Annotated in this window: 94 protein-coding genes, 3 tRNA genes and 2 pseudogenes (2 of these 99 only partly in view); 53 read left to right on the forward strand and 46 right to left on the reverse strand. The window is 67.3% G+C overall.

All coding sequences use genetic code 11. The features are described 5' to 3' along the window. The 3 genes from AC5P5V_RS01420 to AC5P5V_RS01430 form a co-directional block, all read right to left on the reverse strand. On the reverse strand, positions 1-1,159 hold the beginning of the coding sequence (locus AC5P5V_RS01420) for a ligand-binding sensor domain-containing diguanylate cyclase (RefSeq protein ID WP_134969212.1). Its footprint begins 1,868 nt before the window's first position; only the first 1,159 of its 3,027 coding nucleotides appear in the window; its start codon is at positions 1,157-1,159; its stop codon lies off the left edge, out of view. 176 nt (positions 1,160-1,335) lie between these two features. Further along, positions 1,336-2,745, reverse strand: a complete 1,410-nt coding sequence (locus AC5P5V_RS01425; RefSeq protein WP_231352636.1) for an ATP-binding protein — start codon at positions 2,743-2,745, stop codon at positions 1,336-1,338. Positions 2,746-2,751: 6 nt separating this feature from the next. Further along, complete coding sequence (locus AC5P5V_RS01430; RefSeq protein WP_005415886.1) at positions 2,752-3,480, reverse strand: response regulator; 729 nt, start codon at positions 3,478-3,480, stop codon at positions 2,752-2,754. Positions 3,481-3,684: 204 nt separating this feature from the next. Here AC5P5V_RS01430 and AC5P5V_RS01435 point away from each other — a divergent pair, with 204 nt between their 5' ends. Genes AC5P5V_RS01435 through AC5P5V_RS01445 form a run of 3 tightly spaced genes read left to right on the forward strand, consistent with a single transcriptional unit; the run spans position 3,685 to position 8,317 of the window. Further along, positions 3,685-4,926, forward strand: coding sequence for an efflux RND transporter periplasmic adaptor subunit (locus AC5P5V_RS01435; RefSeq protein WP_134969396.1), 1,242 nt, complete (start codon positions 3,685-3,687; stop codon positions 4,924-4,926). Continuing rightward, complete coding sequence (locus AC5P5V_RS01440; protein ID WP_154350475.1) at positions 4,923-6,881, forward strand: MacB family efflux pump subunit; 1,959 nt, start codon at positions 4,923-4,925, stop codon at positions 6,879-6,881. Before AC5P5V_RS01435 ends, AC5P5V_RS01440 begins: the two co-directional genes overlap by 4 nt. Continuing rightward, a complete protein-coding gene (locus tag AC5P5V_RS01445) occupies positions 6,878-8,317 on the forward strand; it encodes an efflux transporter outer membrane subunit (protein WP_231352635.1) in 1,440 nt (479 codons plus the stop codon). The genes AC5P5V_RS01440 and AC5P5V_RS01445 overlap by 4 nt, the downstream gene beginning before the upstream one ends. Positions 8,318-8,399: 82 nt before the next feature. On the opposite strand, the gene rlmB is transcribed toward AC5P5V_RS01445, so the two are convergent. The 3 genes and pseudogenes from rlmB to rnr all read right to left on the reverse strand — a co-directional run. Beyond that, positions 8,400-9,143 (reverse strand): 23S rRNA (guanosine(2251)-2'-O)-methyltransferase RlmB, encoded by a 744-nt coding sequence (rlmB, locus tag AC5P5V_RS01450; protein ID WP_005408775.1) that lies wholly within the window; start codon positions 9,141-9,143, stop codon positions 8,400-8,402. A gap of 94 nt (positions 9,144-9,237) precedes the next feature. Beyond that, positions 9,238-9,720: a GFA family protein gene (locus AC5P5V_RS01455; protein ID WP_061480658.1), complete on the reverse strand. Its 483-nt coding sequence runs from the start codon at positions 9,718-9,720 to the stop codon at positions 9,238-9,240. A gap of 94 nt (positions 9,721-9,814) precedes the next feature. Continuing rightward, positions 9,815-12,043 (reverse strand): annotated as a pseudogene (gene rnr / locus AC5P5V_RS01460) (ribonuclease R); the annotation flags it as partial. Positions 12,044-12,408: 365 nt separating this feature from the next. Here rnr and AC5P5V_RS01465 point away from each other — a divergent pair. Beyond that, positions 12,409-12,493, forward strand: a tRNA-Leu gene (locus AC5P5V_RS01465). 157 nt (positions 12,494-12,650) lie between these two features. Next, positions 12,651-12,735 (forward strand) — tRNA-Leu (locus AC5P5V_RS01470). 56 nt (positions 12,736-12,791) lie between these two features. On the opposite strand, the gene AC5P5V_RS01475 is transcribed toward AC5P5V_RS01470, so the two are convergent. Continuing rightward, positions 12,792-13,538, reverse strand: a complete 747-nt coding sequence (locus AC5P5V_RS01475) for a sulfite exporter TauE/SafE family protein (RefSeq protein ID WP_134969114.1) — start codon at positions 13,536-13,538, stop codon at positions 12,792-12,794. 99 nt (positions 13,539-13,637) lie between these two features. Between AC5P5V_RS01475 and AC5P5V_RS01480 the strand changes: the two genes are divergently transcribed. Together AC5P5V_RS01480 and AC5P5V_RS01485 are read left to right on the forward strand one after the other, a co-directional pair. After that, positions 13,638-14,537 carry a LysR family transcriptional regulator gene (locus AC5P5V_RS01480; RefSeq protein WP_134969115.1) on the forward strand — a complete coding sequence of 300 codons (900 nt, stop codon included), beginning with the start codon at positions 13,638-13,640 and terminating at the stop codon, positions 14,535-14,537. A 50-nt stretch (positions 14,538-14,587) separates the two neighbouring features. Continuing rightward, positions 14,588-14,672 (forward strand) — tRNA-Leu (locus tag AC5P5V_RS01485). Positions 14,673-14,829: 157 nt separating this feature from the next. On the opposite strand, the gene emrB is transcribed toward AC5P5V_RS01485, so the two are convergent. The 4 genes from emrB to emrR are packed head-to-tail and all read right to left on the reverse strand — an operon-like array spanning position 14,830 to position 19,553. Next, positions 14,830-16,419, reverse strand: coding sequence for a multidrug efflux MFS transporter permease subunit EmrB (gene emrB / locus AC5P5V_RS01490; RefSeq protein ID WP_134969116.1), 1,590 nt, complete (start codon positions 16,417-16,419; stop codon positions 14,830-14,832). Between the two features lie 7 nt (positions 16,420-16,426). Beyond that, positions 16,427-17,608: a multidrug efflux MFS transporter periplasmic adaptor subunit EmrA gene (emrA, locus tag AC5P5V_RS01495; RefSeq protein WP_061480663.1), complete on the reverse strand. Its 1,182-nt coding sequence runs from the start codon at positions 17,606-17,608 to the stop codon at positions 16,427-16,429. 11 nt (positions 17,609-17,619) lie between these two features. Continuing rightward, positions 17,620-19,113 carry a multidrug efflux transporter outer membrane subunit EmrC gene (gene emrC, locus AC5P5V_RS01500; protein WP_495215796.1) on the reverse strand — a complete coding sequence of 498 codons (1,494 nt, stop codon included), beginning with the start codon at positions 19,111-19,113 and terminating at the stop codon, positions 17,620-17,622. Then, complete coding sequence (gene emrR / locus AC5P5V_RS01505) at positions 19,110-19,553, reverse strand: multidrug efflux system transcriptional regulator EmrR (RefSeq protein WP_005415875.1); 444 nt, start codon at positions 19,551-19,553, stop codon at positions 19,110-19,112. The genes emrC and emrR overlap by 4 nt, the downstream gene beginning before the upstream one ends. Before the next feature lie 172 nt (positions 19,554-19,725). Between emrR and AC5P5V_RS01510 the strand changes: the two genes are divergently transcribed. Both AC5P5V_RS01510 and parC read left to right on the forward strand, forming a co-directional pair. Further along, positions 19,726-20,607: a helix-turn-helix domain-containing protein gene (locus tag AC5P5V_RS01510; RefSeq protein WP_181357922.1), complete on the forward strand. Its 882-nt coding sequence runs from the start codon at positions 19,726-19,728 to the stop codon at positions 20,605-20,607. Between the two features lie 59 nt (positions 20,608-20,666). Then, entirely contained in the window at positions 20,667-22,910 is a 2,244-nt protein-coding gene (parC, locus tag AC5P5V_RS01515; RefSeq protein ID WP_061480666.1) for a DNA topoisomerase IV subunit A, read from the forward strand. Positions 22,911-23,334: 424 nt separating this feature from the next. Here parC and bfr read toward each other — a convergent pair whose 3' ends face one another. Then, positions 23,335-23,823, reverse strand: a complete 489-nt coding sequence (bfr, locus tag AC5P5V_RS01520) for a bacterioferritin (RefSeq protein ID WP_005415872.1) — start codon at positions 23,821-23,823, stop codon at positions 23,335-23,337. A gap of 123 nt (positions 23,824-23,946) precedes the next feature. Between bfr and AC5P5V_RS01525 the strand changes: the two genes are divergently transcribed. Beyond that, the gene (locus AC5P5V_RS01525; RefSeq protein WP_231352633.1) at positions 23,947-26,274 is read left to right on the forward strand and encodes a penicillin acylase family protein; all 2,328 of its coding nucleotides are present in this window, start codon (positions 23,947-23,949) and stop codon (positions 26,272-26,274) included. A 112-nt stretch (positions 26,275-26,386) separates the two neighbouring features. Here AC5P5V_RS01525 and AC5P5V_RS01530 read toward each other — a convergent pair whose 3' ends face one another. Together AC5P5V_RS01530 and asnB are read right to left on the reverse strand one after the other, a co-directional pair. Then, the gene (locus AC5P5V_RS01530) at positions 26,387-27,775 is read right to left on the reverse strand and encodes a cation:proton antiporter domain-containing protein (protein WP_231352632.1); all 1,389 of its coding nucleotides are present in this window, start codon (positions 27,773-27,775) and stop codon (positions 26,387-26,389) included. Positions 27,776-27,876: 101 nt separating this feature from the next. Continuing rightward, a complete protein-coding gene (asnB, locus tag AC5P5V_RS01535) occupies positions 27,877-29,568 on the reverse strand; it encodes an asparagine synthase B (RefSeq protein ID WP_072166802.1) in 1,692 nt (563 codons plus the stop codon). A gap of 340 nt (positions 29,569-29,908) precedes the next feature. Here asnB and AC5P5V_RS01540 point away from each other — a divergent pair. Continuing rightward, positions 29,909-30,786 (forward strand): annotated as a pseudogene (locus AC5P5V_RS01540) (tetratricopeptide repeat protein). A gap of 132 nt (positions 30,787-30,918) precedes the next feature. Here AC5P5V_RS01540 and dapE read toward each other — a convergent pair. The 6 genes from dapE to map are packed head-to-tail and all read right to left on the reverse strand — an operon-like array spanning position 30,919 to position 37,809. Beyond that, entirely contained in the window at positions 30,919-32,046 is a 1,128-nt protein-coding gene (dapE, locus tag AC5P5V_RS01545) for a succinyl-diaminopimelate desuccinylase (protein WP_134968656.1), read from the reverse strand. Continuing rightward, positions 32,043-32,414, reverse strand: a complete 372-nt coding sequence (locus tag AC5P5V_RS01550; protein WP_172412123.1) for an arsenate reductase — start codon at positions 32,412-32,414, stop codon at positions 32,043-32,045. Before AC5P5V_RS01550 ends, dapE begins: the two co-directional genes overlap by 4 nt. Before the next feature lie 31 nt (positions 32,415-32,445). Continuing rightward, positions 32,446-33,312, reverse strand: coding sequence for a hypothetical protein (locus tag AC5P5V_RS01555; RefSeq protein ID WP_231352631.1), 867 nt, complete (start codon positions 33,310-33,312; stop codon positions 32,446-32,448). A gap of 2 nt (positions 33,313-33,314) precedes the next feature. After that, positions 33,315-34,394, reverse strand: a complete 1,080-nt coding sequence (dapD, locus tag AC5P5V_RS01560) for a 2,3,4,5-tetrahydropyridine-2,6-dicarboxylate N-succinyltransferase (RefSeq protein ID WP_061480189.1) — start codon at positions 34,392-34,394, stop codon at positions 33,315-33,317. Then, the gene (locus AC5P5V_RS01565; protein ID WP_456043964.1) at positions 34,394-37,003 is read right to left on the reverse strand and encodes a [protein-PII] uridylyltransferase; all 2,610 of its coding nucleotides are present in this window, start codon (positions 37,001-37,003) and stop codon (positions 34,394-34,396) included. Before AC5P5V_RS01565 ends, dapD begins: the two co-directional genes overlap by 1 nt. Positions 37,004-37,023: 20 nt before the next feature. Next, on the reverse strand, positions 37,024-37,809 hold the full coding sequence (gene map / locus AC5P5V_RS01570) for a type I methionyl aminopeptidase (protein WP_032955117.1): 786 nt from the start codon (positions 37,807-37,809) through the stop codon (positions 37,024-37,026). Between the two features lie 230 nt (positions 37,810-38,039). Between map and AC5P5V_RS01575 the strand changes: the two genes are divergently transcribed. The 24 genes from AC5P5V_RS01575 (at position 38,040) to AC5P5V_RS01690 (ending at position 66,198) form a co-directional block, all read left to right on the forward strand. After that, positions 38,040-38,570 carry a Csu type fimbrial protein gene (locus AC5P5V_RS01575; protein ID WP_061480187.1) on the forward strand — a complete coding sequence of 177 codons (531 nt, stop codon included), beginning with the start codon at positions 38,040-38,042 and terminating at the stop codon, positions 38,568-38,570. Next, a complete protein-coding gene (locus AC5P5V_RS01580) occupies positions 38,570-39,319 on the forward strand; it encodes a fimbrial biogenesis chaperone (RefSeq protein WP_072166808.1) in 750 nt (249 codons plus the stop codon). Before AC5P5V_RS01575 ends, AC5P5V_RS01580 begins: the two co-directional genes overlap by 1 nt. Positions 39,320-39,326: 7 nt before the next feature. Then, a complete protein-coding gene (locus AC5P5V_RS01585; protein ID WP_231352629.1) occupies positions 39,327-41,699 on the forward strand; it encodes a fimbria/pilus outer membrane usher protein in 2,373 nt (790 codons plus the stop codon). Next, positions 41,696-42,733 carry a Csu type fimbrial protein gene (locus AC5P5V_RS01590; RefSeq protein ID WP_134968332.1) on the forward strand — a complete coding sequence of 346 codons (1,038 nt, stop codon included), beginning with the start codon at positions 41,696-41,698 and terminating at the stop codon, positions 42,731-42,733. Before AC5P5V_RS01585 ends, AC5P5V_RS01590 begins: the two co-directional genes overlap by 4 nt. Positions 42,734-42,885: 152 nt before the next feature. Further along, positions 42,886-43,104: a hypothetical protein gene (locus AC5P5V_RS01595; RefSeq protein WP_061480195.1), complete on the forward strand. Its 219-nt coding sequence runs from the start codon at positions 42,886-42,888 to the stop codon at positions 43,102-43,104. Continuing rightward, positions 43,104-43,802: a fimbrial biogenesis chaperone gene (locus AC5P5V_RS01600; RefSeq protein WP_231352627.1), complete on the forward strand. Its 699-nt coding sequence runs from the start codon at positions 43,104-43,106 to the stop codon at positions 43,800-43,802. Before AC5P5V_RS01595 ends, AC5P5V_RS01600 begins: the two co-directional genes overlap by 1 nt. Before the next feature lie 219 nt (positions 43,803-44,021). Beyond that, entirely contained in the window at positions 44,022-44,828 is an 807-nt protein-coding gene (rpsB, locus tag AC5P5V_RS01605) for a 30S ribosomal protein S2 (RefSeq protein WP_005408748.1), read from the forward strand. 125 nt (positions 44,829-44,953) lie between these two features. After that, on the forward strand, positions 44,954-45,829 hold the full coding sequence (gene tsf, locus AC5P5V_RS01610; RefSeq protein WP_061480182.1) for a translation elongation factor Ts: 876 nt from the start codon (positions 44,954-44,956) through the stop codon (positions 45,827-45,829). Between the two features lie 259 nt (positions 45,830-46,088). Beyond that, positions 46,089-47,624: a GGDEF domain-containing protein gene (locus AC5P5V_RS01615; RefSeq protein ID WP_134968331.1), complete on the forward strand. Its 1,536-nt coding sequence runs from the start codon at positions 46,089-46,091 to the stop codon at positions 47,622-47,624. 120 nt (positions 47,625-47,744) lie between these two features. Then, the gene (gene pyrH, locus AC5P5V_RS01620) at positions 47,745-48,473 is read left to right on the forward strand and encodes a UMP kinase (protein ID WP_005415854.1); all 729 of its coding nucleotides are present in this window, start codon (positions 47,745-47,747) and stop codon (positions 48,471-48,473) included. A 96-nt stretch (positions 48,474-48,569) separates the two neighbouring features. After that, on the forward strand, positions 48,570-49,124 hold the full coding sequence (frr, locus tag AC5P5V_RS01625; protein ID WP_061480180.1) for a ribosome recycling factor: 555 nt from the start codon (positions 48,570-48,572) through the stop codon (positions 49,122-49,124). Between the two features lie 5 nt (positions 49,125-49,129). After that, the gene (gene uppS, locus AC5P5V_RS01630; protein WP_049412139.1) at positions 49,130-49,897 is read left to right on the forward strand and encodes a polyprenyl diphosphate synthase; all 768 of its coding nucleotides are present in this window, start codon (positions 49,130-49,132) and stop codon (positions 49,895-49,897) included. Beyond that, positions 49,894-50,730, forward strand: coding sequence for a phosphatidate cytidylyltransferase (locus tag AC5P5V_RS01635; protein WP_061480179.1), 837 nt, complete (start codon positions 49,894-49,896; stop codon positions 50,728-50,730). Before uppS ends, AC5P5V_RS01635 begins: the two co-directional genes overlap by 4 nt. Before the next feature lie 2 nt (positions 50,731-50,732). Beyond that, the gene (locus tag AC5P5V_RS01640; RefSeq protein WP_231352626.1) at positions 50,733-51,923 is read left to right on the forward strand and encodes a 1-deoxy-D-xylulose-5-phosphate reductoisomerase; all 1,191 of its coding nucleotides are present in this window, start codon (positions 50,733-50,735) and stop codon (positions 51,921-51,923) included. Positions 51,924-51,978: 55 nt separating this feature from the next. Beyond that, positions 51,979-53,337, forward strand: coding sequence for an RIP metalloprotease RseP (rseP, locus tag AC5P5V_RS01645; protein WP_065197093.1), 1,359 nt, complete (start codon positions 51,979-51,981; stop codon positions 53,335-53,337). Between the two features lie 74 nt (positions 53,338-53,411). Continuing rightward, positions 53,412-55,775 (forward strand): outer membrane protein assembly factor BamA, encoded by a 2,364-nt coding sequence (gene bamA, locus AC5P5V_RS01650; RefSeq protein ID WP_053497093.1) that lies wholly within the window; start codon positions 53,412-53,414, stop codon positions 55,773-55,775. Between the two features lie 433 nt (positions 55,776-56,208). Beyond that, entirely contained in the window at positions 56,209-57,231 is a 1,023-nt protein-coding gene (gene lpxD, locus AC5P5V_RS01655; RefSeq protein WP_134968329.1) for a UDP-3-O-(3-hydroxymyristoyl)glucosamine N-acyltransferase, read from the forward strand. Beyond that, complete coding sequence (fabZ, locus tag AC5P5V_RS01660) at positions 57,228-57,686, forward strand: 3-hydroxyacyl-ACP dehydratase FabZ (protein ID WP_005415845.1); 459 nt, start codon at positions 57,228-57,230, stop codon at positions 57,684-57,686. Before lpxD ends, fabZ begins: the two co-directional genes overlap by 4 nt. Before the next feature lie 16 nt (positions 57,687-57,702). Beyond that, entirely contained in the window at positions 57,703-58,494 is a 792-nt protein-coding gene (lpxA, locus tag AC5P5V_RS01665) for an acyl-ACP--UDP-N-acetylglucosamine O-acyltransferase (protein WP_005415844.1), read from the forward strand. A gap of 53 nt (positions 58,495-58,547) precedes the next feature. Then, positions 58,548-59,750 carry a lipid-A-disaccharide synthase gene (gene lpxB, locus AC5P5V_RS01670; protein WP_231352746.1) on the forward strand — a complete coding sequence of 401 codons (1,203 nt, stop codon included), beginning with the start codon at positions 58,548-58,550 and terminating at the stop codon, positions 59,748-59,750. Further along, a complete protein-coding gene (gene rnhB / locus AC5P5V_RS01675; protein WP_061480174.1) occupies positions 59,747-60,382 on the forward strand; it encodes a ribonuclease HII in 636 nt (211 codons plus the stop codon). Before lpxB ends, rnhB begins: the two co-directional genes overlap by 4 nt. Positions 60,383-60,609: 227 nt before the next feature. Continuing rightward, positions 60,610-64,200: a DNA polymerase III subunit alpha gene (gene dnaE / locus AC5P5V_RS01680; RefSeq protein ID WP_049416729.1), complete on the forward strand. Its 3,591-nt coding sequence runs from the start codon at positions 60,610-60,612 to the stop codon at positions 64,198-64,200. 55 nt (positions 64,201-64,255) lie between these two features. After that, positions 64,256-65,125, forward strand: a complete 870-nt coding sequence (locus tag AC5P5V_RS01685) for a hypothetical protein (RefSeq protein ID WP_061480173.1) — start codon at positions 64,256-64,258, stop codon at positions 65,123-65,125. Positions 65,126-65,238: 113 nt separating this feature from the next. Continuing rightward, on the forward strand, positions 65,239-66,198 hold the full coding sequence (locus AC5P5V_RS01690) for an acetyl-CoA carboxylase carboxyltransferase subunit alpha (protein ID WP_005415839.1): 960 nt from the start codon (positions 65,239-65,241) through the stop codon (positions 66,196-66,198). Positions 66,199-66,473: 275 nt separating this feature from the next. Here AC5P5V_RS01690 and AC5P5V_RS01695 read toward each other — a convergent pair whose 3' ends face one another. After that, on the reverse strand, positions 66,474-66,929 hold the full coding sequence (locus AC5P5V_RS01695) for a CopD family protein (RefSeq protein ID WP_134968328.1): 456 nt from the start codon (positions 66,927-66,929) through the stop codon (positions 66,474-66,476). A 149-nt stretch (positions 66,930-67,078) separates the two neighbouring features. On the opposite strand from AC5P5V_RS01695, the gene AC5P5V_RS01700 reads away from it, so the two are divergent. Both AC5P5V_RS01700 and AC5P5V_RS01705 read left to right on the forward strand, forming a co-directional pair. After that, positions 67,079-67,669 (forward strand): class I SAM-dependent DNA methyltransferase, encoded by a 591-nt coding sequence (locus AC5P5V_RS01700; RefSeq protein WP_061480171.1) that lies wholly within the window; start codon positions 67,079-67,081, stop codon positions 67,667-67,669. Between the two features lie 93 nt (positions 67,670-67,762). Next, positions 67,763-69,070 carry a polyhydroxyalkanoate depolymerase gene (locus AC5P5V_RS01705; protein ID WP_154350451.1) on the forward strand — a complete coding sequence of 436 codons (1,308 nt, stop codon included), beginning with the start codon at positions 67,763-67,765 and terminating at the stop codon, positions 69,068-69,070. Between the two features lie 110 nt (positions 69,071-69,180). Here AC5P5V_RS01705 and AC5P5V_RS01710 read toward each other — a convergent pair whose 3' ends face one another. Next, the gene (locus AC5P5V_RS01710) at positions 69,181-70,170 is read right to left on the reverse strand and encodes a sensor domain-containing protein (RefSeq protein ID WP_134968629.1); all 990 of its coding nucleotides are present in this window, start codon (positions 70,168-70,170) and stop codon (positions 69,181-69,183) included. Then, the gene (locus AC5P5V_RS01715; RefSeq protein ID WP_061480676.1) at positions 70,167-70,532 is read right to left on the reverse strand and encodes a PadR family transcriptional regulator; all 366 of its coding nucleotides are present in this window, start codon (positions 70,530-70,532) and stop codon (positions 70,167-70,169) included. The genes AC5P5V_RS01710 and AC5P5V_RS01715 overlap by 4 nt, the downstream gene beginning before the upstream one ends. A gap of 136 nt (positions 70,533-70,668) precedes the next feature. Here AC5P5V_RS01715 and AC5P5V_RS01720 point away from each other — a divergent pair, with 136 nt between their 5' ends. Then, entirely contained in the window at positions 70,669-71,571 is a 903-nt protein-coding gene (locus AC5P5V_RS01720; protein WP_061480677.1) for a peptidylprolyl isomerase, read from the forward strand. Positions 71,572-72,157: 586 nt separating this feature from the next. Here the strand turns inward: AC5P5V_RS01720 and AC5P5V_RS01725 are convergent. Then, a complete protein-coding gene (locus AC5P5V_RS01725; RefSeq protein WP_134968628.1) occupies positions 72,158-73,030 on the reverse strand; it encodes a DMT family transporter in 873 nt (290 codons plus the stop codon). Positions 73,031-73,145: 115 nt separating this feature from the next. On the opposite strand from AC5P5V_RS01725, the gene AC5P5V_RS01730 reads away from it, so the two are divergent. Further along, complete coding sequence (locus tag AC5P5V_RS01730; protein ID WP_061480679.1) at positions 73,146-74,090, forward strand: LysR substrate-binding domain-containing protein; 945 nt, start codon at positions 73,146-73,148, stop codon at positions 74,088-74,090. A 68-nt stretch (positions 74,091-74,158) separates the two neighbouring features. Next, on the forward strand, positions 74,159-74,452 hold the full coding sequence (locus tag AC5P5V_RS01735) for a hypothetical protein (RefSeq protein ID WP_005415831.1): 294 nt from the start codon (positions 74,159-74,161) through the stop codon (positions 74,450-74,452). A 31-nt stretch (positions 74,453-74,483) separates the two neighbouring features. On the opposite strand, the gene AC5P5V_RS01740 is transcribed toward AC5P5V_RS01735, so the two are convergent. Beyond that, positions 74,484-75,296 (reverse strand): DUF4349 domain-containing protein, encoded by an 813-nt coding sequence (locus tag AC5P5V_RS01740; RefSeq protein ID WP_061480680.1) that lies wholly within the window; start codon positions 75,294-75,296, stop codon positions 74,484-74,486. Next, positions 75,293-75,649: a GFA family protein gene (locus AC5P5V_RS01745; protein WP_061480681.1), complete on the reverse strand. Its 357-nt coding sequence runs from the start codon at positions 75,647-75,649 to the stop codon at positions 75,293-75,295. The genes AC5P5V_RS01740 and AC5P5V_RS01745 overlap by 4 nt, the downstream gene beginning before the upstream one ends. A 112-nt stretch (positions 75,650-75,761) precedes the next feature. Here AC5P5V_RS01745 and AC5P5V_RS01750 point away from each other — a divergent pair, with 112 nt between their 5' ends. Further along, positions 75,762-77,570 (forward strand): DUF885 domain-containing protein, encoded by a 1,809-nt coding sequence (locus AC5P5V_RS01750; RefSeq protein WP_134968627.1) that lies wholly within the window; start codon positions 75,762-75,764, stop codon positions 77,568-77,570. Positions 77,571-77,654: 84 nt separating this feature from the next. On the opposite strand, the gene AC5P5V_RS01755 is transcribed toward AC5P5V_RS01750, so the two are convergent. The 3 genes from AC5P5V_RS01755 to AC5P5V_RS01765 all read right to left on the reverse strand — a co-directional run bounded on the left by AC5P5V_RS01755 (position 77,655) and on the right by AC5P5V_RS01765 (position 81,622). Continuing rightward, on the reverse strand, positions 77,655-77,891 hold the full coding sequence (locus AC5P5V_RS01755) for a hypothetical protein (RefSeq protein ID WP_072166827.1): 237 nt from the start codon (positions 77,889-77,891) through the stop codon (positions 77,655-77,657). 180 nt (positions 77,892-78,071) lie between these two features. Continuing rightward, the gene (gene smrA, locus AC5P5V_RS01760; RefSeq protein WP_061480683.1) at positions 78,072-79,904 is read right to left on the reverse strand and encodes a multidrug efflux ABC transporter SmrA; all 1,833 of its coding nucleotides are present in this window, start codon (positions 79,902-79,904) and stop codon (positions 78,072-78,074) included. Positions 79,905-80,059: 155 nt separating this feature from the next. Further along, positions 80,060-81,622, reverse strand: a complete 1,563-nt coding sequence (locus AC5P5V_RS01765) for a serine hydrolase (RefSeq protein WP_134968626.1) — start codon at positions 81,620-81,622, stop codon at positions 80,060-80,062. Positions 81,623-81,732: 110 nt separating this feature from the next. On the opposite strand from AC5P5V_RS01765, the gene AC5P5V_RS01770 reads away from it, so the two are divergent. Both AC5P5V_RS01770 and AC5P5V_RS01775 read left to right on the forward strand, forming a co-directional pair. Beyond that, positions 81,733-82,176 (forward strand): VOC family protein, encoded by a 444-nt coding sequence (locus AC5P5V_RS01770; protein WP_061480685.1) that lies wholly within the window; start codon positions 81,733-81,735, stop codon positions 82,174-82,176. Continuing rightward, positions 82,173-83,048 carry a DUF72 domain-containing protein gene (locus tag AC5P5V_RS01775; RefSeq protein ID WP_134968625.1) on the forward strand — a complete coding sequence of 292 codons (876 nt, stop codon included), beginning with the start codon at positions 82,173-82,175 and terminating at the stop codon, positions 83,046-83,048. The genes AC5P5V_RS01770 and AC5P5V_RS01775 overlap by 4 nt, the downstream gene beginning before the upstream one ends. Here the strand turns inward: AC5P5V_RS01775 and AC5P5V_RS01780 are convergent. After that, positions 82,969-83,583 carry a Pr6Pr family membrane protein gene (locus AC5P5V_RS01780; RefSeq protein ID WP_134968624.1) on the reverse strand — a complete coding sequence of 205 codons (615 nt, stop codon included), beginning with the start codon at positions 83,581-83,583 and terminating at the stop codon, positions 82,969-82,971. The two genes, AC5P5V_RS01775 and AC5P5V_RS01780, sit on opposite strands and share 80 nt — an antisense overlap. Positions 83,584-83,662: 79 nt before the next feature. On the opposite strand from AC5P5V_RS01780, the gene AC5P5V_RS01785 reads away from it, so the two are divergent. Then, the gene (locus AC5P5V_RS01785) at positions 83,663-84,610 is read left to right on the forward strand and encodes a DMT family transporter (protein ID WP_061479504.1); all 948 of its coding nucleotides are present in this window, start codon (positions 83,663-83,665) and stop codon (positions 84,608-84,610) included. A gap of 30 nt (positions 84,611-84,640) precedes the next feature. Here the strand turns inward: AC5P5V_RS01785 and AC5P5V_RS01790 are convergent, their stop codons facing one another. The 6 genes from AC5P5V_RS01790 to AC5P5V_RS01815 all read right to left on the reverse strand — a co-directional run bounded on the left by AC5P5V_RS01790 (position 84,641) and on the right by AC5P5V_RS01815 (position 94,276). Then, positions 84,641-85,801 (reverse strand): AAA family ATPase, encoded by a 1,161-nt coding sequence (locus tag AC5P5V_RS01790; RefSeq protein ID WP_061479505.1) that lies wholly within the window; start codon positions 85,799-85,801, stop codon positions 84,641-84,643. Between the two features lie 161 nt (positions 85,802-85,962). Further along, positions 85,963-87,033, reverse strand: a complete 1,071-nt coding sequence (locus AC5P5V_RS01795; RefSeq protein ID WP_134968623.1) for a GGDEF domain-containing protein — start codon at positions 87,031-87,033, stop codon at positions 85,963-85,965. A 117-nt stretch (positions 87,034-87,150) separates the two neighbouring features. After that, complete coding sequence (locus tag AC5P5V_RS01800) at positions 87,151-87,873, reverse strand: pseudouridine synthase (RefSeq protein WP_019659152.1); 723 nt, start codon at positions 87,871-87,873, stop codon at positions 87,151-87,153. A gap of 34 nt (positions 87,874-87,907) precedes the next feature. After that, positions 87,908-89,572: a sensor domain-containing diguanylate cyclase gene (locus tag AC5P5V_RS01805; protein WP_154350448.1), complete on the reverse strand. Its 1,665-nt coding sequence runs from the start codon at positions 89,570-89,572 to the stop codon at positions 87,908-87,910. A gap of 109 nt (positions 89,573-89,681) precedes the next feature. Then, complete coding sequence (locus AC5P5V_RS01810; protein ID WP_231352625.1) at positions 89,682-92,111, reverse strand: putative bifunctional diguanylate cyclase/phosphodiesterase; 2,430 nt, start codon at positions 92,109-92,111, stop codon at positions 89,682-89,684. A gap of 218 nt (positions 92,112-92,329) precedes the next feature. Continuing rightward, positions 92,330-94,276, reverse strand: a complete 1,947-nt coding sequence (locus tag AC5P5V_RS01815; RefSeq protein WP_005415815.1) for a DEAD/DEAH box helicase — start codon at positions 94,274-94,276, stop codon at positions 92,330-92,332. A 268-nt stretch (positions 94,277-94,544) separates the two neighbouring features. Between AC5P5V_RS01815 and AC5P5V_RS01820 the strand changes: the two genes are divergently transcribed. Further along, positions 94,545-94,766 carry an RNA-binding S4 domain-containing protein gene (locus AC5P5V_RS01820; protein WP_014036469.1) on the forward strand — a complete coding sequence of 74 codons (222 nt, stop codon included), beginning with the start codon at positions 94,545-94,547 and terminating at the stop codon, positions 94,764-94,766. An 11-nt stretch (positions 94,767-94,777) separates the two neighbouring features. On the opposite strand, the gene ubiM is transcribed toward AC5P5V_RS01820, so the two are convergent. Continuing rightward, positions 94,778-95,956, reverse strand: a complete 1,179-nt coding sequence (ubiM, locus tag AC5P5V_RS01825) for a 5-demethoxyubiquinol-8 5-hydroxylase UbiM (protein ID WP_154350447.1) — start codon at positions 95,954-95,956, stop codon at positions 94,778-94,780. Between the two features lie 297 nt (positions 95,957-96,253). On the opposite strand from ubiM, the gene AC5P5V_RS01830 reads away from it, so the two are divergent. Further along, positions 96,254-96,661, forward strand: a complete 408-nt coding sequence (locus AC5P5V_RS01830) for a contact-dependent growth inhibition system immunity protein (RefSeq protein WP_495215816.1) — start codon at positions 96,254-96,256, stop codon at positions 96,659-96,661. Positions 96,662-96,678: 17 nt separating this feature from the next. Here AC5P5V_RS01830 and AC5P5V_RS01835 read toward each other — a convergent pair whose 3' ends face one another. The 3 genes from AC5P5V_RS01835 to AC5P5V_RS01845 are packed head-to-tail and all read right to left on the reverse strand — an operon-like array spanning position 96,679 to position 98,848. Next, positions 96,679-97,068 (reverse strand): MAPEG family protein, encoded by a 390-nt coding sequence (locus tag AC5P5V_RS01835; protein ID WP_061479512.1) that lies wholly within the window; start codon positions 97,066-97,068, stop codon positions 96,679-96,681. Positions 97,069-97,079: 11 nt separating this feature from the next. Next, the gene (locus AC5P5V_RS01840; protein ID WP_154350446.1) at positions 97,080-97,625 is read right to left on the reverse strand and encodes a DUF4019 domain-containing protein; all 546 of its coding nucleotides are present in this window, start codon (positions 97,623-97,625) and stop codon (positions 97,080-97,082) included. A 59-nt stretch (positions 97,626-97,684) separates the two neighbouring features. Beyond that, positions 97,685-98,848 (reverse strand): COG3904 family protein, encoded by a 1,164-nt coding sequence (locus AC5P5V_RS01845; protein WP_061479514.1) that lies wholly within the window; start codon positions 98,846-98,848, stop codon positions 97,685-97,687. A 450-nt stretch (positions 98,849-99,298) separates the two neighbouring features. Between AC5P5V_RS01845 and AC5P5V_RS01850 the strand changes: the two genes are divergently transcribed. From AC5P5V_RS01850 to AC5P5V_RS01860, 3 genes are all read left to right on the forward strand, one after another. After that, positions 99,299-100,777 carry a DNA-3-methyladenine glycosylase 2 gene (locus tag AC5P5V_RS01850; protein WP_061479515.1) on the forward strand — a complete coding sequence of 493 codons (1,479 nt, stop codon included), beginning with the start codon at positions 99,299-99,301 and terminating at the stop codon, positions 100,775-100,777. Beyond that, entirely contained in the window at positions 100,774-101,265 is a 492-nt protein-coding gene (locus AC5P5V_RS01855) for a methylated-DNA--[protein]-cysteine S-methyltransferase (protein ID WP_061479516.1), read from the forward strand. Before AC5P5V_RS01850 ends, AC5P5V_RS01855 begins: the two co-directional genes overlap by 4 nt. A gap of 504 nt (positions 101,266-101,769) precedes the next feature. Then, entirely contained in the window at positions 101,770-103,020 is a 1,251-nt protein-coding gene (locus tag AC5P5V_RS01860) for an alkaline phosphatase family protein (RefSeq protein ID WP_154350445.1), read from the forward strand. Positions 103,021-103,151: 131 nt separating this feature from the next. Here AC5P5V_RS01860 and AC5P5V_RS01865 read toward each other — a convergent pair whose 3' ends face one another. Both AC5P5V_RS01865 and AC5P5V_RS01870 read right to left on the reverse strand, forming a co-directional pair. Beyond that, positions 103,152-103,331, reverse strand: a complete 180-nt coding sequence (locus tag AC5P5V_RS01865; RefSeq protein WP_010483110.1) for a 30S ribosomal protein THX — start codon at positions 103,329-103,331, stop codon at positions 103,152-103,154. Between the two features lie 110 nt (positions 103,332-103,441). After that, positions 103,442-103,855: a MerC domain-containing protein gene (locus AC5P5V_RS01870; protein WP_005415804.1), complete on the reverse strand. Its 414-nt coding sequence runs from the start codon at positions 103,853-103,855 to the stop codon at positions 103,442-103,444. Between the two features lie 134 nt (positions 103,856-103,989). Here AC5P5V_RS01870 and AC5P5V_RS01875 point away from each other — a divergent pair, with 134 nt between their 5' ends. From AC5P5V_RS01875 to AC5P5V_RS01890, 4 genes are all read left to right on the forward strand, one after another. Then, complete coding sequence (locus AC5P5V_RS01875; RefSeq protein WP_134968788.1) at positions 103,990-106,197, forward strand: TonB-dependent receptor; 2,208 nt, start codon at positions 103,990-103,992, stop codon at positions 106,195-106,197. 256 nt (positions 106,198-106,453) lie between these two features. Then, positions 106,454-107,020 carry a TetR/AcrR family transcriptional regulator gene (locus tag AC5P5V_RS01880; protein WP_005415802.1) on the forward strand — a complete coding sequence of 189 codons (567 nt, stop codon included), beginning with the start codon at positions 106,454-106,456 and terminating at the stop codon, positions 107,018-107,020. Continuing rightward, positions 107,020-108,693 carry an MFS transporter gene (locus AC5P5V_RS01885; protein WP_495215799.1) on the forward strand — a complete coding sequence of 558 codons (1,674 nt, stop codon included), beginning with the start codon at positions 107,020-107,022 and terminating at the stop codon, positions 108,691-108,693. The genes AC5P5V_RS01880 and AC5P5V_RS01885 overlap by 1 nt, the downstream gene beginning before the upstream one ends. 10 nt (positions 108,694-108,703) lie before the next feature. Continuing rightward, on the forward strand, positions 108,704-109,858 hold the full coding sequence (locus AC5P5V_RS01890; protein ID WP_061479520.1) for an HlyD family secretion protein: 1,155 nt from the start codon (positions 108,704-108,706) through the stop codon (positions 109,856-109,858). A gap of 94 nt (positions 109,859-109,952) precedes the next feature. Here the strand turns inward: AC5P5V_RS01890 and AC5P5V_RS01895 are convergent, their stop codons facing one another. From AC5P5V_RS01895 to AC5P5V_RS01910, 4 genes are all read right to left on the reverse strand, one after another. Continuing rightward, a complete protein-coding gene (locus AC5P5V_RS01895; protein WP_005415799.1) occupies positions 109,953-110,444 on the reverse strand; it encodes a Fur family transcriptional regulator in 492 nt (163 codons plus the stop codon). Between the two features lie 34 nt (positions 110,445-110,478). After that, positions 110,479-111,882 carry a glutamate--tRNA ligase gene (gene gltX, locus AC5P5V_RS01900; protein ID WP_134968789.1) on the reverse strand — a complete coding sequence of 468 codons (1,404 nt, stop codon included), beginning with the start codon at positions 111,880-111,882 and terminating at the stop codon, positions 110,479-110,481. 155 nt (positions 111,883-112,037) lie between these two features. Then, positions 112,038-113,630, reverse strand: a complete 1,593-nt coding sequence (locus tag AC5P5V_RS01905; protein WP_134968790.1) for a M20/M25/M40 family metallo-hydrolase — start codon at positions 113,628-113,630, stop codon at positions 112,038-112,040. A 155-nt stretch (positions 113,631-113,785) separates the two neighbouring features. Then, positions 113,786-113,973: the final stretch of a hypothetical protein gene (locus AC5P5V_RS01910; protein ID WP_134968791.1), read on the reverse strand. 223 nt of this gene lie beyond the right edge of the window; 188 of the gene's 411 nt are visible here — the last part of the coding sequence; its start codon lies beyond the right edge, outside the window; it ends in the stop codon at positions 113,786-113,788.

Below are 113,973 nucleotides of genomic sequence, written 5' to 3' on the forward strand. Positions count from 1 at the left end.
GGCCATCCGGCGTCTGCAGGTCCAAGCCACTGGCGCTGCCGACCCACAGCTGGCGATCTCGATCCTCGAATACCGTGCGCACGTAGTCGCCACTGAGCCCATCGCGCTCGGTGTAGCTGCTGAACAGTGTTTCGCGCAGGCGATAGAGCCCGCCGTTGGCGCCCACCCAGATGCTGCCTTCGGCATCCTCGCGCAGGCTGACCACGCGTCCGCCCGGCAGGTTCAGGCCGGCCGGCAGTCGCTCCAGGCCATGTGCGGAGATGCGCAGCAGGCCCTGGTTCTCGGTGCCCAGCCACAGGTCACCGTGCCGGTCCTGCAGCATCGAGGTCATGTGCAGCTGGCCCGGCAGGCGGTGCACCAGCACGAGCTGGTCATCCTCCACCCGGTACAGGCGCTCACCGGCGACAATCCACAACGCGCCATCCGGCGCACGGTAGGGCCACGACAGGCCACTGCCGGCACCCAGCCCCCATGCGGCGGGGGCGCGCTTGAGCACGCCATCGTTGTCGCGCAGCACCAGCCCGTCCAGCGTACCGACCCAGACCCGGTCCTGCGCATCGACCACCAGCCTGGTGAAGCTCATCGCCATCGGCAGGTCCGCCGCCGGCGCCTGGTAGACAATGCCGCTGTCCGGCGTCAGGTAGCCGATTCCCTTGCCTTCGTACAGCAGCCACAGCCGGCCCTGGCTGTCCATCTGCATGGACTGGATCAGCACCTGCGGCGTATCGGCCTGGTGCTCCCATACCCGCCATTGGCCATCACTGCCACGGTGGCTGACGTTGCCGCGCGAATCACTGATCCACAGTCCGCCCTGGCGGTCGACGAACAGGGCGCCGATGCCGTTGTCGCGCAGGCCCGGGCGCGTGCTGCGGTCGAACACGGTGAAATCCAGGCCGTTGTAGCGCACCAGCCCTTCCCAGGTGGCGAACCAGAGATGGCCTTCCGGCGTCTGCGCGATGTCGCGCAGCGAGTTGTGCGGCAGGCCGTTGCGCGAGGTCCATACATCGATGGCGTAGTCGCGCAGCGGGGGCGCGTCTTCCTGCGCAGCCAACGGCAGCGCAAGGGCCAGCAGCAGCCACAACAGGCCCTGCCGCAGTGCCCGCCTGAATCCTGATGCGCGGCGCTCCACCCAGCGCCTCTTGTCCCCCTGCCCGCCCATCACCGCAGCGGCGGCGGCCAGGTGCGGCTGCAGGACGCGGCAGCGTGCGGGAACAGCCGGGCAGCGTGCAATGGCATGCCGGCAGGAACGGGCTGGCTCATCGGGGGGAGACTGGGGAGATGCGCAGATGATAGGCCAAACCCCGGCCCCGGCGTCACCGTTCGCAGCGCGCCGACTCAGCCGGCGCGGCCGGGTGCCACCACCTGGGCACTGGCAGGCCACTGCACCACCGCCTCCAGGCCACCTTCGGCCCGGTTGCGCAGCCACAACCGGGCGCCGTCCTTCTCGGCCAGGGCGCGCGCGATGGTCAGGCCCAGGCCGGCCCCGCCGGTTTCGCGCGAACGCGAGGTCTCCACCCGCACGAACGGATCGAACACCGCCTCCAGCTGCTCTTCGGCCAAGCCCGGGCCGTCATCGGCCACCACCACGGTAATTGCACCGCCGCTGCGTTCAACCCGCACCCGTGCCCGCTGCGCGTACATCACCGCGTTGTCCACCAGGTTGGAGAACAGCCGGTGCATGGCCAACGGACGCAACATCAGCACCGAACCACTGCCCCCTTCGAAGACCACATCACCGCCGCCTTCGGCGGCGTCCTCGACAATGCTCTCCAGCAGCGAATCCAGGTCAAGTGCGGCGCGCTGCTCGGCACTCTCGGCGCTGCGCGCCAGTTCCAGGCCCTCGCGCACCAGCGCCTGCATCGCCGCCAGGTCGCCGATCAGGCGCTCACGCAGGGCCTCGTCGCTGACATTCTCCAGGCGCAGGCGCAGCCGCGTCAGCGGCGTCTGCAGGTCGTGGGTGATCGCCGCCAGCATCTGCGTGCGTTCGGCCAGGTGCCGCTGCAGGCGGTGCTGCATGGCGTTGAAGGCTTCGGCGGCACGCTGCACTTCGCGCGGCCCGCGCAGTGGCAACGGGTCGCGCTGCAGGTCATCGCCAAGGTCTTCTGCGGCTGCGGCCAGTTCCTGCAGCGGCGCGCTGGCCATGCGCGCGACGATATAGGCCAGCACGGCAATCGCCAGCACCAGCAGGGTCAGGAACCATGGGTCCACGGCGAGGATGCCGTTGTGCGCCACCGCCGGCGAGTCCAGCGCCAGCTTCAGCAGCGTGCCGTCGTTGAGGGTCACGTCCACTGCACGGCATTTCGGCGGGATGAACGCGGGGTCGCGCTCGCGCGGCGGCCGCCGGTGGCCCGTCGGCGGCGGCGGCAGCAGCTCCTGCAGTTTGGGAATGCAGGAGCGGAACGAAGCGAAGTGCACGTGCGCGCGCGACACCGGCCCGGGGCGGTCTTCCAGCACTTCCATCAGCGCCGTGTCGGCACGCCCCAGGCGTGCGCCCGGCTGCAACGCGCGCACGCTCGGCCCGCCGATCGCCAGCAGGCGCTCGCGCAGCTCCGGATTGCCGTCCAGCAGGTTGACGTAGCCCTGCAGGCGGTCGGCGATGCGGTTCAGGTTCTGCCGCTCGAACTCCTGCTGGCGCTTGGAGGTGGCCAGCATGGTCGCGCCGATCGCAGCCACCGCCATGCCCAGCAGCAGGATCACGAACAACCGCCCGACCATCGAGGACAGGAAATGGCGCAGGCGCTTCATCGCGGTTTATTCCAGGTTGACCGACGAGGCCAGCACGTAGCCTTCGTTGCGCACGGTCTTGATCAGTCCATCCGGGCCACCATCGTCGCCCAGCTTGTTGCGCAGGCGGCTGACCTGCAGGTCGATCGCGCGGTCCTGAGCTTCGTAGTTGCGGCCACTGCTGAGCGCGACCAGCTGCTCGCGCGACAGCACCTTGTTGGCGTGGGCGATGAACACCCGCAGCAGGCGGAACTCGGCGCCGGACAGCACCACCACGCGGCCATCCGGATCGACCAGGTGGCGATGCTCCAGGTCGAATACCCAGCGCGAGAAACGCGCGCGGCGTACCGCCAGCGGTTCCAGGTTGGCCGGCAGCGCCTCGGTCCGGCGCAGCACGTTGCGGATGCGCGCCAGCAGTTCGCGCGGCTCGAACGGCTTGGCCAGGTAGTCGTCGGCGCCCATTTCCAGGCCCAGCACGCGGTCGATCGGCTCGGCGCGCGCGGTCAGCATGATCACCGGCGTGTTGGAACGCGCACGCAGGTCACGGCACAGGGTCAGACCATCCTCGCGCGGCAGGTTGAGGTCCAGCACGATCAGGTCCACGTGCTCGCGGTCCAGCAGTTGGCGCATGGCGGTGCCATCGGCCGCAGTACTCACCTGGTAGCCGGCGCGGCCGAGCTGCTCGGCCAGCAGCGTGCGGATGTCGTTGTCGTCGTCGACGATCAGCAGTCGATGCATCGGGTTTTCAGTCTCCATGTCGCGATCATCCCGTGTCGGCAGCTGAACCGCATCCGGGGCAATGCGTACCAGTGTATCCACCCGCGGGCGGGATACCTGTGGTTACGCCTGTTCACCGACAGTGTTACATACAGACATACCCTGAGGATTGAGCCGTCCATCGCCCGGTCTTCACAATGCCCACCAACGCCGCCTTCGCGGCCTCGAGAGTGAAGCCACGACGTGACGTTCCGCCTGCTGCCAGCGACCCGCCGGAGTCGCCTGATGCTGATCGCCCTGCTCGCCCTGATCGTCGCCGCGACCGCCTGGTGGCTGCTGCGCAAGCCCGCCGCCCCGGCGGTGGCAACCTCGCCGGTCAGCCGCGGTGACATCGAACAAACGGTGGATGCCACTGGCGTGATCGACGCCTACAAGCTGGTCAGCGTCGGCGCGCAGGCCTCGGGCCAGATCAAATCGCTGAAGGTACAGCTGGGCGACACCGTGAAGGAAGGCGACCTGATCGCCGAGATCGATGCCACCACCCAGCAGAACCAGGTGCTCAACGCGCAGGCCTCGCTGGACCAGGTCACCGCCCAGCGCGCAGTGCAGCAAGCCACCCTGCGCCAGGCCGAACTGGAGTTCGCGCGCCAGCAGCAGATGCTGGCCGCCGAGGCCACCTCGCGCCAGGAATACGATGCCGCCGAAGCACAGCTGAAAACTGCCCGCGCCCAGCTGCAGTCCTACGAGGCGCAGATCAAGGGCCGCGAAACCGAGCTGGGCACCGCCCGCGCCAACCTGGCCTACACCCGCATCACCGCGCCGATGGACGGCACCGTGGTCGCGGTGGTGGCCGAGGAAGGCCGTACCGTGAACGCCAACCAGACCGCACCGACCATCGTCATGCTGGCGCGGCTGGACGTGGTCACCGTCAATGCCGAGATCTCCGAGGCCGACGTGGTCAAGATCAAGCCCGGCATGCCGGTGTACTTCACCACCCTGGGCGACCCGGACCGCAAGTATCACGCCACGCTGCGCCAGATCAATCCGGCGCCGGCCTCGATCGCCAACGAAAGCTCCTCCAGCTCCAGCAGTTCGTCCAGTTCCAGTTCCAGCAGTGCGGTCTACTACAACGCGCTGTTTGATGTGGAAAACCCGGACGGCACGCTGCGCATCGACATGACCGCGCAGGTCTCGGTGCTGCTCAAGCAGGCCAAGGGCGTGCTGATGGTGCCGGCGGTGGCACTGGGACCGAAGCGCCGTGGCGATGAGCGGATGGTGCGGGTGCTGGACGACAAGGGCCAGCCGCAGCCGCGCAAGGTCACCGTGGGCATCAACAACGGCGCCTCGGCCGAGATCCTGTCCGGCTTGAAGGAAGGCGAGCGCGTGGTGGTCGGCGAAGCCGCTGCGGCCGGTGCCAGCGCCGGCGGCGGCAACCGCGGCGGCATGCAGATGCGGGTCGGCGGCCCGGGCATGGGGCGCCGATGAGCACGACGGCGCCGCTGCTGCGCCTGCGCGACCTGCGACGTGAATTCCCGGCCGGCGACGATGTGATCGCCGTACTGCGCGACGTGAACCTCGACATCCACGCCGGCGAGATGGTCGCCATCGTCGGCCAGTCCGGCTCGGGCAAGTCGACGCTGATGAACATCCTCGGCTGCCTTGACCGTCCCACTCGCGGCAGCTACCAGGTGGCCGGCCGCGAAACCGGAAAGATGGAGCCGGACGAACTGGCCGAACTGCGCCGCGAGCATTTTGGTTTCATCTTCCAGCGCTACCACCTGCTCGGCGACCTCGACGCGCGCGGCAATGTGGAAGTGCCGGCCGTTTACGCCGGCAGTCCCGGCCCGGTGCGCAACGCGCGTGCCGAGCAACTGCTGCAGCGGTTGGGGCTGGGCGACCGCATGCATCACAAGCCAGGCCAGCTCTCCGGTGGCCAGCAGCAGCGCGTGTCGATCGCACGCGCCCTGATGAACGGCGGCGAGGTGATCCTGGCCGACGAACCGACAGGCGCGCTGGATACGAAATCCGGTGAGGAAGTGATGGCGATCCTCGGCGAACTGCATGCCGAAGGCCACACCATCATCATCGTCACCCACGACATGAGCGTGGCCCAGCACGCACAGCGCATCATCGAGATCCGCGATGGCGAGGTCATTGCCGACCGCGCCAATCCGGATGCGCCGAGTTACCGCGCCCAGCGCGAAGCCAGTACCGGCGTCGCCCACGGCAACAGCTGGCGGGCGGCCCGCGACCGCTTTACCGAAGCGTTCCGCATGGCGCTGCTGGCGATGAACGCCCACCGCCTGCGCACCTTCCTGACCATGCTCGGCATCATCATCGGCATCGCCTCGGTGGTCTCGGTGGTGGCCCTGGGCAACGGCTCGCAGCAGCAGATCCTGCAGAACATCAGCGCGCTCGGCACCAATACCATCGACGTCTACCCCGGCCGCGGTTTCGGCGACATGCGCTCGGCGCGGGTGCAGACGCTCAAGGCCAGCGATGCCGACGCACTGGCGAAGCAGAGTTACGTGGACAGCGCCACCCCCAGCGTGTCGACCTCGGTCACCGCGCGCTACCGCAACCAGTCTTCCACTGCGCAGGTCAGCGGCGTCGGCGAGCAGTTCTTCCGGGTCAAGGGCGTGACTCTGCTCGGTGGCAGCTTCTTCGATGCCGATGCGGTCAAGGGCCTGGGCCAGGTGGCGGTGATCGACGAAAACACCCAGACCCAGTTCTTCCCCGATGTCGACCCGGTCGGCCAGGTGATCCTGCTCGGCAACGTGCCGGCACGCGTGGTCGGCGTGGCCAAGCGCCAGAGTTTCGGCTTCGGTGGCAGCACCAGCCTCAGCGTGTGGGTGCCCTACACCACGGTGATGTCGCGCATGCTCGGCCAGAGCCATGTCTCCAGCATCACCGTGCGCGTGGACGACAACACACCGATGGATGCCGCTCAGGAAGCGATCACCCGCCTGCTGACGATGCGCCACGGCACCGAGGATTTCTTCCTCAGCAACAGCGCCGAGATCCGCGACACCATCGAGCAGACCACGCGCACGATGACCCTGCTGATCGGCGCCATCGCCGCCATCGCGCTGCTGGTCGGCGGCATCGGCGTGATGAACATCATGCTGGTGTCGGTGACCGAGCGCACCCGAGAGATCGGGGTGCGCATGGCCGTCGGTGCACGACAAAGTGATATCCGCCAGCAGTTCCTGATCGAAGCGGTGCTGGTGTGCCTGCTCGGTGGCGTGCTCGGCATCGGCCTGGCCCTGCTGCTGGGCTCGATGATCGGCCGCTTCGCCAGCGACTTCCAGGTGCTGTTCTCCACCGCCTCGATTGTTGCCGCCTTCGCCTGCTCGACCCTGATCGGCGTGGCGTTCGGCTTCCTGCCCGCGCGCAATGCCGCGCAGCTTGACCCGGTAGAGGCCCTGGCACGCGAATGAAGATGATGACCCGACTGCCCTTCCCTGCCCCCTCGCGCCGGCTGCTGGCGGGTGCCGTTCTGCTCGCCCTGTCTGGCTGCGCCTCTGTCGGCCGCTATCCGGTGGCCGATCCCGACGTGGCGGCCCAGTATGGGCGTGGCGATGCCACCCTCAACGCACCGGCCGGCGACCCGCGCAGCAGCCTGGACACACCGGGCCACGACATCCGCCAGGACACCTGGTGGACCGGCTTCGGAGACGAGCGCCTGGACCGCCTGGTGGCGCAGGCGCTGGCCGCCAACAGCGACCTGGCCGCCGCCGGCCTGGCCGTGCAGCGTTCGCGCCTGCAGGCCGGCCTGGCCAGCAACGCGCTGTGGCCGCAGCCTTCGTCATCGGGCGTCAGCGGCAATGCCAGCCGCGCCACCGGCCAGGCCGACGAATGGCGCCGCAGCTACTCCACCGGCGTATCGCTGGGCTGGGAGGTGGATCTGTGGGGACGCCTGCGCACCCAGCGCGACATCGCCCGCTGGGAAGCCGAAGCCAGCGAGGAAGACCGGCAGAATACCGCCCTGCTGGTGATCAGCGACACCATCACCCAGTACTGGAACCTGGCCTACCTGAACCAGTCGATCGCCACCGGCCAGGCCAACCTGGAGCGGCTGGAGCGCACCCGCGAACTGGTGCAGGCCCGCTTCGACGCCGGTGCGGTATCGCGTCTGGAAGTGCGCCAGGCGCTGCAGAACCTGCAATCGCAGCGCGCCTCGCAGAGCGCGCTGGAACAGCAGCGGGTGGAGGTGCGCAACGCACTGGCCGTGCTGCTGGACGGCACGCCCTGGCCACAACAGGACGAACCGCAGGACCTGCTGGGCGCACGCAGCCCGCGCATTGTCGAGGGGCTGCCGGCCGATCTGCTCGGCCGCCGCCCCGACCTGCGTGCGGCAGAACTCCGCCTGCGCAACAGCCTGAAGACCATCAGGGTCACCGCCACCCAGTACTACCCGGCGCTGAGCCTGACCGGCAGCCTCGGTTCCAGTTCGGCCTCGCTGGGCGATGTACTGCGCAATCCGGTGGCCACGCTGGGTGCCGGCCTTTCGCTGCCATTCCTCAACCTGCAGCGCGCGCAGCTGGATACCGATATCGCCGGCACCAGCTATCAGATCGCCGCGACCAATTTCCGCAAGACGCTGTACACCGCGCTCTCGGAAGTGGACAACGCCCTGTCCGCGCGCGAGCAGCTGGCGCGCCAGGTCGCTGCCTCGCAGGCTTCGTACGAGGAAGCGGTGGAAGTGGAGCGCGCGCAGGAAGTGCGTTATCGCGTGGGTGCTACCGATCTGCGCACCTGGCTGGAAGCGCAGCAGACCCGGCGCGATGCCGAGCTGTCGCTGGCGCGCGTGCGCCAGGGCCAGCTGAACAACGACGTGACCCTGTTCAAGGCACTGGGTGGCAGCGCGGGGTAGCGGCTTCTGTAGAGCCGAGCCCATGCTCGGCTGCTTTCCTGATCGGGTATGCGATAGCCGAGCGTGGGCTCGGCTCTACAGATCAACCGCGCTGGCGCACGGCCTCGAACAGGCTGACGCCGGCGGCGACGGAGACATTCAGGCTCTCGATCTCGCCCGGCATCGGGATCTTGACCAGGCCATCGCAGTTCTCGCGGGTCAGGCGGCGCAGGCCGTCGGCTTCGCCGCCCAGCACCAGCGCGATGTTGCCCTTCAGGTCCAGCTGGTACAGCGACGCGGTGGCTTCGCCGGCCAAGCCATAAATCCACACGCCCTGCTTCTGCAGGTCCTTCAGGCAGCGCGACAGGTTGGTTACCGCCACCACCGGGATGAGGTCGGCGGCGCCGGCCGAGGTCTTGCGCACGGTGGCGTTGACCGTGGCCGACTTGTCCTTGGGGATGATCACTGCAGTCGCACCGGCCGCAGCGGCCGAGCGCAGGCAGGCGCCCAGGTTGTGCGGGTCCTGCACCTCGTCCAGCACCAGCAGCAGCGCCTTGCCCTCGGCCGCAGTGACCAGGCCTTCCAGCTCGTTCTCGCTGTAGGTGCGGGCGGCGGCATAGCGCGCGGCCACGCCCTGGTGGCGCACCGAGCCGCCCACACCGTCCAGCGCCTGGCTGTTCACCTTGCGCACGTCGATGCCCTTGCGGCGGGCGTTTTCCTCGATCTCGGTCAGGCGCGGGTTCTTCGCTCCGGCCTCGACCAGCACTTCGCGGACGTTCTCGGCGTCGTTCTCGATGGAGGAGGCGACGGCGTTGACGCCGACGATCCACTGGCTGTTCTTGCTCATGCGGGCGGGGACCGGAAAGGGGGTGGCTATGGTAGAGCATCGGCGGCGGCCGCGCTTCAAGGCAGCCGAGCATGGGCTCGGCTCTACACAAACCTCACCGGCTGCGCGGTGGCCAGTGCGGCGTGTCGTGGTCGGGGTGCTGGTGGGACACGATCGTGGCCAGGAAGTCCAGGGCTGCGATGTCCTGCTCGGTACGCCGTACCGGCAGTCTGGCCAGGCTGTCGACGAAGGGCAGCTTGCGTTCGACCCCGTACTGGATCGTCGGTGGCAGGCGTTCGGGTTCGTCGAACGCGCCGGCAGCCACCGCCACGCCATCGGGCGCTTCGTAGGTCAATGGCGTGCCGCAGTCGGCGCAGAAGCCACGCCGCACCACGTTGGACGACTGGAAATAGCGCGGCTGGCCGCGGGTCCAGCTGAACTGCACACCGCGTACCGACACCAGCGGCGCGTAGTAGGCGCCGAAGGCCTTCTGGCACATGCGGCAGTGGCAGATCGAGCTGTCGGTCAGCGCGCCACGCACGTGGAAGCGGATCGCGCCGCACTGGCAGCCGCCGCTGTATTCGGGTTGGCCTTGCATGCGATGTCTCCTGGTGGTGCCGGCCGCTGGCCGGCAACCCGTCGGTGCCGAGGGTGCCATGGATGCCGGCCAGCGGCCGGCACTACCACGGTCATCAATATTTCTCTTTCTTCCGCTTGGCCGGCTTGCCCCGCTCAGGCAGCGGCGGCAGGCCATCGCCCTCGTCCTCACCCTTGTGTTCCACCAGGCGGAAGTCGATCTTGCGTTCTTCCATGCTGGCCTTCAGCACCAGGATGCGCACGCGGTCACCCAGCCGGTAGCTGCCGCCGCGGCGCTCGCCGGTCAGCGTCTTGCGGGTCGCGTCGAACTTGTAATAGTCCTGCGGCAGCTGGGTCACGTGGACCAGACCCTGTACCTTCGACTCGTCCAGCTCGACGAACAGGCCGAAGCTGGTCACGCCGCTGATCACGCCGTCGAACTGGCCGCCCACGTGCTTTTCCATCCACGCCGCGCGGTAACGCTCGTCGACCTCGCGCTCGGCCTCGTCGGCACGGCGCTCACGCTCGGAACACTGCAGCGCCAGCGCGGCCATCTCGCGGGCGTTGTAGGTGAACTTGTCCAGCGGCTTGCCGGACAGCGCATGCTTGATCGCGCGGTGCACCAGCAGGTCGGGATAGCGACGGATCGGCGAGGTGAAGTGCGCGTAGGCCTCCAGCGCCAGGCCGAAGTGGCCGTGGTTCTCCGGGCTGTAGATCGCCAGGCTCTGGCTGCGCAGCAACACCGACTCCAGCAGCGTCGCATCGGGGCGGTCGCGGATCTTCTTCAGCAGCTTGGTGTAGTCACCCGGGCGCACCTTCGACCACGGCGGCAGGCTCAGCTTGAACTCCTTGAGGAATTCCAGCAGGTCGGCGTACTTGGTTTCCGGCGGCTTCTCGTGGATGCGATACGGGGCCGGCACGTGGCGCGACAGCAGGTACTTCGCCGCCTCGACGTTGGCCGCGATCATGCATTCCTCGATCAGCTTGTGCGCGTCGTTGCGCACCAGCATGCCGGCCCGGGTGACTTCACCACGGTTGTCCAGCACGAAGCGCACTTCACTGCTTTCGAACTCGATGGCACCGCGCTTGGCGCGCGCCTTGGACAGCACCTTGTACAGCTGGTGCAGGCGCTGCACCTGCGGCAGCAGGTCACCCATCCAGGCCTTGGTATCGGCATCGTCCTCGCCCACCGCCTTCCACACCTGGGTGTAGGTCAGGCGCGCGTGCGAGTTCATCACCGCCTCGTAGAAGCGCGAATGCGTGACCAGGCCTTCGCGGTCGATCTGCATGTCGCAGACGAAGCACATGCGGTCGACCTTCGGCATCAACGAACAGATGCCGTTGGAGAGCGTCTCCGGCAGCATCGGCACCACGAAGCCGGGGAAGTAGACCGAAGTCGCACGCTTCTGCGCTTCCTCGTCCAGCGGCGTGCCGGGGCGGACGTAGTTCGAAACATCGGCAATCGCCACCACCAGGCGGAAACCGTCGGCATTCGGCTCGCAGTACACCGCGTCGTCGAAGTCCTTGGCATCCTCGCCATCGATGGTAACCAGCGGCGTGCTGCGCAGATCGACGCGGTCACCGATCATTGCCGGTTCGACCACCAGCGGCACCGAGGCCGCTTCATCCAGCACCTCCTGCGGGAACTCGAACGGCAGCTCGTGACCGTGGATGGCGGTCTCCACCACCAGCGATGCGGTCAGCTTGTCGCCGAGCACGGCGATGATGCGGCCGATCGGCGGACGGCGGCTGTCCGGGGCCTGGGTCAGTTCGCAGACCACCAGCTGGCCATCACGCGCGCCCCCGGTCTGGTCCGGCGGTACTTGCACGTTGCGCTGCACGCGCTTGTCATCGGGTACCACGTAATTGATCCCCATCTCGACGCTGAAGCGGCCGATCAGGCGGGTCATGCCGCGCTCCAGCACGCGGGCGATGCTGCCTTCGCGGCGGCCACGGTGATCGATGCCGGTCACTCGGGCCAGCACCTTGTCACCGTGCATGACCTTGCGCATTTCATACGGCGGCAGGAACAGGTCGTCGCCGCCCTCGACCGGACGCAGGAAACCGAATCCTTCCGGGTTGGCGATCACCACGCCGGTGACCAGGTTCAGGGTCTGGATCGGGGCGAAGCCGCCTCGGCGGTTCTGCACCAGCTGGCCATCGCGGACCATGGCGCCGAGCCGGCGCGACAGTGCTTCGGCACGGTCCGGGGCGGTCAGGCCCAGGCGTGCGCCCAGTTCCTCGGCGGTCTGCGGCCCTTCGCAACGCTCCAGCAGGGCCAGGATGGCCTCGCGGCTGGCGATGGGCTGTTCGTATTTCTCGGCTTCGCGGGCGGCATAGGGATCGTCGATCACCTTGCCGGTCGGCGGCAGCTTGCGGCCCGGGGCCGGGCCGGGTGCTGCCGCATCAGCGGTGCGAACCTTGCGGCCGCGTGGCGGCGCACCGCCTTCATTCAATTCGGGGAACCAGCCTGGCAGCGGCTTGCCCGGCTTGGTGGTGCGGGCTGCGCCCGCCTTCGGGCCCTTCTTCGGGCCTTGGCTGCGGGACTTGCTCCCGCCCTTGCTTGGTTTTTTGGTAGTCATCGCCCTACATGGTAGCCGTTGATGGCGTGCAGAACGGGTCAGCGCCCGCCCTGGAGGCGTTGGATGAAATAATTTCAGGAAGTCGTTGACAGCTCCCGGATTCATCTTCACAATTGCGCCTCTGGAACGCCCAGGTGGCGGAATTGGTAGACGCACTAGTTTCAGGTACTAGCGGGTAAAACCGTGGAGGTTCGAGTCCTCTCCTGGGCACCAACGAAAAAACTCCTCGCTTCGGCGGGGATTTTTTTTGCCTGCGATCCAGCGCGGGAACGCCCCTTCCTTGAGCAGGACACCGCGAGGCGCTGTTCGGAATGTCTTCACCAAGGTGTTGACACCTCCGTAACAACAGCCCATAATTTCGCTCCTCGACGCCCAGGTGGCGGAATTGGTAGACGCACTAGTTTCAGGTACTAGCGGGTAAAACCGTGGAGGTTCGAGTCCTCTCCTGGGCACCACGTCGAGAATGAGAAAGACCCGCGAAAGCGGGTTTTTTCATGCCGGGAATTTGGCATCAGAACAATGGCCGCAGCACCAGCTCCAGGCCGAGCAGCAGCAGGAAGCCAAGGAAGCACGCCCGAAACACCCGTGCGCTGATGCGCTGCCGGATCACCTGCCCCAACCACATGCCCAGCAGCGCCGGCAGCACCGCCAGTGCACTCAGCCCCAGCTGCTGGATGCCGAACGCACCGTGCAGCACCAGGCCGGTGGTCAGCGAAATCGTCGACACGGTGAACGCCAACCCGAGCGCCTGCACCAACTCTTCGCGCTGCAACCCCAGCGACTGCAGGTACGGCACCGCCGGCATCACGAACACGCCGGTGGTGCCGGTCACTACGCCGGACAGCGCGCCCACCAGCGGCCCCAGCCAGCGCTCGCGCCGCTGCGGCACGCGGAACACCGGCGCAAGCAACGCATAGGCGGCATAGACCATCAGGGCCACGCCCAGCGCAACCCGCGACCCGCTGCGATCGACCCGTACCAGCAACGCTGCCGAACCCAGCGTCACCACCACCACGGCCAGCATCATCGGCCACAGGCGCCGCACGATGTGGCCCAGTGACGGCCCGGACAGCAGCTGCCACGCATTGGTGACGAAGGTCGGGATGAACAGCATCGACGCCGCCGCCACCGGCGACAGCGCGCCACCGAGCAGGCCCATCGCCACCGTCGGCAGCCCCATGCCCGTCACGCCCTTGACCACGCCGGCCAGCACGAACACCACCACCAGCAACCCATAGAAGTACATCGATTCATTCATGCCTTCATTGGATCGGGCCGTCGCCCGGCGCACAATGCGGTCTTCCCGGCCCACCCTTCGGCTGACCCGAAGGCTCGGGCGTTGCGACGAGGGCATCACATGCGGATGGACATCGCCGACCTGCGGCTGTTCCTGGCGATTGCCGAGGCGGGCAGCATCACGGCCGGCGCAACGCAGGCGAACCTGGCACTGGCTTCAGCCAGCGAACGCCTGCGCACGATCGAAGCCGACGCCGGCACCGCGTTGTTGAACCGGCACCCGCGTGGCGTCAGCCTGACCGAAGCCGGCGCCGCCCTCGCCCACCATGCACGCCTGATCCTGCAACAGCAGGCGCAGCTGCGCGGCGAGCTGCAGGCATTCGCGCACGGCGCGCGTGGCACCCTGCACCTGTATGCCAACACCGCTGCGCTGACCAACTACCTGCCCCCGCGGCTGGCACCGTGGCTGGCCGAACGCCCGCGCCTGCACGTGGAACTGCTGGAGCGCACCAGCCCCGAAGTCGTGCGTGCAATCAGCGCTGGCCAGGCCGAGGCCGGCATCATCAGTGATGCGGTTGACGCCACCGGCCTGCAGCAGCATGTGGTGGCCGAAGATCCGCTGGTGATGCTGCTGCCTGCCGATCACCGGTTTGCATCACTGCGCAGCGTGACCTTCGCCGATGCCGCCGGCGAGACCTTCGTTGCCCTCGCCGATGGCAATGCGCTTCAGATCTACATCGAAGACCAGGCCCGCGACATCGGGCGCCGCCTCGATGTGCGCATCCGCATGAAGACCTTCGAGGGTGTCTGCATCATGGTCGGCCACGGCATCGGTGTCGGCATCGTGCCGCGGAGCATCGCGCGCCAGCATCGACGCAGTACGCATACCGTTGCGGTGCCGCTTGCCGATGCGTGGGCACAACGCCGCCTGTGCGCCTGTTTCGCCGGGTGGGCGCAGCTGTCACCGGCGATGCGCAGCCTGCTGCACCACCTGGGCGTGCAACCGCAGAAAAAAGTGTGAAATGTTGTTGACACACTCTCTGCCGTGCCGCACAATTCCTCTCCTGAGTCGCCCAGGTGGCGGAATTGGTAGACGCACTAGTTTCAGGTACTAGCGGGTAAAACCGTGGAGGTTCGAGTCCTCTCCTGGGCACCACGACTCAAGATGATCAAACCCGCGAAAGCGGGTTTTTTCGTTTCCGGGATTCGGGAACCCACACGACCCCGGGATCCATCCACGCATGGCGTGGATCTACCAAAAGAAAAACCCCGCCTTGCGGCGGGGTTTTCTGCGTTTCAACGCCAATGGTCGATCAATGCCCACCGCCCGCGGACGCCGCACCCGCGCCTGCGCCGAACGGCGGCTTGGCCAGCCACAGGAAGGTGATGATCGCCAGGAAGATCCAGCCCAGCAGGAAGAAGATGTCGTTGAAACCCATCTGCGATGCCTGGTGATTGATCATGTTGTTCAGTACCGCCGCGCCATGTTGCAGGTCGCCCCGCCCCATTGCAGTGACCTGCTCCTGCATGCCCGGCTGATAGGCCGAGATGTGCTCGGTCAGGTCGGCATGGTGCACCTGGGTACGCCGCGCCCACAGCCACGTCGTCAGCGAGGCCGCGAAGCTGCCGCCCAGCGTGCGCAGGAACGTCGCCAGGCCGGAGCCCGCCGCGATCTCGCGCCCATCCAGGTCCGACAGCAGGATCTGCAGCACCGGCATGAAGAACAGCGCCACGCCAATACCCATGATCAGCTGCACGCCGGCCACGTGCATGTAGTCCACCTGCAGGTTGAAGTTCGAGCGCAGGAAGCTGGTCATCGACAGCACGATGAAGGCCACGGTGGCCAGCATCCGCATGTCGAAGCGCGACGCATACTTGCCCACAAACGGCGTCATGATCACCGGCAGGATGCCGATCGGCGCAGTCGCCAGGCCTGCCCAGATCGCGGTGTAGCCCATGTCACGCTGCAGCCACTGCGGAATCAGCAGCGCCACGCTGAAGAACGCCGCATAGGCCACCACCATCGCCAGCGTGCCGGCACGGAAGTTGCGGTGCCGGAACAGCTTCAGGTCGACGATCGGATCCTTGTCGGTCAGTTCCCAGATCAGGAACACCGTCAGCGTCACCACCGCCACGCAGGCCAGCACCACGATCTTCATCGACGAGAACCAGTCCTCGTCGTTGCCCAGGTCGAGCACCAGCTGCAGCGCGCCGACACCAATCACCAGCGTGATCAGGCCGACGTAGTCCATCTTCGGCTTCTCGATCTGCTCCGGGCGTCCCTTCAGCTGGTTGCCCACCACCAGCGCGGCGAAGATGCCCAGTGGCACGTTGATCAGGAAGATCCATTCCCAGCTGTAGTTGTCGGTGATCCAGCCACCGAGGATCGGGCCGCAGATCGGCGCCACCACCGTGATCATCGCCAGCAGTGCCAATGCCTGCCCGCGCTTCTCACGTGGATAGATCGAGACCAGCAGCGACTGCGTGATCGGGTACATCGGGCCGGCCACGAAGCCCTGCAGCGCACGCGACACCACCAGCATGCCCATGCTCTGCGCAAGGCCGCACAGCAGCGAGGTGATGACGAAGGCGAGGGTCGCCCAGACGAACAGTTTGCGTTCGCCGAAACGGCGGCTGAGCCAGCCGGTCAGCGGCAGCGCGATGGCCGTGCTGACCGCAAACGAGGTGATGACCCAGGTCGCCTGCTGCGAACTGGCGCCGAGGTTGCCGGCGATGGTCGGCAGCGAGACGTTGGCGATGGTGGTGTCGAGCACCTGCATGAACGACGCCATCGCCAGGCCTACGGTGCACAGGGCGACGCTGGGCGGCAGGAACCCGGAGGCCGCAGCCGGCGCCGCCGGTGCGCCCGGAGCGCCGGGCGCGGCTGGAGCTTGTGCGGACATGGCGACCTCAGCCCACCTTCGCCTGCTGCTGCGGCAGGTTGCCTTGGATGATCGTGTGGATCACCTCGTCGGCATCATGCAGCTGCTTGGCATACACGTCGGTGTCGAACACCGTGCCCTTGGCCGGGGTGCTCGGCAGCACTTCGCCCTTCTGGTCGCGCAGGCTCACTTCGGCCTTCATCGACAGGCCGATGCGCAGCGGGTGCTCGGCCAGCTGCTTGGCATCGATGGCGATGCGCACCGGTACGCGCTGCACGATCTTGATCCAGTTGCCGCTGGCGTTCTGTGCCGGCAGCAGCGAGAACGCCGAGCCGGTGCCCAGGCCCAGGCTCTGGATGCGCCCCTTGTACTTCACGTCGCCGGCGTACAGGTCCGACTTCAGCTCCACTTCCTGGCCCAGGCGCATGTGGCGCAGCTGGGTTTCCTTGAAGTTGGCCTCGACCCACATCTGCTCGGTCGGCACCACGGCCATCAGGGCATTGCCCGGCTGCACGCGCTGGCCGACCTGCACCGAACGACGGGCGACGTAACCGGAGACCGGTGCAACGATGCCGGCGCGGGCGTTGTTGAGGAAGGCCTGGCGCAGCTGCGCAGCGGCGGCCTGCACGTCCGGCTGGGTGGCGATCACGGTGTCGTCGACCAGCGCGCGGTTGCGCTCGACGGTCTCGCGCGAACCGGCCACGGCCGCTTCGGCCGCGGCCAGCTCGTCGCGGGCGTGGGCCAGTTCTTCGTTGGAGATGGCGCCGGTGGCGGCCAGGTCCTTGCGGCGGGCGTAGTCTTCGCGCACGCGCTTCAGGGTCACCTGGCGGGCGTTCAGGTCCGCCTGCGCGCCTTCCACGCTGCGGTACAGGCCGCGGGTCTGGCGCACGGTCTTGGCCAGGTTGGCTTCGGCCTGCTGCAGCGCCACTGCGGTGTCGGACGGGTCCAGCTGCACCAGCAGCTGGCCGCGCTCCACGCGCATGCCGTCATCGGCATTGATGGCGACCACGGTGCCGGCCACCAGCGGGGTGATCTGCACCTGGTTGCCCTGCACGTAGGCATCGTCGGTCTCTTCGAACCAACGGCCGAACATGAAGTACCACAGCGCCAAAGCGGCAAGCAGCAGCACGACGATCACGAACAGGCCGCGCAGCAGGTGGCCGCGGCGGTTGGGGGCGGCCGGGGCCGCGGTGTCTTGGGTCTGGCTCATGTCGGAGATCTTCAGGAATGCGAGGAATCGGAATGGGAGGCGATCGGTGCGCGGTCGGCGTCAGTGGGCTGGAAACCACCGCCCAGCGCCTTGCTCAGGCGCACCGAGGACTGCACCTGCTGCGACTGCAGGCCGGCCAGCTGCTGCTGCGACTGCAGCAGGGTGGACTGCGCGGTCAGCACGTCCAGGTAGCTGCCGATGCCGGCGCGGTAGCGCTGCTGGGCCAGGTCGAAGGCAGCGCGTGCGGTGTCCACCGCCTGCTGCTGCGACTGCGCCTGCTGTGCCAACGAGCGCACCGCGTTGACCTGGTCGGCCACATCACGCAGCGCATCGAGCACGGTCTGGTTGTAGTTGGCCACCGCCAGGTCGTACTGCGCATCGGTATTGGCCAGGTTGGCGCGCAGCTTGCCGCCCTCGAAGATCGGCAGGCTCAGCGCAGGGCCGATGTAGGCGAAGGTGGAACTGCTCTTCAGCAGGTCGCCCACATTCGGGGCGACCACGCCGGCCAGCGCGGTCAGGTTGAAGCTCGGGTAGAACTTGGTCTTGGCGACCTTGATCTGCTTGTCGGCCGCTTCCACGCGCCAGCGTGCGGCGACGATGTCGGGGCGACGGCCGAGCAGTTCGCTGGGCAGCACGCCCGGCAGCTGCAGCGCCATCGGGTTCAACGGCTGCGGGCGCTGGATCGACAGGCCACGGTCCGGGCCCTTGCCGACCAGCGCGGCCAGTGCGGTGCGGGCCGCGTCGATACGCTGCTGGGCGGCCTGCACCTGCTGCTGCGCGGCCGGCACACGGGCCTCGGCCTGGCGCACCTGCAGATCATTGTCGATGCCGGCGCTGCGGCGCTGGCGGGTCAGTTCAAGTGACTTCTGCGAACGGGTCAGCTCTTCCTCGGCTACGTCGTTGAGCTGCCACGCGTAGGCCAGATCGGCATAGGCCTGGGTGATGCCAGTGGACAGGTTCAGGCGCGCGGCCTGCGCTTCAACGGTGGCGGCATGGGCGCCGTCCACGGCGGCTTCCCAGGCGGCGCGCTTGCCGCCCCACAGGTCCACGCCATAACTGAAGTCGAAGGCAACCTGGCTGCTGCCGCCGTAACGGCCGCCCATCTCGCTGCCGACCATCGATTCGGGCAGGCGCAGGCCGGTGTAGCCACCGGACACCGACAGGCTCGGCAGTTCGTCGGCACGTGCGGTGCCGACCTGGGCCTGGGCCTGGCGCAGGCGGGCATCGGCGGCGTCGAGGCTCGGGTGGCCGGCCAGGCCCTCTGCGACCAGCGCGTCCAGCTGCGCATCACCCAGTGCCTTCCACCAGTCCTGCGCCGGGAAGCCAGTGGCGCTCAGGTCGGTGTCGGCCAGGGTGCGTTCGCTGTGCAGGCTGTCCACGTCAAGCACGTGGCCCTGCGGGTTGAGGCCACGACTGCTGGCGCAGGCGGCCAGGGCCAGGGCCAGCGCTGACACCAGCAGCGCGCGCCCGGACCGGCGGAGAGTGGAATGCGGGATCGGGTTCATGGGGTCGTCAGTGAATCGCGGATTCGGGTAAGGAGGGACAGCAGCAGCGTGCGCTCGTCGGCGGAAAGATCACGCAGGGCGTAATCCATCACCGCGTCGCCACGCAGCTTCAAGCGCGCCCACAGCGCGCGGCCTTCGTCGGTCAGCACGATCTGCAATGCCCGCCGGTCCTGCGCATGCGGTTCGCGGCGGACGCAGCCCAGCGCTTCGAGCTTGTCCAGCAGCCGGGTCACCGCGCTGGGCACCTGATCGATGGCCTGGGCCAGTTCGTTGGCGGTGCACGGCGCCATGTTCGAAAGCACCTTCAACCCGATGTAGTGGGTGAAGCCGATGCCCAGATCTTCTTCAGCCATGGACGCGTCGAGTTGGCGGACCAGGCCGTCGCGCACCTGGCGCAGCAGCAGGCCGAAGCTGGGGGGAGTGGTTGCAGGACAGATCATGGGGGAGCATTCTCTTCCAAAAAAAATATTTCTCAATGGAAATATTCGATCTGGCATCGAATGCTGTGTTGCAGCAGTGGGCTGGATCAGTGAAGGCGCCTACCTTAATGACCTGGTCAGGTGGCCCGGTAGTACAATCCAGCCAATGGATGACACATTTCAGCCAGCAGACATGATGAACAAGGCAGAAATCCCTACCCCCAAACGCCTGCTCAGGGACGAAGCACTGGACTGGTTCGAGCGCAACGACGGTCCCCCGGTGGTTGGTTTCCGCTTCGACAGCCCGCAAGGGCTGGTCCGTGAAGTGGATTGGCATCATCACCAGCGCGCGCAGCTGATCTGCGTCGAGCGCGGCCTGCTGACCACCCGTACCTCGCACGGCACCTGGTCGCTGGCGCCGGGCTCGGCCGGCTGGATGCCGCCGCTGGAGCCGCACACGGTCACCCTCGACGGACCCCTGCGTGGCTGGGGCATGGCGCTGGCAGCTCCGGTCTGTGCCACCCTGCCCTCCGATCCCTGCGTGCTGGGCCTGTCCAAGCTGGCGCAGGCGCTCGCCGACCGCATCTGTGACTGGCCACCGGGCTACGACACCACCTCCGAACGCCAGCACATCATCGAGGTGCTGGTGGACGAGATCCGCACAGCGCCACGCCAGCGCATGCACCTGCCGATGCCGCATGACCGGCGCCTGCTGAAGATCGCCTCGCAGCTGCTGGCCGACCCGTCCGACGAACGCAGCCTGGCCGAATGGGCGCACTGGGCCGGCCTGTCACCGCGCAGCCTGACCCGCCACTTCCGCGACGAGACCACGCTCAGCTTCGCTCAGTGGCGGCAGCAGGCCCGGCTCTCCGAAGCCCTGCGCCAGTTGACCGATGGCCGCAGCGTCGCCGACATCGCCCACGCACTGGGCTTCAGCAGCGCCAGCGCCTTCGTCACCGTGTTCCGCCGCCACTTCGGGCTGCCACCGGGGCGCTACCTGGCGCGGGCCGGCCACGGCCTGGAAACCGGGCTGGACCCTGCGCGCGGCTTGGCATCCCCCGCCGCATCCGGATAATCACAGGATTGCGAGCGGCGACCACCGTCGCCGCCTCCCGACATAGGTAACAACGCCGCATGACCGAACTTGCCCGCCCCGTGTTCCACGGATTCGAACAACTGCCGCTGCGCGAGTACGCCGAACGCGCCTACCTCGACTACTCGATGTACGTGGTCCTGGACCGTGCCCTGCCGTTCATCGGCGACGGCCTGAAGCCAGTGCAGCGCCGCATCATCTATTCGATGAGCGAGCTGGGCCTGAATGCCGCGTCCAAGCCGAAGAAGTCCGCACGCACCGTCGGTGACGTCATCGGTAAGTACCACCCGCACGGCGACAGTGCATGCTACGAAGCACTCGTGCTGATGGCGCAGCCGTTCTCGTACCGCTACCCGCTGATCGAGGGCCAGGGCAACTTCGGCTCCAGTGACGACCCGAAGTCGTTCGCGGCGATGCGTTACACCGAATCCAAGCTGACCCCGATCGCCGAAGTGCTGCTGGGCGAACTGGGCCAGGGCACCACCGACTGGGCCCCGAACTTCGACGGCACCCTGCAGGAGCCGACCTGGATGCCGGCGCGGCTGCCGCACCTGCTGCTCAACGGCACCACCGGCATCGCCGTGGGCATGGCCACCGACGTGCCGCCGCACAATCTCAACGAGATCGTCAGCGCGCTGCTGCACCTGCTGGACAACCCCGACGCCAGCGTGCGCGACCTGTGCGAACACGTGCAGGGCCCGGACTACCCGTCCAGCGCCGAGATCATCACCGCGGCCAATGACCTGCGCAACATCTACGAGACCGGCAACGGCAGCGTGCGTGCACGCGCGACCTTCACCAGGGAAGCCAGCAACATCGTGATCACGGCGCTGCCGTTCCAGGTGTCGCCGTCGAAGGTGATCGAGCAGATCGCCGCACAGATGCGCGCCAAGAAGCTGCCGTGGCTGGAAGACATCCGCGATGAATCCGACCACGCCAACCCGGTGCGCGTGGTGCTGGTGCCGCGTTCGAACCGGGTCGACGCCGACCAGCTGATGGGCCACCTGTTCGCTACCACGGACCTGGAGCGCAGCTACCGCGTCAACCTCAACGTGATCGGGCTGGACGGCCGTCCTCAGGTGAAGAACCTGAAGATGCTGCTCAGCGAATGGCTGACCTTCCGCAGCAACACCGTCACCCGCCGCCTGCAGCACCGCCTGCAGAAGGTCGAGCGCCGCCTGCACCTGCTGGAAGGCCTGCTGGTCGCCTTCCTCAACCTGGACGAGGTGATCCACATCATCCGTACCGAAGACGAGCCGAAGGCCGCGCTGATCGCGCGCTTCGGCCTGTCCGAGGAACAGGCCGAGTACATCCTGGAAACCAAGCTGAAGCAGCTGGCCCGCCTGGAGGAAATGAAGATCCGCGGCGAGCAGGATGAACTGGCCAAGGAGCGCGAGAAGATCCTCGGCATCCTCGACAGCAAGGCCAAGCTGAAGAAGCTGATCCGCGATGAACTGACCGCCGACGCCAGGAAGTTCGGCGACGCACGCCGTTCGCCGCTGGTGCAGCGTCAGGCGGCGCAGGCCATCGACGAGACCGAGCTGGTGCCGAGCGAGCCGATGACCGTGGTGCTGTCGGAGAAGGGCTGGATCCGTGCCGCCAAGGGCCACGACGTCGATGCATCTGCCCTGTCCTACCGTGAAGGCGACGGACTGCAGGGCGCGGTGCGCGCACGCAGCACCCAGCAGGTCGCGTTCCTCGACAGCGAGGGCCGCGCCTACTCGACGCCGGTGCACACCTTGCCCTCCGCGCGTGGCAATGGTGAACCGCTGACCGGCCGCTTCTCGCCGGCACCGGGCACCAGCTTCGTGACCCTGGCCAGCGCCGAGCCGGACACCCGCTTCGTGCTGGCCTCCAGCCACGGTTATGGCTTCGTCACCCGCTTCGAGAACCTGATCGGCCGCAACAAGGCCGGCAAGGCGATGCTGAACCTGTCGGCCGGTTCGTCGGTGCTGACCCCGTCGGCAGTGGCCAACGTCGCCACCGACCGCATCGTGGCAGTGACCAGCTCCGGCAACCTGCTGGCGATCGCCGCCAACGACCTGCCGGAACTGGACAAGGGCAAGGGCAACAAGATCATCGAGATCCCGAAGGCCAAGCTCGCCACCGAACGCGTGGTCGCCATCGTGGCGATCAGCCCGGGGCAGACCCTGCAGGTACGCGCCGGCCAGCGCACGATGGGGCTGAAGTTCAACGAGCTCGACGCCTACCTCGGCGCCCGCGCCACCCGCGGCCACCTGCTGCCGCGCGGCTGGCAGAAGGTGGAAGGGTTGTCGGTGGAGTGAGGAGCACGGGGGTCGGATCCCTTTCCACCGGAAAGGGCTCTGACCCCGGACACCGCCCCTGGCAGGTGTCAACCTTGGTTGAGGTGGGTGTCAACCTTGGTTGACACGCATTACCCCGGTACACGCCAACCTCGGTTGGCAATTTCCAAGCCAATGGGATCAGAGCCGTTTTCGTCGAAAACGGATCTGACCCCGGACACGAAAAAGCCGGGGCATTCCCCGGCTTTTTCGTTGTCGGCTGGCGGGCGGTGGAGCGGCTGGCGGGCGAAGGCTGGCTGGCGGTGCTCCGGTGCTGGTGGGCGACAGAACTTTTGTAGAGTCGAGCCGGGCTCGACTCGGATCCAACAGCAGCCGAGCATGGCTCGGCTCTACATGAAGCGAGGCAGCCGAGCATTGGCTCGGCTCTACAAAAAGCGGTGCCGGCTCAGTGCGCCGGGGCGCCGCTGCCGTCGATCTTGCTCAGCTGGTACAGCTCCAGGCCGATGCGCTTGATCAGGCCCAGCTGCTGTTCCAGCCACCAGGCATGGTCTTCTTCGGTGTCCTTCAGCTGCGCCAGCAGGATGTCGCGGCTCACGTAGTCGCCCTTCTCCTCGCACAGCTTCATGCCGGCGGCCAGATTGTTCCGAACGGCGTATTCAGTGTCGAGATCCTTCTGCAGCATCTCCTCCACGGTCTTGCCCGGCTCGGTGGCATGCGGGCGCATGTCCGGGTCGCCACCCAGGAACAGGATCCGGCGCAGCAGCGCATCGGCGTGCTGGGTTTCCTCTTCCATCTCGTGGTTCAGGCGCTCGTACAGTGCGAACAGGCCCTGATCCTCGTAGCGGCGGGAATGGATGAAGTACTGGTCGCGGGCAGCGAGCTCGCCGCGCAGCAGTTCCTTCAGGCAGGCGATGACGTCCGGGTTGCCTTTCATGGGGGGCTCCTGTGAATCGATGCGGCATAGGGTGCCGCATTTCAGAATACGGTGATCTAATCGGAATCAGTCGCAGTTGCGCCTGCGGCTACAATCGGCCCACGAGTTCGGAAAGGACGTGCGATGCGACGTACATGGCGTTGGATGCTGGGCGTAGTGATCGCCATCGTGCTGATCACCGCACTGGTCCTGTGGCTGCTGCTGCACGGCAGCCTGGCCGACCTGGACGGCGAGCATCCACTGCCGGGCCTGGCCAAGCCGGTCACCATCGAGCGCGATGCGCTGGGCGTGGTCACCATCACGGCCGGCAGCCAGACCGATGCGATGCGCGCGCTGGGCCGCGTGCATGCGCAGGAGCGCTATTTCGAGATGGACCTGATGCGCCGCAGTGCCGCTGGCGAGCTGTCGGCGCTGTTCGGGCCGAAGGCCATCGACGCCGACAAGCGCATGCGCGTGCACCGGCTGCGAGCACGCACCGAGGCGAATCTGCAGGCCGCACTGGGCGACAACGGCGCGTCCGTGCGCGCCTACGTGGATGGCGTCAACAAGGGCCTGGCCGATCTCTCCGTGCGCCCGTGGGCCTATCTGCTGCTGCGGCAGTCACCGCAGCCCTGGCAGGCCAGTGACAGCGTGCTGACCGGGCTGGCCATGTACGCCGACCTGCAGGATCCCGGCAACCAGACCGAGCTTGCGCTGAGCCGCATCCGCGCGGTGGTGCCGTCGGCGCTGTACGCACTGATCGCCCACGACGGCACTGAATGGGATGCACCGCTGTTCGGCGAACCGACCGGCAACGCCACGCTGCCCGATGCCAGCCAGCTGGACCTGCGCACGCTGAAGGGAAAGCCGGGCACCGGGCAGGAAGAAGCCGACGCCGTCGGCAGCAACAACTTCGCGGTAGGCGGTGCGCTCACCGCCGACGGCCGAGCCATTGTTGCCGACGACATGCACCTGGGCCTGCGCGCACCCAGCCTGTGGTTCCGCGTGCGCCTGCGCTACCCCGACCCGCAGGCCGCTGGCGGCCAGGTCGACGTCACCGGCTTCTCGCTGCCGGGCCTTCCGGCCGTGATCGTCGGCAGCAACGGGCACGTCGCCTGGGGTTTCACCAACAGCTACATCGACACGGCGGACTACCGCACCGAACCGGCCAATGCCGCAGTGACGGTGCATGAAGAACGGATTGCGGTGGCCGGCCGGGCGGATGTGCTGTTCCCGGTACGCGAAACCGCCTGGGGACCGATCCTGCACACGCATGCCGATGGCAGCGGCGACGCGCTGCGCTGGGTCGCCCAGCTGCCCGGTGCGGTGCGCCTGGACTTCGGTGACCTGGCCCGCGCCGGTGACCTGGACGCGGCCCTGCAGTTCGCCGACCACGCCGGCATTCCCGCACAGAACCTGGTGGTCGGCGACCGCACCGGACGCATCGCCTGGCGCCTGATCGGCGCCCGCCCGGATCGCGGTCCGGGCTGCGCGCCGGCCGGCTTCAACGCCGCCCACAACCAGGACTGCGCCCCCTGGCCGATCCGCAGCGATGCCTCGCCGGCATTGATCGATCCACCCAACCACCGCCTGTGGACCGCCAACGGCCGCGTCCTCGACGGCGAGGCACTGGCCAGCGTCGGCAACGGTGGCTATGACCTGGGAGCACGGGCGCGGCAGATCCGTGACCTGCTGGCGATCCAGGAGCGCTTCGACGAGCACGACCTGCTGGCGATCCAGCTCGACGATCGCGCGGTGTTCCTGCAGCGCTGGTGGGCCCTGCTGCACGACGTCATCGAGCGCAGTGACGACCCTGTACTGAAGCGTTTGAAGGAAGTCAGCCATCAATGGGACGGCCGTGCCTCGGCCAGCTCGGTCAGCTACCGGGTGGTGCGCGAGTTCCGTACGCAGGTGATGGCAACACTGTCCGATGCACTGCTGGCACCGGCCAATGCGCAGCTGGGCGATGACTATCTGGAGCCGCGACTGGCGCAGCTGGAAGGCGTGGCCTGGCCGATGCTGCAGCAGCGGCCGGCCAATCTGCTGCCACCGGCCTTCGACAGCTGGGATGCACTGCTGATCGACGCCGCACGCCGTACCGAAAGTGAGCTGACCAGGCAGGGACCGCTGGCCAAACGCAGCTGGGGCGAACGCAATACCGCGGCGATCTGCCATCCCATCGCACGGGCGCTGCCGGACATCGCCAAACGCTGGCTGTGCATGCCGGCCAACCGCCTGCCCGGCGACCGCGACATGCCGCGCGTGCAGACGCCGAACTTCGGCGCTTCCGAGCGCATGGTGGTTTCACCGGGCCACGAGGCGGACGGCATCGTGCACATGCCCGGCGGCCAGAGTGGGCATCCACTGTCGCCCTACTGGGGTGCCGGCCACGAAGACTGGGTGCATGGCCGGCCGACGCCGTTCCTGCCGGGCAAGGCGCAGCACACCATGACGCTGGTGCCGGCGCGCTGACGGCGGCACCCACAGCGCTGCACGCTGTAGAGCCGAGCCCATGCTCGGCTGCTTCTGGCGCGGAGCCGAGCATGGGCTCGGCTCTACAGAATGCCCGCGCGGCGCTACCGGATCAGCTTCTACGCCGCTCGATCAGGTTCAGCAGTGGCCCGGTCATCGCCGTTGTCACCAGCGCCATGATCACCAGCACCGCGAACAGCCGGTCACCGAGCAGGCCAAGTTCGTAACCCAGGTTGAGCACGATCAGCTCCATCAGGCCACGGGTGTTCATCAGTGCACCCAGCCGCCACGCCTCACGGGTGGGCATGCCGGCACTGCGTGCGGCACTGAAGGTGCCCAGCAGCTTGCCGGTCGTCGCTACCGCGATCACCACCACGCACAACAGGACATCGCTGGCCTGCAGCGTATCGGCGCGCATGCGCAGCCCGGTCATGGCGAAGAACAGCGGCAGCAGCAGCGTCACCGCGAACGGTTCGACGCGCGCCATCAGCAGCTCGCGCAACTGCACATTTGACGACACCGCCACGCCAGCCGCGAACGCACCGAACAGCGCATGGATGCCGAGCATCTCGGTGACCAGGGCACTGGCCAGCGACAGCAGCAGGATGCCGAGCAGCCAGCGTCCCTCACCACCCGGCGCGATCTGCTGGCGGGCGAACCACGGCTTCACCAGCCCCAGCATCAGCGCCACGAAGGCGACTACGCACAGCAGGTTGAGGCTGGCCGGCAGCCATCCGCTGGCCTGTGCAGCCGCCACGATCAGCGCCAGCAGGCACCACGCGGTGGCATCACCCAATGCAGCGCAGGCAATCGCGGTCTGCCCCAGTGGCGCCTGCGTGATACCGCGGTCGGCAAGGATGCGCAGCAACACAGGGAAGGCCGTGATGCTCATCGATATGCCAACGAAAAGTGCGAATGCGGTGAAGCCCACGCCCTGCGGACCGTGCTGCGGGTACAGCCAGATCGCCAGGGCGACGCCAAGCACGAACGGCACCGCGATGCCGGCATGGCTGACCGTAAAGGCAAAACGCCGGCGTCCACGCAGCCCCGCCAGGTCCAGCTCGGCACCGGCCACCAGCAGGAACATCAGCACACCCAACTGGCTGAGCATGCCCAGCGGGCCCAGCGAGCTGGGCGGGAACAGGGCTCCATGCAGCGGCGGCAACAGGCTGCCGAGCATCAATGGGCCCATCATCAGGCCGGCGGCCATTTCGCCGATCACCGCCGGCTGTCCCATGCGCTTGAGCAGCGCCCCCGCGCCCTTGGCCACCAGCAGCAGTACCAGCAGCTGCAGCAGGAACAGGCCCAGCGGCGACGCCAGATGCTGCACCCAGGTGGCTTCGGCCGTGGCCGTAGCGCGGGCAACAGCCTCGGGCGCCGCCGGCCCGGCATAACGGGCCAGCAGCACGCCAGCCAGCAGCGGGACCCCGGCCCAGGCCAGGTAGCGCCATCCCCACTTCGTCGGTGGCGCCGGGCCCCCGCTGTGTACGTCCATGAACATTCCCCAATGTGCAGGGGGGCGATCATACAAAAAGGGGACGGAGGGGATTAAGTCGTTAGTGGCACAAGCGCCCCGGCCCCCCTCCGTCCCTTTTTCGGGGCTTACGCCAGTGCCTGCTCGTGCACGCCAGCGATCGCGCGCCCCGACGGATCTGCAGCTGCGGCGAAGCTGGCATCCCAAGCGATCGCCGCCGGCGACGAGCAGGCGATGGACTTGCCACCCGGCACGGTCTCGGCGGCCGCACGGCTCGGGAAGAACTGCTCGAACAGATGACGGTAGTAGTAGGCCTCCTTGGTCTGCGGCGGGTTGTGCGGGAAGCGCTTGTCGGCCGCTGCCAGCACACGGTCGCTCACCTGAGCTTCGGCATGCGCCTTCAGCCCGTCGATCCAGCCATAGCCAACGCCATCGCTGAACTGCTCCTTCTGCCGCCACAGGATGCTGTCCGGCAGGTAGCCTTCGAACGCCTCGCGCAGCACCGCCTTCTCGATGCGGCGGCCACCAAAGCCCGCACCGACCATCTTGTGCGCGGCGTCGAAGCGCATCGCCACATCGAGAAATTCGCGATCCAGGAACGGCACACGCGGCTCCACGCCCCAGGCCATCATCGACTTGTTGGCGCGCAGGCAGTCGTAGTTGTGCAGCGCGTCGAGCTTGCGTACCAGTTCGTCGTGGAATTCACGCGCATCCGGCGCCTTGTGGAAATACAGGTAGCCACCAAAGATCTCGTCGCTGCCCTCGCCGGAAAGCACCATCTTCACCCCCATTGCCTTGATCCGCCGTGCCAGCAGGAACATCGGCGTCGATGCGCGGATGGTGGTGACGTCATAGGTTTCGATATGGCGGATCACTTCCGGCAGTGCATCAAGGCCCTCCTCGAACGTGTACTCGAAACCGTGATGCACGGTGCCCAGCGCTTCGGCGGCGATCGCTGCGGCGGCCAGATCGGGCGAGCCCTTCAAGCCGATCGCGAACGAGTGCAGGCGCGGCCACCAGGCTTCGGTCTGTCCCCCATCCTCGATGCGACGACGTGCATAGCGCGCGGCCACCGCCGCCACCAGCGACGAGTCAAGGCCACCGGACAGCAGCACGCCGTACGGCACATCGCTCATCAGCTGGCGCTCCACCGCATGCTCGAAGGCCTGGCGCAGTTCAGCCAGATCGGCCTGGCGACCCTGCACGTCAGCGTAGTCGCGCCACGGCTGCTGGTAGTAGCGCACCAGCTCACCGCTGGCACTGTCGAAATAATGGCCCGGCGGGAACTGGGCGACGTCGGCACAGGTATCGACCAGTGCCTTCATTTCCGAGGCCACTCGCAGACGTCCCTGGGCATCGTGGCCCCAGTACAGCGGCACCACGCCGACCGGGTCACGCGCCACCAGCACACGACCGGCACCACGGTCCCACAGCGCGAACGCGAAGATGCCATTGAGCTGCTCCAGCCACTGCGCCGGCGAAGCGCCCTGGCGGTACAGCGCATTGATCACTTCACAGTCCGAACCGGTCTGGAAGTCATAGGCGGTGGTCAGTGCGGCCTTCAGTTGCTGGTGGTTGTAGATCTCGCCGTTGACCGCCAGCGCCAGCTGGCCGTCGGCCGACAGCAGCGGTTGCGAGCCGCCGGCCGGGTCGACGATGGCCAGCCGCTCGTGGACCAGCAGCGCACCTTCGTCAAGATACACGCCGCTCCAGTCCGGGCCGCGGTGGCGCTGGCGCTGCGACAGTTCCAGCGCATGGCGGCGCAGGGCCGGAAGATCGTCACCGGCCTGCAGGCCGAAGATTCCGAAGATCGAACACATGGGGGAGCTCCTGTTGGGGGAATTTCACGGGTGGGAGGGTGTTCGACCGGCCATCCAGGCCCGGGTGGGGCTGCGCCCGGGCACAAAAAAACCCGCATCGACCGATGCGGGTTTTCTGGTGTCCGGGCGTGTGTTGCTGTCTATCTACCCAGGGCGCAGTCCCGCATCGGCCGCGCACGATTATTCGCGCGCAGATTATTGCGGTTGTTGTTATTGACGGCGGTGGCCAGGCGGATCGACATGGCATCGACCCTACCCCGGTTTCCGGCACGGCGCAACCGTTGCGTTGGCAACCACTCCCCGGCGCGCATAATGGCCCGCCGTGAAACGTGTAATGGAAATGCAACACCGCACTGGACGCAGCGCCGCGCTGGCCGCCCTGCCCTGTCTGGGCCTGGCCGCCTGCCAGACCCTGCTCCGGCCGTCGCCCCTGCCGCCGGCTCAGCTGCGGGGCCTGGAACAACGCGGCACCGACGGCAGCTTCGAGGGTGCCTTTGATACCGCGCAGACCTTCGAACACTTCAACGATCCGCGCGCCATCGACTACTACGAGCGCGCCGCAGCGGTCACGCCCTCGACCCTCCACAACACCAGGGCGGAAGAAGCACTGGGCAGGATCTGGATCTCCGGCACGCTGCGCCATGCCGACAGCCCCCACATCAACCCGGCACCGGTGCTGCGCGCGTCCTGGCGATGCGGTGAACGTGCCTATCTGGCGGCCGCCGACCACGGCAATCCCTATGCGTTCCACGAACTCGCCAAGGCCTATCGCCAGCAAGGCGACGCGCAACAGGCACTGCGCTGGGACCTGCGCGGAATGATCTACGAGCGCTATCCGGGTTCATCGTCACGACGGCCGGATGCGGTCGCCGCACAGGGTGACACCGTGCATCCACGGGTTGCGCAGATCCAGCGTCGCGCCGACGTGGCGATGCCGACGCACAGGTCGATCTGGGCGCGCTGCTGGAAAAGGGCGTAGGCCTGCCACGCGATCCTGCGCGTGCGCTGCAGCTGTACCAGCGCGCCGGTGCGAAGGGCAATGTGTTCGGCCAGTACTTCGCCGGGCTGCTGCTGGGCCGCGGTGCGCCGGGCGTGGAGAAGGACACCGACGCAGCGGCGCTCTGGTTCGCCGGGGCCGAAGCGCAGGACTTCTACATGGCCGCGCCGAGTTACTGGAAGAAGGCGGTCGAGCCGCCGTTCTTCCTCTTTTCGGAATAGTAGAGCCGAGCCATGCTCGGCTGCTTCTGCCGGGCAAAACCAGCCGAGCATGGCTCGGCTCTACAGGGATGCAGCCCCGGCGGGATGCGTGCCGACCAACGGTCGGCACCCACCATTCTCACCCCACCGTCCTCACACCAGCAGCCGTTCCACCAGGTTCTGGTACAGCCCGGGCAGTGCTTCCAGTTCGTCCACGCGCACGTTCTCGTCCACCTGATGGATGCTGGCGTTGACCGGCCCCACTTCGATGCACTGCGCGCCCAATGGCGCGATGAAGCGGGCATCGGACGTGCCGCCGCCAGTGCTTTCCTCCGGTGCACGGCCGATGTGCTCGGCCAGCACCGCACGCGCAGTGGCGCGCAGGGTGCCTTCCGGGGTGTAGAACGGTTCGCCGCTGCGATGCCACTTCAGCGTGTACTGCAGGGCATGCCGATCCAGCAGCGCGGTGATCTCCGCTTCCAGTTTCGGCGCATCCCAGTGCGGGTTGTAGCGGATGTTGAAATCCACTTCGAGCTCGCCGGGAATCACATTGTTGGCGCCCGTACCGGCATGGATGTTGGAGACCTGCAGGCTGGTCGGCGGGAAACTCTCGTAGCCGTCATCCCAGCGCCGTGCGCTCAACTCGGCCAGGGCGGGCGCCGCCTGGTGGATCGGGTTGTGTGCCTTCTCCGGGTACGCCACATGGCCCTGTACGCCCTGCACCCGCAGCTTGGCCGACAGGCTGCCACGACGACCCACGCGCAGCAGGTCACCGAGCGTCGCGGTCGACGACGGCTCGCCGGTGATGCACCAGTCGATGCGTTGGCCGCGCTCGGCGAACAGCCGTGCGACGTGGCGCACGCCATCGATGGCATCGCCCTCCTCGTCGCTGGTCAGCAGCACCGCCAGCGTGCCGGGGTGATCGGGATGCGCGGCAACGAACTGCTCGGCCGCCACCACGAACGCCGCCACGCTGCCCTTCATGTCGGCGGTGCCGCGACCATACAGCACGCCATCACGGATCGTCGGCGTGAAAGGATCGCTGGTCCAGGCCTCGCGCGGCCCCGTCGGCACCACATCGGTATGGCCCAGCAACACCAGTACCGGCGCGCCCTGGCCATGGGTCGCCCACAGGTTGTCGACCTCGCCCAGCCGCAGGTGATCGCACTGGAACCCGGCCTGCTTCAAGCGTGCCGCCAGCAGTGCCTGGCAGCCGGCATCATCGGGCGTCACCGAGGGCCGTGCGATCAGCTCGCAGGTCAGGTCGAGGACCGCGCTCACGCGTCACCCACGCCGAAGCGGGCCTTGAAGCCATTGTCACTGAAACCCTGGCTGACCGTGCCGTCGGCGGTGACCACCAGCGGGCGCTTGATCAGCTGCGGGTACTCGCGCAGCAGCAGCTTCCATTCGGCCTCGGAATCGGCGGCCTTGCGGTTGTCCGGCAGCTGCCGCCAGGTGGTGGAGGACCTGTTGACCATCGCGGCCAGGCCACCCAGCTGCTCAGCCCACGCCAGCAGTGTTTCCGGGCTGGGCTTGTTGTCGCGGTAGTCAACGAAGGTGTACGGCACGCCGAAGCGGTCCAGCCACTTGGTCGCCTTCTTGCAGGTATCGCAGTTCTTCAAACCGTAGACAGTGGTGCTCATGGCCATCTGTGATGCTGGAAAACAGAGGCCCAGAATCTCACAACAGGCGCTCGGACACGACCCGGAACGGTACCCTTGGCAGCCGGAAGGCCATCCCCTCGTGCAGCGCCACGTCCATCGCCTGCAGGCGCGGGCACTGCAGTTCGCCTTCCAGCTGCAGCGGCTGCAGGCTGTCGACATCCACCGGCAGCGCGATGCGGGTGCTGGCCCAGCGCCGGTCACAGGTGCGCGCAACGGCCTCATCCTGGCAGGTCAGGAAGCGCAGCAGGGCCTGATGGCCACCGAAGGCCCCCCGCCACGCCCCGTCCTCCCAGCCCGCAGCGGCCCGCCACTGCAGGTGCAGGGCAGGCGCACTGCCCTGCCCGCCTTCGATCAGGGTGTGCCCATCGCCATCGGCGCGCACCACATGCTCGAAGCGCGTGGACAGGTGGGGCTGCATGGCATCGCTGAAAGCGCGCGCGCCGGCGACGAAGGCCAGCTGGTCCATCACGTTGCGATCGAACAGCACCACCGGGGCCCCGCCTGGATCATCGTCACGGCGCAGGTACCAGCGCCAGTTGCTCTGCCTTGGCGACGGCATCAAGCAGCGCAACGGTCCCGCCAGCACCGGCCCGAAATGGCCATGGCGATAGCTGAGAACGGTGTAAGGCGTGCGTCCAGCATGGACCACGTAGTGATGGCCAGGTGGCACTGGCGGGGCATGGCGCACATCGACCCACCAGCTCGCGTAGATCACGTCGCGCACGTCGCTGGCCAGCACCGGCATCGGCCAGCGCCGCGACAGTGCCCGGCGCAACCGGGTCCAGCGCGGAGCGTGCAGCAGGCGCGGCAGCATCCGTCCGAGCGCGTTGTCGGACGGATGCAGGTAGATCGCGGACTGCGCCAGGTCCTCCGGCGCACTCACCTTCAGTCGGCCAGGCCGCGCAGCAGGTCGTTGACGCTGGTCTTGCTGCGGGTCTTGGCATCAACCTGCTTGACGATCACCGCGCAGTACAGCGAGTGGGTGCCGTCCTTGCTCGGCAGCGAGCCGGACACCACCACGCTGTACGGCGGGATGTAGCCGTAGCTGATCTCGCCGGTGGCGCGGTTGTAGATGCGGGTGCTCTGGCTGAGGAACACGCCCATGCCGATCACGCTGTGGTGGCCGACCACCACGCCTTCCACCACTTCCGAACGCGCACCGATGAAACAGTGGTCCTCGATGATGGTCGGGCTGGCCTGCAGCGGCTCCAGTACGCCGCCGATGCCGGCGCCGCCGGACAGGTGGCAGTGCTGGCCGATCTGCGCGCAGGAACCGACGGTGGCCCAGGTGTCGACCATGGTGCCTTCGCCGACGTAGGCGCCGATGTTGGTGAAGCTCGGCATCAACACTACGTCCTTGCCGAAGTACGTGCCGCGGCGGGCGATCGCACCGGGCACCACGCGCACGCCGCCACGGCGGAACTTCGCTTCGTCATAGCCGGCGAAGCGCGATTCGACCTTGTCCCAGAACGGTGCCGGTCGTGCATCGACCACCGCCATGTCGTTGACGCGGAAATACAGCAGCACGGCCTTCTTCAGCCACTCGTTGACCTTCCAGCCGCCCTGGCCGTCCGGCTCGGCGACGCGGAATTCACCGCTCTCGAGACCGTCGATCACGCGGTTGACCAGCGGCCTGGTCGAGCCTTCCAGCTCATGCAGGGTCAAGGTGGCGCGGCGCTCGAAGGCGCTCTCGATGCCGAACCTGAGTTCTTCCACGCCGGGTGCCGACGGCTTGCGCAGCGACTTGCGGGCGATGGTTTCGGCGCGGACGGCTTCGGCGCTCTTGGCCGGGGCCGGCTTCTTCACAGCACGCTTGACCGCAGCCGTTTTCTTCGCCGGGGCCTTCACCGCAGCGGCCTTCTTCGGCGCAGTGGCCTTCTTTGCGGCCGGTGCGGCTGCAGCAGGTTTCCGGGCCGCTGCGCTCTTCGGGGTCGCGGCGGTCTTCTTGGCGGGCTTGGTGGCCATCAGGCGGGGTCTCCGGCGTTTCGATCAGGGTCCAGGCAGGCCAGCATTGCGTCATGCAGCTGCTGCCGGGCAGGTTCAGTCAGGGGGAGGTCGTGTTCGTCACTGATCACGAAGGTGTCTTCGGCGCGCTCGCCGAACGTGGCAATGCGCGCATCATGCACGCGCAGGCCCTGGTTGCGCAGCACGAACGCCACATCGGCCAGCAGGCCGGGACGGTCGGGAGCGACCAGGGCAAAACGGGTTGCGCCCGGTTCATCGCGGAACTCGATGCGCGGGGCGAAGCGGAAGTGCCGCAGTTGCCGAGGTACCACACGGCGCGACGGCCGCAGGCGCGACAGGTCACCACTGAGTGCCTCGCGCAGCGCCGCCTCCAGGTTGGCGCTGCTGCCATCGGCAAACGTGTCGGCCGGGTTCACTTCGAAGGTATCGAAGATGGTATCGGCCGGACCGTCCAGCACGCGTGCGCGGTGAATGCCATAGCCCTTGCGGTCCAGGGTCATCACGATCGCGGCGAACAGGCCGTCGCGGTCGGGCGAGTGCACGAACACTTCCAGCGCCGGGTCATCCACACTGATCCGGCGCACCTTCACCAGCGCCTGGCCCTGCTTCACCGGTACCAGCGCGGCTGCCTGCCAGGCCAGCTGCTCGGGGCGCAGACGAATGAAGCCCTCATCCGGCATCACCGCGAACTGGCGATCGATGGTGGCGTCGTCGTAACCCTGCTCGCGCACCAGTGCGCGCACGCTGTCACGTGCCTCGGCCACGCGTTCGGCGGCCGGTACCGGATGCTCCAGCCCCTCGCGCAGCGCGCGCCGGGTGGCGAAGTACAGGTCGGCCAGCAGGCGGTCCTTCCAGGCATTCCACAGCTTCGGGCTGGTGCCGGCGATGTCGGCACAGGTCAGCAGGTACAGGTAGTCCAGGCGGTCGCGGCTGCCGACCAGGGTGGCGAAGCGATGGATCACCACCGGATCGGCGATGTCCTGCTTCTGCGCGGTCACCGACATGCGCAGATGCTGTTCGACCAGCCATGCCACCAGCTCGGTATCGGTGCCACTGAGCGCATGCGCCTGGCAGAACGCACGCGCGTCCACCGCACCCAGCTCCGAGTGGTCGCCGCCGCGGCCCTTGGCGATGTCATGGAACAGGCCGGCCAGCAGCAGCAGTTCCGGCTTGCGCAGGCGGGGCCACACTTCGTGCGCGATCGAGAAGCGCTCGTCGGCACGGCTGCTGGCGAACAGGCCGATGTTGCGCAGGACCATCAGCGTGTGCTGGTCGACCGTATAGACATGGAACAGGTCGAACTGCATGCGCCCGCTGACCTGGGCAAACGCGGGGATCCACTGGCCAAGCACGCCCAGCCGCGCCATGCGCGAAAGCGTGTCGACCGGGCGCTGGCCGCGCAGCAGGGACAGGAACTGCTCGCGTGCATCGGCATCGGCCTGGTCGTAGGCCGGCAACAACGGCAGTGCTTCGGCCAGCGCGCGCGCAGTCAGCGAATGCAGGCCTCGCACCTGTGGATTGTTGGCCCAGCTGGAAAACAGGGCGAACACCTGGCCGATGTCACCGCGCGGCCAGTCGGCCTCGTTCGCGGCCAGGTAGCCGCGGCGCAGGGAGAAGCCTACGGTCAGCGGTTCCGGCTGGGCCTCGCCATCGAACTGCTCCTCGAAGCGCTGCAGCAGGCGGTCGCTGATCCGGCGCACCACCAGTGCGGCGCGGTAGAAGCCCTGCATCATTTTCTCGACACCGAGATTCTCGGCATCGTCTTCGAAGCCCAGGCGCGCGGCCAGGGTCTTCTGGTAATCGAAGCGCAACCGTTCTTCCGGGCGGCGCGCGACCAGGTGCAGGCCGAAGCGCAGCCGCGCCAGCACCGCACGCTCGCGCTTCAGCGCAGCCGCTTCGTCGGCGCCCAGGTGGCCCAGGCCGACCAGCGCTTCCAGGTCGCGTACGCCGAAGGCGCGCAGCGCCATCCAGCCCAGCGTGTTGAGATCGCGCAGGCCGCCGGGACCATCCTTGAGATCCGGTTCCAGGTTGTCGGCAGTGTCGCCGAAGCGCTGGTGGCGGTTGCGCAGCTCTTCCAGCTTGGCCAGGAAGAAGGCACGCGCCGGCCACAGCTCGCGGTCGTCGATGGCCTCGCGCAGCGCACGGCGCGCTGCATCATCAGCCAGGATCGGACGCGCCTCGATCAGCGCGGTCAGCACGGTCTGGTCAGCCGCCGCCTCGCGGCACTGCAATGCAGAACGCACCGCATGGCTGACCGCCAATCCGCAGTCCCACAGCAGCGCGAACAGGCGTGCCAATGCCGCTTCATGCGCCCGTTGTGCGGGCGGGTCGCCGAACACCAGCAGGTCGATGTCCGAACGCGGAAACAGTTCACCCCGGCCATAGCCACCGACCGCGAACAGCGACAGGCCGCTGTCGGCCGGCAGGCAACGCTGCCAGGCCAGGCGGATCAGATGGTCGGCCGCGCGCGCCCGCAGCGCCAGCAGGCGCTCAATGTTGTCGCCCTGGTCGAAGCGGCGATACAGGCGCGCGTCGGCCTGCTGCAGCGCCTGGCGCGCGGCAGCAGCCCAGTCCGGGTCGTTGAGCGACGCGGCCGGCGTGTCCAGCAGCGAACTCGCCGGCAGCATCGTCAGGAAACCTGCGACTCGCCCGGCGACAGCGTCAGCACGTCGACGCCGGTCTCGGTGACCGCGACCATGTGCTCCCACTGCGCCGACAGCTTGCGGTCCTTGGTCACCACGGTCCAGCCATCCGGCAGCACCTTGTTGTAGCGGGTGCCCTCGTTGATCATCGGTTCGATGGTGAAGGTCATGCCCGGCTGCAGCACCAGGCCCTGGCCCGGGCGGCCGTAATGCACCACCTGCGGCTCATCGTGGTAGACCTTGCCGATGCCGTGGCCGCAGTACTCGCGCACCACGCTGAAACGCTCGCCTTCGGCATAGCTCTGGATGGCATGGCCGATGTCGCCCAGGGTGGCGCCCGGGCGCACCGCGCGGATGCCGCGCCACATGGCTTCGTAGGTGGTTTCCACCAGGCGGCGGGCCATCACCGACGGGGTGCCGACGAAGTACATGCGGCTGGTGTCGCCGTGCCAGCCATCCTTGATGACGGTGACGTCGATGTTGATGATGTCGCCATCCTTGAGCACCTTCCCTTCGCTGGGGATGCCATGGCAGATGACGTTATTGACCGAGGTGCACACGGTCTTCGGGAAGCCGCGGTAGCCGACGTTGGCCGGAATCGCGCCCTGCACGTTCACGATGTGGTCGTGGCAGATGCGGTCCAGTTCCTCGGTGGTGACACCGGGCTTGACGTGGGGGGTGACGATGTCGAGCACTTCGCTGGCCAGGCGGCCGGCGATGCGCATCATCTCGATTTCCTGCGGGGTTTTCAGATTCACGCTCATGGCACCCATTATCGCCGATCCGGCCGCAATCTGAACGAACGCCACCCAACTGCCGATCCGGGTCATGCACGGTTCCGGCAAGGAAAGTGAAAGCGTGATGGTCTCCGCTCTTTCGTCTGCCTAATTATCACGGATTACAGACACTTACGCCTCCTAAGCTGGATCCACCGTCGTCAAAGCGGCACCGAACGTGCCGTCTTCGCCTTGTTCAACGGACCTTCGGGTCAGGGAGGTTGTTCATGCGATCCCCAGTTCGATCCCCGCTGGCATGGGCCGTGGCCGGGTTCCTGCTGTCCAGCCCGGCACTGGCCGCCGATACCACCACCTTCAATGTCACCCTGGTGGTCACCAAGGCCTGCACCATCACCGCGGCGGCGGCCACCAACGTGGACTTCGGCACCGCGGCCTCGACCACCGCCACGCCCACCCTGGGCCAGGGCACGGTGACCGCGCAGTGCTCGGCACTGACCCCGTACACGATTTCGCTGAATGCGGGCGCCAATGCCGGCACCGCCAACGACGTCACCACCCGCCGGATGAAGAACACCAACGCCGCGGTGACCGCCAACAACTATGTCGGCTACCAGCTCTACCAGGATGCCGCACACACCCTGGTCTGGGGTGCCACAACCGGCACCAACACCCAGGCCGGCATCGGCACAGGCCTGGCCGTGCCCTACATCGTCTACGGCCAGATCCTGAACCTGAGCACCAACAACCCGGCCGCCGGTAGCTACCTGGATACGGTTACCGCCACGATCACCTATTGATGGAGCACGCCCGCATGGCCGGATCCCGCCCGTGGCGCGCCACCGGCGTGGCGCTGCTCGCCCTGTACCTGCTTGCCATCGCGGCCGCCGGCGCCACCAGCCTGCAGGTGGCCCCGACCAGCCTGCAGCTGGAAGCCCGCCAGCGTGCCGGCGAATTGTGGCTGACCAACAGCGGCACCTCACCGGTGAAGCTGCAGGTACGCGTGTTCCGCTGGGTGCAGCAGGACGGCCAGGAACAGCTGCTGCCCACCGATGCGTTGATGGCCACTCCGCCAATGCAGGAACTGGCCGCCGGACAGCAGCAGCTGGTGCGGGTCATGCGTGCGGACAAGGAACCGCCAGCGGCACAGCAACATTACCGCCTGATCGTTGACGAGGTGCCCGACCTGGCCATCCGCGCGGGTGGCATGCAGTTCGTCCTGCGCTATTCGATCCCGGTGTTCGTGCAGCCCTCGGCCGGCACGCTGGCGCCGCAGCTGCAGGCCCGGCTGGTAAAGCTGGCGGACGGCCGCAACGGCGTCGAAGTAGCCAATTCGGGCAACAGTTACGCTCAGATCGCCGATCTCGCGCTGGGCAGCGCCACGCGCCCACGCATCGTCCATCCTGGACTGCTGGGCTACGTACTGCCCGGTCAGGTGATGCGCTGGCCGATCGAACGCACGGCGATCGACCGCGACAACGACCAGATCACGGCCAAGCTCAATGGCGAGTCGGAACAGACGCCACTGTCGCCCCCACCGGCTCGCTGAGGCGTTGATGGGCGCGTTGCTGGCTGCCCTGGCTCCCGCGGCGACCGAGGCCGCCGATGTGTCCGGCGTGGCCACGGCGGCTGATGTATCCGGCGTGTCGGCCGATGCGATCCTGCCCGCCCCCACCCCACTGACCGCCAGCCAGACGCTGTACCTGGATGTGTCGCTCAACAGCACGCCGCGCGGCCTGCTGCCGTTCACCGAGAACCGTGGCCGGCTGCAGGCCAGCCCCGAAGTGCTGCGCCAGCTCGGCTTCAACGCCAGCGGCGATGCACCGGTCTACCTGGACCAGATCAGCGGTGCGGTGGTGCGCTACGACGCCCACATGCAGACCCTGGCGCTGGACGTGCCGCTGGACCAGCTGACACTGCCGACCACCGTGCTCAGCCGCCCGCAGACGCGCGCCCCCACCAGCAGCGCCTCGCCCGGCGTGCTGCTCAACTACAACGTCTACGGCAGCCGGGTGGACACGCTCGGCAACCTCAGCCTGAGCTCGGAGCTGCGCGTATTCGGCGTCGGCAATGGCACTTTCGAGAACACCGCCATCAGCCGCCGCTACCAGCAACCCGGCGACCGCCATTGGCGCGGCGAGAGCGTGCGCCTGGACACGCGCTGGAGCCTGGATTTCCCCGATAGCGCAACGACCCTGGAGATCGGCGATTTCTACAGCGGGTTCGTCGACTGGACCCGCCCCGTGCGCCTGGGTGGCCTGCAGATCGGCCGCAACTATGGCCTGCAGCCCTACCGCGTGCTGACGCCCACGCCGAGTTTCCTCGGCCAGGCCGTGGTGCCCTCCACTGTCGAGCTGTATGTCGATGGCCTGCGCCAGTACAGCGGGCAGGTGCCGATCGGTCCCTTCCAGCTCGCAGCACAGCCCGGCATCAGCGGCACCGGCAACGCGCAGGTGGTGGTGACCGACGCATTCGGCCGCATGCAGACGCTGGACTTCAGCTTCTACGGCACCCAGCAGCTGCTGGCCAAGGGCCTGTCGGACTGGTCGGTCGGCGTCGGCCACCTGCGCCGGGATTTCGGCGAGCGCTCCTTCGCCTATGACGATCGCACGGTGGCCAGCGCCAGCTGGCGCGGCGGTGTCACCGACACGTTCACCGGCGAGGCGCATGCCGAAGGCGGCGGCGGCCTGGCCCAGGGCGGCATTGGCGGCTGGTGGTTGCTCGGCGCCGCCGGCGTGTTCAATGCCGCCTATGCGCACAGTGACTACCACGGCCTGCAGGGTGGGCAATGGGCGCTGGGCTACAGCTGGAACAACCGTCGCTTCAACGTCAATCTGCGCAGCGTGCGCAGCCACGGCGACTACCGCGACCTGGGCGCGCTGCAGGGCAACCTGCCACCAAGCATCAGCGAGCAGGCCACGGTCGGCCTGGACCTGCTGCGGCTGGGCACGCTCAGCGCCAGCTATCTGCGCCTGCGCTACCCCGACGGCGACGACAATCGCTATGCCAGCCTGTTCTGGTCGCGCACCTGGAGCCAACGCTGGTCGGCCTACCTGTCAGTGAACCAGAACCTCGACCGCAGCGATGACCGCAGCATCTACCTGTCGATGACTGCCAGCCTGGGCAACAATCGCCAGGCCAGCCTCTCCAGCCAGCGCAACGGCGACAGCCAGAGCTGGGTCGCGGACGTGACCCAGCCGGTGCCCGGCGATGGCAGCGCCGGCGGCGTCGGCTGGCGCGCGCAGCTGCGCCACGGCGAGGACGGCAACGGCGGCCTGGCCGAGGTCGGCATCCTCAACGATGTCGGCCGCTATTCTTTCGGTGCCTCGCGCCAGGGCGGGCTCAACCATGCCTACGCCAGTGCCAGCGGCAGCCTGGTGTGGATGGGCGGGCACGCCTTCGCCACGCGCGAGGTATCCGATGCGTTCGCGGTGATCAGCACCAGTGGCGTCGGCGGCGTCCCGGTACGGCTGGAGAACCGCCTGATCGGTGTCACCGACGATCGCGGCCTGCTGCTGGTCAGTCCGTTGCTGTCCTGGCAGCGCAACCGGGTCTCGATCGACACCCTGGACCTGCCCGAAGACATGCGTGCCGACCGCATCGAGGACTGGGTCACGCCGCGCCAGCGCGCCGGCACCCGCGTGACCTTCCAGCTGCGTTCGCGGTCGTCACTGAGCCTGACCCTGCTGGCGATGGACGGCCAGCCTCTGGAGGTGGGCAGCGAGGTGCAGCTGCCTGACGGTCGCCAGGCCACGGTCGGCTACGACGGCCTGCTCTATCTGGAAGACGTCGCCGCCGGCAGCGTGCTGTACGTCACCACCAGCCATGGCCCGTGCCGGGTGAAGGTACCGGACCCGCCCAAGGTGGTGGCGTCCGGTGCCCGCCCGAAGCCGGCACCGCAGCAGTGCATTCCGGAGGTGGCGCCATGAAGGTGCTGCTGCTCGTCCTGCTGCTGTGGGCCGGCCTGCTGGCAGCGGCGCCGGCCGGTGCCACCGCGGTCTGCACGGCGGTCGCCAATCCGACCCTGCCGTTCGGCAACATCAACAGCAATGCACCCGGCCCGAGCACGGCCAACCTCAACATCACGGTGACCTGCACCACCGCCGCGCTGAGCCTGCTGGCCACCACCGGCGTGCGCGTCTGCGTGGGCATCGGCGCAGGCAGTGGCGGCGGCAGCAGTTCCACGTTCCGCACGATGGCCACCTCCACCGGCGACACGATGAATTTCCAGCTATATAACAACGCCAGCTTCGGCCAGGTCACTGGCCTGGTCCCGCGCGGCACGCCGCCAGCGCAGGAGCTGACCATGAGCTACAACGTACCGCTGCTGACCGGCGGCAGTGGTGCGCAGACTGTGCAGCTGTTCGGTCAGATTCCGGCCAACCAGGTCCTGGCCTCCGGCGCGTACAGCAGCACCTTCAGCGGCGCCAGCGTGGTGCTGACCTGGGCCTGGAACGAAGTCCTGCTCGGCACCGCCACCGTTCCCGCCACCTGCAACGGCGGCGCCACCGGTACCAACAGCGCGAGCGCGGCCTTCAGTTTCACCGCCACCGCCAACGTGCTGCCGCAGTGCGGCAGCTACGTCACCACCAACATGAATTTCGGCAACGTCACCGGCGGCATCCCGGCCAACATCGACCAGACCGCCACCCTGACCCTGACCTGCCTGAAGAACACCGCCTTCCAGGTCGGCCTGAACAACGGCCAGAACAATCCCGCCGCCACCACCACCCGGCGCATGGCCACCACCATCGGCAGCGGCACCTACTACCTGCCCTACGAGCTGTACCGGGATCCGGCACGAAGCCAGCGCTGGGGCAACACCCTGACGGTCGACACGGCCAGCAGCACCGGCACCGGAAGCGCACAGCAGCTGACCATCTACGGCCGGGTACCGCCGGTCACCGGCCAGCCCCCGGCCGGCACCTACAACGACCTGGTGACGGTGACGATCACCTACTGACCTGCGTACCGACCAACGGTCGGCACCCACCGGACGAAGGCCGTGCCGAGCGCGGGCTCGGCGCTACAGTTGCGGCGCATCCGGCCGATACCGCGCAGCGAGTCTTTCAGCACGGTGGGTGGCAGGTGGTTCGCGCATTTCTGATCGGGGCGATGCTGGTCGCCAGCACGCCGGCCCGCGCCGAACCGCGCAGCAGCACGCTGCAGATCCGGCTGACCGTGGTCGAATCCTGCAGCGACGATGCCGGCGCTCCCCGTTGCGCGGCGCCACACCAGCGCAGTGACGCCCCCAAGGTGCCGCCCCAGGTCCGCGACCTCGCACCACCGGCGACAGACGACAGCGCAATGCCCTCCGTGACCCTCATCTACTGATGCGCGCGCTGCTGATCCTGCTTGGACTGCTGCTGGCGCAGCCCTCGGCGGCGCTGGAGCTGTTGCCGACCACCCTGCAGCTACCCGCCGAAGGCGGCCGCGCCGAACTATGGCTGCGCAATCCGGGGCCCGGCCGCTGGCAGGGCCAGGTGCAGGTGCTGGCCTGGGAGCAGCAACTGGACGCCGAACGACTGCAGCCCAGCGACCGGATCCGGGTCAGCCCCGCGCGGCTGGACCTGGCCCCTGGCAGCACCCAGCGCGTCTGGCTGCTGCCAGGCGGTCCGCCAGCATCGGTGGGTGAACAGGCCTATCGGATCGTACTGGCGCCGGCCTTGCCGGGATTGCCCCGCTACTCGCTGCCGTTGTTCCGCGGCCCAGCGGCGCCAGCGCTGCAGGCCCGGCTGCAGGCCCGCGTCGAGGCACATGGGCCTCAGGCCATGCTGCGACTCAGCAATTCCAGTACGCTGCATGGCCGCCTGCACGATCTGCGGTTCACAGCGGCCGACGGCCAATCGTCGCTGCTGGTGGCCGGGCTGGCCGGCTACATCCTCGCAGGCCATGAACGCCGCTGGCCCCTGCCTGCCCGCCCCGATGGCTATGTGGGCGGCCACTTCCGGGCCCGCCTGCAGGACGGCCGCGAGGTCGATCTGGCCGCATCTGACCCTGCCATTGCAGCGGACGCCCCCAGCGGGCTATAATCGACCGGATTCCTGCCGCCTGCGTGCGCGGGAGCCCGTCCACACCGGACGTCACCGGTGAATCCACACCTGCTGCCCCCATCCGTGCCGGGGTGCTCCGCAAGGAGTTCGGCCACGGAGGCAACAGGGAAGCCCAACCCCGGAACCGATCGCGCTTCCACGCGTCCCGCATACCTATCCCGCGGGCGGAATCGCTGGTTCCATATCAGGAGTATTGCAATGCCCCAGGTCACCATGCGTCAGATGCTGGAAGCCGGCGTCCACTTCGGCCACCAGACCCGCTACTGGAACCCGAAGATGGCTCCGTACATCTTCGGCGCCCGCGGCAAGATCCACATCATCAACCTGGAAAAGACCGTCCCGCTGTTCAACGATGCGATGAACTTCATCTCGTCGGTTGCCCAGAAGCGCGGCACCGTCCTGTTCCTGGGCACCAAGCGCAGCGCCCGCGAAACCATCAAGGAAGAAGCCGAGCGTTGCGGCATGCCGTTCATGAACCAGCGTTGGCTGGGCGGCACCCTGACCAACTTCCGTACCGTCAAGCAGTCGGTTGCCCGCCTGAAGGAACTGGAAGCCGGTGAAACCGACGGCACCTTCGAGAAGCTGGTCAAGCACGAAGTGCTGGGCCTGCGTCGCGAGCGCGACAAGCTGGAAGCCTCGCTGGGCGGCATCAAGGACATGAACCGTCTGCCGGACGCCATCTTCGTGATCGACATCGGCCACGAAGACATCGCGATCAAGGAAGCCAAGAAGCTGGGCATTCCGGTCATCGCCGTGGTCGACACCAACTACAACCCGGAACTGGTGGACTACGCCATCCCGGGCAACGACGACGCCATCCGCGCTGTGCAGCTGTACGCCCGCGCCGCTGCCGACGCCGTGCTGGAAGGCAAGGCCGCTGCGCCGCACGCCGCTTCGGTGCGCGAGGAAGAGTTCGCGGAAGCCGCTGCTGAAGGCGAAGAGAAGCCGGCCCGCCGCGCTCCGGCCAAGAAGGCTGCCAAGAAGGGCGACGACGCCCAGGCCTGATCCAGGCCCCGGGTGGACGCCCGGCGTCCACCCTCCCTGCACGCAGCCCCTGGCGCGTGACAGGACCGTGTCACACGGGCCGGCCACCATGCCGGCCCAACCCCTTTCTTTCGTGAGGTAATCCCGTGGAAATCACTGCTTCCCTGGTCAAGGAACTGCGCGAGCGCACCGGCGCCGGCATGATGGAATGCAAGAAGGCGCTTACCGAAGCCAACGGCGACATCAACGCCGCTGCTGAAGCCATGCGCAAGTCCGGCGCTGCCAAGGCCGACAAGAAGGCTGACCGCGTGGCCGCCGAAGGCCGTCTGGGCCTGGCCCAGGACGGCGGCAAGGCCGTGCTGGTCGAAGTCAACTCGGAAACCGACTTCGTCGCCAACGACGACAACTTCAAGACCTTCGTCAACGCCGTCGCCGCTGCCGCCCTGGCATCGGGCGCCAACGACGTCGAAGCCGTGAAGGCCGCCACGCTGGCCGACGGCCGCACCGTTGAAGAAGCCCGCGCCACCGCCGTGCAGACCCTGGGCGAGAACATCCAGATCCGCCGCATGGTCAAGGTCGACACCACCGGCAACATCGGTGCCTACGTCCACACCAACGGCAAGGTTGGCGTGCTGGTCGACCTGATCGGCGGCGACGTCGAGCTGGCCCGTGGCCTGGCGATGCACGTGGCCGCGCTGAAGCCGCCGCACAACAAGGCTGCGGACGTTCCGGCCGAGTTCGTTGAAAAGGAAAAGGAAATCGAGCTGGCCAAGATGACCGAGAAGGACAAGGCCAAGCCGGCCGACATCCTGGAAAAGATCATCAGCGGCAAGATCAACAAGATCGTCAGCGACGTGACCCTGTACGGCCAGACCTACGTGCTGGGCGACACCACCGTCGAGCAGGTGGTCAAGGCCGCTGGTGCGGACGTGGCAGGCTTCAAGCTGCTGATCGTCGGCGAAGGCATCGAAAAGGTGGTGGAAGACTACGCCGCCGAAGTTGCCAAGGCGATGCAGGTCTGATTCCAGCCCTCCGGCTGTGAAGCGACCAGAAGGAGCCGCGGGAAACCGCGGCTCTTTTTTTATGCATGGGCCCAGGGATTAACCCATGGCCCATCGGTGGGTGCGCACCGTCGGTGCGCACAACCGGCACCTTTGCGTTGCGCTCGAATCAAGCCGATACTCAGTCGCAGGGAATCCTCAGTCACTTAGCAGGAACGAAAATCGCGGACTGTGATGCATTCCTAGGTATTCTTGTCCCAATGGAATTGAACGACCCGACATGCCTCCCGAGCTGACAGCTGCCCTGGCGCTCTGCCGCAACCTGCCTTCGCCACCCGGTATTGCCCTGCGCATCATCGAACTGGCTCAGGACCCGGAAGCGGACATCGCCACCGCCGCCGACATCATCGCCATCGACATGGCGCTGAGCGCTCGCATGCTGCGCATCGCCAATTCGCCGCTGTATGCCAGCCGCCGCCGCATCGAGAACCTCGGCCAGGCGCTGACCATGCTGGGCCTGAACGCCACGATCAGCCTCGCCCTCGGCTTCACCGTCACCCAGGGCCTGACCGGCGGTGGCGCCGATCATGACCTGCGCCAGCGCGCGTGGAAGCGCAGCATCCTCAGTGCCCTGGCCGCCAGCCAACTGGGCCAGGCGCGCGGCCTGCGCCGGCTGGAGGAGCTGATGCTGGCCGGACTGCTGCAGGACCTGGGCGTGCTGTGCCTGGCCCAGGCCGAGTCGGAGCGCTACCTGCCACTGCTGCGCGAGGCACGCGACAACATCGACCTGGTTTCCCGCGAGCGCGAGGCGCTGGGCTGCAGCCACGCCGACGTCGGCGCCTGGGTGGCCGAGCAATGGGGCCTGCCACGTTACCTGGTGGAGAGCATCAGCCACAGCGAGGACGAGGACGCCGCCGAATCGCCATTCCAGGTCTGCGTGCAACTGTCCGGCGCAGTGGCCGACATCTGGCTGGATAACGATGCCGATGCCGCGCGCGAGCGCGCACTGCAGCAGGTGCACGACCGCCTGGAGCTGGACAGCGCGCGCTTCGACCAGGTGCTGGCCCGCATCAGCGAGGCCTTGCCCGACATCGCCAGCCTGTTCGATGCCAGCCTCAATTCGCCGGCGCGGGTACGCGAGCTGATCGATCACGCGCAGGAACTGGCCACGCTGCGCAACCTGCGCGAACTGCAGGATGCCGACCAGGCACGCCGCCGTGCCGACGAATTCGAGGCGCGCGCCAAGCGCCTGGCCGACCAGGCCCATCGTGATGCATTGACAGGCGTGCTCAACCGCCGCCAGCTGGAAGCGGTGCTGGAGGAGGAATTCCTGCGTGCCGGCCGCCAGGGCTGGCCACTGTCGGTGGCCTTCATCGACCTGGACGACTTCAAGAAGATCAACGACGCCCACGGCCACCTGACCGGCGACGAGGTGCTGCGCGCCTTCGCCGGCAAGCTGCAGGGCCAGTTGCGCAACAGCGACACCGTGGCCCGCTTCGGCGGCGAGGAGTTCGTCGCGCTGCTGCCCAACACCAGCGAAAGCGTGGCCCTGGACGTGATCCGCCGGGTGCTGGCCAACATCGTCGCCACGCCGATGGCCGAGCTGGAGGGTGGTCCGCTGTTCGTCACCTTCTCCGCCGGCGTGGCCACCCAAGGCGGCTACGAGCGCTTCGCCGACGTCCAGGACCTGCTGCGCGCGGCCGACGACGTGCTGTACCGCTCCAAGAACCTGGGCCGCAACCGGGTGATCGCCCGCTCGCCGGGGGCGCTGGGCCATGACGAGCTGTCGGCCACGGCCAGCGCCGAACTGGGCTGAACGGGACGCCCCGGCCGACCGGGCGAACCACCGGATTCTGCGCCGCAGTGCACAAAACACTTTGGCACAACGCCGCATGCGCGTAGAATCGCCCGCGATTTCCACGCACCCGAGGTCCCCATGTCCAAGCTCGCCTATCGCCGCATCCTTCTGAAACTGTCCGGGGAGGCGCTGATGGGAGACGAGGACTACGGCATCGACCCGAAGATCATCAATCGCCTCGCCCGTGAGGTCATCGAAGCCCAGCAGGCCGGTGCCGAGGTCGCGCTGGTGATCGGAGGTGGCAACATCTTCCGCGGCGCCGGTCTGGCCGCCGGCGGCATGGACCGCGTAACCGGCGACCAGATGGGCATGCTGGCCACCGTCATCAACGCCCTGGCCATGCAGGACGCCCTCGAGAAGCTGGGTGCCAAGGCCCGGGTGATGAGCGCGATCAAGATCAACGACGTGTGCGAGGACTACATCCGCCGCCGCGCCATCCGCCACCTGGAAAAGGGCCGCCTGGTGATCTTCGCTGCCGGCGTCGGCAGCCCGTTCTTCACCACCGACTCCGGCGCCGCGCTGCGCGCGATCGAGATCGGCGCTGACCTGCTGCTGAAGGCCACCAAGGTCGATGGCGTGTACGACAAGGACCCGAACAAGCACAGCGATGCGGTCCGCTTCGACAGCCTGAGCTACGACGAAGTGATCCGCCGCGGCCTGGAAGTGATGGACACGGCGGCCTTCGCTCTGGCCCGCGACAGCGACCTGCCGATGCGCGTGTTCGACATGGGCCAGCCGGGCGAACTGCTGAAGATCCTCAACGGCGCGAACATCGGCACCCTGGTCCAGGGCCGCGACCCGGCCTGAGCCTGAGCGCAAAGCGACAACCGGGCCGATTCAGGCCCGGCAGCGTCCCGTATTCGCCTATAATCGCCCGATTCCAGATACATCCAGGACCGGGCGATGCTCAACGACATCAAGAACAACGCGCAGACGCGCATGGCCAAGAGCATTGACGCTCTGAAGCACACCCTCACCTCCATCCGGACCGGCCGTGCCACCCCGGCCCTGCTGGACCGCGTGACGGTCAGCGCCTATGGCAACGCCAGCACCCCGCTGAACCAGGTCGCGTCGATCTCCAACGCCGACGCCCACTCGCTGCTGGTCACCCCGTTCGACAAAGGCATGATCAAGGAGATCGAAAAGGGTCTCTACAACGCCGAGTTCACTCCGAACACGCTGGGCACCGCGATCCGCATCAACATGCCGCCGCCGACCGAAGAGCGCCGCAAGGAGCTGGTCAAGCAGGTGCAGAAGGAAGGGGAAGGCGCCAAGATCGCGATCCGCAACATCCGTCAGGACGCGAACAAGGAAATCGCCAAGCTGGTCAAGGACAAGGCGATCAGCGAAGACGAGAAGAAGCGCGGCGAAGACGACATCCAGAAGCTGACCGACGCCAACATCAAGGACGTCGACAAGGTCGTTTCCGACAAGGAAAAAGAACTGCTGTCGGTCTGAAGTCGATGCCTTCAGTCCCGCCTCCGTTGCCTGCCTCCCTGCCCCGCCACATTGCCATCATCATGGATGGCAATGGGCGTTGGGCACAGCAGCGCCGTCGCCCCCGCGTGATCGGCCACCGTGCCGGCGCGCGCGCGGTCAACCGCACCATCGAGCGCTGCCTTGAACTGGGCATTCCGGCGCTGACCCTGTTCGCCTTCTCCAGCGAGAACTGGGGCCGGCCGCAGGAGGAAGTGGACGCGCTGATGAAGCTGTTCCTCGGTGCACTCGACCGCGAAGTGGACGAGCTGCACCGGCGTGGCGTGCGCGTGCGCTTCATCGGCGAACGCGAGCGCTTCGGCGCCGGGCTGGTCAGCCGCATGCAGCTGGCCGAGCAGCGCACCGCCGACAACACCACCCTGACCCTGTCGATCGCCGCCAGCTACGGTGGCCGCCAGGACATCGCCCGCGCCGCGCGCGCCCTGGCCGTCGAAGTGGCGGCCGGTCGCCTTCTGCCCGAGCAGATCGATGAATCGCTGCTGGGCAGCCAGGTGGCCCTGGCCGACCTGCCGCCTCCGGACCTGTTCATCCGCACCGGCGGCGACACCCGCATCAGCAACTTCCTGCTGTGGCAGCTCGCCTATACCGAACTGTGGTTCACCGAGGCCCTGTGGCCGGACTTCGACGCCGGGCAGCTGCAGCAGGCGCTCGACGCCTATGCCGGTCGCGAGCGTCGTTTCGGCCTGACCAGCGCCCAGATTGCCGCACTGGCCACCGAGACTTCCAGCCCATGACCAAGACCCGAGTCCTTGCCGCGCTGATCATGGCGCCGCTAGCCATTGCGGCGATCCTGCTGCTGCCTACGCAATGGCTGGCCGCCGCCGCCGCCGCCGTGCTGCTGATCGGCCTGTGGGAATGGCTGAAGCTGGCCGGTATCGAAGACACCCTGGCGCGCACTGTGCTGCTGGTGCTGAACCTGCTGCTGATGGTGCTGCTGGTCTGGGCCGATGGCAGCACCCTGGTCCTGTTCCAGATAACCACGCTGGCCGGCGTTGCCTGGTGGCTGGCCGCGCTGGTCTGGTTGCGCTTCTTCAACTTCGGTGCGCAGCCGTCGGCACCCTCGCGGATCCTGAAGATGCTGGCCGGTACCCTGGCCATCGTGCCGGCGTGGGCCGCGCTGGTGCTGATCCATGCCGGCGGCGATCCGCCGGGCCAGCAGGGCCACCTGTGGCTGCTGGCTGCGCTGGCGCTGGTGTGGGCGGCCGACTCGGGCGCCTATTTCGCTGGCCGCCATTTCGGCAAGCACAAGCTGGCGCCGCGGATCAGCCCCAACAAGACCTGGGAAGGCCTGTTCGGCGGCCTGCTGGCCGGTGTCGCCGTGGCCCTCGGCCTGGGCTGGCTGGCTGGCATCGATGCCGCACACCTGCCCGGCCTGTTGATCACCGCGGTGGTGGCGGTGTTCGCCTCGGTCCTGGGCGACCTGTTCGAGAGCCTGATCAAGCGCCATGCAGGCGCCAAGGACTCGGGCCACCTGATCCCAGGCCACGGTGGCGTGCTCGACCGAGTCGACGGCGTCCTCGCCGCCGTGCCGGTGTTCGCGCTGGGCAAGGAAATCTTCGGGTTCTGACCATGAATGCAGCTGCAGACCTGCGCCGGGTCGCCGTGTTCGGCGCTACCGGCTCGATCGGCGCCTCCACGCTGGACGTGATCGCCCGCCACCCGCACCGCTACCAGGCCACGGTGCTCGCTGCCGGCCGCCAGGTGCAGGCGCTGCTGGCGCTGTGCCGCCAGCACAAACCCGCGCACGCGGTGATCGCCGACGCATCGCTGTTCGCCGAGCTGCGTGACGGCCTGCGCGAGGCCGGACTGGCCACCGAGGCCCATGCCGGGCAGGCCGCGCTGGACCAGCTGGCCGCCAGCGATGCCTGCGATACCGTGGTCGCGGCCATCGTCGGCGCGGCCGGCCTGTCCTCGACCCTGGCTGCCGCCGCCGCCGGCAAGCGCATCCTGCTGGCCAACAAGGAATCGCTGGTGCTGGCCGGCGAACTGCTGACCCGGACGGCCGAACGTGCCGGTGCCGAAATCATCCCGATCGACAGCGAGCACAGCGCGATCTTTCAGTGCCTGCGCTCGCGCGATGCCAGTGTCGACGGCGCCGGCGTGCGCCGGATCCTGCTGACCGCCTCCGGCGGCCCGTTCCGTGGCCGCAGCCGCGCCGAGCTGGCCCAGGTCACCCCCGCCCAGGCCGTTGCCCACCCCAAGTGGTCGATGGGGCCGAAGATCTCGGTCGATTCGGCGACGTTGATGAACAAGGGCCTGGAAGTCATCGAGGCCCACCACCTGTTCGGCGTGCCAGGCGAGCGCATCGAGGTGCTGGTGCACCCGCAGAGCCTGGTCCATTCGCTGGTCGAGTTCGTCGATGGCTCGACCCTGGCCCAGATGGGCCTGCCGGACATGCGCACCACCCTCGCCGTTGGCTTGGGCTGGCCGCAGCGCATCGAATCGGGCGTGGCCGGGCTGGACCTGCTGGCCCAGGGCCGCCTGGATTTCGAGGCCCCGGATACCGACGCCTTCCCCTGCCTGGCGCTGGCCTGGCAGGCGATGCAGGCCGGCGGCACCGCGCCGGCAGTGCTGAACGCCGCCAATGAAGAGGCGGTTTCAGCGTTTCTTCAGGGCCGGATCGGTTTCCTGACGATCCCGGAGCTGGTTGCTAACGCTCTTTCAACACTGCCGACCCAGCCAGCCGATACACTGGAGGTCCTGTTGTCCGCCGACCAGCGGGCACGCCAGCTCACCCTGAACGCCATCGACGCCGCCTGAACGACCGCCTCGCCCAGCATGACGCCGCCGCCCTTGCCCACCACTGTGAGCCTGCATGACTGACTTCATCGGATCGGTCTGGTGGATGATCGTCAGCCTCGGGCTGCTGGTCACCTTTCACGAGTTCGGGCATTACTGGGTCGGGCGCCTGTGCGGGGTCAAGATCCTGCGTTTCTCGGTCGGCTTCGGCCGGCCGCTGTGGTCGCGCCGCGACCGGCACGGCACCGAGTTCGCCATCGCCGCCATCCCGCTGGGCGGTTACGTGAAGTTCCTCGACGAACGCGAGGTCGAAGTCCACCCGCACGAGCGCGGCCAGGCCTTCAACCACAAGACCGTCTGGCAGCGCATCGCGATCGTTGCCGCCGGCCCGATCGCCAATCTGCTGCTGTGCATCCTGCTGCTGTGGGCGATGTTCGTGATCGGCAAGCAGGATTACTCGCCCACCATCGGCCGTGTCAGCGGCATCGCCGCCAGTGCCGGCCTGGCCAGCGGCGACCGCGTGCTGCGCGTGGACGACCGCCAGGTGGTCACCCTCGGCGAGGCCAGCATGGCGCTGACCGCAGCCGCGATGGACCGCCGCGACGTGAAGCTGGAAGTGCTGGATACGGCCGACCAGGTACGCACGCGCACCCTGCCGCTGTCGCAGCTGCCGGCGGGTTTCGATGAGCGGCGGGTGCCGATCCTGGCTGGCCTGCACTGGCAGTCGTGGCTGCAGCCGGCGCAAGTGGAGTCGCTGACTGCGGACTCCGTGGTGGCAGGGCAACTGCAGCCAGGCGACCTGATCGTGGCCATCGACGGCCAGCGCATCGACAGCGTCGACCAGGTGATCGGCGAGATCCAGGCCCTGGGCCGTGCCGGCGGGCCGGGAATGATCGAGGTCCTGCGTGGCGGCGAGCGCCTGGCGCTGGAAGTCACCCCGCGCCAGGGCAAGGACGGCAAGGGCAATCCGGTCTGGCAGATCGGCGTCGGCTTCCCCACCAGCTACAGCCCCTCCTATGACACCCTGCTGCGCTATGGCCCGCTGGATGCGGTGACCGTGGCGGTGCGCGAGACCGGCCGCCTGGCCGCCGACTCGCTGGGCATGATGGGCCGCATCGTGACCGGCAAGGCCTCGCTGCAGAACGTTTCCGGGCCGGTCACGATCGCCCGCGTGGCCAATGTCTCGGCCAAGCGCGGCCTCGACTGGTTCCTGCAGTTCCTTGCCCTGCTGTCGCTCAGCCTGTGCATCATCAACCTGCTGCCGATCCCGATCTTGGACGGCGGCCACCTGCTGTATTACCTTATCGAGTTGGTCAAGGGCAGCCCGCTGAGCGAGCGTGCCATCGCCGCCGGCCAATACATCGGCCTGGCGTTGCTGGCCGGGCTGATGGGGTTGGCGTTCTACAACGACATCCTCGGCCTGGTCCCGCGATGAACTTTTCCACGTTGTTGCCGTCTACAGCGTCGGCATCCCGCACCAATGAAATCGACCTTCCTACCGGACGTGACATGACGCGACTCCCCAATCGCCGCCTGCTGGCCCTCGCCCTCGCCGCCGTCACCGGCGCTCCCGCCCTGGCCCAGGCAGCCGAGCCCTTCACTGTCAGCGACATCCGCGTCGATGGCCTGCAGCGCATCAGCTCGGGCACGGTGTTCACCTACCTGCCGGTGGAACGCGGCGAGACGATCACCGACAACAAGGTCGGCGAGACGATCCGCGCCCTGTACAAGACCGGCTTCTTCGAAGACGTGCAGCTGGACCGCCAGGGCACGATCCTGGTGGTGACCGTCAAGGAACGCCCGGCGATCAACAAGCTGACCGTGACCGGCAACAAGGACATCAAGTCCGACCAGCTGCTCAAGGGCCTGTCCGACATCGGCCTGACCGAGGGCGGCACCTTCGATCGCCTGAGCCTGGACCGCGTGACCCAGGAACTGCGCCGCCAGTACAACGACCGTGGCAAGTACAACGTCGACATCACCCCGACGGTGAGCCCGCTGGACCGCAACCGCGTGGACATCGCCATCGCCATCAAGGAAGGCAAGGCCGCCAAGATCCGCCACGTCAACCTGGTGGGCACCGAAAAGTTCGAGAGCAAGGACATCCTGGAGACCTGGGAGTCCAAGGAGCACAACTGGGCGTCGTGGTACCGCCGTGACGACCAGTACTCCAAGGAAAAGCTGTCCGGCGACCTGGAAAAGCTCAACTCCTGGTACCTGGATCGCGGCTACGTCGATTTCAGCATCGATTCCACCCAGGTCTCGATCAGCCCCGACAAGCGCGACATGTTCCTGACCGCGGGCGTGACCGAGGGTGCGCAGTACAAGATCTCCGAGATCAAGGTCAGCGGCGACACCATCCTCCCGCAGGAGGACGTCGAGCGCATGGTGATCCAGAAGTCCGGCGACACGTTCTCGCGTGCCCTGCTGGAATTCAGCTCGGACACCATCACCAATTCGCTGTCCAACATCGGCTACGCGTTCGCCAAGGTGAACCCGATCCCGACCACCAACCGCGCCGAGCAGACCGTGGCCATCAACATGCAGGTCGTGCCCGGCCCGCGCGTGTCGGTGCGCCGCATCCTGTTCCGCGGCAACACCCGCACGTCCGATGAAGTGATGCGTCGCGAAATGCGCCAGTTCGAGAACAGCTGGTACTCGCAGGCCGCGATCGACCGCTCCAAGATCCGCCTGCAGCGCCTGGGCTACTTCGAATCGGTGGAAGTGGAGACCCCGGCCGTCAGCGGCAGCAACGACCAGGTCGACGTCGTCTACAACGTCAAGGAAACCACCTCGGGCAGCTTCGTGTTCGGCCTGGGCTACTCGCAGTCCTACGGCATGACCACCTCGGTGCAGCTGTCGCAGAACAACTTCCTCGGCGGCGGCAACCGCGTGTCGGTCGAAGCCTCGCGCAGCAGCTACCTGCAGCGCTACGGCTTCAGCTACACCAACCCGTACTTCACCGATGACGGCGTGTCGCTGGGCTACAACCTGTCCTGGCGCGAACTGGATTACTCCGACTTCAACACCGCGCAGTACAACAGCACCAACGGTGCCGCGCAGGTGGTGTTCGGTGTGCCGCTGACCGAGACCGATACCGTCTCGCTGATGTTCGGCATCGACAGCAACCAGATCACCACCTACCAGGGCTCGACCCCGCAGTCGATCATCGACTACATCAACGCCGTCGGTAAGCGCACCTTCCATGCCTGGCGCACCGAGCTGGGCTGGGCGCGCGACTCGCGCAACGACTACTTCATGCCGACCCGCGGTACCTACCAGCGCGTGGGCCTGGAAACCACACTGCCGGGTTCGACCATCGAGTACTACAAGCTGAACTACCAGATCAGCAAGTACTGGCCGATCATGCCGTCGCTGGTGATCAACACCCGCGCCGAAATCGGCTACGGCGATGCCTACGGCAAGGACTACACCCGTACGCTGACCAATCCGGATGGCACCACCCGCACCGTCACCGCCAGCGGCCTGCCGTTCTTCGAGAACTTCTACGCCGGTGGTACCAACTCGGTACGCGGCTTCGAGGACAACACCCTCGGCCCGCGCGAAGTCACCACTGGTTATCCGGAAGGCCAGCCGCTGGGTGGCTCGCTGAAGACCGTCGGTTCGGTGGAAGCCTACTTCCCGCGCCTGTTCGACAGCCCGTCGGCGCGCGTGTCGGCCTTCGTCGACTTCGGCAACGTGTATACCGGCGTGGACAACTTCAAGGCCAACGAGCTGCGCGTATCCACCGGTGTGGCCCTGCTGTGGCGCGCCCCGGTCGGCCCGATCTCGATCAGCTACGCCTTCCCGTTGAAGAAGGAAGACGATGACAAGATCGAGCGCCTGCAATTCACGTTCGGTGGCCAGTTCTGAGGAACTTTGTTCCTCAGAACTGATCCACCTCCGGTGAATTGCCCGCGCATTTCACCTATCCCCCGCGCCGCTGGCGCGCCCCCCTTAACAAAGGGGGGCTCTCCACCAAACGGGGTGCGAAGCGCCGGGCTCTGCCCGGCGTTTTCGTTTGGCCTGGATGCCGGAAGCGTCCGCTCTGCTTTTGATCTTTTCTGTTTTTCCGTGGCTGGCACTCGCGCCAAGCCGTCGGAGGTCGGATGGGGCGGGGCTGCGGGGGTGTGAGCCGCATGGATGCGGCGACCAAGGCTACATGGACGTACTTGCGCCGCCCCCCGCAGTCCCGCCCCGTCCGACCCAGCCCATGACACTGGCTCTGCCGGCCGCGAGGGGCCCTGCCGTTGGCTGCATATGCCCCCCGCATGACCGCAATGGCGTCACACGTTAAACTCCCGCCGTGAATACTCCCACCTACACCGCCCAGCAACTCGCCGCGCAGTTCGGCCTGCAGGTCCATGGCGATCCCGCTACCGCCATCCATGGCGTGGCCACCCTCGCCCATGCCGGCCCTGGCCAGCTGACCTTCCTCGCCAACCCGCGCTACCGCGCCCAGCTGGCCGACAGCCAGGCCTCGCTGGTGGTCCTGCGTGCCGATGACGTCGAGGCCGCCCCCGGCGCCGCGCTCGTCGCCAAGGACCCGTACACCGCATTCGCCAAGATTGCCGCACTGTTCGACATCGCGCCGACCCGCCCGCCGGGCATCCATCCCAGCGCAGTGATCGATCCCAGCGCCCAGGTCGCGGCCAGCGCCCATATCGGCCCGTTCGTCTCAGTGGGTGCGCGCAGCGTCGTCGGCGAGAACTGCATCATCGGCACCGGCAGCGTGATCGGCGAGGACTGCAGCCTGGATTCCGGCTGTGAGCTGATCGCACGCGTGACCCTGGTCACCCGGGTCAGGCTGGGCAAGCGCGTGCGCGTGCATCCCGGTGCCGTGCTCGGCGCCGACGGCTTCGGCCTGGCGATGGACGCCGGCAAGTGGATCAAGGTGCCGCAGCTCGGCGGCGTCCGCATCGGCGATGACTGCGAGATCGGCGCCAACACCTGCGTCGACCGTGGTGCGCTGGAAGACACCGTGCTGGACGAAGACGTGCGCCTGGACAACCTGGTGCAGATCGCGCACAACGTGCAGATCGGCGCGCACTCGGCCATTGCCGGCTGCACCGGCATCGCCGGCAGCGCCAAGATCGGCCGCTACTGCCTGCTCGGCGGCCACGTTGGCGTGGTCGGCCACCTCGAGATCTGCGACAAGGTCGTGATCACCGGCAAGTCGGTGGTCCGCAACTCCATCCATGAGCCGGGCGAGTACTCGTCCGGCACCCCATTGACCGACAACCGCACGTGGCGCAAGAACGCCGCGCGCTTCAAGCAGCTGGACGCATTGGCTCGCCGCGTTCTGGCTGCTGGCAAGGAGAAAGAATGAACGATTCGCTGCAGCTTCCGATCGACGTCTGCCAGATCCAGGAACTGCTTCCGCACCGCTACCCGTTCCTGCTGGTGGACCGGGTGCTTGAACTCGACGTCGAGGCCAAGCGGATCCTGGCGCAGAAGAACGTCAGCATCAACGAGCCGTTCTTCCAGGGCCACTTCCCGGGCCGCCCGATCATGCCCGGGGTGCTGATCATCGAAGCGCTGGCGCAGGCTGGCGGCGTCATGACCCAGCTCACGCTCGGCCGCGATGCGCAGTCCAAGCTGTTCTACATGGTCAAGGTGGAAAACGCCCGCTTCAACAAGCAGGTCGTGCCCGGTGACGTGCTGATGCTGGACGTGCAGATGAAGCGCCTGATCCGCAACATGGGCTGGTACTACGGCGAAGCCAAGGTCAACGGCGAAGTCGTCGCGTCGGCCGAGGTCATGTGTGCCGGCGCCAAGGGCTGATCCACTGGAGGCAGCAATGACTGACAACGCACCGCGGATCCACCCCACCGCCGTCATCGACCCGGCCGCACGCCTGGCCGACGATGTCCAGGTGGGCGCCTTCACCCTGATCGGCCCCGACGTTGAAATCGGTGCCGGCACGGTGGTGGGCCCCCATTGCAGCATCCACGGCCCGACCCGGATCGGCCGCGACAACCGCTTCGTCGGCCATGCCGCGATCGGTGGCGAGCCGCAGGACAAGAAGTTCGGCGGCGAGCGCACCGAACTGGTGATCGGCGATCGCAACGTGTTCCGCGAGTTCGTCACGCTCAACCGTGGCACCGGCGGCGGCGGCGGCATCACCACCATCGGCAACGACAACTGGATGCTGGCCTACACGCACGTGGCGCACGACTGCCATGTCGGCAACTTCTGCGTGTTCTCCAACAACACCACTCTGGCTGGCCACGTGACCGTGGGCGACTACGTGATCATCAGCGGCTTCGCCGGTGCCCACCAGTTCTGCCGCATCGGCGCGCATGCCTTCCTCGGCATGGGCGCGCTGACCAATGGTGATGTACCGCCGTTCACCATGGTCGGTACCGATTCGCTGGGACGCCCGCGTGGCATCAACAGTGAAGGCCTGAAGCGGCGCGGCTTCGACGCTGACCGCATTTCGGCCATCAAGCGTGCGTACCGCACGCTGTACGTTGCGGGCCTGCCGCTGGCAGAGGCCAAGGTGCAGCTGACCGAACAGGCGCGTGACAGCGACGACGTGAAGGCGATGCTGGACTTCATCGAGCACGCCGAGAGGCCCCTGCTGCGATGAGCAGCTCGACCGGCCAGGCGCCGGCCGGCGCCGCGGTGATCCCGCTGGCCTCGATGGCCGGCAGCGTTCCCGCGCAGCGGGTGCTCAGCGAGCGCCCGTTGCGGATCGCGCTGGTTGCCGGTGAAGCCTCCGGCGACCTGCTCGGTGCGGGCCTGGTGCGTGAACTGAAGGCGCGCTTCCCGAATGCCGAGTTCGCCGGTATCGGCGGCGATGCCATGCGCAGCGCCGGCTGCCAGACCTGGCACGATGCCAGCGAGCTGGCGGTGATGGGCCTGACCGAAGTGCTGCGCCACCTGCCGCGCCTGCTCAAGCTGCGCTCGGCATTCCGCCAGCGTGCGCTGGACTGGCAGCCGGACGTCTTCATCGGCATCGACGCCCCCGACTTCAACCTGGGCATCGAGCGCTGGTTGAAACAGCGCGGCGTGCGCACCGTCCATTACGTCAGCCCGTCAGTCTGGGCCTGGCGCGAAAAGCGCGCCGAGAAAATCGGCAGCAGCGCCGACCTGGTGCTGTGCCTGTTCCCGATGGAGCCGCCGATCTATGCCCGGCACGGCATCGACGCGCGCTTCGTCGGCCACCCGATGGCCGATGACATTCCGCTGCAGGGCAACCGCGAGGAAGCACGCGCCGCGCTCGGCCTGCCGGCCTCGGCCAAGGTGCTGGCGGTGTTGCCGGGCAGCCGCCTCGGCGAGATCTCGCGCCTGGGCGAGCCGTTCTTCGAAGCCGCCTGGCAGGTCTCCGAACGCATTCCGAGCCTGCATGTGGTGGTGCCTGCCGCCAACCCGGCCTGCAGGCAGCTGATCGAAGAACAGCTGTCGCGCTCGGCGCTGCCGGTGGCCTACTCGCACGTGCTTGACGGCCAGGCGCGCAACGCGATGATCGCCGCCGACGTGGTGGTGCTGGCCTCCGGCACCGCGACCCTGGAAGCCATGCTGGTGAAGCGGCCGATGGTGGTCGGTTACCGCGTCAACGAACTGACCTATCGACTGGTCAAGGCGCTTGGCCTGATCAAGGTCGACCGCTTCGCCCTGCCCAACATCCTGGCCGGCCAGGACCTGGCGCCGGAACTGATGCAGCACGACTGCACGCCGGACAGGCTGGCCTCGGCCATCCAGCAGTGGTTCGACCACCCGCAGCGGGTGAGCGACCTGCAGGACACGTACGTGCGCCTGCACCAGCGACTGCGACGCAACGCCTCGGCGCGTGCCGCCGATGCCGTCGGCGAGCTGCTGATGCGCGACCAGGCGCAGGCATGAGCCGCCGCCACGCCGCAGCAGCCAGCCTGACCCTGTTCGACGGTACGGCAGTGATCGAGCCGGAGCGCCTGGTCGCCGGTGTCGACGAGGCCGGGCGTGGCCCGCTGGCTGGGCCGGTGGCGGTGGCGGCGGTGGTATTCGATCCGTCACGGCCACGCATCAACGGCCTGGATGATTCCAAGCAGTTGACCGCTGCCCGCCGCGAGCAGCTGCATGACCGCATCATCGAGCGCGCCCTGGCCTGGCATGTGGTGCTGGTGGACGTGGACACCATCGACCGCCTGAACATCTACCAGGCCACCCTGCAGGGCATGCGTGACGTCGTTGCAGCGGTCGCCCATGTGGCCGGCTTCGCCCGCATCGACGGCAACGTGGTGCCCAAGGGCCTGGTACTGCCGGCGCAGGCGCTGGTCGGCGGTGATGGCATCGACCGCGCGATCATGGCCGCATCGATCCTGGCCAAGGTCTCGCGCGATCGCTACATGCAGGCCGTGCACGCCCGCCACCCTCAGTATGGATTCGAGCAGCACAAGGGCTATGGCACTCCGGCCCACCTGGCCGCCCTGCGCGAGCACGGCCCCTGCGTGGAGCACCGGCGCAGCTTCGCCCCGGTGCGGGAGTGCCTCGGTTGACCTTGTAGAGCCGAGCCCATGCTCGGCTTTCCGCAGCAGCCGAGCGTGGGCTCGGCTCTACAGGAAACGGGCTCCCGCACGCCTGAACCCGGTCGTCCTCCGGGGCCTGTCAAGCCTTGTGGCAACCCCCTGCCCTCGCTACCCTGACCGGGCATTCCAGCGCTTCCCGACCCCGGCGACGAACCTCCGTCAGCACCCGGGGCCCGCGCGCTCCAACCTGGTCCGGCATGTCCAACTCCCGCTTCGTACATCTCCACGTCCACACCGAGTTCTCGCTGGCGGACTCGACCATCCGCGTGCCGGCCAAGCCGGACCAGGCGGACCCGAAGAAGGCCAAGCAGGCCAACCTGCTGTCGCGCTCGGTCGAGCTCGGCCTGCCTGCGCTGGCGGTGACCGACCTCAACAACCTGTTCGCCCTGGTCAAGTTCTACAAGGCCGCCGAAGGCGTGGGCATCAAGCCGATCGCCGGTGCCGACGTGCTGATCGCCGAGGAAGGCCAGGACCCGTGGCGGATGACCCTGCTGTGCCGCGACCGCGAGGGCTACCTGAGCCTGTCGCGGCTGCTGACCCGCGCCTGGATGGAAGGCCATCGCCCGGAAGGCGGTGTGGCCATCCACCCGGACTGGCTGAAGGCCGGCAACGCCAACCTGTTCGCGCTGGCCGGCCGGCAGAGCCTGGCCGGGCGCCTGGCACTGGACGGCAAGCATGAACTGGCCGAGCAGCAGCTGGCCGACTGGCAGCGCGTATTCGGCGATGGCCTGCACCTGGAGCTGACCCGTACCGGCCGCGAGGGCGAGGAAACCTTCAACCAGTTCGCGCTGATGGCCGCTGGCCAGCGCGGCCTGCCGGTGGTCGCCAGCAATGACGTGCGCTTCCTGTCGCCGTCGGATTTCAGCGCGCACGAAGCGCGCGTGTGCATTTCCACCGGCCGCGTGCTGGACGATCCCAAGCGTCCGCGCGAGTACAGCGACCAGCAGTACCTGAAGTCGGCCGAGGAGATGTGCGCGCTGTTCGCCGACATCCCCGATGCGATCGACAACACGCTGGCGCTGGCCGAGCGCTGCAACATCGAGATGCGGCTGGGCACCTACTTCCTGCCCAACTACCCGGTGCCCGACGACGAGACCCTGGACACCTGGATCCAGAAGATGTCGCGCGACGGCCTGGAAGAGCGCCTGGAGAAGAATCCGCTGGCGCCGGGCAAGACCCGTGAGGAGTACTTCGAGCGCCTGGAGTTCGAGCTCAACACCATCATCAAGATGGGCTTCCCCGGCTACTTCCTGATCGTGGCCGACTTCATCCAGTGGGGCAAGAACCAGGGCATCCCGATCGGTCCCGGCCGCGGCTCGGGTGCCGGCTCGCTGGTGGCCTGGGCGCTGAAGATCACCGATCTGGACCCGCTGCCGTACAACCTGCTGTTCGAGCGATTCCTGAACCCGGAACGCGTGTCGATGCCCGACTTCGACATCGACTTCTGCATGGACCGCCGCGACGAGGTGATCGACTACGTCGCCCGCAAGTACGGGCGCGAGCGCGTCAGCCAGATCATCACCTACGGCACCATGGCCGCCAAGGCGGTGGTGCGCGACTCCGGCCGCGTGCTCGGCTTCCCGTATGGCCTGGTCGACGGTGTTTCCAAGCTGATCCCGAACATCCTGGGCATCCACCTGAAGGATGCGCTGGGCAAGGGCAAGGAAGGCCCGAGCTCGGAAATGGCCTCGGCCGAACTGATCCAGCGCTATGAGACCGAGGACGATGTCCGCGACCTGATCGATCTGGCGCTGCAGCTGGAAGACCTGACCCGCAACGCCGGCAAGCACGCCGGTGGCGTGGTGATCGGGCCCGAGCCGCTGAGCGAGTTCTGCCCGCTGTACGCCGAACACGACGAAAATGGGCTCGGCAAGAACCCGGTCACCCAGTTCGACAAGAACGACGTGGAAGAAGTGGGCCTGGTGAAGTTCGACTTCCTCGGCCTGCGCACGCTGACCATCATCGACTGGGCAGTGAAGGCGATCAACAAGCGCCACGAACGCGCGGGCATTCCGCCGGTCGACATTGCCGCGATCCCGCTCGACGATGCGCCCACCTACAAGGACATCTTCGCCAACGGCAACACCGGCGCGGTGTTCCAGTTCGAATCCTCGGGCATGCGCCGCCTGCTGAAGGACGCGCGCCCCGACCGCTTCGAAGACCTGATCGCGCTGGTGTCGCTGTATCGCCCCGGCCCGATGGACCTGATTCCCTCCTTCAACGCGCGCAAGCACGGCCAGGAAGAGATCATCTATCCCGATCCGCGCACCGAAGCGATCCTGAAGGACACCTACGGCATCATGGTGTACCAGGAGCAGGTGATGCAGATGGCGCAGATCGTCGGCGGCTACTCGCTGGGCGGCGCTGACCTGCTGCGACGCGCGATGGGCAAGAAGGTGCCGGCGGAAATGGCCAAGCACCGCGAGATCTTCCGCGAAGGTGCAGCCAAGGGCGGCGTCGACGGCCCCAAGGCCGACGAAATCTTCGACCTGATGGAGAAGTTCGCCGGCTATGGCTTCAACAAGTCGCACGCCGCTGCATACGCACTGGTCAGCTACCAGACCGCCTGGCTGAAGCGCCATTACCCGGCCGAGTTCATGGCGGCCACGCTGTCTTCGGACCTGGACAACACCGACAAGGTGGTTGGCTTCCTCGACGAGGTGCGCAACCTCGGCCTGACCGTGCTGCCGCCGAAGGTGAACCAGTCGGCCTTCATGTTCGAAGCGGTCACGCCGGACACGATCCAGTACGGTCTGGGCGCGATCAAGGGCGTCGGCCAGGGCGCCTGCGAAGCGGTGGTCGAGGAACGACTGAAGGGCGGACCGTTCAAGGATCTGCTGGACTTCTGCACCCGCGTCGGCTCGGCCAAGCTCAACCGGCGCACGCTGGAAGCGATGATCAACTGCGGTGCGCTCGATGAACTCGGCCGCAACCGTGCCTCGCTGATGCTGCAGCTGCCGGAAGTGATCAAGGCCACCGACCAGATGGCACGCGAGCGTGCGTCCGGGCAGAATTCGCTGTTTGGCGGGCCCGATCCGAGCACCGTTTCGATCCAGCTGGACCTGCCGGAAGCCGAAGAATGGCCGCTGCTGCAGCGCCTCAACGGCGAGCGCGATACGCTGGGCTTCTACCTCAGCGGCCACCCGTTCGATCCCTGGCGCGACGATGTGCGCGATCTGGTAGGCAACGACCTGGGTTCGGTGGAGAAAATCTGGAGCGCCAACAGCGGTGGCGGCGGTGGCGGCGAGAAGCGCTGGCGCCCGGAGGTGCAGACCGTGCTGGCCGGCCAGGTGGTCGGCGTGCGCCGCAAGGGCGAAAGCCAGATCTTCATCCAGCTGGAGGATGGCCGCGGCCGCGTCGAGTGCAGTGCGTTCTCCGATGCAATGGCCGAGTTCGGCCACCTGATGACCAAGGACCGCATCCTGGTGGTCAAGGGCGGCCTGCGCGAGGACGAGTTCAACGGTGGCTACGCGCTGCGCATCCGCCAGTGCTGGGACTTCGACGAAGTCTGCGCCAACTACGCCACGCGGCTGTCGCTGCGCCTGGACCTGCGCCAGCAGCGCCCGGTCTGGGAGCGCATCAATGCCCTGCTCGACCGCCATCGCCCGGGGCGGACGCCGCTGCGCCTGGACCTGCTGCTGAAGGGCCCGCACGGCGGTGTCGCCGGCATGCTGGATGTCTCCGGGCAGAGCGCAGTGCGCATCGATTCCAAGCTGATGGAGGCGCTGCGCGCCGACCCGGCCGTACGCACGCTGAAGGTGCGCTACAGCCCGCCGTGGGCCAGCTGAGGCTGGCTGCTTCGTGTTCCTGTTTTCCCGTTCCAGTCATCAAGGACGATTGCCGATGAAGACCCTGCTGTTCCCGTTCGTTGCCACACTGGCGCTGGCCGCCTGCTCGCCGTCGAAGATCGAGTTCCAGATCGACAACCCGACCGACACGCCGCTGGCGCTGAGCATCGACGGCCAGGACCTGCCAGTGGCTGCGCACGGCTCGCGCCCGGTCTCCCTGGCCATTGGCGAGCATCGCCTGCACACCGACACGCTCGGCGATGTGCGCTTCATCGTCTACGTCGATGGCCGCGGCGGCCTGATCAACCCGACCCTGAGCGAGTACGTGATCGCTCGCGAGGTCTATGTCACCGACGAGAGCAAGCTGAAGAACTTCGGCACCGGCAAGGCTGGCATCGAGCTGGGCGGCGTCGACTTCGAGGGCCCGTTCGAGAAGAGCCACGAACTGTTCATCGACAAGACCTGGACCTACGGCGTGCGCGAACCGTTCCCGAAGGAAAAGGTGGTCGCCCACGTCGATTCCAGTGGTGGCCAGATCGTCGCCAAGGTGTTCACGGCACCGGATTTCATCGCCTACGTCGAGGAAGGCATGGGCGAGCCGGGCGCGTTCAAGCGCGAACAGCCGGCCGGCTACGTGGCCCCGGCATACAGCCTTGAACCGGCACCGGCCAGCCTGCCGGCGCTGGCACCGGCCTTCGAGGCGCATGCCGCGCCGCTGCGCGAGGTCTACGCGCAGTGGCTGAAGGCCACCACCGCCGATGAACAGAAGGCCCTGCGCAAGCAGGACTTCGCTGCGCAGATGGCCTTCACCTCGGCCACCGCCACCCTGGGCAGCGGCCTGGGCCGGGAGGCCAACGAGGCCTACAACGACTTCGTTTCCCGGCGCAGCCAGTTGATGGGCCGCAGCGCCCTGGTGGTGCCCTGAGCTGACTGGCGCCGCCTGCCCGGCTGCGCTACCGTCGCCTTCCAGACGAAGGCGTACGGGTGGTTTGCACGCATTCGGCTAGAATTGCCCCCTTCTTTACACGACGGCTTCCGATGAATCCGAACTACCTCGACTTCGAGCAACCCATCGCCGACCTGGAAGCCAAGATCCAGGAACTGCGCAACGCCAGTGCCGGGCCGGCGGTCAATGTCGAGGCGGAAGTGCACGCGCTGCAGGACAAGCTGCGCATGCGCACCGCGCAGATCTTCCGCAACCTGACCTCGTGGCAGGTGCTGCAGCTGGCCCGGCACCCGTCGCGTCCGTACACCGCCGACTACATCCGCGTCATGTTCGATGAGTTCCAGGAGCTGGCCGGTGACCGCGCCTTCGCCGACGACAAGGCGATCATGGGCGGCCTGGCCCGCATCAATGGCCGCGCGGTAATGGTGATCGGCCACCAGAAGGGCCGCGACACCAAGGAAAAGATCAAGCGCAACTTCGGCATGCCCAAGCCGGAGGGTTACCGCAAGGCGCTGCGCCTGATGAAGATGGCAGAGCGCTTCGGCCTGCCGGTGCTGACCCTGATCGACACCGCCGGCGCCTGGCCGGGCATCGACGCCGAGTCGCGCGGCCAGTCCGAAGCGATCGCGCGCAACCTGATCGAGATGGCCGAGCTGAAGGTGCCGATCATCTGCACCGTGATCGGTGAAGGCGGCTCCGGCGGTGCGTTGGCACTGGGCGTGGGCGACCGCACCGTGATGCTGGAATACGCGGTGTACTCGACCATCACCCCGGAAGGCTGCGCCTCGATCCTGTGGAAGGACGCGGGCAAGGCCAAGGAAGCGGCCGAGCAACTGGGCCTGACCGCCCCGCGCCTGAAGAGCCTGGGCCTGGTCGACAAGGTCGTGCGCGAGCCGACCGGTGGCGCCCACCGCAACCCGACCCAGATGGCCAAGCGCCTGAAGGCCGTGCTGCTGAACGAGCTGGACGCGCTGGAAAAGCTCTCCACCGAGCAACTGCTGGAGCAGCGCTACACGCGCCTGCGCAGTTACGGCACGTACGAAGCAGCCTGATTCATCGGCTTGTTACTTTCTTGCTCGTGCAAGAAAGTAACCAAAGAACACGCCGCCGAACGCGAGCCGGTGCCACGCACCGGTTCCCTGCGCTTCTCGGTGAATCAGGGGACGGCGCCGAACTCGCTGCGCTCAGACATCGGCGCCTCTTCGCCCCTGTATCACCTGCGATGCTCGGCTCGCTCATGGCGGACCTGAACATCAAAAGCCACAGCTGCACCCAGTAGATCCACGCCATGCGTGGATGCATCTGTGCGATGCGCTGCGCGCCCCGTTCAGAACGGCTTGGCCAGCACCAGCCACACGATCGGAATGAACGCCAGCAGCGGGATCTCGTTGATCCAGCGCAGCGCGCGCGACGACGGCAGCGCCCGGCCCTTGGCCACGCCCTTGAGCAGGCGACCGGTCCAGCCGAAGTACACCAGCAGCACCACCACCAGCCCCAGCTTGGCGTGCAGCCAGCCGGCAGCTCCCGGAGCCACCATGGTCGGGAAATCGGGGATGACCTTGTAGCCCAGCCACAGCACCAGGCCGAGCAGGAACGCCAGGCCGAACATCGAGTGGCCGAAGCGGTACAGGCGCAGGCCCATCAGCTGCAGGCGCTCTCTCACCGCCGGCTGGCCCGCGGTCTCGGCCAGGTTGACCAGGATGCGCGGCAGGTAGAACACCGTGGCCATCCACGCCACCACGAACACGATGTGGAAGGTCTTGACCCAGTAGTAGCTCTGCATGCGCTCGCTCCGGCGGCTGGCGTAGGTTGGCGGCCATTCTCGCATGCCGTGGCGAAGCCGCCGCAGGCACGCCCGCCGCGACACATCGACGCATGGCGCGCCGCAACACCGTACGATAGGCGCCGTTTTCCCCGATCGCGCACCGCCCCATGGACAAGACCTACGACGCCGCCTACTTCCAACGCTGGTACCGCCGCGCCGACATCGGCGGCAGCGCCCGCCTGGCGCGCAAGGTGGCCCTGGCCGTGGCCAGCGCCGAGTACTACCTGGAACGACCGATCCGCAGTGTGCTGGACATCGGCTGCGGCGAAGGCGCCTGGCGTGCGCCGCTGCTGAAGCTGCGTCCGAAGGTCGAATACCTGGGCTTCGACAGCAGCGAGTACGCTGTGCGCCGCTACGGCCGCACCCGCAACCTGCACCTGGCCCGCTTCGGCGACTTCGCCTGGCTTCGGCCCTGCGCGCCGGTCGACCTGCTGGTGTGTTCGGACGTGATGCACTACGTGCCCGACCGCGAGCTGCGCGCCGGCCTGGCCGGCGTGGCCGAGCTGACCGGCGGCGTGGCCTTCCTGGAGACCTTCGCCGCCGAAGACGCGTTCGACGGCGACCACGAGGGCTTCCAGGCCCGCCCGGCACGCTGGTATCGGCGGACGCTGGCCCGGCACGGCCTGCAGCCGGTCGGGTCGCACTGCTGGCTCGGCCCCGCCCTGGCAGGCGACGCCGCCGCGCTGGAACGGATGTGAATCCAGATTCATTATTTTCAGCCAACTTAACCTGCGGGACACCCGGATGGGATATGCTGCACGGCAACATATGACCATACATATTCGGTCGTCATGCTCTATCAACTGCACGAACTGACCCGCAACCTGCTCGCCCCCTGGGTGCACCAGGCCCAGGCCAACGCCAGATTCTTCGCCAACCCGGGCCACTGGTGGTCGCAGATGCCCGGCGCCGATCGCCTGGCGGCGGTCAATGAGCTGTTCCACCGCATCGGCAAGGATTACGAGAAGCCCGAGTGGGGCATCAACGAAATCGAGGTCGACGGCGAGCGCGTGCCGATCGTCGTGCACGAGGAAGTGAGCAAGCCGTTCTGCAAGCTGCTGCGCTTCAAGCGCCACAGCAATGAAGCCGAACAGCTGCACACCATGCTCAACCAGCCGTTCGTGCTGGTCGTGGCACCGCTGTCCGGGCACCACGCCACGTTGCTGCGCGATACCGTGCGCACGCTGCTGCGCGACCACCGTGTGTACGTCACCGACTGGGTGGACGCGCGCATGGTGCCGGCCAGCGAAGGCGAGTTTGGCCTGGACGATTACATCGCCTACATCCAGGAGTTCATCCGCCATCTGGGCGTCGAACGCCTGCACGTGGTCAGCGTGTGCCAGCCGACGGTACCGGTGCTGGCCGCGGTTTCACTGATGGCCAGCCGTGGCGAGCCGACACCGCGCACCCTGGTGATGATGGGCGGCCCGATCGATGCACGCTGCAGCCCGACCGCAGTGAACAACCTGGCCACGCAGAACCCGCTGTCGTGGTTCGAGAACAACGTCATCCACACCGTGCCGGCCAGTTACCCCGGCGCCGGCCGCCGCGTGTATCCGGGCTTCCTGCAGCACGCCGGCTTCCTGTCGATGAACCCGAGCCGCCACTTCAGCTCGCACTGGGATTTCTACACCGACCTGGTCAAGGGCGACCTGGAAGACGCCGACGCGCACCGTCGCTTCTACGACGAGTACAACGCGGTGCTGGACATGCCGGCCAAGTACTACCTGGATACCATCCGCGTGGTGTTCCAGGACTTCCTGCTGCCGCGTGGCGAGTGGGTGGTCAATGGCGAGAAGGTCGATCCGTCGGCGATCCGCGATACCGCGCTGCTGAGCATCGAGGGCGAACTGGATGACATCGCCGGACTCGGCCAGACCGAAGCAGCGCAGGCGCTGTGCACCGGCATTGCTGCTGACCGCCGCGAGCATTTCATCGTCGAAGGCGCCGGCCACTACGGCATCTTCAGCGGCCGTCGCTGGCGCGAAGTGGTGTACCCGAAGGTCCGCGACTTCTTCGCCGCGCACGCCGAAGCCCCGGCGGCGAAGGCCACGAAGAAGAAGAGCAACGTCACTCCGTTGCGGCGAAAGGCGGGGTAACTCCCCGCCGTGGGGTCGGATCCCTTTCCAACGGAAAGGGCTCTGACCCAGCATGATGGGATCCGGGGTCAGAGCCCTGTTCTGCGAACAGGGATCCGACCCCTGGCCTGTTACAACCGCACCAGCAGGTTCTTGGCAATCAGCCCGTGCAGCTTGCCGATACCGCGTGCCAGGTGCATCGTCAACAGCAGCAGCAGCACGCCCACAGCTGCGATCACGATGCCCACCAGCGGCGAAGCGGCCATCGGCAACACGTTCACGCCGTCGACGTACACGCCCGGAATGTCACCGCTGAACAGCGCGGCCACCGGTGCCCAGATGAACCCCAGTGACAGCGACAGCAGCGTCACCGCGATGGTGAAGTAGACCACGCCCAGCGGCAGCATCAGCACGAAGTACAGCAGGGTCAGCCAGGTACGGCCATCGGTGAACATGTCGCCGATGCGCTGCAGCCATGTGCGGCTACGGTCGGTGTAGCGCGGACGGCGCGGCATGCGCTCGCCCAGCAATGCTTCCACCAGCCGCCCTTCCAGCAGCGCCAGCCCGCGCACCGAGCCGAAGAACAGCACGGTCAGCGGAATCCCGACGATCAGGATCAACAGGCCGAGCGAGAGCGACAGGCCGGTCACCACCCAGGTGAAGAAGAAGATGCCGGTGGCCAGCGACAGCAGCATGTAGAACAGCGCGCCATAGGTATGCGGATCGGCCACCACCCCGAAGAATCGCGCCAGCAGCGAACGCTGCACCGGCGCCGGCGGCGGCGCGGCCGGTTCGACGCCACTGGCTTCGGCAGCGGCACGCAGTACCGGCGCGGTATCCGCACGCGGCGTACGCAGCGCGCGGTTCACCGTCACTTCGGTCTCGCGGTAGATGTCGGCCACTTCGTCCGGCGCGCCATAGCTGCCGGCCACATCGGCGATCACCTCGGCCTCCCTGCGGCCGGGCTGCGCCGCCAGCTCCGAGCGCAGGTATTCCTCGGCGTCGTACAACGCGTCCTGCACCATCGCCGGATCGGCACCTTCCAGCGCAGCGCGCAGCTGCGCCAGGTACTGCGGAATGGTGGTCGGCAGGGCGCGGCCTGCCAGGCTCGGGTCGTTCATTGCGGTACCCCCTCCAACACGGAATCGACGGAATCACGGGTGGCCTGCCACGCCTGGCGCCACTGCGCCAGCACCTCGCGGCCACGTTCATTGATGCGGTAGTAGCGCCGCGGCGGCCCGCTGCTGGACGGTTCCACATGGCTTACCAGCAGGCCGGCGGCCTCCAGGTTGCGCAGTACCGGGTACAGCGCGCTCTGCTTGCCGCTCAGCACGCCCTCGCCCACCCGCTCCAGCTCCTTGGCAATGAGGTAGCCGTACAGCGGCTCCCCGGCCCGGGCCAGCACCGCCAGCAGGGCCAGCGACACCGTTCCGGCGCTGAGCTCCTTCTGAAACTTCTTCAGGTGGACATCGTCCTCGGACATGGCCGGCCCTCCACTACGTTGAAGTCCACAGTAGTGCGAAGTTCGGTATAGCGAATGTGTCGTTAGTCACTCTGCCGGTTGGCGTGACCGAATTGCTCGCGCAGAATCGAAGCCTTGTTCATGTTCCGGGGTTCCCATGCCGCACCGTCGTCGCCTTGCCCTGACCGCCCTCGCCCTCGCCTGCCTGCTGCCCGCCCTGGCCAGCGCCGCCACGCCCTACCGCAGCCCGCAGCAGATCCTCGATGCCTCGGCGGCCAACGACTGGCGCACGCCGGACCCGGCCAACCTGCTGTACATGGACCTGCCGGCTGGGCGGGTGATCATCGAGCTGGCGCCGCAGTTCGCCCCGCGCCATGTCGCCAACATCCAGACCTTCGCCCACGAGCACTTCTGGGACAGCACCAGCATCTACCGCTCGCAGGACAACTTCGTGGTGCAGTTCGGCGATGCCGACGCCGATGACGCGGCCAAGGCCAAGCCGTTCGGCAGCGCCGCGCGCAAGCTGCCGGCCGAGTTCGAACGCGCCAGCGCCGGCCTGAAGGTCAGCGTGCTGCCGGATCGCGATGGCTGGGCCGCGCAGACCGGTTTCGTCGACGGCTTCCCGGTCGGCCAGGACCCGCAGGCTGGCAAGGCCTGGCTGGCGCATTGCTACGGCATGCTGGGCGCGGGCCGCAGCAACGAGGAAGACAGCAGCATCGGCGCCGAACTGTACGTGGTGACCGGCCAGTCACCGCGTCAGCTGGACCGCAACATCACGCTGGTTGGTCGCGTGCTGAAGGGCATGGAGCTGCTGAGCGCAACGCCGCGCGGACCGGCGCCGATGGGCTTCTACACCGACCCGAAGCTGCGTACGCCGATCGTGTCGATCCGCCGTGCCAGCGATGTGCCGCTGGCCGAGCGCACACCGATCCAGGTACTGCGTACCGACTCGAAGACCTTCGCCGATACGGTGGAGGCGCGACGCAATCGCGTGGATGATTTCTACAAGCGCCCGGCGGGGCATATCGATCTTTGCAATATTCCGGTGCCGGTGAAGTAACGCCGTCGCGGATTCTGCGCGTGGCGCGTGCTGAAGGTGCTTCACTGTTCATGGGCGTTACTTTTCTTTGTACGCAAAGAAAAGTAACCAAAAGAAACGTTCCGCCAGTCACGAGCCGGTGCTGCGCACCGGTGCCCTGCGCTCCTCGGCCCGTCGAGGGACGGCGCGGGAACTCGCTGCGCTCAGACACCCGCGCCTCTTCGCCCTCGCCGGACCTGCGGTGCTCGGCTCGCTCAAGGCGGATCCAAGAGCAAAGGCAGAAGCGGTCGCTCCGCTCGCCGGGCCCGGCCCGGTCCGGCCCGGCACTACCAAACATCGTCGTGCAGCTGTGGCTCTTGACCTTGGATCCGCCTTGAGCGAGCCGAGCATCGCAGGGGAATCAGGGGCGAAGAGGTGCCGATGTCTGAGCGCAGCGAGTTTGGCACCGCCCCCTGATTCACCGAGAAGCGCAGGGGACCGACGTGCGAAGCACGGCGGCTCGCGACCTGGCGGAACGTTTCTTTTGGTTACTTTTCTTTGCGTACAAAGAAAAGTAACGCCCATGAACAGTGAAGCACCTTCAGCACGTGCCACGTGCAAAAACGTCTCAGCCCTTCTGACTCACCGCCACGCTACCCAGAATCAACACACCCGCAATCAACATCTGCAGCGTCACCGCCTCACCCAGGAACAACCACGCAAACGCCGCACCGAACAGCGGAATCAGGTAGGTCACCGTCGACGCCCGCGACGGGCCGATACGACCGATCAGGCGATAGAACATCAGGAACGCCAAGCCAGTACAGGCCACGCCCAGCGCGATCGCCGCGCCCCAGGCCTTCAGTGGAATCGCCGCCTGCGGCCAGTGGGTCACCGCCATCGGCAGCATCCACAGCGAGGCACACGACAGCGTTGCCGCCGCGGCGGCGGCCGACGGCAACCCGGTCATGTGCCGCTTCACCAGATTTACGCCCAGACCGTACAGCAGCGAAGCCGCCGCACCGGCCAGCACTGCGGTACCGATGCTGAGGCCGGACACTTTCGCCGTGGCCAGCACCACCACCCCGGCAAAGCCGACCAGCAACGCACCGGCACGGCGCATGCCGATCTTCTCGCCGAAGAACAGGAACGCGATCAGCGCGGCGAACAGCACCGTCATCGCATTACAGATCGCACCGATCGCAGCCGGCGCCTGCTCGGCGGCATAGGCAAACAGCACGAACGGCAGCGCCGAATTGATCAGGCCGATCGGCGCCAGCCATAGCCAGCGGCGCGGCGGGAACTGCGCGCGGGCGTGCCACAGGAACGGCAGCAGCACCAGCGCGCCCAGCACCAGCCGCACCTCGACCAGCGCGAATGGGCCGAACGACGGCACCGCCACCCGCATGAACAGGAACGAGCAGCCCCAGATGGCGCCCAGCAGGGTCAATTCCAGCGGCGTGCGCCAGTCGCGCTCGGCCGCCTGTGGGATCGCATTCATGTCCTGCCTCCGTCCATCGTCTGTTCCTCGCCAAGGCAGACAGGATCAGGCGCAGACGCCCGCCGCACAAGCGCGTAGTATCGCTGTCAGCCACAAATATGGTTTGAGGCTCGACATGCAGCTTCGCCCTTCCCTGCTCCCCGCGCTGGCCGTGTTCGCGGTCGCCGCACGGCACCAGAATTTCGCCCAGGCCGCGCAGGAGCTGCACCTGACCGCCAGCGCGGTCAGTCACCACGTGCGCCGCCTGGAAGAAGTGCTGGAAACCCGGCTGTTCCTGCGCCACGCCCGCGGCGTGCGCCTGACCGCCGAGGGCCGGCAGCTGGCCGACGCCGCCAGCGCCGCCTTCACCGATGTCGCGGCGGTGGCCCATCACCTGCAACCGGATGCCGACAGCGTGCCGCTGCGGATCACCACGCTGCGCTCGCTCTCGTACTGCTGGCTGCTGCCGCGACTGCCACGCTTCACCCAGGCCTATCCACACATCCGCATCGAGCTGCACACCGGCAGCGGGCTGGATCGCTACGACGACAACGGACCGGAAGTCGGCATCCGCTACGGGCTGGGCCAATGGCCGGGCCTGCGTGCACAGCACCTGATGGATGACTTCCTGTTCCCGGTGGCCTCACCGGCGCTGGCCGGGGTCGAAGCACTGGTTGATCCGGCGCGCATCGCCGACCTGCCGCTGCTGACCGACCTGTCGCCGCAGGGCTGGCGTGACTGGTTCCGCCACGCCGGCGTGCGCCCACCGTCGCCGCTGCCGCCGATGCACACGTTCGCCGACAGCACCGACGCGATGCGTGCGGCGGTGTATGGCATGGGCGCGGTGCTGGCGCGCACCCACATCGCCCAGCCCTACCTGCAGCGCTACGAGGTGGTGCGCCTGCCCGGTCCGGCATTGAAGGCACGCTATGCCTACCACGTGGTGCACGCAGAAGGGCAACCGCCGAGCCCGGCCGCGCGCCTGTTCATCGACTGGTTGCTGGAACAGGCGCAGGACGAGCGCACGCCGATCCCGGCATTGCCGGACAGCCTGCTCGGGCGGCCGGCGACGCACGCCTGACTGCGCCCTCACCCGTTCTTTGCCTCACGCTGGCTAGGCTGCTGGCGAACCCACAACGTACCTATGCCATGGCCATGCTGCGACTGCGCATCACCGGAACCGAAGACGACGCCCGCGCCATCAGCGACCTGCTGCTCGGCCTGGACGGCATCGAACATGTCGAGGAAACCGACGACCTGATGCCGCACATGGACGACGACGATTCCAGTTCGGCCGGGCTGTCCGATGACATCGGCCCGGGCATCCACGAGTTGGAAGTGGAAGTCGGAAATGAAAGCACCGCGCAGAAGGTGCGCGATGCGGTGCAGGAACTGGCGCTGGAGCTGGATGTGTTCGTCGAGTACGAGACCGACGAGGGCTGATGCCGGCTGACGGCCCGCATCAGCCTTCACCTCAGCGGTTGGGCGGTAGCTTGCGGCGGCGACGCCACCATGCCCGCACACCCCAGGCTGCGATCAAGGCCAGCACCGCCACCGGCAGCAGTGCGGCCGCAGCTCGGATCAGGAACGCGATGCTGGTGCTGAGGATGCCGCCCGACTCGCTCAGCGCCTCACCGATCTCGCTGCGGCTGCGCTGGCCAGAGGTGGTGTCGAAGTGGATCGCCACCAGCTGGGTATCGATGCGCCGGCGCTGCTGCGCAGCATCCTTGTTGGCCTGCTCGACACCCGCCTCGATCTCTGACAGGCGCGTGGTGATCGCCATCAGGTCTTCGATCTTCAGGTCCTTGCGGTCCTGGTAGGACAGCAGGCGGGCGTGCTCCTTTTCAAGCCGTGCCTTGGTCAATGCCGTGTCGGCCACCGCCTGCGCGAGATCCTCGGCGCGCGTATTGCGCGACTGCAGCTTGCCGCCTTCACCAGCCATCGCGATCAGCGGCTCGGTACCCTTCGGGGCGATGCGCACCTTCACTTCACCGCTGGGCTGCTCGCCGCCGTGCTGCTCGACCTGCAACACTGCACAGTCGCCGAACTTCGCGCTCTGGCAGGCCTGAGCGATCTGCTGGATGCGCGGTGCGATCTGCGCCGCTTCCAGCTGCACCTGCACGTCATGTTCGTAGGCCAGGAATGCGCCTTCCGGCGAAGCGATGGCAGCCTCGGCGGCCGTGGCGCCCGCATCCCCCACCATGTCGCCCTGCTTGGCGCAGGCGCCCAGCGCCAGCAGCAGTACCGGCAGCGCCGCCCTGCGCGTCCACGCTCGCACCGGCCTCACAGTGCCGCTCCGTCGTAGGAGGTCACCGAAAGGCCCGCCAGATCGACCTGCGGCACGCAGCGCACGTTCACCGCCACCATCGGTGTGCCGGTACGCGGATCGACCGCTTCGCTGTAGGGAGCGATACCGCATTCGCGGCAGTGATGGTGGTCGATGTGGGCCTTGTTGAAGTGGTAGGTGGCCACGTCAGCCGGATCGCTGGCCAGCTGGAACGCCGCACGCGGAGCGAACCACAGCAGGCTGCCGCGACGCCGGCACATCGAACAGTTGCAGTCGATGACGTCGCTGATCGGCGCCTCGGCCTGCACGGTGAATGCGATCCTGCCGCAATGGCAGCTTCCCTGGTATTCCATGTCCTGCGCTCCTTTGGAGGGTCCTTGAATCCGCCCATGGTAATCCTATGGCACGGGGACAAAGCAGCAACGGGGCCCTATGCTCAGGGTTTGACCCCGTACAGGAATGCCGATGCGCCCGCATCTTCTTGCCCTCGCCCTGGTCGCCGCGCTGGCCGGTTGCCAGCCGGCCGACGCCCCGACCACCGCTTCCACCCCGGCCGCCAGCCAGCAGGCCGGTGACGCGGCGGTCGATGCCGCCTTCGCCGATCTGTCCAAGCGCGCCCTGGACACCTGGATGCAGCTGTCGCCGGTCAGCGCCACCCAGATCGGTGACCACCGCTACGACAGCGAGCTGGACGACCTGAGCGCCGCCGGCCAGCAGAAGACCGTGGCCGCCTACAAGGCGCTGCTGGGCGAGCTGGACAAGATCGAAGTGGCCAAGCTGGGCCGCGAGAACCAGGTGGACGCGGCGATCCTGCGCAACCAGCTGCAGTCGGAAATCTGGAACGCTGAAGTGCTGCAGTCCGGCAAGTGGGACCCGCAGCTGTACAACGGCATCGCCGGCAGCGCGATCTACGGCCTGATGGCGCGCGAGTTCGCACCGCTGCCGGAGCGCCTGAAGGCGGCCACCGCGCGCATGGAAAAGCTGCCGGCGATCTTCGCCCAGGCGCGCGAGAACCTGGATCCGGCCCGCGTGCCGAAGATCCATGCCGAGACCGTTGCCAAGCAGAACAAGGGCATCCTCAGCATCGTCGATACCTTCATCACCCCGCATATCGGCGAACTGCCGCAGGCCGACCAGCAGCGCCTGCAAGCGGCCATCGACGGCCTGAAGAAGGCCGTGGACGAGCAGCAGACCTGGCTGGACAAGACCCTGGTGCCGAACGCCAAGGGCGACTTCCGCATCGGTGCGGAGAAGTACGACCAGAAGCTGAAATTCGCGCTGAGCTCCTCGCTGTCGCGCCAGGAGATCGGTGAGCGAGCGCGCGCCGAACTCAAGCGCGTGCGCGAGGACATGTACGGCATCGCGCAGACCGTGCTGAAGGACAAGCCGGGTGCACCGGAGATGCCGGCCCAGCCGACCGACGAGCAGCAGCAGAAGGCGATCGAGGCCGCGCTGGAACTGGCCTACGCCGACAAGCCGGCACGCGACAAGGTGGTTGACGATGCCAAGGCCGCGCTGGAGCAGTCCACCGCGTTCGTGCGCGAGCACGATCTGATGACGCTGCCCGATGCGCCGGTGGACATCATCCTGATGCCGGAATTCCAGCGTGGCGTGGCCGTGGCCTACTGCGATTCGCCGGGCCCGCTGGACAAGAACCTGAAGACCTTCTACGCCGTGTCGCCGATTCCTGACGACTGGAACGAGAAGCAGGTCGACTCGTTCCTGCGTGAGTACAACTCGCGCATGATCCACCTGCTGAGCATCCACGAAGGCACCCCGGGCCACTACCTGGAAGGCTGGCACTCGGCCAAGTTCCCCTCGACCCTGCGTGCGGTGCTGCGTTCGGGCCTGTTCGCCGAAGGCTGGGCGGTCTACACCGAGCGCATGATGCAGGAGCAGGGTTACCTCAACAACGATCCGCTGTTCCACCTGGTGCAGCTGAAGTTCTACCTGCGCACGATCTCCAACGCGATCCTCGACCAGGGCGTGCACGTGGACAACTGGGATCGCGAAAAGGCGATGCACCTGATGACCCACGACGCGTTCCAGCAGGAAAGCGAAGCGGCCGGCAAGTGGGTGCGCGCGCAGCTGACGTCGGCACAGCTGCCGACCTACTTCGTCGGTGCGCAGGAACACTTCGACACCCGCAAGGCAGTGCAGGAGAAGCTGGGGGACAAGTTCAACCTGAAGGCGTACCACGACCAGGTGCTGTCCTACGGCGCGCCGCCGGTGCGTTTCGCCCGCCAGCTGATGCTGGACCAGCCGATCGAGTGATCGGGACGGTGTGAGATGAAGCGGAGCGGCCCGGGGAAACCCGGGCCGCTTTCTTTGTTCGCCCCTGCTTGGGCTGCTGCCGGATCAGAGCAGATGGATGTACATTTTCTTTGAGCCCAGCCGCAGATCCACGAAGTACTCGGCACCACAGCCACGACAGGCTGCAGGACAATCCTCATCGCTGCCCCGCTCGTTTTCCAATGAGCCAGCCACGACCGGGTATCCGCACTCGAAACAGTTGAAAGCCACATGGTTGCCATGCGGATCAGCAGGGATCTGGTCACCCTCACCGTCCATCACCAGGAAATCCGTGATTCTCATTTCCACTCCCTCCCGCTGAATTGAGGACGAAAGACGAGCCGAACATCTAGCGTCAGTTGTGCGAAAGCAACGCGCGGATTGCACCACAGCGTGGCGCTTTACGTCCGCATCAGATCTCGATGCGTCGAAGCAATTGCCTGGGCTCCGCCTCCGTGCCCCGTTCAAAAAGCCTTGAAGCAATCACTGCTCCGCGGCCACGAAACCACCGGTCTGTCGCGCCCACAAGCGCGCGTACAGGCCACCGGCCGCGATCAGTTCGGCATGACTGCCGGTCTCGACGATGCGTCCCTGGTCCATCACAACCAACCGGTCCATGCGCGCGATGGTCGACAGCCGGTGCGCGATCGCGATCACCGTCTTGCCGCCCATCAGCTCATCCAGGCTGTCCTGGATCGCCGCTTCGACTTCCGAGTCGAGTGCCGAGGTCGCTTCGTCCAGCACCAGGATCGGCGCATCCTTCAGCAGCACGCGGGCAATGGCGATGCGCTGGCGCTGGCCACCGGACAGCTTCACGCCGCGCTCGCCGACATGCGCGTCGTAGCCACGGCGCCCCTGCCCGTCCACCAGCGTATCGATGAAGGCCTCGGCACGCGCCTTGGCTACGGCAGCACGCAGCTGCTCCTCGGTCGCGTCGGGGCGGCCGTACAGCAGGTTGTCGCGGATCGAGCGATGCAGCAGCGAAGTGTCCTGGGTGACCACGCCGATCTGCTGGCGCAGGCTTTCCTGGGTGACGTAGGCGATGTCCTGGCCGTCGATCAGGATGCGGCCGCTCTCCAGGTCGTACAGGCGCAGCAGCACGTTCACCAGGGTCGACTTGCCGGCACCGGAAGGACCGACCAGGCCGATCTTCTCGCCCGGCTTCACCACCAGGTCGAGGCCGGCGATCACGCCGCCCTTCTTGCCGTAATGAAAGTGGATGTCCTGGAACTGCACGCCACCACGGGTCACCTGCAGCGGCACCGCGTCCTCGCGGTCCTGCACGGTCAGCGGCTGGGCGATGGTGGTGATGCCATCCTGCACCGTGCCGATGTCCTCGAAGATGCCGTTGATGGTCCACATGATCCAGCCGGACATGTTGTGGATGCGGATCACCAGGCCGGTCGCCAGGGTGATCGCGCCCACGGTGATATGGCCACCATTCCACAGCCACAGCGCGAGCCCACAGGTACCGGCAATCAGGAAACCGTTGACGATGGCGATGGTCAGGTCCATGCCGGTGGTCACCCGGGTCTGCGCGCGGTGCTTGACCGCCAGTTCCTGGATCGACTCGGCCACGTAGGCCTGCTCGCGCCCGCCATGGGCGAACAGCTTCAGCGTGGGAATGTTGGTGTAGCCATCGACGATGCGGCCCATTGCCTTGGAGCGCGCTTCGGACGCAATCCAGGCCCGTTCCTTCGCGCGCGGCACGAAGTAGACCATGATCACCGCATAGGCGAGCAGCCACAGGACCAGCGGCACCATCAACCGCCAGTCCGCCTGCGCGAACAGGTACAGCGCCGTGCCGGTATAGACCACGATGTACCAGAGCGAATCGACCATCTGTACCGCCGACTCGCGCAGCGAGGTACCGGTCTGCATGACCCGGTTGGCGACACTGCCGGCGAAGTCGTTCTGGAAGAAGCTCAGGCTCTGCCGAACCACGTAGTTGTGCATCAGCCAGCGCGAGCGGTTGCTCAGGCCGGGCACGATCGCCTGGTTGACCAGCAGGTTGTGCAGGCCGACCAGGATCGGCCGCGCGATGACCGTGATGAACAGCATCCAGCCCAGTTCATTGGCATGGCGCTTGAAGAAATCGGCACCGGGTTGCTCGGCGACCATGTCGACGATGCGGCCCAGGTAATCGAACATGGCCACTTCCACCAGCGCCAGGAGCAGGCCGGCGATGAGCGTGGCCAGCAGCACCGGCCACACCGGGCGCAGGTAGTGCAGGTAGAACGGCAGCACCTTGCGCGGTGGCATGCGCCCATCCACGGGCGGGAACACCGGAATCAGGGATTCAAACCAACGGAACATCGCATTCCCTCGCCATCAATAGCCGGCGGAGTATCCCACGCCGGATGTGTACGCCGGCCGACGATGCCGTGGCGCCGGTAGTGCCGGCCGCTGGCCGGCAACCTCGCGACGTTTCCAGGGATCATGAGGTTGCCGGCCAGCGGCCGGCGCTACCCTCATTCTTTGACCGGGGTGAACAGCAGGTCCTGAAAATCGAAACTGAAATCGGTCAGGTCGGAAATCGGCTGCATGCGCACCTCACGCACCTTGCCATCCGGGTCCAGGCTGAAGTTCACGAACGCATCGGCGTTGAGCGAACGGTCGTCCCAGCGCACGATGAAGGTGTCGTGCTGCCAGTGCTCCAGGCGCCCGCTCAGCTGCGCGGTCTTCGCAAAGCGCAGGCGCAGGCCCTTGCCTTCGGCGCTGATCTGCATGTCGCCATACCAGCGGTCACGGAAGCTGCCGGTGTAGCCGGCCAGCGCCAGCGATGGCCTGCTGCCCTTGTCGCGTGCGCTCTGGTGCTTGGCCCAGGCCTCGTCGGCCTTGTCCTGACCCTTGGCCACGGCCTTGCCATAGGCGTCCACCCAATCGTGCTTTTCTCCGCCCAGGTAAGCGTCAAGCACGCTCAGGGTGATCGCATTGAACGCCGCACCCACTTCCTGGTTGGTCAGCACCACCACGCCCAGCTTCTCGCCTGGCACCAGGGTCAACCGCGAGACCATGCCCGGCCAGCCACCGGTGTGCCAGACCAGCTTCTGCCCGCGGTAGTCGCTCAGGCTCCAGCCTTCGCCGTAGCCAGCGAAGTTGGCCCGCGCCGGTGCCAGCTCCGGCACGCTCGGCGCCGGGATCGACTGCGGGGTGATCATCCGCCACATCTGCTGCTGGCTCTTCTCGCTGAACAACGGCGTGCCGTCAGCCAGCTTGCCTTCGGCCAGCTGCACCTGCATCCAGCGCGCCATGTCGTGCGCGCTGGAATAGATGCCACCGGCGCCGGCATTGTTCGACCAGGTCAGTGGTGCAACGGTGCGCAGGTCCTTGAAATCGTACTTGGCGTGGCCGACCGCCGCCTTGTCACCTGGCTTCAGGTGGTCGGCGTTGTAGCGCGTGCCGGCCATCCCCACCTTGTCGAAGATGCGCGTCTGCAGGAACTGCTGGTAGCTCATGCCGGACACGCGCTCGATCACCTGTTGGGCGACCGCGTACAGGATATTGTCGTAGGCATAGCTTTCGCGGAAGCCGCCCTTCAGCGGCACCCTGCCCAGTCGCTCCACCACTTCGGCGTTGCTGTAGGAGGTGGCCGGCCAGAACAGCAGGTCACCGGCGCCCAGGCTCAGCCCGCTGCGATGCGACAGCAGGTCGCGGATCGTCATCTGCCCGGTCACGAACGGATCGGACATGCGGAACGACGGCAGGTGGTCGATCACCTTGTCATCCATCTTCAGCTTGCCGTCCTCGGCCAGCAGGTTCAGCGAGGTGGCGGTGAACGCCTTGGTATTGGAAGCGATGGCAAACAGGGTGTCGGCCTGCACCGGTTCCGGCTTGCCCTGCTCGCGCACGCCCCAGCCACGTTCCAGCACCACCTGGCCGTCCTTGACCACGGCCACGGCGATGCCGGGCACGTCGAACTGCGCGCGCACGCGCTCGACGGTCGCATCCAGCTCCTGCAACTGCGCCGGGGTGGCAGCGCTCGCCATGGTCGTGCACGCCAGCAGCACGGCTCCTCCAATCCAGGGTTTCATCCAGCACGATCTCCGAACAGGGGTGGCGGCCATGTGCAGGCCGTCACCGGGGTTTCGCGGGATGGTAACGGTCGCCGATGCACCCTGCCCTGTGCCATAGGAGGGGTGTCATGGGCGGGAACGGCCAACCAAGCAACGGCTCCACCATCATTCCGTGCCTGCGCTACCGCGACGCGCTGGCCGCCATCGACTGGCTGCAACGGGCCTTCGGCTTCCATGCCCAGGCCGTGTATGCCGATGGCGATACGGTCTTCCATGCCCAGCTGACCTTCGGCAACGGCATGATCATGCTCGGTTCGGCCAACAACCAGAGCGCGTGGAGCAAACACGCGGTCCTGCCCGGAGAAGTCGGCGGCCGCCAGACCCAGAGTGCCTGCGTGATCGTCACCGATGTCGATGCGCACTATGCGCGGGCCAAGGCGGCTGGGGCGCGCATCGTCATCGACATTGCCGACCAGGACTACGGTGGCCGCGGCTACGCCTGTGCCGATCCTGAAGGCTACCTGTGGTGGTTCGGCAGCTACGACCCCTGGCGCGAGGACCACGACCAGTGACCGCGACCGCCCGGCAGGCGGAGATCCGCTGCGGCATCGGTGGCTGGGTGTTTCCCGAGTGGCGCGGCGGCATGTTCTATCCGGTGGGACTGCCGCAGCGCGAGGAACTGGCCCATGCCAGCCGCGCCCTGCGCTGCATCGAGATCAACGGCACCTTCTACCGCACGCCGACTGCGGCCCAGTGCGCGCAGTGGGCCGCGCAGACGCCGGAAGGCTTCCGTTTCTCGGTGAAGGCGCCACGCTACCTGGTGCAGCGCCGCGACCTGGCCAGCACCGTGGAAGCGGCCACGCCGTTCCTGCAGGCGGCACTTGCGCTCGGTGACCGGCTCGGCCCGCTGCTGTGGCAGTTCGATCCGCACCATCCGGCCGACGCCGATGCATTGGAAGCGCTGATGGCGCAGCTGCCGAAGCAGCTCGAGGGCGTGCCGTTGCAGCACGCTCTGGAAGTGCGCAACGCCGAGGCACATGGACCGGCTCTGGTCGCCGCCGCGCGCCGCCACGGCGTGGCGCTGGTGATCGAGGACAGCGACGAGGCGCCATTGCATGGCGATGTCAGTGCGGGCTTCGTCTACGCGCGGATCAAGCGCAGCCAGGCCCGCTTGAACGAGGGCCTGCCTGCGTCCGTGCAGCAGCGCTGGGCTGAACGCGCACGACGCTGGTCACGCGGCGAGCCGGTGGACGACCTGCCCTGCCTGGCCGGGCCCGCCCCGGAAACCCCGCGCGAGGTCTACCTGCTGTGCATCGGTGCCGGCAAGGCCCGCAACCCGGCCGCAGCGATGGCCCTGCAGCGCCTCATCGACGGCGCCAGCGGTCCAGCCCCCACAGCAGGGTCCAGCCCACCACGAACACGCCCGCAACGCGCAGCACGTTGAGCAGGAAGGCCGCCAGCCCCAGGCGTTGCAGTTCGAGGAATGGATACGGCGCCTGTCCGGTCATTGCAGCGACCAGCATCGCCCAGCCAAGGTAGACCAGCGGTACCAGCAGCACGCCGCCCAGCGCGCGCCAGCGCAGCGCCCCATGCGGCAGCAGCCACCACCACCCGAGCAGGTACAGCGCCGGCACAGCGTAGTGCAGGCCGGCATCGACCCACCATTGCAGCCCGGTGGGCTGCCACAGCCCCTGCAACGCCAGCACGTAGATGCACGCGGTCACCCCGATGCACAACCCGATCACCGCGGCGACAGTCGTGTTCAGCACACCCGCACGGATCAGCCTGACGCATCCCAGGCACACCGCCAGGTTGCTGAGAATCGTGAAGTAACCAACGAAGCGCAGCGTCGCCATGCCAACCCCGGCAGCCGCCCCGGGACCGCGTAGCAAGAACAGGTATTGCAGCAGCAACGCGGTGGCGGCCACCAGTGCAGTCAGGCCTGCCCATGCACGCAGGGCGCAGCGGTTGGCAGCCATTGCTGGGTTCCCCTGGGGGGTTTCCGCCAGCATGCCACAGTCATCGCCGACAGCCGCGCGATTGCCTCACAATAGGCCGATGAGCACACCCGATACCCGCAAAGCGCTTTGGCAGATCCATTTCTGTGTCCTGCTGTGGGGCATCACGGCCATCCTCGGCAAGCTGATCACCCTGCCCGCACTGCCGCTGGTGTGGTGGCGCATGCTGCTGGTGACGGCGATGCTGGCGCTGCTGCCGCGGGTCTGGCGCGGGTTGCGTACCCTGCCCCTGCGGCTGGTCGCCGGCTACGCCGGCATCGGCGCGCTGGTCGCCCTGCACTGGCTGACGTTCTACGGCGCGGTGAAGCTGGCCAATGCCTCGGTGGCTGCCACCTGCATCGCACTGGCACCGGTGTTCACCTCGATCATCGAGCCGTGGGTGGCCAAGCGGCCGTTCCAGCTGCGTGAGCTGGCGTTTGGCCTGGCGGTGCTGCCGGGTGTTGCGCTGGTGGTCGGTGGCGTGCCCGATGGCATGCGCCTGGGTGTGTTGATCGGCGCGATCTCGGCGCTGCTGGTGGCGGTGTTCGGTTCGCTCAACAAGCGCATGGTCAGCCATGCCGATCCGCTCACGGTCACCGCGCTGGAGCTGGGTGCCGGCACCCTCACCCTGACCCTGCTGGCGCCGCTGATGCCCTATCTGCTGCCGGCGCTGGCCAGCCCGCTGTGGGTGGTCCCGAATCTGCACGACGGGATCCTGCTGCTGGTGCTGGCCGGGTTCTGCACGCTGCTGCCGTTCGCCCTGGCCCTGGTCGCGCTCCGCCACCTGAGCGCCTACACGGTGCAGCTGGTGACCAACCTGGAGCCGGTCTATGCGGTGGTACTGGCGGTGGTGCTGCTCCGCGAGCAGCACGAAGTCACCCCGTGGTTCTACCTGGGCGTGGCGATCATCGTCGGCGCGGTGTTCCTGCATCCGCTGCTGAACCGCCGCAAGCCGGTGCAGCATCCGGAAATCCTCGGCACGGCCGAAGCGCGCAACATCGCCGATTGAGTGCATCCACGCATGGCGTGGATGGCCGCATCAGCGCTGCGGCCAATGCCAGGCCGGCGCATCCAGCAGGCCCTGCCCGCTCAACAGCGTGCGGCCCTGTTCCTTGTACAGATGCAGCGAATGGCACCCTGGCGCCTGTTCCAACGCCGCGATCAGCCGGCTGGCGTGCGACACCACCCATACCTGGCTGCGCGCACTGGCTGCGATGATGAGCCGCGCCAGCGCCGGCAGCAGGTCCGGGTGCAGGCTGGTCTCCGGTTCGTTGAGCACCATCAGCGGCGGTGGGCGTGGTGTGTGCAGCGCCGCCGCCAGCAGCAGGAAGCGCAGCGTGCCGTCGGAGAGCTCGGCCATCGACAATGGCCGCAGCAACCCAGGTTGGTGGAAGCGCAGCGCCAGGCGTCCATCCAGCGCCTCGAAATCGACCGTGGCGCCCGGGAACGCGTCGTCGACGCTGCGTGCCAACGCAACCGGGTCGCCGATCTCGAGGATGGTCACCCAGGCCGCCGCCAGGTCCCGGCCATCGTGATGCAGCACCGGCGTGCGCGTGGCCATCGCCGGTTGCCGCGCCGGGGCATCGCCATCGCTGCGGAAATGGTCATAGAAGCGCCAGCAACGAATGTACTCACGCAGGGTGATCGTTTCGGGCATGCGCTGCGGATCGCCGACCTGGGTGAACAGGCTGTCGAACAGCGACAACCGGTCATCCACCAGATCCCAACCGCGCGCATGGCGCTGCCGCACCATCGCCCCGCGACGATCGACCAGCTGGTTGGCGCTGCGCAGGAACGGCCCCGCCCAGATCGCCTCGGCCTTGATCTGCGGGTCCAGCGCAAACGCCGAACGGCTGGGCGGCGGGTAGCCGAGATCGATGGCGTAGCCGAATTCGTCGGTGGTGAAGCCGAGCTTCAATCCCACCGATTCCTGGCGTGGGCCGCCCTGCAAGGGGATTTCGCCGGCAGCAACCCGACGGTCTATTTTTTCCGGGCCCGCCCACAGCGCCGAGCCCAGCCCACCTTCGCGGGCCAGCACCGCCGCGACGCCGCCCTGCGCGGTCTCGGCCAGCAGGCGCAGCGCGCGGTAGAGGCTGGACTTGCCACTGCCATTGTCGCCGGTCACCACATTCAACTGCTGCAGCGGCAATACCAGCCCGTGCAGCGAGCGATAGTGGGCGATGGCCAGGGTCTGCAACATGGGCGGCGTCCGGGGAAACAGGGCGTCATGCTGGCCGGTTCTGATCGCAGGAGCTGCGACGCCAAGTGAAACGGGAGAGCATCCACGCATGGCGTGGATCTACTGGAGCGGCATCGAATCATCCACGCGTCGCATGCGTTCAACGCGCGAACCGCCGTGTTTCAGTCCGCCCGTTCCACCCGGTTGCGACCTTTGCCCTTGGCCCGGTACAGCGCCTTGTCGGCACGTGCCAGCGTGTCGTCCACGCTTTCACCGGGCTGGTGCTGGGCGATGCCGATACTGATCGTGACCGGAAAGCCCAGTGGCAGGTCGGCCACGGCCAGGCGCAGGAACTCGCACTGAAGTTCGGCGGTGCGCAGGTCGGTTGCGGGCATCACTGCCACGAACTCCTCGCCGCCATAGCGCGCCGCCATGCCACGGCCGGCAAAGTGCGACCGCAGCAGCGCGCCCAGTTCGGCCAGCACGCGGTCGCCGGTGGCGTGGCCCTGGAAGTCGTTGATGTGCTTGAAATGATCGATGTCCAGCAGCGCGACGCAGGCCTCAGCGGGCTGCTCCCCGGTCATCGCCACGGCCTCGTCCAGCGCCGCCGCCATCGCGCGGCGGTTCGGCAGGCCGGTCAGCGCATCGGTGCGGCTCTGCTCGGCCAGGTCGGCGTTCTGCGCCAGCAGCACGTCGTGGTACTCCGACAGCAGGCGCTCGTAATCATCGCGTTCCAGCATGTGGTTCTGGATGTCGAGCGCGAAACGGCGCAGCTCCATCACCAGCATCACCTGCCGCGACAGCGCGGCCAGCGCCTCGGCCTTGTCGCTTGGCAGGTGCTGCGGCTGTGCATCGAACACGCACAGCGTACCCAGCGGCAGGCCATCGGAACTGATCAGCGGCGCACCGGCATAGAAGCGGATGTGCGGATCGCCGACCACCACCGGATTGTCGTGGAAGCGCGCATCCTGCAGCGCATCCTCGACCACCATGATCTGCTGCGGCTGCAGGATGGCATGGCCGCACATCGATTCGCTGCGCAGGTTTTCCGCCGCATCGATGCCCTGGATCGACTTGAACCATTGCCGTTCGACATCGATCAGGGTCACCGCCGCCATCGAGGTGCCGCAGACCGCCTTGGCGATCACCACCAGGTCGTCGAATGACTTCTCGCGCTGCGAATCAAGGATCCGGTAGCGGTACAGCGCCTCGAGCCGAAGGGCTTCGTTGGCAGGCTTGTCGGGCTTGATCATGCAGCGTCACGTTCCGGCAGGTCACTGCGGAGTCTAGCCGATGTAGAGCCGAGCCCATGCTCGGCTGCACCCGGACAAAAGAGCAGCCGAGCATGGGCTCGGCTCTACAGAAGCCGTTTACCAGTCCAGCTGCTTCGGCAGCAGGCCCTGCAGCTCCTGCTCGGTCAGGTTGCGCCACTGGCCCGGCTTCAGCGCGCCAATCTTGATGTTGTCGATGCGCACGCGGCGCAGCTGGGTCACGCGATAGCCGAACTCGGCGGCCATCAGGCGGATCTGCCGGTTCAGGCCCTGCTGCAGGGTGATGCGGAAACCGAACTTGGCGATGCGCGAAGTCTTGCATGGCAGCGTCATCTGGTCGTGGATGCGCACACCACGCGCCATGCCGCGCAGGAACTCATCGGTGACCGGCTTGTTGACCGCCACCAGATACTCCTTCTGGTGGCCATTCTCGGCACGCAGGATCTGGTTGACGATGTCGCCGTTGCTGGTCATCAGGATCAGGCCTTCGGAGTCCTTGTCGAGGCGGCCGATCGGGAAGATGCGCTGTTCATGGCCGACGAAGTCGACGATGTTGCCCTTGACCGACGTCTCGGTGGTGCAGGTGACGCCGACCGGCTTGTTCAGCGCGATGTAGACGTGGCGGCGGGCGCCGGGCTTGCGGGCCACGCGCGCGCGCAGTGGCTGGCCATCCACCAGCACCTGGTCTTCCTCGCCCACCACCGCGCCGGTGCCGGCCGGATGGCCGTTGACGGTGACCCGGCGGGCGGCGATCAGGCGATCGGCCTCGCGGCGGGAGCAGAAGCCGGTGTCGGCGATGTGTTTGTTGAGTCGGGTGGTCATCGCCCTATTATCCGGCATCGCCGCCCGCCGCGCTTCATGCCAGGCAGGGTGGATCGAGTTCTTCGCCGTCGAACACCCGGTTGCGGCCGGCACGCTTGGCCACGTACATGGCATGGTCGGCCCGGCGCAGCAGCGCGGCGAGGTCGTCCTCGCCCGGCCGCCACTGCGCCAGGCCGATGCTGGCGGTGACCTCCAGGCCGGGCACCTGCAGCGCCCGGGCCGCCTCCGTGATGTGCCGGCGCAGGCGATCCAGGCGCGCCGACGCCGCCTCCCGCGGCATGCCCGGCATCAGCAGCAGGAACTCTTCGCCCCCCATCCGCACTACCTGGTCCTGGCTGCGTACCGCGGCACGCAATGCGCGCGCCACCGCCACCAGCACCTGGTCCCCCACGGCGTGGCCATGGCGGTCATTGATGTCCTTGAACAGATCGATATCGAGGAAGCCGATCACCAGCGGGCCACGCTCGCGGTCAACCCGCTCCAGGTGGCGGGCCAGCTGCTGCAGGCCGGCACGGCGATTGGGCAGGCCGGTCAGGCCATCGGTCTCGGCCAGCTGGCGCAGTTCATCGCGCTGCTGGCGCAGGCGGCCCAGCCGCTGGTTCAGTGCGTAGGCGGCCATCATCAGCAGCCAGGTCACCGCCAGCTGCAGGGCCTCCACGCGGTACTCCAGCAACCACGCCGCGCGGCAGGCGTCGGCGAGGATCAACACCAGCATCGGCGCCAGCGCCGCCAGCCCCGCCTGCGCCCAGCGGTCACCGCGCAGCCGCGCCCACACCCCGACCATCAACGCCAGGCCACAGCCCAGCAGATAGGACACCTGCAGGCCCTGCGCCACCCAGGCCAGGCTGTCCCATGGCAGCCAGGGCACCAGTGCAGCCAACGCCAGCAATCCCCAAAGCGCCAGCAGCTGGAACGGACGCGAACGCGGCAACAGGCGATCACCGCCATTCAGCCGCCACAGCGCCGGCAGCACCAGGGCCTGCGTGGCCGCAGTCAACACCAGCAGCCACCAGGCACCGCGCTCGCCCACCGGCAGCCAGGGTTCCGGATAGCCGCTGAGGCCACCGAGGATGGCCTGCCACAGCACCAGCACGGTGGTACCGGCGATGTAGACCAGGAAACTGCGGTCGCGGGTGGTGAGGAAGGCCATCAGTGCCGACAACGCCAGTGCGATCGCCACGGCGATGCAGGCCGCGCGCACCAGCAGGCGGGCGGTATCGTTCTGCTGCACGGGACTGGGCGCGCCCAGCCGAAGGGTGGGTACCCAGCGCGCCTTCAACGGCGTCTGCCACGACACCAGGAATGGATCGTGACTGCCCGCTGGCGGCACCGCCACCAGCCCGACGCCTGCGCGGAAGCGTGAGTCTCGGGTACGGGCATCGTGCATGTTGCCGCAGATCTCGCGATCGCCATACTGGACGCGGACTTCGCCAGCGAACACATTGAACACGTCCAGGGCCTGCGGTTGCCCCGACCAGCCACCCGGCGGCGCAGGCACCTGCACCTGCTGCCGGTGACCGGCCAGCATGCCCGGCGTGCATGCGCGATGTGGAGTGGGTTCATCGGTGGCTGCGCCGACCAGCAGGTAATCGCGGCCGGCTTCGGCGGCGGCGGCCCACAGTGGCCACGGCGTTGCCAACCACACCAGCAGCACGACCAGCACCGCCCCTGTTCCGTACTGCCACTGCCTGCCGCCCACGCCACGTCCTGTTCCTGCTTACGCCCGCGCCCACTGCGCGTCGCCCCTGGCGGGCATTATCGCAGCCGCGGCTGCAACGCATGTGTAGACCAAAGTCGCCGCAGACCATTCAGCCTGCGGCGGGAGGACCTTTCACGGCCACCAGGCGCACCGGCCGCAGGTCGGCCAGGGTCATCCGTTCCAGTGGCTGCGGTCGCTCGACCGCATAGCCCTGCAGGCCCTGCACCCCAAGCCGGGTCAGCGCGGCGGCGACTTCGGCGGTCTCTACCCATTCGGCCACCACCTCCATCTGCAGCTCGCGCCCCAGTTCACTGATCGCGCGCACGGTGGCGTGGCTGACCGGATCGGTATCCATGTCGCGCACGAAGGCCCCGTCGATCTTCAGGATGTCGGCCGGCAGCTGGCGCAGGTAGCCGAACGAGGACAGCCCGGAGCCGAAATCGTCCAGCGCCATCCGGCAGCCGCGCGCCTTCACCGCATCGATGAACGCGCGCGCCTGGCTGAGGTTGCTGATCGCGGCGGTCTCGGTGATCTCGAAGCACAGCTTGGAGGCCAGCGCGCGATTGCGCTCCAGCAGGTCGCAGACGAAGGCGAGGAAGCCGGGCTCGGCGATCGACTGCGCCGACACGTTGACGTTGCACAGTCCCAGCTGCCGCACATGCGCCGGGCATACCTGCAGGTGCCGGAACAGCAGGCCGAGCACGTGCCGGTCCAGCGCCACGGCCATGCCATAGCGCTCCACCGCCGGCATGAACTGGCCCGGCAGGTGCAGGCTGCCATCGCTGCCGCGCATGCGCACCAGCACCTCGTAGTGCAGGTAGCTGGGATCGCCGACGCGTGCGATACGCTGCGCGTACAGCACCATGCGGTTCTCGGCCATGGCCAGGCTGACGCCCTGCAGCCGCTCGGCTTCCCGGCGCCGTTCCTCCAGCGCCATGCGGTTCTCGTTGAAGCAGTGCACGCGGTTGCGCCCGGCCTGCTTGGCCGCATAGCAGGCACTGTCGGCGGCGCTCATCAACCAGTTCACATCCGGTGCATCGGCGCTGACCTCGACCACGCCGATGCTGCAGCTCAACTGCGGGCTGCCCTCGCTCACCAGGAACGTCGCCTGCCCCAGATTGCGGATCACGCGCTGCAGCACGCGCTTGGCCTCGTCCTGCCCGGCATGGGCGAGGAACACCGCGAACTCGTCCGCACCCAGCCGGCCCACCCAGTCACCATCGCGCACCGCCGCCACCAGGTACTCGGCGAAGCTGCGCAGCATCTGGTCGCCGGCGGCATGGCCGAAGCTGTCATTGACCAGCTTGAAATGGTCCAGGTTGATGTAGCACAGCGCGTGCGTGCCACCTTCGCTGCGCACCTGCAGCAGTGCGCGTTCCAGCAGTCGCTCGATCTCGCGCCGGTTGATCAGGCCGGTCAGCGGGTCATGGCTGGCGTGGTGCTCGATCTCGCGCGCCAGTGCATGGTTCTGGCTGACGTCTTCGATGATCGCGAACACCGACAGGCCGCCGCCGGCGCTGCGCACACCGGTGCCGCTCCAGCGGCCCCAGACCAGGCTGCCATCGCGACGGCGGAATCGCAGTTCGCTCGGGCGCAGCTGGCGGTCCCAATCGATGCGCCCCACCCCGTCAATGACCAGCTCGCCGTCCATCAGCAGGTCAGCCAGCGACAGCTGCAGCAGCAGCAGCACGTCGCGGCGATGATCGAGGATGTCGGCCATCGCCTGGTTGGCCTCGATCACCTTGCCTTCGGTATCGAGCTTGAGCATGCCGACGTTGGCCTGGTAGAACGCTGCGCGGAAGCGGCTCTCGTGTTCGGTCAGGTCCTTGCCGACGCGGCGCGCCAGGGCCACCGCCATCAGGCTGATCGCCAGCACCGACAGGCCCGCGACCATCAGCGTGGCCAGCCTCACCAGCGTCGCCATCCGCAGCAGCGCCTGCGAGAACGCCTGGCTCTGTACCTTCATCCGCTGGTCCAGGTCACGCAGCTGCTGCAGGTACTGGTCACGCGTGGCTGTCAGCAAGGGGCCACCCTCGTGCCGCCGCTGCAACTCATCGACCAGGCGCTGCAGCGCCATCAGGTCCCCGTCGGTCTGCCGCCATAACGCGGTCGCTTCGCGGAAAGCACCGATATCGCGCGCGTAGCGGAACGAAAACACCAGGCGCGGAATGTCGGCGTGCGCGTTGCCCCCCTGCAGGAAGCCCTGCCGGGCCTTCTCTTCGTCAGGCTCCGCCTGTTCCAGCGCCAAGCGCGCCTGCAGATCGCCCAACGGCACCTGCAGGGCCTGGCGTGCATCGTCCAGGTCCTGGACATTGCCGCGCGCCAGGTAGCGACTGAGCGCGGCGGTCGCATCCTGCTGACCGCGCGACCAGTATCCCTGGCCGGCGATCCAGGCGGTGGAGGCCGCCTGCAGTTCCTGGATCAACGCCGACAGTGCGACCAGTCCGATCGCCATGCCGGTCAACAACGCAAATCGCAGTCCCAGCCCCCGGGTCATCGGCACCCGCCGGCTCTGTTGGTCCGTGCCACTCCTACCCATCCCGGATCCCCCCGAATGTGCTGCGGTGACAACCTCCTTTGGAACCGGACCAGCCTATGACCGGCAATGTGTTGACCGTGCGAAAAAGGGGACGGAGGGGATTAAGTCGTTTTCGGCATAAGCGCATGGCCTGCCATATACGACTTAATCCCCTCCGTCCCCTTTTCCTGTACGCCGGCCCGGGGGCCGGCGTTGCTCTGGACGGCTGTGGGTGCGGCTTAGAAGCTGCGCGGGCCGCGCGGCTTGAAGCCATCACGACGTGGCGGGCGGCTGTCGCGGTCACCGCCGCGGTCGCCGCCATGGCCACCCGGACCACCCGGACCACCACGACGCGGGCCACCGGGGCCGCCCGGACCACGCTTGTCGAAGCGCGGCTTGAACGGACGCGGGGCCGGGTTGATCTCTTCACCGGCCGCCAGCGGACGCATCTGCAGCTGCTGGCCGGACACCCACACCTTCTGCAGGTGCGACAGCACGTCCGGCGGCATCTGTGCCGGCAGGTCCAGCAGCGAGAAGTCGTCGTGGATGTCGATGCGGCCGATGAAACGGCTTTCCAGGCCGGCTTCGTTGGCGATGGCGCCGACGATGTTGGCCGGCTTCACGCCATGCTGGTGACCGACCGAAATACGGTAGGTCTCCATGCCCTGCTCCGGTGCACCACGCGGCGGAACCTCACGGCGCGGACGCGGCTCGAAACCACCTTCGGCGTCGTCGCGACGCGGGCCACGCTCGAAGCGCGGACCCCGCTCGTTGCGGTCGAAGCGATCGCCACGCTCCGGGCGGTCGCCACGGTCGAAGCGCTCGCGCGGCGCGCGCTCTTCACGCGGGGCACGCACCGGTGGCTGCAGCAGGAACGGGGTATCGCCCTGCAGCATCCTGGCCAGCGCGGCCGCGATCTCGATGGCCGGCACGTTCTGCTCGTTCTCGAAGCGCTCCAGCAGCTGGCGGTAGAAGTCCAGGCCGCCGGCGCCGAGCGTTTCGGTGATGCGCGAGGTGAACTTGTTGATGCGGGTGTCGTTGACCGCCTCCACGCTCGGCAGCTGCATCTCTTCGATCGGCTGGCGGGTAGCGCGCTCGATCTGGCGCAGCATGCCCTTCTCGCGCGGGGTGGCGAACAGGATCGCCTCACCGCTGCGGCCGGCACGGCCGGTACGGCCGATGCGGTGCACGTAGCTTTCGGTGTCGTACGGGATGTCGTAGTTCAGCACGTGGCTGATGCGCTCCACGTCCAGGCCGCGGGCGGCCACGTCGGTGGCGACCAGGATGTCCAGCTTGCCTTCCTTCAGCATGGCGATGGTGCGCTCGCGCTGGGCCTGCTGCATGTCACCGTTGATGGCGGCAGCGGCCAGGCCACGCGCCTGCAGCTTGCTGGCCAGTTCTTCGGTGCCGGCCTTGGTGCGCGCGAAGATGATCATCGCGTCGAACGGCTCGACTTCCAGGATGCGGGTCAGCGCGTCCAGCTTGTGCATGCCGCTCACCCACCAGTAGCGCTGGCGGATGTTGGCCGAGGTGGTGGTCTTGGCCGCGATGGTCACTTCCACCGGGTCCTGCAGGTAGGTCTGCGCGATGCGGCGGATCTGCGGCGGCATGGTGGCCGAGAACAGGGCCACCTGGCGCTGCTCCGGCAGCTTCTTCAGCACGGCTTCCACATCGTCGATGAAGCCCATGCGCAGCATTTCATCGGCTTCGTCCAGCACCAGGGTCTTCAGCTCGGACAGGTCCAGGGTGCTGCGGTCCAGGTGATCGATCACGCGGCCGGGGGTACCGACCACGATGTGCACGCCACGGCGCAGCGCCGACAGCTGCTGGCCGTAGGGCTGGCCGCCGTACACCGGCAGCACGCGGAAGCCCGGGATCTTCGACGAATAGGACTGGAACGCCTCGGCAACCTGGATGGCCAGTTCGCGGGTCGGCGCCAGGATCAGGGCCTGGGGCTTGATCTGCTGCAGGTCGATGTTGGACAGTACCGGCAGTGCGAACGCAGCGGTCTTGCCGGTACCAGTCTGGGCCTGGCCCAGCACGTCGCGGCCTTCCAGCATCGCGGGGATGGTAGCGGCCTGGATCGGCGACGGGGTTTCGTAGCCGATGGCGGTGACCGCCTGCATCACGGGCTCGGACAGGCCGAGCTGCGCGAACTGCAGCGGCGCTTGGGAATCTTGGGACATGGGGAACTCCGAAGGCACTGCCGTCTTCCTGGCAGTGCGATAAAAAGGGTGATGGTCCGCGCTTTGGGCGCCCTTCTTATCGCGTGCCCTGGCGCTGCTCGGTCGGAGGAGATTTCACTCGCTCAGAGCGGAATGATACCGCATTGATCCTGAACGAGGCGTACAGCTTTCCATACGCGTGCCGTCGTGCCCCGTGCTGGCGCACAATACGCGCCCTCTCCCCGGCCCGGCCGCTGGCCTGCGCCCTCTTTCCAGGACCCCTCGCTCCATGCAGATTCTCGAATTCGACCTCGACGGCGACTACGTCGAACTCAAGCAGCTGCTGAAGCTGGCCGACCTGGTCACCAGCGGCGGCGAGGCCAAGATGGTCATCAGCGAGGGCCAGGTGCGGGTCGACGGTGAGGTCGAACTGCGCAAGGCCTGCAAGATCCGCGCAGGCCAGGTGGTCGAGTTCGCCGACAGCCAGATCCGCGTGCTGGCCGCTGGCTGATCCGAGAGTGTTCAGGCCACGCGCTGGGTCAGGTGCGAGGCGATCAGCTGCCTGAACGGTGCCACGCCCTGCGCCAGGCGCAGGCCCGCGGCCCGCAGCAGGCGTGCCGGGCGACGATCGTCGGTGTACAGGCTGGCGATCGCGTTGGTGGCCTCGTACAGCGGCCGCGACGCCAACCGATGACCGCGTTGGTAGCTGGCCAGCATGCCGGCGGCGGCAATGTCGGCACCGCGCCGCTGCTGCGCGACGATGCCCTGTGCCAGCCGCTGTGCGCTGGCCAGTCCCAGATTGAAGCCATGCGCGGTGACCGGGTGCATGCCGACTGCGGCATCGCCGATCAGCGCCGAACGCTCGCCAACGAAACGGTGCGCGTACACACCTACCAGCGGATACGCCTGCGGCGTGGCCACCGGCTGCATCCGGCCCAGCCGATGCTCGAAGCAGGCACTGATGGCCTCACCGAAAGCCACCTCGTCCATCGCCAGCAGTTCTTCGATCTGCCGCGGCGGCAGCGTGATCACCGCCGATGCCTGGCCCTCGTTGAGCGGCAGCAGCGCCATGGTGCGGCCGTAGCCGAACCACTCCCAGGCCGTGTGGTGATGGTCGCGCTCGACCTGCATGCGGCACACCAGCATCGACTTGCCGAAGTCGCGCATCTGCGCACCGATGCCGAGCATGCGGCGGGTGGCGGAGAAGCGGCTGTCAGCCGCGACCAGCAGGCGCGCGTGCAGTTGACTGCCGTCATCGAGTCTGACCACGTGGCCCTGCGCATCGGCCTGCACGCCCAGAACCTTGCGCCCATCGAACAGCTCCAGCCCATCCTGGCCCTGCACGGCATCCCAGGCGGCGCGGCGGATCAGGTGGTTGGGCACCAGCCAGCCCAGCGGCTGGCCATCAACCTGGCTGCTGGCGAAGGTCAACGCGAACGGCGAGCCGCCGTTCATCACCCTGGCATCGCGCAGCTCGGCGACTTCGGCCTGCGGCAGGCGCTGCCACAGCCCCAGTTGCTCCATGCTCTGCCGCGAGGCATGGGTCAACGCGATCTCGCGGCCATCAAAGGCGGCGTCGGCCAGGGCCTGGCGCGGCTGCACTTCGACCAGCCCGACCTGCAGGCCACTGCCGGCCAGCGCACGCGCGAAGCACAGGCCCGCCGGTCCGGCGCCGACCACCACCACGTCCATCCTGCGCATGCGCGCCTCCTGCCGTTGATTCAGTCCGGGCCAGCATAGCGCCGCGCGCATGACTGGCCTTGATCTGGATCAGAGATGCAGCGCGATGTCGTATTCCGCCCTCGCCCTGCGGAACGCTGAACGCTACCGTTCTCCAGCCTCAATCCTCAATCCTCCTGGCGGAACACCGCTGAACAGCGACAAGGCAGAGAAATGGAACTCGGTGACGCCCTGATCTATGAATATGGCAATCACTTCTGGATTATCCAGCGCTCGCCCTAGAGTGAAATCGGCAGCGGCCCCAGCGAGAACGTAGCCCTGGCCGCCCGCCTCCCCCTCGTTGCAACTGCAATGCAACTAGGCTCGGCGACCCAACAGGCCCTGGAAAATTTTGGAACGATCCGCCCTTTGTTCGCCCCTTGGGAAATCAAGGAGCTAAGGAAGCTACTCTGCGGCTGGATCGGCGCACGTTCAATGAATGACCTGCTGAAGAACAGCCGGCTCGTACTTGTCGATCAGATCTTCAAGGATGACGAGCTGCGCGTCCTTCCATTCGACAATCACCGTATCAACCCATGGGAGACGCTACTGGAGGACAAAGCCATCACTCTTCCTCTGCATCCCCAGAGCGAAGCACTTGGCGCGGCCATCCTCGCTGCCTTCGACTTATCGACCTACCATCCGGAACGGAAGCATGCCCTTCCAGCGCCCAGGTCGCATCACTGAGCAACCAGGCACACCGCTCACACCAACGCGAACACCAGCGCCAGGATCGACAGCAGCGATACGAGCCAGACCAGGCTGCGCACGTAGGGCACGCCCGCGGCATACAGCGGCAGGTAGACCACACGCGCCCAAACGTAGGCCTGCGCAGCCAGCGCCGTGGTGTCGTTGCTGCGCCCGGCCACGACCACTGCGATGGCGGCAGCGGCGAAGAACGGGAAGGTTTCCAGGAAGTTGGACTGCGCACGCTGCAGGCGGCCGGCCAGCGGGCTGAGCGGCTTTGCATCGCCATCCCGTGCCGAGGCATTCCACTTCATCCCGCGCTCGCGGGTGACCACGGTGGAGGTGGCGAAGATGTAGACGAAGCCCAGCACGATCGACCAGGCCAGCATTGTCAGTTCAGTTGCCATCGTTCATCTCCTCAGGGTGCCGACGCGCGCAGGCTGTAACCGGCCAGGCGCCAGACCTGGTCCTCGTCGAAACGGAACGAGACCAGCTCGCGCACCGGCTGCACGCTGTTGGCGAAACGGGTCGGGAAGCTGACATTGATGTACAACCCTTCCGGCACTGCGGCGCCGGGGCTGTACTTGACCCGGGTGATGGTCGGCTGGCCACGCCCAGCCAGCGCACCGAGGCGCGTACGCTCGGCGGCCAACTGGCTCACGAAGGTGGCCTTCGGCACCGCACGGCGCGCGACGGCCGAAGCGCCATCCCACAATTCGCCGGCGCGGTTGGCATCGACCAGTTGCGCCGCCTTCAACGCAGCCGCGCCCATTTCCGCGTCCTGCTTCTGCACCTGGGCCTGCTGCGCAGCGGTCAACGCCGGGGCACCGGCAGTGGCGGGCTTCGCGGCCGCCGGCGATGCCGGGGCCGGGCGTGCCGGAGCCGGTGCCGGCGTGGCCGGTGCAGGTGCCTGCGCCAACGCAGTCAGGGGCAGCAGGGACAGCAGCAGGAGCACGCGCTTCATGGACACCGCCGGTTCTGGAGGAAAGGACCGCAGTCTACGCCAGCGCGGTGAGCGGTTCGTCAGCGCGCGTGGGCGTTGCCTTCCACCGCCGCCGCATCGGCCTGCGCGGCCGGCGTGCCGGTCTCTGCTGGCGCCTGTTCGGCCACCGGCGGCGGTTCCGGCGGTGCCGGGGGCAGCGTCGCCACATCGATCTCCGACAGCGGGCTTTCGTCGGGGCAGACCGCGTCCGGGAAGCCGAAGCGCTGCTTCAACGCCTGGCCGCAGCTGTTGATCGACTCCATGTCGGCGCCTTCGCGCTTGCACTGCTGGTCGAAGGCGACCAGGAAGGCGTCCTTGCGCTGCACGAAATCGTCGCCGCAGGCACGCATCTGCTTGATCCGTTCCAGATCGTCCTGCACCGCATTGGTGCCATCCAGACCGTACTGGCGCAGTTCGTCCGGAGTCAGCAGGCGCAGGCTGCGGTTGGGCACGGTCATCATCAGATCGGCCACACCCACCGCCACGCCGTTGCGTTGCAGGTAGTCCTTCACGTTGTCGTAGACCTCGTGCAGCTCGCGGTTGAGCTCGGCGCGCGAGGTGGCCTTGGAACTGATGCGCATCATGCGGTGGATGCCGACCTTGCCCGACAGCAGGCGGTTGTCGCCGGCGGCCAGCACGAACACGCAGGCGCTGTGGCAGATCGAGCCTTCGCGCACCCAGATGGTCCAGCCCGATTCACCGATGCTGTCACCGGCGACAATCGCCGACTCCACCTGCCCCCCGCTGGAATCCAGATCGAGGATGCGCTTGTGGATCTTCTGCTCGTCAGCGACCACGGCCAGTCGCCACATCATCTCGGCGAAGCCCGGATTGATCTTGCCGGCGTAACGCACGCGCATCAGGCCGCGCTCGGCGCACGGCGCCAGCGCCTGGGTGATCTGCTCGCGCTGCAGGCCTTCCAGCTCGACACCGTCACCGGCATCGCCAGCATATTCCGTGCTGCAGCTGACCCAGGCACGGCCATTCTCAAGCTGCGCCTGCGGCCACGGCCGATCCGCCTGGCTGCGCGGCGGCGCTGGCGGTGGCGGTGCATCGGCCGCATTGATCGACACCATGTTCTCGCCATCGCTGGCCGGCGCCCGCGCCGCCTTGTCAGCAGCGGTCACATTGCCTGGATTTTCCAGCTGGCTGCAGCCCGCCAGGGCCAGGCACAACAGGGGCAACCAGCGGCGTTTGGCGGACATCGGGCAACCAGTCTTCACGTGAGCAGGAGCCACAGTCTACCCGTCCGGGGGACGCATTCAGCGCGTGGCACTGAACCCCTTCTGACCCTCTGGCTCCAACCTTTTCATTACAGCGTCTTGCACCACTCCATCCTCGCATGGCGTGGATCTACCGTGTCGACCAAGGTCGACACCCAGAGCGGGATGCCGTTCCGGCAGGCCGCGGGAAACTGTCGAAGGCGGGGTGGGTCCGATGGCAGGGGCGTGAGCGCCATGGATGGCGCGACCGAGCTACAGGGACGTACTTGCAGCGCCCCCTGCCACCGGCCCCACCCCGCCCTCCCACAGGAAGCCTGCTGTTGCTGTTGCTGTTGCCTCTGCGGGTGCAGGGCGCAGCCCTGCCCAACCCTCTTCAGCATCCATGTCCGAATGTGGCGAGTATCGCCGCCCGCACGGGCCTAGACTGGCGCCATGGACACCGCCCTCGCCCTCGACACCGCCGCCTGCGACCGCGCCCGCCTGGCCCGCGACGCACGCTTCGACGGCGTGTTCTTCACCGCCGTGCGCAGCACCGGCATCTATTGTCGCCCGGTGTGCCCGGCACCGCCGCCGAAGCCGCGCAACATCACCTACTTTCCGACCGCCGCGGCCGCTGCGGCCGCCGGGTACCGCCCCTGCCTGCGCTGCCGCCCGGAATTGGCACCGCAGGCCCAGCAGGCCCTGGCCGGACAGACCGTGCAGCGGGCACTGGCGCTGATCCACGGCGGCTTCCTGCAGGAGCAGCCGGTGGCCGATCTTGCAACGAAGCTCGGCCTCAGCGCGCGCCAACTGCAGCGCCTGTTCGTCGAACATCTCGGCGCGACGCCCGGGCAGATCCACGCAACCCATCGCCTGTTGCTGGCCAAACAGTTGCTGACCGAAACCACGCTGGCGGTGACCGACGTCGCGCTGGCTGCCGGCTACAACAGCCTGCGCCGCTTCAATACAGCGTTCCTGCAGGGCTGTGGGATGGCGCCGACCGCCCTGCGTCGCCAGCATCAACCGTTGGCTGCAGATGATGGCGGTCTGGTGCTGCGCCTGGGCTACCGTCCACCACTGGACTTCCCACGCATGCTGGCCTTCCTGCGCAAACGCAGCCTGCCCGGCATCGAACTGATCGGCGAAGACAGCTACCAGCGCGTACTGGGCACGCCGGAGCGCCCCACCCTGCTGCGCGTCACCGCCGATTCGAAGCGCCCGGAGCTTCGCCTGCAATTGGGCGCGGTGGATCCGCGCCTGATCCCCGACATCGTGCGCCGCGTGCGTCGGGTGTTTGATCTGGATGCCGACCTGCAGCAGGTCCATGCCGCGCTGGGCGAAGAACCGCTGCTCGCGCGTGGCATCGCCGAACGCCCCGGACTGCGCGTACCCGGCGGCTGGGATGGTTTCGAGGTGGGCGTACGCGCGGTGCTCGGGCAGCAGGTCAGCGTGGCCGCGGCCACCACCTTCGCGCGGCGCCTGGTCGACGCCTATGGCGCGCACCTGCCGGGCATGCCATCGGAATTCGATCGCCAGTTCCCCGCGCCCGAGGTACTGGCCGAGGCACCATTGGAATCCATCGGCCTGCCGCGCAGCCGCGCGGCCACCGTGCGCGCCCTGGCCGCCGCCTGCGCCAGCGGCCAGCTCGACTTCGGGCCCGGCCAGGCCTTGGAGGAATTCGTGGCCCGCTGCGTTGCACTGCCCGGCATCGGCCCCTGGACCGCTCAGTACATTGCCCTGCGCGGACTCGGCCAGCCCGATGCCTTCCCGGCCGGCGATCTTGTACTGCAGCAGGTGCTCGGCCACGCCCAGGGCCAGCGCCTGAGCGAACGTGCGACCGAAGCGCGCTCGCAACCGTGGCGCCCGTGGCGCGCCTACGCGGTGCTGCACCTGTGGCACCTGTCCGGCACGTTCGTTGGAGAACCGACATGACCCTCTTGTTCGATCGTTTCGACAGCCCGATCGGCGTATTGACCATCGCCGGTGACGAGCGTGGTCTTGCGCACGTGCTGTTCCCGGAGAACCGCCACCCCGCGCGCGGGCGCGACGGCTGGCATCACGCGCCGGGCGCATTGCCCGAAGCGCGCGAACAACTGCTGCAGTTCCTGCACGGTGAACGCAGCCGGTTCGACCTGCAGCTGGCACCACGGGGCACGCCTTTCCAACTGCGTGTTTGGCAGGCGCTGGCGTTGATTCCGTTCGGCCAGACCTGGAGCTATCTGCAGTTGGCGCAGCACCTGGGCCAGCCCAGCGCGACCCGCGCGGTGGGCGCGGCCAATGGCCGCAATCCATTGCCGATCATCCTGCCCTGCCACCGCGTGATCGGCAGCAACGGTGCACTGACCGGCTTCGGCGGCGGCCTGGAAACCAAGGCCGCGCTGCTGCGGCTGGAACAGCGCCAGGCACCGCTGTTCGCCTGAGAGGGCTGGCCGGGCTGCGCCCGGCACCCGCAGAGGCAACCGCAACGGCCGAAGCAACAGCAGCGTTCCGGAGCATGGCGTGGTGGGTCCGGCTGCGGGGGACGCCGTCAACCCGTCCATGGGGGCTTGGCCGCGGCTTGCTCGTGTGCGCTGTCCTGCGCACACGGCAAGACCGGGGTTGGGCGTCCTGCCCAACCCGCCCGAGGCATGCCTCGGGCCCATGCCGCGGACACCCCCGCAACCGGACCCACCCCGCCTTCGACAGGTTCCGGCGATCTGTCGGGACGGCGCACTGCGCAACTGTTGGTAGATGTCGACCTTGGTCGACACGGTAGGTCCGCGCCATGCGTGGATGGAAGCATCAGGAATACGTCTGGAGAAAAGCCCCCTTCTTGTTGAAGGGGGCGCGCCGACAGGCGCGGGGATAAGGAAAAATGCGCGGAGACGGCGCGCGATAGTGCGCCGTGTCTTGGGCGCGTCATTACCTCGCACTATCATGCGCGGATGACTTCCGTACGCCTGACCTGCGCGCTGGCGCTGCTGCTGCCATTGGCCGCCTGCACCACCGCGCCTGCCCCTTCCGCCTCCGTTCCCACACCCGTCGCTGCGGCGGCACCGCCCAAGCTGCTGCTGATCTCCATCGATGGCCTGCGTGCCGACGCGCTGGATCGCGGCCTGACCCCGAACCTGCAGCGACTGATCGACGGCGGCGTGCGTGCACGCTGGATGACCCCGTCCTATCCGTCACTGACCTTCCCCAACCACTACACCATCGTCACCGGCCTGCGCCCGGACCACCACGGCATCGTCAACAACAGCATGGACGATGCAACCCTGGGCCGCTTTGAACTGAGCAACCGCAAGGCGGTCACCACCAGTGGCTGGTGGGGCGGTGAACCGATCTGGGTCGGCGCCGAGAATGCTGGCGTGCGTTCGGCCACCACGTCATGGCCGGGCAGCGAATCGGAGATCCGTGGCGTACGCCCCAGCCAGTGGCGCATCTACGACGGCAAGGAACCGCTGGAGCAGCGCGCCGGCATCGTGCTCGACTGGCTTGCACAGACCGACGCCGATGCACCCCGCCTGACCACGCTGTACATGGAACACGTGGACAAGGCCGGCCACAACTACGGCCCCGAGTCGAAGCAGTACGCCGACGCCATCGTGCGCGCCGACCAGATCGTCGGCCAGGTGCTCGACGGACTCCAGCAACGTGGGCTGGCCGCAACCACCAATGTGATCGTGGTCTCTGACCATGGCATGGCCAGCGTGCCGGTCGGCCAGGTGATCTCCACCGAATCGATGGTCGACCCGGCGATTGCGCGCAATGTCAGCCAGGGCCAGTCGGTCGGCTTCGCACCGGTGGTCGGCCATGAAGCTGCCGCCGAACGCGCCCTGCTCGGCCGCCACGCGCACTACGAATGCTGGAAGAAAGAAGAACTGCCGGCGCGCCTGCACTACGGCAACCATCCGCGCATTCCCGCCATTGTCTGCATGATGGATGAAGGCTGGGATGCCCTGCATCAGGAAAAGATGGCCAAGCGCGAACAGCAGGACCGCGGCTCGCACGGCTACGACAACGCGCTGCCGTCCATGCGTGCGGTGTTCGTCGCCGGCGGCCCGTCGTTCCGCCAGGGCCTGGTGATTGACGGGTTCGACAACGTGGACGTCTACCCGCTGCTGGCCCACCTGTTGCAGGTGCCGGCCGCGCCGAACGACGGCAATCCGGAAACGCTGAAGAAGACCCTGCGCTGAGTTCCCGTAGAGCCGAGCCCATGCTCGGCTGCATTGCGCCAGCCGAGCATGGGCTCGGCTCTACAGAAACGGGCATAAAAAAAACGCGGCGCCAGGCGCCGCGTTTTCTTTGGACCGGTCGGTCGGCCGGATCAGGCCTTGGCGACGGTCTTCTTCGCCACGGCCTTCTTCGCCGGAGCCTTGGCCACGGTCTTCTTGGCAACCGGGGCGGCGGCGCCTACGGCGACCTTGCTCGCGGTGTGCGAACGGGCGTTGCCGTAGCTGGCGTTGTAGCGCTTGCCCTTGGCGGTCTTGCGGTCACCCTTACCCATGTCTTCAACTCCTCAAGTGTGAAATCTGGTTACCCCGTACTGACACGGGTTCGGCGGGGCCGCCTTGCTGGGCGCCCCCGCGCACGATCGGAAATTCTATCACGGAGCGCCTAGTGCGCGCAGCTGGCGTCGTGTACGTGGCCGTGGTTCAGGCGCAGGTTGACCAGATGGGCAACGCCCACCAGCAGGCCGCCGATGGTCATCACCACCGCATGCGGCACGGCGTTGTGATGCAGCGGCTCGTACAGCACGCCGGCCCACAGCGCGACCAGGCCGGGGATCAGGAAGCCCAGCGCACGCAGCGCGCCATGGCGGCGGTAGCCCCAGACCAGGCTGAACAGCCCAAGCAGGGTCACGAACAGCACCAGCGCCTGTTCAACGCCGTCGCTCAGCCAGAACGACAGGCCCAGCGAGGGCGCTGCCGCCAGCAGCACCGGGATGACTGCGCAATGCACCGCGCACAGCATCGAACCGGTGGCACCGAAACGGTCGAGCAGGTGGCGCAGGCGTGAGGACAAGGACATGACTTCCAGCAGGGCGGCGAATCGTTATGGAATAATATAACATCCCTTCCTGACCCGCACGCTTTCCCTTCCCCCGTCCCATCGACGGGATTCGTGCGCCCAGCGATTGATACAGTGTAACAAAGGACCCATCCATGCCCACCCACACCGCACGGCTCAAGCCGCATTCCCTGGCTCTGGCCCTCGCCGCCCTGCTGCCGTCCGGCGCCTTTGCAGCCGGTCAGGACACCGCCCATCGTGACCGCCACCTGACCGAGCTGTCCTCGGTGCAGGTCACCGCGTCGCCGCTGCAGGGCGATGCCGAATCCCTTGCACGCCCGGTGGAGGTGCTGGCCGGTGAACGCCTGGACGAGCAGAAGGCCGGCACCCTCGGCGATACCGTGGCCAAGCTGCCCGGCGTACAGAGCACCTTCTTCGGGCCCGGCGTCGGCCGCCCGATCATCCGCGGCCAGGAAGGCCCGCGCGTGGCCGTGCTGTCCAACGGCATGGACAACATGGATGCCTCCACCGTCAGTGCGGACCATGCCACCAGCATCGAGCCGTTCCTGGCCGACCAGATCGAAGTGCTGAAGGGGCCGGCCACGCTGTTGTTCGGCAGCGGTGCCATCGGTGGCGCGGTCAACGTGGTCGATGGCCGCATCGCGCGCGAGCTGCCCGAGCGCCCGCTCAGCGGCCGCGCCGAGCTGCGTGGCAATTCGGTGAACAACGAGCGCAGCGGCATGTTCCGCCTCGATGGCGTCAGCGGCAATGTCGTGCTGCACGTGGATGGCCTGGTCCGCAATGGCGACGACTACCGCATTCCCGGCTATGCGGTGATCGACAGCCTGGAAGACCACCACGACGACCACGACCATGACCACGCAGGCGAGGAAGGCGAAGAGCCGCGCCGCGGCCGCCTCGACAACAGCTCCATCCGCACCCGCGCCGGCGGCGTCGGCGCAACCTGGCTGGGCGACGGCGGCTACTTCGGCGTGTCGGCCAGCACCTACCGCACCAACTACGGCATTCCCAATGGCGCGCACGTGCACGCCGACGGTGATGATCATGGCCATGACCATGGTCACGACCATGGTGATGAAGAGGAAGGCGGTGACGAGCACGACGTGCGCATCGACATGGTGCAGAACCGCTTCGAGACCAAGGCCGGCATCTACGACCCGGTCTCGTTCCTGAAGAACATCAACGCGCGCGTGGCCTACACCGACTACGAGCACGTGGAGCTGGAGGCCGGCACGCCGTCGACCCGCTTCACCAACCGGGGCATCGAGGCACGTCTGGAAGCGGTACAGCAGCAGATCGGCGGCTGGGACGGCGCCTTCGGCCTGCAGTTCGGCAACAGTGATTTCGGCGCCAAGGGCGAAGAGGCGTTCGTACCGGATACCGGCACGAAGAACATCGGCCTGTTCGTGCTGCAGGAAAAGCAGTTCGGCCCGTTCAAGCTGGAACTCGGCGGCCGCCACGACCAGGTCAAGCTGGACCCGACCGGTGACTACCGTCGCCGCACGTTCGGCGCCACCAACCTGTCGGCCGCTGGAATCTGGAAGCTCAACGACGCGGTCGACCTGCGCATCGGCGTGGACAGCTCCGAGCGTGCACCGACCAATGAAGAGCTGTACGCCGCCGGTGCGCACATCGCTACCCGTTCCCTGGAAATCGGCGACAGCAACCTGAAGACCGAGCGCGGCCAGCGCGTGGAACTGGGTATCCACACCCACAGCGAGCGCCTGGACTTCTCCGCCTCGGTCTACCAGACGAAGTTCAAGGACTTCATCTACCTGGCCGACACCGGCGTTACCGAGGGGCTGCCGGTGCGCGCCTGGACCCAGCAGGACGCGGTGTTCCGCGGCGCCGAGGCCGAAGCGCTGGTGCACCTGTTCGAGGGCGGCGCCGGTGACTGGGACCTGCGCCTGTTCGGCGACTACGTGAAGGCCAAGCTGGATGGCAGCGGCAGCCACAACCTTGACATCGCCGTGCCGCACGGCGACCACAACCACAATTACAGCGTGGAACTGGCCAACACCGGCTACCTGCCGCGCATCGCCCCGGCCCGCGTCGGCGCCGACCTGCGCTGGTCGAAGGACGGCTGGCGCGCCTCGGTCGGTGCGGTGCGCTACAGCCGCCAGAAGGACGTCGCGCAGAACGAAGCACCGAGCGATGGCTACACCCTGGTCGATGCGCACCTGGCCTACCGCTGGGACCGCAACGACAGCAACAGCTACGAGGTGTTCCTGGATGGCAGCAACCTGACCAACCGCGAAGTGCGTCCGCATACCTCGCTGCTGCGCGACTACTCGCCGCTGCCGGGCCGTGGTGTCGCATTCGGCATCCGCGCGTTCTTCTGATCGGATGTAGGGGGGCGGATCCCTTTCCGCGGGAAAGGGCTCTGCCCCCACTCGCCCTTCAACGCATGGCCGGGCCGCACCACGAATACCATTCTCTCTCCCGGGGGGCCGTCTGGCCCCCCGTTCCTTTATGCGTGAGCGAGGTCGCGGCGCCCTCGCTCACACACCCGTCACAAAGATGTGCGTACCACAACAAGCGGACAATCCCGTCACCCAATGTCTCGCCAATCGGACACTTTTGTCCGAAAATAATTCCATGACTGCCCAACGTGCCGATGCCGCTGCCCGCCGTGCCCTCATCCTCGACGCCGCCGATCATGTGTTCGGCCAACACGGTGTCACTGCCCCACTGGACCTGGTGGTCGAACGCGCCCAGGTGGGCCGCGCCACCCTGTACCGCAACTTCCCCGACCGCACCGCGCTGATCCAGGCGCTGCTGCAGCGCACGGTTGATCGCATCCGGCGCCAGGTCGAACAGCTCGGTGACCGCGACGACGCCCTGTTCGAGGTGTTCGAGGGCATGGCCCAGCGCATCATCGATTCGCCCGCACTGGCCGATTACTGGCGCGCGGTCGATTCGGACGTGCCGGCCATGCGCGCGGCGCGCGAGACCGTGCGCGACCTGCTGGAGGAGCCGATCGCCCGCGCCAAGGCCGCCGGACTGTGCCGTGCCGATCTGGAGAAGACGGATATTTCACTGATCTCGGGCATGCTGGGTGCGGCCCTGCGCGGCAAGACCCGCGACGAGCGCGCCCACCTCGCCGGGCGCGCCCTGCAGCTGCTGCGCGGGGGTCTCCAGGGAGCAACCAGCGAGGCGCGCTGATGGTCCAGCCGTATCTGAAGCCGGTTCCGGATTGGGAGGAGCATGAGAAGCCGACCATGCCCGGCTCGGCGTCGATGCCCTGGCACCCGCCGTACCGGCGCGCGGCCTATGCGCTGGTATCGCTGCTGGTGGCGATCACCGGCGGCCTCGGCAATGCGCTGGTCACCGCCAACCTGCCGTTCCTGCAGGGCCAGCTGGCGCTGACCCCGACCCAGGGCAGCTGGCTGGTAGCGGCCTATGCCATGGTCAACGTCACCGCCAACCTGCTGGCCTTCAAGTTCCGCCAGCAGTACGGCATCCGCCTGTTCGCCGAAATCGGGCTGGGGCTGTATGCGGCGCTGGCGGTGCTGCACCTGTTCGTCGGCAGCTTCGAGACCACGATGCTGACCCGTGCCGCCAGCGGCTTCGCCGGCGCGGCCTGTTCGACACTGGGCACGCTGTACATGCTGCAGGCGCTGCCGCGCCGCTTTACCGGCAACCTGCTGGTGGTCGGCGTCGGCCTTTCGCAGCTGGCGGTGCCGATCGCCTGGATCGTTTCACCAGGCTTGGTGGATACCGGCCAATGGCACCAGCTCTATTCGTTTGAAGCCGGGCTGGCGCTGTGTGCGTTCGCCGCCGTGGTGGTGTTGAAGCTGCCGCCCGGCATCCAGGTGAAGGCCTTCGAGCCGCTGGATTTCCTTACCTTCGCGTTGCTGGCGCCGGCGGTTGCGCTGCTGGTGATCGTATTGGCGCAGGGCTACACCCGTTGGTGGCTCAACACGCCGTGGCTGGGCTGGGCCCTGGTCGCCTCGATCGTGCTGTCCACCACCGCCTTGATCATCGAGCACTACCGGCGCAATCCACTGCTGCAGATCCGCTGGCTGTCGACGCTGCCGGTGCTGCATTTCATCGTCGGCGCCTTCCTGATCCGCTTCCTGACCACCGAGCAGTCCTATGGCGTGGTCAACCTGATGCGCACGCTCGGCATGGGGCCTGACCAGATGCGGCCGCTGTTCGTGGTGATCCTGGCCGGGGTGATCGTGGGCATCGCCGGTGCCTCGCTGACCTTCGGCCCGAAGCGGCTGATCGCCCAGCTGCTGATGGCGATCCTGCTGCTGGGCGCTGCCGCCTTCTTCGACCAGCACCGCACCAGCATGGATCGGCCGCACGATTTCTACGCCAGCCAGTTCCTGGCCTCGGTCGGCGCCGGCATGTTCATGGGCCCGTTGATCATGCTCGGCATTTCCGCTGCGTTGAAACAGGGCGTGGACCACATGATCACCTTCCTGGTGACGCTGTCGATCACGCAGACGCTGGGCGCCCTGGCCGGCTCGGCAGTGCTGGGCACCTTCCAGCTGCATCGCGAGCAACTGTACTCCAGCGCGCTGACCAGCCAGCTCGACCCCGCCGATCCGGTGGTGGCACAACACCTGCGCATCCAGCAACAGCTGTACAGCGCACAGATCACCGACCCGGTGCTGCGCAGCGCGCAGGGCAGCGCGCAGCTGGCGCAGACCACGCGCCGCGAAGCCAATGTGCGCGGCTTCAATGATGTGTTCACCCTGAGCGGTTGGCTGGCGATCGGTTTCCTGTGCTGGTTGCTGCTGCTGTCGCTGCGCACCGCCGTGCTCAAGCAATGGCGCAAGCGCCACCCCACTTCACCCGTTGCGGCCACCCCGGCCGCGCACCGCTGAGTCCTCCGCCATGCCCCCCGTTCCGCCCCGATCCGACGACGCCGACAATGTGACGCCACCGCCGCCGACCGACGCGGCACCTGCGCCCACGCCCGTTGAACCGGCAGTCGCGCCGAAGTATCTCAAGCCCAGCGCGCGCAGCGTGGTGGTGATGGTGGTGGTGGCCCTGCTGGGCATTGCGCTGATCCTGCGCGCCTGGCACCTGTGGCCGTTCACCAGCAGCGTGATGGTGACCGACAACGCCTATGTGCGCGGCCAGATCACCGTGATGGCGCCACAGGTCAACGGCTATGTGACCGAAGTGCTGGTGAAGGATTTCCAGCATGTGAGGCAGGGCGAGCCGCTGCTGCGCATCGATGACCGCATCTATGCCCAACGCGTCGCCCAGGCGCAGGCGACGCTCGACAGTGCGCGCGCGGCGCTGGCCAACTCCGACCAGTCGCAGGCGCAGAACCGTGCGCAGATCGCCTCGGCGCGCGCCACGCTCTCGGCCGGCCAGGCCGAACTGCAGCGCTCGCGCAACGAGCTGAAGCGCTACGAGGAACTGGCCGCGCAGCAGTTGGTGTCGATCAATGACCGCGACAAGTTCCGCACCAGCCAAGCCTCGGCGCAGGCCAGCGTGCAGCAGTCGCAGGCGCAGATCCGCATCGCCGAGGAAACACTGGTGTCGACCCAGGTCGCGCGCAAGAGCCTGGAGGCCCAGGTGGAAAGCGCACAGGCGCAGCTGGAACTGGCCCGCATCGACCTGGCCAACACGGTGATCCACGCACCGCGCGACGGCCAGATCAGTGAAGCCAGCGTGCGCGTGGGCCAGTATGTCGCCGCCGGTTCGCAGCTGCTGTTCCTGGTACCTGACACACTGTGGGTGGTTGCCAACTACAAGGAAGGCCAGACCTGGGGAATGGCGATCGGCCAGCCGGCCACGTTCTCGGTGGACGCGTTCCAGGGCCAGGTGCTGAGGGGCCGCGTGCAGGAGATCGCGCCCGCCACCGGATCGGAGTTCAGCGTGTTGCGCCCGGACAATGCCAGCGGCAACTTCACCAAGGTGGTGCAGCGGCTGCCGGTGCGGATATCGATCGATGAAGGCCAGAAGCTGGCCGCGCAGCTGCGGCCCGGCATGTCGGTGATCGTGCGGGTGGATACCGCAGGCAAACCGAAGGACTAGCCCTTGTCATGAAACGGGGTCAGATCCCTTTGCCAATGGCAAAGGGATCTGACCCCACTCAGGATCCCGGCCAGCGGCCGGCACTACCATTGCGTTACCCCGCGCAGCGCGCGCAGAGACCGTGCACTTCCAGCGTCTGTGCCTGCGGCTGGAAGCCCAGTTCCTTGGCCCGCTTCTCCAGCTGGCTGACGATCTCGCGGTCTTCCAGCTCCACTGCGCTGTGGCAGCTGTTGCAGATCAGGAATGGCACCGAATGCGCAGCGCTGCTTGGATGATGGCAGGCCACGAAGGCATTCACCGACTCCAGCTTGTGCACAAAGCCATTGGCCATCAGGAAGTCCAGCGCGCGGTACACGGTGGGCGGAGCATCAGCGCCCACGCCCTTGCCGTTGCGCACCCATTCCAGCAGCTCGTAGGCCTTGACCGGCTTGCCGGCCTCGGCGATCAGCTTCAGCACATTGGCGCGGATCGGGGTCAGGCGCAGCCCGCGTTCGCGCGAGACACGCTCGACCACCGCCACGAAATCCGATGCGTCGTGGACGTGGTGGTGCGGGGCGGTACAGGCAGTGGCGGTCTTGGCGGGCATGCGTGTTCTCCGGTTCGGGCCTGGCAAGGATGCCTCAGGCCGTTGCTACCTTGGTGATGGCCACATCAATGCGTTTCAAGGCCTGCTCGCGGCCGGCCAGGTACACGGTATGGGAAATGTCAGGGCTGACCTGGGTGCCGGTGATGGCCACGCGCAGCGGCTGGGCGACCTTGCCCATGCCGATTTCCAGCGCTGCGGCCGCGTCATGCAGGGCCACTCCCACCGACTCGGCGGTCCATTCCGGCAGCGCGGCCAGCAGCTCGCGGGCCTTGCCCAGCGCCACCTCGGCACCGGCCTTGAAGTGCTTGGCCACCGCCGCTTCGTCGTACTCGGTCAGCGGCTGGTACCAGACCACGGCCTTCTCGGCCATTTCCTTCAGGGTCTGCACGCGTTCACGCAGGGCGATCACCACATCCTCCGGAGCCGGGCCGGCGGCCACGTCCAGCCCCAGCTTCTGCAGCTGGTAGACCAGGTGCGGCACGATCACGGCCACCTCCTCGGTCTTCAGGAAGTGCTGGTTGACCCAACCCAGCTTGGCCATGTCCAGGCGCGAGGCTTTGGAATTGCAGTCCTTCACGTCGAACAGGTCGATCAGTTCCTGGCGGCTGAACAGCTCCTGGTCACCATGCGACCAACCCAGGCGGGCCAGGTAGCTCAGCAGCGCATCGGGCAGGTAGCCGGCGTCCTTGTACTGCATGACGTCGGCCGCACCGGTGCGCTTGGACAGCTTGGCGCCCTGCTCGTCCAGGATCATCGGCATGTGGCCGAACTTGGGCACCGGCGCGCCGATGCCTTCATACAGGTTGATCTGGCGCGGGGTGTTGTTGATGTGGTCGTCGCCGCGGATGACCTCGGTGATGCCCATGTCCCAGTCGTCCACCACCACCGCGAAGTTGTAGGTGGGGTAGCCGTCCGGGCGGAAGATGACCATGTCATCCAGCTCGCTGTTGGCGATCTCGATGCGGCCCTTGATCAGGTCATCGAACACCACCGTGCCTTCCAGCGGGTTCTTGAAGCGGATGACACGGTTCGGGTCGTCCCGGTAGGGCAGGCCCAGATCGCGCGCAGCGCCGTTGTAGCGCGGCTTTTCCTGCCTGGCCATGGCGGCCTCGCGCATGGCATCCAGCTCCTCGCGGGTCTCGTAGGCGTAGTACGCCTTGCCCTCGGCGATCAGCTGCTCGGCCACTTCCTGGTAACGGGCGACGCGGTCGGTCTGGTAGATCGGGCCTTCGTCGTAGTCCAGGCCCAGCCACTCCATCGCCTCCAGGATGGCGTCGATTGCGCCCTGGGTGCTGCGTTCGCGGTCGGTGTCCTCGATGCGCAGCACGAACTCACCGCCGCGGTGACGGGCCTCCAGCCAGCAGTACAGCGCGGTGCGGGCACCACCGATGTGCAGGTAGCCAGTGGGACTGGGGGCGAAGCGGGTGCGGCAGGTCATGGACGGCTCGAGGAACGGGGATCCCCCGATTTTATCAGCCCACCGCCCCCGACGGAAAAAGGGGACGGAGGGGATTAAGTCGCGATTGCCCAGCCCTGGGGTGCTGCAACCGGGAAGCGGAGGGGGAGATACGACTTGATCCCCTCCGTCCCTTTTTACGGTTCTGCCTTTCGCGGGAAGGACGGCTCGCGCATTGCGGCGTTGTAGGCGAACGAAGCGACGATGGCCGCGGCCTGCTTCAGGTCTTCCGGTTCGGCGTGGTCCCAGGTGTCCAGGTGGCTGTGGTGGACGTTGGTGAAGTAGTCCAGCCGGTCCTGGATGAACTGGAAGCCCGGCAGGCCGATGCGATCGAAGCTGATGTGGTCGGTACTGCCGGTGTTGCGGGTGGCCACGGTGGTGGCGCCCACGTCATGGAACGGCGCCAGCCAGGCTTCGAAGATCGGCATCGCCGCCAGGTTTTCCTGCGCGTAGATGCCACGGAAGCGGCCCGAGCCGTTGTCCATGTTGAAGTAGACCTGGAACTTGCTGTAATCGCGGGTCTTCTGCAGTGCACCGGTCGGCTCGCGCAGCGACGCCGGCAGCGCTTTCTGGGCCGGGTCGGTCGGCTCCGGGAACTTGCCGAAGTGCTTGGCCACGTAGGCCTGCGAGCCGATCAGGCCCTGCTCCTCGCCGCTCCACAGCGCCACGCGGATGGTGCGCCTGGGCTTGGCGCCGGTGGCCTTGAGGATGCGCATCGCCTCCATCATCACCGCCACGCCGGCGGCGTTGTCGGCCGCACCGGTGCCGCTGTGCCACGAATCCAGGTGCGCACCGATCATCACCACTTCATCGGGCTTGCTGCTGCCGCGGATCTCAGCCAGCGTGTTGTAGCCGGGCTGGTCGGCCTCGTCGGTGAAGCGTGCTGCCACATCCACGCGCAGGCGCACCGCCTGCTTGGCCTGAAGCGCGCGCACCAGCGGATTGAAGTGTTCGCTGATCATCGCCAGTTCGGGGATGCCCACCGGCTCACCGGCCTTGCGCGAACCGCCGCCGGCAACGCGGATGATGCCGTTGTCCCAGCTGCTGATGCTGATCGAGGCCAGCGCGCCCTCTTCGACGAAGAACGCATTGACCTTGCCCGCCAGCTGCTGGCGCTCCTGGTACTCCTTGACCCGCTTGGCGCGCTCGGCGGTAGCGTCCTTGTCCTTGGGCAGGGTGAATTCCTGCAGGCCTTCCAGCGAGGTGGCGTCGTGGCGGTGCGAATCGGGCTCGGTGCCCCGCTTGTATTCGCGTGCCTCGCCCAGCAGGAGGATCTTGCCGCGCAGCTTGCCGCGGTACTTCTCGATGTCTTCGGGCTTCTTGATGTCGACCTGCACCAGCTCGCCTTCGACCGGGCCCTTCGTACCGGGGGTCCAGGCCTTGGGCAGCGCATGCAGCGGCTGCACGCGGTCGCCCAGCATTTCCACGCTGGCAGAGGTGAATTCCCAGCCGCGGCCGAAGTCATCGAAGGCTTCGTCGTGGACGTTGTCCAGCTTCCATTCGTTGAACTTGCCGCGGGTCCACGCATTGGCGCGGCCCATCGCCGGCGAATTGCTCAGGCGCGGGCCGATGCGCTCGGTGAGATAGCTGAAGGTGTCCATCACCTGCGAACGGTGGAACGCCTCCTGGCGGATGCGGCTGACCATGTCCAGGTCCACCGTCTCGCGCTGCTGCGCCCCTGCATTGCCACCCAGCACCAGCGCTGCGGCCAGCACGCCCCACTTCAACACATCGCACCCCTGCCCTTCGGCTCGATCATCAACCCATCGAGTCTAGCCAGCCGGGGCGCGGCGATACCGTCCCATCGGTCATGGACGGCGCGGAAGCGTGCGAACCAAGGTTCGCACCCACAGGAGAGTGATTGGGTCGTACCCGCAAAGCCGAATCACCCGCTCCATCCCAACCACAACTGCGCCCGCTCCGGCAGCAACAGCAACCAGTGCCGCCGGTCGACGCTGCTGCAGCCGTACACCGCCGCGTGTGCCGGCCAGTCATCCGGAAGGCCGCCGATGCCGATCTCGGCCAATGCCTCCGCGCCGGCCTTCCAGGGCCGATAGCGCGGCACCCGGCCGG

Source organism: Stenotrophomonas sp. YJH_SMC_130, from assembly GCF_059369035.1.

What these genes read in the sequence shown, in the direction of transcription:
- AC5P5V_RS01790 (WP_061479505.1), bottom strand. Translation starts at nt 85,801, where the DNA reads ATGTTGCAGACCCTGGCCATCGCCCACTATCGCTCGCTGCACGGGCTG.
- AC5P5V_RS01575 (WP_061480187.1), top strand. Translation starts at nt 38,040, where the DNA reads ATGCGATCCCCAGTTCGATCCCCGCTGGCATGGGCCGTGGCCGGGTTC.
- rseP (WP_065197093.1), top strand. Translation starts at nt 51,979, where the DNA reads ATGACTGACTTCATCGGATCGGTCTGGTGGATGATCGTCAGCCTCGGG.
- AC5P5V_RS01440 (WP_154350475.1), top strand. Translation starts at nt 4,923, where the DNA reads ATGAGCACGACGGCGCCGCTGCTGCGCCTGCGCGACCTGCGACGTGAA.
- AC5P5V_RS01800 (WP_019659152.1), bottom strand. Translation starts at nt 87,873, where the DNA reads ATGACCACCCGACTCAACAAACACATCGCCGACACCGGCTTCTGCTCC.
- AC5P5V_RS01815 (WP_005415815.1), bottom strand. Translation starts at nt 94,276, where the DNA reads ATGTCCCAAGATTCCCAAGCGCCGCTGCAGTTCGCGCAGCTCGGCCTG.
- AC5P5V_RS01525 (WP_231352633.1), top strand. Translation starts at nt 23,947, where the DNA reads ATGCGACGTACATGGCGTTGGATGCTGGGCGTAGTGATCGCCATCGTG.
- AC5P5V_RS01585 (WP_231352629.1), top strand. Translation starts at nt 39,327, where the DNA reads ATGGGCGCGTTGCTGGCTGCCCTGGCTCCCGCGGCGACCGAGGCCGCC.
- AC5P5V_RS01735 (WP_005415831.1), top strand. Translation starts at nt 74,159, where the DNA reads ATGGCCATGCTGCGACTGCGCATCACCGGAACCGAAGACGACGCCCGC.
- AC5P5V_RS01710 (WP_134968629.1), bottom strand. Translation starts at nt 70,170, where the DNA reads ATGAACGACCCGAGCCTGGCAGGCCGCGCCCTGCCGACCACCATTCCG.
- AC5P5V_RS01695 (WP_134968328.1), bottom strand. Translation starts at nt 66,929, where the DNA reads ATGCAGAGCTACTACTGGGTCAAGACCTTCCACATCGTGTTCGTGGTG.
- fabZ (WP_005415845.1), top strand. Translation starts at nt 57,228, where the DNA reads ATGAACGATTCGCTGCAGCTTCCGATCGACGTCTGCCAGATCCAGGAA.
- dnaE (WP_049416729.1), top strand. Translation starts at nt 60,610, where the DNA reads ATGTCCAACTCCCGCTTCGTACATCTCCACGTCCACACCGAGTTCTCG.
- AC5P5V_RS01885 (WP_495215799.1), top strand. Translation starts at nt 107,020, where the DNA reads ATGGTCCAGCCGTATCTGAAGCCGGTTCCGGATTGGGAGGAGCATGAG.
- gltX (WP_134968789.1), bottom strand. Translation starts at nt 111,882, where the DNA reads ATGACCTGCCGCACCCGCTTCGCCCCCAGTCCCACTGGCTACCTGCAC.
- ubiM (WP_154350447.1), bottom strand. Translation starts at nt 95,956, where the DNA reads ATGCGCAGGATGGACGTGGTGGTGGTCGGCGCCGGACCGGCGGGCCTG.
- pyrH (WP_005415854.1), top strand. Translation starts at nt 47,745, where the DNA reads ATGTCCAAGCTCGCCTATCGCCGCATCCTTCTGAAACTGTCCGGGGAG.
- emrA (WP_061480663.1), bottom strand. Translation starts at nt 17,608, where the DNA reads ATGAGCCAGACCCAAGACACCGCGGCCCCGGCCGCCCCCAACCGCCGC.
- uppS (WP_049412139.1), top strand. Translation starts at nt 49,130, where the DNA reads ATGCCTTCAGTCCCGCCTCCGTTGCCTGCCTCCCTGCCCCGCCACATT.
- rlmB (WP_005408775.1), bottom strand. Translation starts at nt 9,143, where the DNA reads ATGAGCAAGAACAGCCAGTGGATCGTCGGCGTCAACGCCGTCGCCTCC.
- AC5P5V_RS01480 (WP_134969115.1), top strand. Translation starts at nt 13,638, where the DNA reads ATGCGGATGGACATCGCCGACCTGCGGCTGTTCCTGGCGATTGCCGAG.
- emrC (WP_495215796.1), bottom strand. Translation starts at nt 19,113, where the DNA reads ATGAACCCGATCCCGCATTCCACTCTCCGCCGGTCCGGGCGCGCGCTG.
- AC5P5V_RS01510 (WP_181357922.1), top strand. Translation starts at nt 19,726, where the DNA reads ATGATGAACAAGGCAGAAATCCCTACCCCCAAACGCCTGCTCAGGGAC.
- AC5P5V_RS01750 (WP_134968627.1), top strand. Translation starts at nt 75,762, where the DNA reads ATGCGCCCGCATCTTCTTGCCCTCGCCCTGGTCGCCGCGCTGGCCGGT.
- AC5P5V_RS01785 (WP_061479504.1), top strand. Translation starts at nt 83,663, where the DNA reads ATGAGCACACCCGATACCCGCAAAGCGCTTTGGCAGATCCATTTCTGT.
- AC5P5V_RS01850 (WP_061479515.1), top strand. Translation starts at nt 99,299, where the DNA reads ATGGACACCGCCCTCGCCCTCGACACCGCCGCCTGCGACCGCGCCCGC.
- AC5P5V_RS01550 (WP_172412123.1), bottom strand. Translation starts at nt 32,414, where the DNA reads ATGGCCATGAGCACCACTGTCTACGGTTTGAAGAACTGCGATACCTGC.
- AC5P5V_RS01590 (WP_134968332.1), top strand. Translation starts at nt 41,696, where the DNA reads ATGAAGGTGCTGCTGCTCGTCCTGCTGCTGTGGGCCGGCCTGCTGGCA.
- dapD (WP_061480189.1), bottom strand. Translation starts at nt 34,394, where the DNA reads ATGGCCACCAAGCCCGCCAAGAAGACCGCCGCGACCCCGAAGAGCGCA.
- AC5P5V_RS01860 (WP_154350445.1), top strand. Translation starts at nt 101,770, where the DNA reads ATGACTTCCGTACGCCTGACCTGCGCGCTGGCGCTGCTGCTGCCATTG.
- AC5P5V_RS01685 (WP_061480173.1), top strand. Translation starts at nt 64,256, where the DNA reads ATGAAGACCCTGCTGTTCCCGTTCGTTGCCACACTGGCGCTGGCCGCC.
- AC5P5V_RS01600 (WP_231352627.1), top strand. Translation starts at nt 43,104, where the DNA reads ATGCGCGCGCTGCTGATCCTGCTTGGACTGCTGCTGGCGCAGCCCTCG.
- AC5P5V_RS01690 (WP_005415839.1), top strand. Translation starts at nt 65,239, where the DNA reads ATGAATCCGAACTACCTCGACTTCGAGCAACCCATCGCCGACCTGGAA.
- AC5P5V_RS01780 (WP_134968624.1), bottom strand. Translation starts at nt 83,583, where the DNA reads ATGGCTGCCAACCGCTGCGCCCTGCGTGCATGGGCAGGCCTGACTGCA.
- AC5P5V_RS01820 (WP_014036469.1), top strand. Translation starts at nt 94,545, where the DNA reads ATGCAGATTCTCGAATTCGACCTCGACGGCGACTACGTCGAACTCAAG.
- AC5P5V_RS01845 (WP_061479514.1), bottom strand. Translation starts at nt 98,848, where the DNA reads ATGTCCGCCAAACGCCGCTGGTTGCCCCTGTTGTGCCTGGCCCTGGCG.
- AC5P5V_RS01635 (WP_061480179.1), top strand. Translation starts at nt 49,894, where the DNA reads ATGACCAAGACCCGAGTCCTTGCCGCGCTGATCATGGCGCCGCTAGCC.
- AC5P5V_RS01895 (WP_005415799.1), bottom strand. Translation starts at nt 110,444, where the DNA reads ATGCCCGCCAAGACCGCCACTGCCTGTACCGCCCCGCACCACCACGTC.
- AC5P5V_RS01765 (WP_134968626.1), bottom strand. Translation starts at nt 81,622, where the DNA reads ATGAAACCCTGGATTGGAGGAGCCGTGCTGCTGGCGTGCACGACCATG.
- AC5P5V_RS01430 (WP_005415886.1), bottom strand. Translation starts at nt 3,480, where the DNA reads ATGGAGACTGAAAACCCGATGCATCGACTGCTGATCGTCGACGACGAC.
- AC5P5V_RS01580 (WP_072166808.1), top strand. Translation starts at nt 38,570, where the DNA reads ATGGAGCACGCCCGCATGGCCGGATCCCGCCCGTGGCGCGCCACCGGC.
- frr (WP_061480180.1), top strand. Translation starts at nt 48,570, where the DNA reads ATGCTCAACGACATCAAGAACAACGCGCAGACGCGCATGGCCAAGAGC.
- lpxB (WP_231352746.1), top strand. Translation starts at nt 58,548, where the DNA reads ATGGCCGGCAGCGTTCCCGCGCAGCGGGTGCTCAGCGAGCGCCCGTTG.
- parC (WP_061480666.1), top strand. Translation starts at nt 20,667, where the DNA reads ATGACCGAACTTGCCCGCCCCGTGTTCCACGGATTCGAACAACTGCCG.
- bfr (WP_005415872.1), bottom strand. Translation starts at nt 23,823, where the DNA reads ATGAAAGGCAACCCGGACGTCATCGCCTGCCTGAAGGAACTGCTGCGC.
- AC5P5V_RS01455 (WP_061480658.1), bottom strand. Translation starts at nt 9,720, where the DNA reads ATGCAAGGCCAACCCGAATACAGCGGCGGCTGCCAGTGCGGCGCGATC.
- AC5P5V_RS01640 (WP_231352626.1), top strand. Translation starts at nt 50,733, where the DNA reads ATGAATGCAGCTGCAGACCTGCGCCGGGTCGCCGTGTTCGGCGCTACC.
- AC5P5V_RS01770 (WP_061480685.1), top strand. Translation starts at nt 81,733, where the DNA reads ATGGGCGGGAACGGCCAACCAAGCAACGGCTCCACCATCATTCCGTGC.
- emrB (WP_134969116.1), bottom strand. Translation starts at nt 16,419, where the DNA reads ATGTCCGCACAAGCTCCAGCCGCGCCCGGCGCTCCGGGCGCACCGGCG.
- AC5P5V_RS01890 (WP_061479520.1), top strand. Translation starts at nt 108,704, where the DNA reads ATGCCCCCCGTTCCGCCCCGATCCGACGACGCCGACAATGTGACGCCA.
- AC5P5V_RS01870 (WP_005415804.1), bottom strand. Translation starts at nt 103,855, where the DNA reads ATGTCCTTGTCCTCACGCCTGCGCCACCTGCTCGACCGTTTCGGTGCC.
- AC5P5V_RS01840 (WP_154350446.1), bottom strand. Translation starts at nt 97,625, where the DNA reads ATGAAGCGCGTGCTCCTGCTGCTGTCCCTGCTGCCCCTGACTGCGTTG.
- AC5P5V_RS01835 (WP_061479512.1), bottom strand. Translation starts at nt 97,068, where the DNA reads ATGGCAACTGAACTGACAATGCTGGCCTGGTCGATCGTGCTGGGCTTC.
- AC5P5V_RS01595 (WP_061480195.1), top strand. Translation starts at nt 42,886, where the DNA reads ATGCTGGTCGCCAGCACGCCGGCCCGCGCCGAACCGCGCAGCAGCACG.
- rnhB (WP_061480174.1), top strand. Translation starts at nt 59,747, where the DNA reads ATGAGCCGCCGCCACGCCGCAGCAGCCAGCCTGACCCTGTTCGACGGT.
- AC5P5V_RS01705 (WP_154350451.1), top strand. Translation starts at nt 67,763, where the DNA reads ATGCTCTATCAACTGCACGAACTGACCCGCAACCTGCTCGCCCCCTGG.
- bamA (WP_053497093.1), top strand. Translation starts at nt 53,412, where the DNA reads ATGACGCGACTCCCCAATCGCCGCCTGCTGGCCCTCGCCCTCGCCGCC.
- AC5P5V_RS01795 (WP_134968623.1), bottom strand. Translation starts at nt 87,033, where the DNA reads ATGATCAAGCCCGACAAGCCTGCCAACGAAGCCCTTCGGCTCGAGGCG.
- AC5P5V_RS01715 (WP_061480676.1), bottom strand. Translation starts at nt 70,532, where the DNA reads ATGTCCGAGGACGATGTCCACCTGAAGAAGTTTCAGAAGGAGCTCAGC.
- lpxA (WP_005415844.1), top strand. Translation starts at nt 57,703, where the DNA reads ATGACTGACAACGCACCGCGGATCCACCCCACCGCCGTCATCGACCCG.
- AC5P5V_RS01475 (WP_134969114.1), bottom strand. Translation starts at nt 13,538, where the DNA reads ATGAATGAATCGATGTACTTCTATGGGTTGCTGGTGGTGGTGTTCGTG.
- AC5P5V_RS01755 (WP_072166827.1), bottom strand. Translation starts at nt 77,891, where the DNA reads ATGAGAATCACGGATTTCCTGGTGATGGACGGTGAGGGTGACCAGATC.
- AC5P5V_RS01425 (WP_231352636.1), bottom strand. Translation starts at nt 2,745, where the DNA reads ATGAAGCGCCTGCGCCATTTCCTGTCCTCGATGGTCGGGCGGTTGTTC.
- smrA (WP_061480683.1), bottom strand. Translation starts at nt 79,904, where the DNA reads ATGTTCCGTTGGTTTGAATCCCTGATTCCGGTGTTCCCGCCCGTGGAT.
- AC5P5V_RS01615 (WP_134968331.1), top strand. Translation starts at nt 46,089, where the DNA reads ATGCCTCCCGAGCTGACAGCTGCCCTGGCGCTCTGCCGCAACCTGCCT.
- AC5P5V_RS01530 (WP_231352632.1), bottom strand. Translation starts at nt 27,775, where the DNA reads ATGTTCATGGACGTACACAGCGGGGGCCCGGCGCCACCGACGAAGTGG.
- emrR (WP_005415875.1), bottom strand. Translation starts at nt 19,553, where the DNA reads ATGATCTGTCCTGCAACCACTCCCCCCAGCTTCGGCCTGCTGCTGCGC.
- AC5P5V_RS01855 (WP_061479516.1), top strand. Translation starts at nt 100,774, where the DNA reads ATGACCCTCTTGTTCGATCGTTTCGACAGCCCGATCGGCGTATTGACC.
- AC5P5V_RS01725 (WP_134968628.1), bottom strand. Translation starts at nt 73,030, where the DNA reads ATGAATGCGATCCCACAGGCGGCCGAGCGCGACTGGCGCACGCCGCTG.
- AC5P5V_RS01875 (WP_134968788.1), top strand. Translation starts at nt 103,990, where the DNA reads ATGCCCACCCACACCGCACGGCTCAAGCCGCATTCCCTGGCTCTGGCC.
- map (WP_032955117.1), bottom strand. Translation starts at nt 37,809, where the DNA reads ATGGGTGCCATGAGCGTGAATCTGAAAACCCCGCAGGAAATCGAGATG.
- AC5P5V_RS01730 (WP_061480679.1), top strand. Translation starts at nt 73,146, where the DNA reads ATGCAGCTTCGCCCTTCCCTGCTCCCCGCGCTGGCCGTGTTCGCGGTC.
- AC5P5V_RS01700 (WP_061480171.1), top strand. Translation starts at nt 67,079, where the DNA reads ATGGACAAGACCTACGACGCCGCCTACTTCCAACGCTGGTACCGCCGC.
- AC5P5V_RS01445 (WP_231352635.1), top strand. Translation starts at nt 6,878, where the DNA reads ATGAAGATGATGACCCGACTGCCCTTCCCTGCCCCCTCGCGCCGGCTG.
- rpsB (WP_005408748.1), top strand. Translation starts at nt 44,022, where the DNA reads ATGCCCCAGGTCACCATGCGTCAGATGCTGGAAGCCGGCGTCCACTTC.
- AC5P5V_RS01745 (WP_061480681.1), bottom strand. Translation starts at nt 75,649, where the DNA reads ATGGAATACCAGGGAAGCTGCCATTGCGGCAGGATCGCATTCACCGTG.
- AC5P5V_RS01880 (WP_005415802.1), top strand. Translation starts at nt 106,454, where the DNA reads ATGACTGCCCAACGTGCCGATGCCGCTGCCCGCCGTGCCCTCATCCTC.
- asnB (WP_072166802.1), bottom strand. Translation starts at nt 29,568, where the DNA reads ATGTGTTCGATCTTCGGAATCTTCGGCCTGCAGGCCGGTGACGATCTT.
- AC5P5V_RS01865 (WP_010483110.1), bottom strand. Translation starts at nt 103,331, where the DNA reads ATGGGTAAGGGTGACCGCAAGACCGCCAAGGGCAAGCGCTACAACGCC.
- AC5P5V_RS01720 (WP_061480677.1), top strand. Translation starts at nt 70,669, where the DNA reads ATGCCGCACCGTCGTCGCCTTGCCCTGACCGCCCTCGCCCTCGCCTGC.
- AC5P5V_RS01810 (WP_231352625.1), bottom strand. Translation starts at nt 92,111, where the DNA reads ATGGGTAGGAGTGGCACGGACCAACAGAGCCGGCGGGTGCCGATGACC.